The sequence below is a fragment of the Janthinobacterium sp. GW822-FHT07H11 genome (genome assembly GCF_058798615.1).
In genome coordinates, this window is record NZ_CM179507.1 from 572322 (window position 1) to 685150 (window position 112829).

At 59.5% G+C, this 112829-nt stretch carries 103 protein-coding genes, 1 tRNA gene and 4 pseudogenes (2 of these 108 cut by a window edge); 72 read left to right on the plus strand and 36 right to left on the minus strand.

Going from position 1 to position 112829, the window contains the following annotated elements:
* A protein-coding gene (locus AC3RCJ_RS02510) for a caspase family protein (protein WP_492957834.1) crosses the window boundary here: on the minus strand, positions 1 to 33 show its 5' end (the start). Its footprint begins 1377 nt before the window's first position; the window shows 33 of its 1410 coding nt (coding positions 1-33); its start codon is at positions 31 to 33; its stop codon lies beyond the left edge, outside the window.
* A gap of 192 nt (positions 34 to 225) precedes the next feature.
* Between AC3RCJ_RS02510 and AC3RCJ_RS02515 the strand changes: the two genes are divergently transcribed.
* The 11 genes from AC3RCJ_RS02515 to AC3RCJ_RS02565 all read left to right on the plus strand — a co-directional run bounded on the left by AC3RCJ_RS02515 (position 226) and on the right by AC3RCJ_RS02565 (position 12149).
* Complete coding sequence (locus tag AC3RCJ_RS02515; RefSeq protein ID WP_492957836.1) at positions 226 to 996, plus strand: hypothetical protein; 771 nt, start codon at positions 226 to 228, stop codon at positions 994 to 996.
* Entirely contained in the window at positions 993 to 2036 is a 1044-nt protein-coding gene (locus tag AC3RCJ_RS02520; RefSeq protein WP_492957838.1) for a hypothetical protein, read from the plus strand. The genes AC3RCJ_RS02515 and AC3RCJ_RS02520 overlap by 4 nt, the downstream gene beginning before the upstream one ends.
* Before the next feature lie 25 nt (positions 2037 to 2061).
* Positions 2062 to 2967, plus strand: a complete 906-nt coding sequence (locus AC3RCJ_RS02525; protein ID WP_492957840.1) for a glycerophosphodiester phosphodiesterase — start codon at positions 2062 to 2064, stop codon at positions 2965 to 2967.
* A gap of 236 nt (positions 2968 to 3203) precedes the next feature.
* Positions 3204 to 4232 carry a LacI family DNA-binding transcriptional regulator gene (locus tag AC3RCJ_RS02530; protein WP_492957842.1) on the plus strand — a complete coding sequence of 343 codons (1029 nt, stop codon included), beginning with the start codon at positions 3204 to 3206 and terminating at the stop codon, positions 4230 to 4232.
* Positions 4232 to 5719 carry a sugar ABC transporter ATP-binding protein gene (locus AC3RCJ_RS02535; protein ID WP_492957844.1) on the plus strand — a complete coding sequence of 496 codons (1488 nt, stop codon included), beginning with the start codon at positions 4232 to 4234 and terminating at the stop codon, positions 5717 to 5719. Before AC3RCJ_RS02530 ends, AC3RCJ_RS02535 begins: the two co-directional genes overlap by 1 nt.
* Positions 5700 to 6707: an ABC transporter permease gene (locus AC3RCJ_RS02540; RefSeq protein ID WP_492957846.1), complete on the plus strand. Its 1008-nt coding sequence runs from the start codon at positions 5700 to 5702 to the stop codon at positions 6705 to 6707. Before AC3RCJ_RS02535 ends, AC3RCJ_RS02540 begins: the two co-directional genes overlap by 20 nt.
* Before the next feature lie 61 nt (positions 6708 to 6768).
* Positions 6769 to 7737, plus strand: coding sequence for a substrate-binding domain-containing protein (locus AC3RCJ_RS02545; protein WP_492957848.1), 969 nt, complete (start codon positions 6769 to 6771; stop codon positions 7735 to 7737).
* 93 nt (positions 7738 to 7830) lie between these two features.
* A complete protein-coding gene (locus AC3RCJ_RS02550; RefSeq protein ID WP_492957850.1) occupies positions 7831 to 8883 on the plus strand; it encodes a sugar phosphate isomerase/epimerase family protein in 1053 nt (350 codons plus the stop codon).
* A 9-nt stretch (positions 8884 to 8892) separates the two neighbouring features.
* Positions 8893 to 10044, plus strand: a complete 1152-nt coding sequence (locus AC3RCJ_RS02555) for a Gfo/Idh/MocA family protein (protein WP_492957852.1) — start codon at positions 8893 to 8895, stop codon at positions 10042 to 10044.
* Positions 10045 to 10053: 9 nt separating this feature from the next.
* Positions 10054 to 10356, plus strand: coding sequence for a 2Fe-2S iron-sulfur cluster-binding protein (locus tag AC3RCJ_RS02560; protein ID WP_492957854.1), 303 nt, complete (start codon positions 10054 to 10056; stop codon positions 10354 to 10356).
* 113 nt (positions 10357 to 10469) lie between these two features.
* A complete protein-coding gene (locus tag AC3RCJ_RS02565) occupies positions 10470 to 12149 on the plus strand; it encodes an outer membrane protein assembly factor BamB family protein (RefSeq protein WP_492957856.1) in 1680 nt (559 codons plus the stop codon).
* A gap of 18 nt (positions 12150 to 12167) precedes the next feature.
* Here AC3RCJ_RS02565 and AC3RCJ_RS02570 read toward each other — a convergent pair whose 3' ends face one another.
* Positions 12168 to 12479: a hypothetical protein gene (locus AC3RCJ_RS02570; protein ID WP_492957858.1), complete on the minus strand. Its 312-nt coding sequence runs from the start codon at positions 12477 to 12479 to the stop codon at positions 12168 to 12170.
* A 92-nt stretch (positions 12480 to 12571) separates the two neighbouring features.
* On the opposite strand from AC3RCJ_RS02570, the gene AC3RCJ_RS02575 reads away from it, so the two are divergent.
* Both AC3RCJ_RS02575 and AC3RCJ_RS02580 read left to right on the plus strand, forming a co-directional pair.
* A complete protein-coding gene (locus AC3RCJ_RS02575; protein ID WP_492957860.1) occupies positions 12572 to 12841 on the plus strand; it encodes a MoaD/ThiS family protein in 270 nt (89 codons plus the stop codon).
* Between the two features lie 2 nt (positions 12842 to 12843).
* Positions 12844 to 13953: a WD40/YVTN/BNR-like repeat-containing protein gene (locus tag AC3RCJ_RS02580; protein WP_492957862.1), complete on the plus strand. Its 1110-nt coding sequence runs from the start codon at positions 12844 to 12846 to the stop codon at positions 13951 to 13953.
* Here the strand turns inward: AC3RCJ_RS02580 and AC3RCJ_RS02585 are convergent.
* Positions 13926 to 14549 carry a TetR/AcrR family transcriptional regulator gene (locus tag AC3RCJ_RS02585; RefSeq protein WP_492957864.1) on the minus strand — a complete coding sequence of 208 codons (624 nt, stop codon included), beginning with the start codon at positions 14547 to 14549 and terminating at the stop codon, positions 13926 to 13928. The genes AC3RCJ_RS02580 and AC3RCJ_RS02585 overlap by 28 nt on opposite strands.
* 151 nt (positions 14550 to 14700) lie before the next feature.
* Here AC3RCJ_RS02585 and AC3RCJ_RS02590 point away from each other — a divergent pair, with 151 nt between their 5' ends.
* A complete protein-coding gene (locus tag AC3RCJ_RS02590) occupies positions 14701 to 15744 on the plus strand; it encodes an MBL fold metallo-hydrolase (protein WP_492957866.1) in 1044 nt (347 codons plus the stop codon).
* Between the two features lie 25 nt (positions 15745 to 15769).
* Here AC3RCJ_RS02590 and AC3RCJ_RS02595 read toward each other — a convergent pair whose 3' ends face one another.
* Positions 15770 to 16105, minus strand: a complete 336-nt coding sequence (locus AC3RCJ_RS02595; protein WP_492957868.1) for a hypothetical protein — start codon at positions 16103 to 16105, stop codon at positions 15770 to 15772.
* A gap of 446 nt (positions 16106 to 16551) precedes the next feature.
* On the opposite strand from AC3RCJ_RS02595, the gene AC3RCJ_RS02600 reads away from it, so the two are divergent.
* Positions 16552 to 17562 carry a substrate-binding domain-containing protein gene (locus AC3RCJ_RS02600; RefSeq protein WP_492957870.1) on the plus strand — a complete coding sequence of 337 codons (1011 nt, stop codon included), beginning with the start codon at positions 16552 to 16554 and terminating at the stop codon, positions 17560 to 17562.
* A 107-nt stretch (positions 17563 to 17669) separates the two neighbouring features.
* Positions 17670 to 17957 carry a hypothetical protein gene (locus AC3RCJ_RS02605; RefSeq protein WP_492957872.1) on the plus strand — a complete coding sequence of 96 codons (288 nt, stop codon included), beginning with the start codon at positions 17670 to 17672 and terminating at the stop codon, positions 17955 to 17957.
* A 246-nt stretch (positions 17958 to 18203) separates the two neighbouring features.
* Here the strand turns inward: AC3RCJ_RS02605 and AC3RCJ_RS02610 are convergent, their stop codons facing one another.
* The gene (locus AC3RCJ_RS02610; RefSeq protein ID WP_492957874.1) at positions 18204 to 21800 is read right to left on the minus strand and encodes an indolepyruvate ferredoxin oxidoreductase family protein; all 3597 of its coding nucleotides are present in this window, start codon (positions 21798 to 21800) and stop codon (positions 18204 to 18206) included.
* Between the two features lie 194 nt (positions 21801 to 21994).
* A complete protein-coding gene (locus AC3RCJ_RS02615) occupies positions 21995 to 22936 on the minus strand; it encodes a LysR substrate-binding domain-containing protein (RefSeq protein ID WP_492957876.1) in 942 nt (313 codons plus the stop codon).
* 144 nt (positions 22937 to 23080) lie between these two features.
* On the opposite strand from AC3RCJ_RS02615, the gene AC3RCJ_RS02620 reads away from it, so the two are divergent.
* Positions 23081 to 24337 carry an HD-GYP domain-containing protein gene (locus AC3RCJ_RS02620; protein ID WP_492957878.1) on the plus strand — a complete coding sequence of 419 codons (1257 nt, stop codon included), beginning with the start codon at positions 23081 to 23083 and terminating at the stop codon, positions 24335 to 24337.
* A 131-nt stretch (positions 24338 to 24468) separates the two neighbouring features.
* On the opposite strand, the gene AC3RCJ_RS02625 is transcribed toward AC3RCJ_RS02620, so the two are convergent.
* Positions 24469 to 25515 (minus strand): GGDEF domain-containing protein, encoded by a 1047-nt coding sequence (locus tag AC3RCJ_RS02625; protein ID WP_492957880.1) that lies wholly within the window; start codon positions 25513 to 25515, stop codon positions 24469 to 24471.
* A 538-nt stretch (positions 25516 to 26053) separates the two neighbouring features.
* Between AC3RCJ_RS02625 and AC3RCJ_RS02630 the strand changes: the two genes are divergently transcribed.
* The 15 genes from AC3RCJ_RS02630 (at position 26054) to AC3RCJ_RS02700 (ending at position 39718) form a co-directional block, all read left to right on the plus strand.
* Positions 26054 to 26236 (plus strand): Flp family type IVb pilin, encoded by a 183-nt coding sequence (locus AC3RCJ_RS02630; RefSeq protein ID WP_065310268.1) that lies wholly within the window; start codon positions 26054 to 26056, stop codon positions 26234 to 26236.
* Between the two features lie 53 nt (positions 26237 to 26289).
* The gene (locus tag AC3RCJ_RS02635) at positions 26290 to 26823 is read left to right on the plus strand and encodes an A24 family peptidase (RefSeq protein WP_492957883.1); all 534 of its coding nucleotides are present in this window, start codon (positions 26290 to 26292) and stop codon (positions 26821 to 26823) included.
* A gap of 139 nt (positions 26824 to 26962) precedes the next feature.
* Positions 26963 to 28339 (plus strand): DUF8689 domain-containing protein, encoded by a 1377-nt coding sequence (locus AC3RCJ_RS02640; RefSeq protein WP_492957885.1) that lies wholly within the window; start codon positions 26963 to 26965, stop codon positions 28337 to 28339.
* Complete coding sequence (gene cpaB, locus AC3RCJ_RS02645; RefSeq protein ID WP_492957887.1) at positions 28336 to 29187, plus strand: Flp pilus assembly protein CpaB; 852 nt, start codon at positions 28336 to 28338, stop codon at positions 29185 to 29187. The genes AC3RCJ_RS02640 and cpaB overlap by 4 nt, the downstream gene beginning before the upstream one ends.
* 28 nt (positions 29188 to 29215) lie before the next feature.
* Entirely contained in the window at positions 29216 to 30670 is a 1455-nt protein-coding gene (locus AC3RCJ_RS02650; protein WP_492957889.1) for a type II and III secretion system protein family protein, read from the plus strand.
* 16 nt (positions 30671 to 30686) lie between these two features.
* Positions 30687 to 30989, plus strand: a complete 303-nt coding sequence (locus AC3RCJ_RS02655) for a hypothetical protein (RefSeq protein ID WP_492957891.1) — start codon at positions 30687 to 30689, stop codon at positions 30987 to 30989.
* The gene (locus AC3RCJ_RS02660; RefSeq protein ID WP_492957893.1) at positions 30979 to 32421 is read left to right on the plus strand and encodes a pilus assembly protein TadG-related protein; all 1443 of its coding nucleotides are present in this window, start codon (positions 30979 to 30981) and stop codon (positions 32419 to 32421) included. The genes AC3RCJ_RS02655 and AC3RCJ_RS02660 overlap by 11 nt, the downstream gene beginning before the upstream one ends.
* Entirely contained in the window at positions 32418 to 32888 is a 471-nt protein-coding gene (locus AC3RCJ_RS02665; RefSeq protein WP_492957895.1) for a TadE/TadG family type IV pilus assembly protein, read from the plus strand. The genes AC3RCJ_RS02660 and AC3RCJ_RS02665 overlap by 4 nt, the downstream gene beginning before the upstream one ends.
* Complete coding sequence (locus AC3RCJ_RS02670; RefSeq protein ID WP_492957897.1) at positions 32878 to 33492, plus strand: TadE/TadG family type IV pilus assembly protein; 615 nt, start codon at positions 32878 to 32880, stop codon at positions 33490 to 33492. Before AC3RCJ_RS02665 ends, AC3RCJ_RS02670 begins: the two co-directional genes overlap by 11 nt.
* 60 nt (positions 33493 to 33552) lie before the next feature.
* Positions 33553 to 34722: a CpaE/TadZ family protein gene (locus tag AC3RCJ_RS02675; protein ID WP_492957899.1), complete on the plus strand. Its 1170-nt coding sequence runs from the start codon at positions 33553 to 33555 to the stop codon at positions 34720 to 34722.
* A gap of 52 nt (positions 34723 to 34774) precedes the next feature.
* Entirely contained in the window at positions 34775 to 36121 is a 1347-nt protein-coding gene (locus AC3RCJ_RS02680) for a TadA family conjugal transfer-associated ATPase (protein WP_492957901.1), read from the plus strand.
* 78 nt (positions 36122 to 36199) lie between these two features.
* On the plus strand, positions 36200 to 37177 hold the full coding sequence (locus tag AC3RCJ_RS02685; protein WP_492957903.1) for a type II secretion system F family protein: 978 nt from the start codon (positions 36200 to 36202) through the stop codon (positions 37175 to 37177).
* A gap of 75 nt (positions 37178 to 37252) precedes the next feature.
* Entirely contained in the window at positions 37253 to 38191 is a 939-nt protein-coding gene (locus tag AC3RCJ_RS02690) for a type II secretion system F family protein (protein ID WP_492957905.1), read from the plus strand.
* A gap of 10 nt (positions 38192 to 38201) precedes the next feature.
* Positions 38202 to 39272, plus strand: a complete 1071-nt coding sequence (locus AC3RCJ_RS02695; RefSeq protein WP_492957907.1) for a LytR C-terminal domain-containing protein — start codon at positions 38202 to 38204, stop codon at positions 39270 to 39272.
* A gap of 146 nt (positions 39273 to 39418) precedes the next feature.
* Positions 39419 to 39718, plus strand: a complete 300-nt coding sequence (locus tag AC3RCJ_RS02700; protein ID WP_492957909.1) for a BON domain-containing protein — start codon at positions 39419 to 39421, stop codon at positions 39716 to 39718.
* 171 nt (positions 39719 to 39889) lie between these two features.
* On the opposite strand, the gene AC3RCJ_RS02705 is transcribed toward AC3RCJ_RS02700, so the two are convergent.
* Together AC3RCJ_RS02705 and AC3RCJ_RS02710 are read right to left on the minus strand one after the other, a co-directional pair.
* Entirely contained in the window at positions 39890 to 40882 is a 993-nt protein-coding gene (locus AC3RCJ_RS02705; RefSeq protein WP_492957911.1) for an EDSAP-1 family PEP-CTERM protein, read from the minus strand.
* Positions 40883 to 41125: 243 nt separating this feature from the next.
* A complete protein-coding gene (locus tag AC3RCJ_RS02710; protein ID WP_492957913.1) occupies positions 41126 to 41500 on the minus strand; it encodes a hypothetical protein in 375 nt (124 codons plus the stop codon).
* A gap of 167 nt (positions 41501 to 41667) precedes the next feature.
* Here AC3RCJ_RS02710 and AC3RCJ_RS02715 point away from each other — a divergent pair, with 167 nt between their 5' ends.
* Positions 41668 to 41979 (plus strand): hypothetical protein, encoded by a 312-nt coding sequence (locus tag AC3RCJ_RS02715; protein WP_492957915.1) that lies wholly within the window; start codon positions 41668 to 41670, stop codon positions 41977 to 41979.
* Positions 41980 to 41993: 14 nt separating this feature from the next.
* Here AC3RCJ_RS02715 and AC3RCJ_RS02720 read toward each other — a convergent pair whose 3' ends face one another.
* Positions 41994 to 42200 carry a dodecin gene (locus AC3RCJ_RS02720; protein WP_092798646.1) on the minus strand — a complete coding sequence of 69 codons (207 nt, stop codon included), beginning with the start codon at positions 42198 to 42200 and terminating at the stop codon, positions 41994 to 41996.
* A gap of 370 nt (positions 42201 to 42570) precedes the next feature.
* Between AC3RCJ_RS02720 and AC3RCJ_RS02725 the strand changes: the two genes are divergently transcribed.
* Positions 42571 to 43158: a hypothetical protein gene (locus AC3RCJ_RS02725; protein ID WP_492957917.1), complete on the plus strand. Its 588-nt coding sequence runs from the start codon at positions 42571 to 42573 to the stop codon at positions 43156 to 43158.
* On the opposite strand, the gene AC3RCJ_RS02730 is transcribed toward AC3RCJ_RS02725, so the two are convergent.
* Positions 43155 to 43460 (minus strand): hypothetical protein, encoded by a 306-nt coding sequence (locus AC3RCJ_RS02730; RefSeq protein WP_492957919.1) that lies wholly within the window; start codon positions 43458 to 43460, stop codon positions 43155 to 43157. The two genes, AC3RCJ_RS02725 and AC3RCJ_RS02730, sit on opposite strands and share 4 nt — an antisense overlap.
* Positions 43461 to 43817: 357 nt before the next feature.
* Here AC3RCJ_RS02730 and AC3RCJ_RS02735 point away from each other — a divergent pair, with 357 nt between their 5' ends.
* Together AC3RCJ_RS02735 and AC3RCJ_RS02740 are read left to right on the plus strand one after the other, a co-directional pair.
* The gene (locus AC3RCJ_RS02735; protein WP_492957921.1) at positions 43818 to 45155 is read left to right on the plus strand and encodes a tyrosine-type recombinase/integrase; all 1338 of its coding nucleotides are present in this window, start codon (positions 43818 to 43820) and stop codon (positions 45153 to 45155) included.
* Between the two features lie 535 nt (positions 45156 to 45690).
* A pseudogene (locus AC3RCJ_RS02740) lies at positions 45691 to 46707 on the plus strand (IS30 family transposase).
* A gap of 503 nt (positions 46708 to 47210) precedes the next feature.
* Here the strand turns inward: AC3RCJ_RS02740 and AC3RCJ_RS02745 are convergent.
* Positions 47211 to 47960 carry a hypothetical protein gene (locus tag AC3RCJ_RS02745; protein WP_492957923.1) on the minus strand — a complete coding sequence of 250 codons (750 nt, stop codon included), beginning with the start codon at positions 47958 to 47960 and terminating at the stop codon, positions 47211 to 47213.
* 1301 nt (positions 47961 to 49261) lie between these two features.
* On the opposite strand from AC3RCJ_RS02745, the gene AC3RCJ_RS02750 reads away from it, so the two are divergent.
* A complete protein-coding gene (locus AC3RCJ_RS02750) occupies positions 49262 to 50239 on the plus strand; it encodes an IS481 family transposase (protein ID WP_492965268.1) in 978 nt (325 codons plus the stop codon).
* Between the two features lie 256 nt (positions 50240 to 50495).
* Here AC3RCJ_RS02750 and AC3RCJ_RS02755 read toward each other — a convergent pair whose 3' ends face one another.
* Positions 50496 to 52208 carry a hypothetical protein gene (locus AC3RCJ_RS02755; RefSeq protein ID WP_492965200.1) on the minus strand — a complete coding sequence of 571 codons (1713 nt, stop codon included), beginning with the start codon at positions 52206 to 52208 and terminating at the stop codon, positions 50496 to 50498.
* A gap of 165 nt (positions 52209 to 52373) precedes the next feature.
* A complete protein-coding gene (locus tag AC3RCJ_RS02760; protein ID WP_492965269.1) occupies positions 52374 to 53351 on the minus strand; it encodes an IS481 family transposase in 978 nt (325 codons plus the stop codon).
* A 459-nt stretch (positions 53352 to 53810) separates the two neighbouring features.
* Here AC3RCJ_RS02760 and AC3RCJ_RS02765 point away from each other — a divergent pair.
* The 12 genes and pseudogenes from AC3RCJ_RS02765 (at position 53811) to AC3RCJ_RS02820 (ending at position 71672) form a co-directional block, all read left to right on the plus strand.
* Positions 53811 to 54795 (plus strand): annotated as a pseudogene (locus tag AC3RCJ_RS02765) (IS5 family transposase).
* A 285-nt stretch (positions 54796 to 55080) separates the two neighbouring features.
* The gene (locus AC3RCJ_RS02770) at positions 55081 to 56082 is read left to right on the plus strand and encodes a hypothetical protein (RefSeq protein ID WP_492957015.1); all 1002 of its coding nucleotides are present in this window, start codon (positions 55081 to 55083) and stop codon (positions 56080 to 56082) included.
* On the plus strand, positions 55991 to 57466 hold the full coding sequence (locus tag AC3RCJ_RS02775; protein WP_492957014.1) for a hypothetical protein: 1476 nt from the start codon (positions 55991 to 55993) through the stop codon (positions 57464 to 57466). The genes AC3RCJ_RS02770 and AC3RCJ_RS02775 overlap by 92 nt, the downstream gene beginning before the upstream one ends.
* Positions 57467 to 57558: 92 nt before the next feature.
* Positions 57559 to 58467 carry a phospholipase D family protein gene (locus AC3RCJ_RS02780; RefSeq protein ID WP_492957013.1) on the plus strand — a complete coding sequence of 303 codons (909 nt, stop codon included), beginning with the start codon at positions 57559 to 57561 and terminating at the stop codon, positions 58465 to 58467.
* A 72-nt stretch (positions 58468 to 58539) separates the two neighbouring features.
* Positions 58540 to 58780: pseudogene (locus AC3RCJ_RS02785) on the plus strand (IS5/IS1182 family transposase); the annotation flags it as partial.
* A gap of 241 nt (positions 58781 to 59021) precedes the next feature.
* Positions 59022 to 62441, plus strand: a complete 3420-nt coding sequence (locus tag AC3RCJ_RS02790) for a DEAD/DEAH box helicase family protein (protein WP_492957012.1) — start codon at positions 59022 to 59024, stop codon at positions 62439 to 62441.
* 30 nt (positions 62442 to 62471) lie between these two features.
* Positions 62472 to 64010 carry a type I restriction-modification system subunit M gene (locus AC3RCJ_RS02795; RefSeq protein ID WP_492957011.1) on the plus strand — a complete coding sequence of 513 codons (1539 nt, stop codon included), beginning with the start codon at positions 62472 to 62474 and terminating at the stop codon, positions 64008 to 64010.
* The gene (locus tag AC3RCJ_RS02800) at positions 64007 to 65179 is read left to right on the plus strand and encodes a restriction endonuclease subunit S (protein ID WP_492957010.1); all 1173 of its coding nucleotides are present in this window, start codon (positions 64007 to 64009) and stop codon (positions 65177 to 65179) included. Before AC3RCJ_RS02795 ends, AC3RCJ_RS02800 begins: the two co-directional genes overlap by 4 nt.
* Complete coding sequence (locus AC3RCJ_RS02805) at positions 65176 to 66903, plus strand: AAA family ATPase (protein WP_492957009.1); 1728 nt, start codon at positions 65176 to 65178, stop codon at positions 66901 to 66903. The genes AC3RCJ_RS02800 and AC3RCJ_RS02805 overlap by 4 nt, the downstream gene beginning before the upstream one ends.
* A complete protein-coding gene (locus AC3RCJ_RS02810; protein WP_492957008.1) occupies positions 66900 to 67901 on the plus strand; it encodes a hypothetical protein in 1002 nt (333 codons plus the stop codon). The genes AC3RCJ_RS02805 and AC3RCJ_RS02810 overlap by 4 nt, the downstream gene beginning before the upstream one ends.
* 511 nt (positions 67902 to 68412) lie before the next feature.
* Positions 68413 to 69744 carry a DUF262 domain-containing protein gene (locus AC3RCJ_RS02815; protein WP_492957007.1) on the plus strand — a complete coding sequence of 444 codons (1332 nt, stop codon included), beginning with the start codon at positions 68413 to 68415 and terminating at the stop codon, positions 69742 to 69744.
* A 5-nt stretch (positions 69745 to 69749) separates the two neighbouring features.
* Complete coding sequence (locus AC3RCJ_RS02820; RefSeq protein WP_492957006.1) at positions 69750 to 71672, plus strand: DUF262 domain-containing protein; 1923 nt, start codon at positions 69750 to 69752, stop codon at positions 71670 to 71672.
* 186 nt (positions 71673 to 71858) lie between these two features.
* On the opposite strand, the gene AC3RCJ_RS02825 is transcribed toward AC3RCJ_RS02820, so the two are convergent.
* Positions 71859 to 72269, minus strand: coding sequence for a hypothetical protein (locus AC3RCJ_RS02825; protein ID WP_492957005.1), 411 nt, complete (start codon positions 72267 to 72269; stop codon positions 71859 to 71861).
* Between the two features lie 14 nt (positions 72270 to 72283).
* A complete protein-coding gene (locus AC3RCJ_RS02830) occupies positions 72284 to 73291 on the minus strand; it encodes a ParM/StbA family protein (RefSeq protein WP_492957004.1) in 1008 nt (335 codons plus the stop codon).
* Between the two features lie 926 nt (positions 73292 to 74217).
* Here AC3RCJ_RS02830 and AC3RCJ_RS02835 point away from each other — a divergent pair.
* Together AC3RCJ_RS02835 and AC3RCJ_RS02840 are read left to right on the plus strand one after the other, a co-directional pair.
* A complete protein-coding gene (locus AC3RCJ_RS02835) occupies positions 74218 to 75459 on the plus strand; it encodes a phage integrase N-terminal domain-containing protein (protein WP_492957003.1) in 1242 nt (413 codons plus the stop codon).
* Positions 75460 to 75472: 13 nt separating this feature from the next.
* Positions 75473 to 76141, plus strand: a complete 669-nt coding sequence (locus AC3RCJ_RS02840; protein ID WP_492957002.1) for a hypothetical protein — start codon at positions 75473 to 75475, stop codon at positions 76139 to 76141.
* A 129-nt stretch (positions 76142 to 76270) separates the two neighbouring features.
* Here AC3RCJ_RS02840 and AC3RCJ_RS02845 read toward each other — a convergent pair whose 3' ends face one another.
* Positions 76271 to 77617 (minus strand): type II toxin-antitoxin system HipA family toxin, encoded by a 1347-nt coding sequence (locus AC3RCJ_RS02845; RefSeq protein ID WP_492957001.1) that lies wholly within the window; start codon positions 77615 to 77617, stop codon positions 76271 to 76273.
* 2 nt (positions 77618 to 77619) lie between these two features.
* Positions 77620 to 77883: a helix-turn-helix domain-containing protein gene (locus tag AC3RCJ_RS02850; RefSeq protein WP_010394120.1), complete on the minus strand. Its 264-nt coding sequence runs from the start codon at positions 77881 to 77883 to the stop codon at positions 77620 to 77622.
* 294 nt (positions 77884 to 78177) lie between these two features.
* Between AC3RCJ_RS02850 and AC3RCJ_RS02855 the strand changes: the two genes are divergently transcribed.
* Positions 78178 to 80256, plus strand: coding sequence for a DUF8426 domain-containing protein (locus tag AC3RCJ_RS02855; protein WP_492957000.1), 2079 nt, complete (start codon positions 78178 to 78180; stop codon positions 80254 to 80256).
* Positions 80253 to 81554, plus strand: coding sequence for an McrC family protein (locus tag AC3RCJ_RS02860; protein WP_492956999.1), 1302 nt, complete (start codon positions 80253 to 80255; stop codon positions 81552 to 81554). The genes AC3RCJ_RS02855 and AC3RCJ_RS02860 overlap by 4 nt, the downstream gene beginning before the upstream one ends.
* A 102-nt stretch (positions 81555 to 81656) precedes the next feature.
* Here AC3RCJ_RS02860 and AC3RCJ_RS02865 read toward each other — a convergent pair.
* The 3 genes and pseudogenes from AC3RCJ_RS02865 to AC3RCJ_RS02875 all read right to left on the minus strand — a co-directional run.
* Positions 81657 to 81915: pseudogene (locus AC3RCJ_RS02865) on the minus strand (helix-turn-helix domain-containing protein); the annotation flags it as partial.
* 473 nt (positions 81916 to 82388) lie between these two features.
* Positions 82389 to 82625 carry a hypothetical protein gene (locus tag AC3RCJ_RS02870; RefSeq protein ID WP_492956998.1) on the minus strand — a complete coding sequence of 79 codons (237 nt, stop codon included), beginning with the start codon at positions 82623 to 82625 and terminating at the stop codon, positions 82389 to 82391.
* Between the two features lie 35 nt (positions 82626 to 82660).
* Positions 82661 to 82990, minus strand: a complete 330-nt coding sequence (locus AC3RCJ_RS02875) for a hypothetical protein (RefSeq protein ID WP_492956997.1) — start codon at positions 82988 to 82990, stop codon at positions 82661 to 82663.
* Between the two features lie 365 nt (positions 82991 to 83355).
* On the opposite strand from AC3RCJ_RS02875, the gene AC3RCJ_RS02880 reads away from it, so the two are divergent.
* Together AC3RCJ_RS02880 and AC3RCJ_RS02885 are read left to right on the plus strand one after the other, a co-directional pair.
* Positions 83356 to 84387 (plus strand): AAA family ATPase, encoded by a 1032-nt coding sequence (locus AC3RCJ_RS02880; protein WP_492956996.1) that lies wholly within the window; start codon positions 83356 to 83358, stop codon positions 84385 to 84387.
* Complete coding sequence (locus tag AC3RCJ_RS02885; protein WP_492956995.1) at positions 84384 to 86252, plus strand: hypothetical protein; 1869 nt, start codon at positions 84384 to 84386, stop codon at positions 86250 to 86252. The genes AC3RCJ_RS02880 and AC3RCJ_RS02885 overlap by 4 nt, the downstream gene beginning before the upstream one ends.
* Before the next feature lie 346 nt (positions 86253 to 86598).
* On the opposite strand, the gene AC3RCJ_RS02890 is transcribed toward AC3RCJ_RS02885, so the two are convergent.
* Together AC3RCJ_RS02890 and AC3RCJ_RS02895 are read right to left on the minus strand one after the other, a co-directional pair.
* On the minus strand, positions 86599 to 87609 hold the full coding sequence (locus tag AC3RCJ_RS02890; RefSeq protein WP_492956994.1) for a hypothetical protein: 1011 nt from the start codon (positions 87607 to 87609) through the stop codon (positions 86599 to 86601).
* Positions 87609 to 88133 carry a sigma-70 RNA polymerase sigma factor region 4 domain-containing protein gene (locus AC3RCJ_RS02895; protein WP_492956993.1) on the minus strand — a complete coding sequence of 175 codons (525 nt, stop codon included), beginning with the start codon at positions 88131 to 88133 and terminating at the stop codon, positions 87609 to 87611. Before AC3RCJ_RS02895 ends, AC3RCJ_RS02890 begins: the two co-directional genes overlap by 1 nt.
* 130 nt (positions 88134 to 88263) lie before the next feature.
* Between AC3RCJ_RS02895 and AC3RCJ_RS02900 the strand changes: the two genes are divergently transcribed.
* The gene (locus tag AC3RCJ_RS02900; RefSeq protein ID WP_492956992.1) at positions 88264 to 88671 is read left to right on the plus strand and encodes a hypothetical protein; all 408 of its coding nucleotides are present in this window, start codon (positions 88264 to 88266) and stop codon (positions 88669 to 88671) included.
* Between the two features lie 1106 nt (positions 88672 to 89777).
* Entirely contained in the window at positions 89778 to 90068 is a 291-nt protein-coding gene (gene tnpA / locus AC3RCJ_RS02905; protein WP_492956991.1) for an IS66 family insertion sequence element accessory protein TnpA, read from the plus strand.
* A gap of 119 nt (positions 90069 to 90187) precedes the next feature.
* Here tnpA and AC3RCJ_RS02910 read toward each other — a convergent pair whose 3' ends face one another.
* The 8 genes from AC3RCJ_RS02910 to petA all read right to left on the minus strand — a co-directional run bounded on the left by AC3RCJ_RS02910 (position 90188) and on the right by petA (position 97224).
* Positions 90188 to 91315 carry an HNH endonuclease family protein gene (locus tag AC3RCJ_RS02910; RefSeq protein WP_492956990.1) on the minus strand — a complete coding sequence of 376 codons (1128 nt, stop codon included), beginning with the start codon at positions 91313 to 91315 and terminating at the stop codon, positions 90188 to 90190.
* Complete coding sequence (locus tag AC3RCJ_RS02915; RefSeq protein ID WP_492956989.1) at positions 91312 to 92427, minus strand: adenine-specific methyltransferase EcoRI family protein; 1116 nt, start codon at positions 92425 to 92427, stop codon at positions 91312 to 91314. The genes AC3RCJ_RS02910 and AC3RCJ_RS02915 overlap by 4 nt, the downstream gene beginning before the upstream one ends.
* Before the next feature lie 431 nt (positions 92428 to 92858).
* Positions 92859 to 92934, minus strand: a tRNA-Thr gene (locus AC3RCJ_RS02920).
* Positions 92935 to 92960: 26 nt separating this feature from the next.
* Positions 92961 to 93473 (minus strand): ClpXP protease specificity-enhancing factor, encoded by a 513-nt coding sequence (locus AC3RCJ_RS02925; RefSeq protein WP_492956988.1) that lies wholly within the window; start codon positions 93471 to 93473, stop codon positions 92961 to 92963.
* A 198-nt stretch (positions 93474 to 93671) separates the two neighbouring features.
* Positions 93672 to 94283 carry a glutathione S-transferase N-terminal domain-containing protein gene (locus AC3RCJ_RS02930; RefSeq protein ID WP_008443913.1) on the minus strand — a complete coding sequence of 204 codons (612 nt, stop codon included), beginning with the start codon at positions 94281 to 94283 and terminating at the stop codon, positions 93672 to 93674.
* Positions 94284 to 94403: 120 nt separating this feature from the next.
* On the minus strand, positions 94404 to 95168 hold the full coding sequence (locus tag AC3RCJ_RS02935) for a cytochrome c1 (RefSeq protein ID WP_492956987.1): 765 nt from the start codon (positions 95166 to 95168) through the stop codon (positions 94404 to 94406).
* Positions 95169 to 95200: 32 nt separating this feature from the next.
* Entirely contained in the window at positions 95201 to 96613 is a 1413-nt protein-coding gene (locus AC3RCJ_RS02940; protein ID WP_492956986.1) for a cytochrome b, read from the minus strand.
* Between the two features lie 2 nt (positions 96614 to 96615).
* The gene (gene petA, locus AC3RCJ_RS02945) at positions 96616 to 97224 is read right to left on the minus strand and encodes a ubiquinol-cytochrome c reductase iron-sulfur subunit (protein ID WP_492956985.1); all 609 of its coding nucleotides are present in this window, start codon (positions 97222 to 97224) and stop codon (positions 96616 to 96618) included.
* Between the two features lie 412 nt (positions 97225 to 97636).
* Between petA and mscL the strand changes: the two genes are divergently transcribed.
* Genes mscL through AC3RCJ_RS02965 form a run of 4 tightly spaced genes read left to right on the plus strand, consistent with a single transcriptional unit; the run spans position 97637 to position 100360 of the window.
* Entirely contained in the window at positions 97637 to 98086 is a 450-nt protein-coding gene (mscL, locus tag AC3RCJ_RS02950; protein WP_492956984.1) for a large conductance mechanosensitive channel protein MscL, read from the plus strand.
* A 39-nt stretch (positions 98087 to 98125) separates the two neighbouring features.
* Positions 98126 to 99286 carry a Do family serine endopeptidase gene (locus AC3RCJ_RS02955; protein WP_492956983.1) on the plus strand — a complete coding sequence of 387 codons (1161 nt, stop codon included), beginning with the start codon at positions 98126 to 98128 and terminating at the stop codon, positions 99284 to 99286.
* A gap of 21 nt (positions 99287 to 99307) precedes the next feature.
* On the plus strand, positions 99308 to 100000 hold the full coding sequence (locus AC3RCJ_RS02960; RefSeq protein ID WP_492956982.1) for a DUF2461 domain-containing protein: 693 nt from the start codon (positions 99308 to 99310) through the stop codon (positions 99998 to 100000).
* Positions 100001 to 100015: 15 nt separating this feature from the next.
* The gene (locus AC3RCJ_RS02965) at positions 100016 to 100360 is read left to right on the plus strand and encodes a cupin domain-containing protein (protein WP_492956981.1); all 345 of its coding nucleotides are present in this window, start codon (positions 100016 to 100018) and stop codon (positions 100358 to 100360) included.
* A gap of 24 nt (positions 100361 to 100384) precedes the next feature.
* Here AC3RCJ_RS02965 and AC3RCJ_RS02970 read toward each other — a convergent pair whose 3' ends face one another.
* The 5 genes from AC3RCJ_RS02970 to AC3RCJ_RS02990 all read right to left on the minus strand — a co-directional run bounded on the left by AC3RCJ_RS02970 (position 100385) and on the right by AC3RCJ_RS02990 (position 103502).
* Positions 100385 to 101431: an NAD(P)H-dependent glycerol-3-phosphate dehydrogenase gene (locus tag AC3RCJ_RS02970; protein WP_492956980.1), complete on the minus strand. Its 1047-nt coding sequence runs from the start codon at positions 101429 to 101431 to the stop codon at positions 100385 to 100387.
* A gap of 83 nt (positions 101432 to 101514) precedes the next feature.
* Positions 101515 to 101976, minus strand: a complete 462-nt coding sequence (locus AC3RCJ_RS02975) for an SH3 domain-containing protein (RefSeq protein ID WP_492956979.1) — start codon at positions 101974 to 101976, stop codon at positions 101515 to 101517.
* Positions 101977 to 102158: 182 nt separating this feature from the next.
* On the minus strand, positions 102159 to 102632 hold the full coding sequence (secB, locus tag AC3RCJ_RS02980) for a protein-export chaperone SecB (RefSeq protein WP_010394167.1): 474 nt from the start codon (positions 102630 to 102632) through the stop codon (positions 102159 to 102161).
* Between the two features lie 159 nt (positions 102633 to 102791).
* A complete protein-coding gene (grxC, locus tag AC3RCJ_RS02985; protein ID WP_086147894.1) occupies positions 102792 to 103058 on the minus strand; it encodes a glutaredoxin 3 in 267 nt (88 codons plus the stop codon).
* 27 nt (positions 103059 to 103085) lie between these two features.
* Positions 103086 to 103502, minus strand: coding sequence for a rhodanese-like domain-containing protein (locus AC3RCJ_RS02990; protein WP_492956978.1), 417 nt, complete (start codon positions 103500 to 103502; stop codon positions 103086 to 103088).
* Between the two features lie 106 nt (positions 103503 to 103608).
* Here AC3RCJ_RS02990 and gpmA point away from each other — a divergent pair, with 106 nt between their 5' ends.
* The 11 genes from gpmA to AC3RCJ_RS03045 all read left to right on the plus strand — a co-directional run.
* Positions 103609 to 104355, plus strand: a complete 747-nt coding sequence (gene gpmA / locus AC3RCJ_RS02995) for a 2,3-diphosphoglycerate-dependent phosphoglycerate mutase (protein WP_492956977.1) — start codon at positions 103609 to 103611, stop codon at positions 104353 to 104355.
* Positions 104356 to 104431: 76 nt separating this feature from the next.
* Positions 104432 to 105892: a murein hydrolase activator EnvC family protein gene (locus AC3RCJ_RS03000; protein ID WP_492957024.1), complete on the plus strand. Its 1461-nt coding sequence runs from the start codon at positions 104432 to 104434 to the stop codon at positions 105890 to 105892.
* A 47-nt stretch (positions 105893 to 105939) separates the two neighbouring features.
* The gene (locus tag AC3RCJ_RS03005) at positions 105940 to 107433 is read left to right on the plus strand and encodes a S41 family peptidase (RefSeq protein WP_492956976.1); all 1494 of its coding nucleotides are present in this window, start codon (positions 105940 to 105942) and stop codon (positions 107431 to 107433) included.
* Between the two features lie 8 nt (positions 107434 to 107441).
* Complete coding sequence (locus AC3RCJ_RS03010) at positions 107442 to 108203, plus strand: HesA/MoeB/ThiF family protein (RefSeq protein ID WP_492956975.1); 762 nt, start codon at positions 107442 to 107444, stop codon at positions 108201 to 108203.
* A gap of 91 nt (positions 108204 to 108294) precedes the next feature.
* Positions 108295 to 108747, plus strand: a complete 453-nt coding sequence (gene gspG, locus AC3RCJ_RS03015; RefSeq protein ID WP_492956974.1) for a type II secretion system major pseudopilin GspG — start codon at positions 108295 to 108297, stop codon at positions 108745 to 108747.
* 14 nt (positions 108748 to 108761) lie between these two features.
* Positions 108762 to 109256 carry a type II secretion system minor pseudopilin GspH gene (gene gspH, locus AC3RCJ_RS03020; protein WP_492956973.1) on the plus strand — a complete coding sequence of 165 codons (495 nt, stop codon included), beginning with the start codon at positions 108762 to 108764 and terminating at the stop codon, positions 109254 to 109256.
* Positions 109253 to 109636 (plus strand): type II secretion system minor pseudopilin GspI, encoded by a 384-nt coding sequence (gene gspI, locus AC3RCJ_RS03025; RefSeq protein WP_492965270.1) that lies wholly within the window; start codon positions 109253 to 109255, stop codon positions 109634 to 109636. The genes gspH and gspI overlap by 4 nt, the downstream gene beginning before the upstream one ends.
* Complete coding sequence (locus tag AC3RCJ_RS03030) at positions 109636 to 110259, plus strand: PulJ/GspJ family protein (RefSeq protein ID WP_492956971.1); 624 nt, start codon at positions 109636 to 109638, stop codon at positions 110257 to 110259. Before gspI ends, AC3RCJ_RS03030 begins: the two co-directional genes overlap by 1 nt.
* Positions 110256 to 111230 carry a type II secretion system minor pseudopilin GspK gene (gene gspK / locus AC3RCJ_RS03035; protein ID WP_492956970.1) on the plus strand — a complete coding sequence of 325 codons (975 nt, stop codon included), beginning with the start codon at positions 110256 to 110258 and terminating at the stop codon, positions 111228 to 111230. The genes AC3RCJ_RS03030 and gspK overlap by 4 nt, the downstream gene beginning before the upstream one ends.
* 18 nt (positions 111231 to 111248) lie before the next feature.
* Positions 111249 to 112478, plus strand: coding sequence for a type II secretion system protein GspL (gene gspL, locus AC3RCJ_RS03040; RefSeq protein ID WP_492956969.1), 1230 nt, complete (start codon positions 111249 to 111251; stop codon positions 112476 to 112478).
* A protein-coding gene (locus AC3RCJ_RS03045) for a type II secretion system protein M (RefSeq protein WP_492956968.1) crosses the window boundary here: on the plus strand, positions 112475 to 112829 show its 5' portion. Its footprint extends 179 nt past the window's final position; 355 of the gene's 534 nt are visible here — the first part of the coding sequence; its start codon is at positions 112475 to 112477; the stop codon falls past the right edge of the window. Before gspL ends, AC3RCJ_RS03045 begins: the two co-directional genes overlap by 4 nt.

Below are 112829 nucleotides of genomic sequence, written 5' to 3' on the forward strand. Positions count from 1 at the left end.
GAGAGTGGAAAACAGCAGGAAAAGGCGGCGCATCGGTATCTCTGGCGGTTGGTGTTGAAATAGCAAAAGGTTAGCGATTTTCCCACTGATATGCGAAAATTGCCTGAATGCATTTTACCTTACTGACAAGTTTTCCCTGGCTCGCCCGGGTATTTTCCCGCCACCGGCGCGCCGCCTCGCGACGGCCCGGTGGCGCCCCTGCCCCCACACACGATCGGACCGGCTTTGCAATCGGAACCATTTGAACGCATCCATGATTTCTGGACCCGCCGCCAGCAGTTGACGCAAGGCGAGCTGGCCGAGTTTTACCAGCGCGTCATCGCCGCGCTGGCGCCGTGCCGCCCGCGCGAAGCGGCGTCGCTCGGCGATTCCCTGGCCGACTTGCGCCACCAGTATTTCGTCGAGCGCGTGCTGGGCGGCGAGAGCGAGGCGGCGCCGCTGCATCCGGGCGCGCTGTACCTGTATTTCAAGCGCTTCATCATCGACCAGCTGCGCAAGCGGCGCGATGGCGTGCCCATTGATGGCGAGGCTTGCGACCTGCCCGCGCCCGACGCTTATGTGGAACCGCTGCGCGATTACCAGCTGACGCCGGCACAGGTGCGCGTGGCGGCGGAGCAGTTCATCGCCACCCTGCCGCAGGATTTGATCTTGCTGCTGCGCCACTGCGGCTGCGGCGGCATGCCCGTCAAGGAACTGGCCGAGCAGATCGCTTCCGCGCATTACCATGGCGGCAAGCTGGGCCTGGTGCACCGGCAGAAGGGCGAGGCCAGCAGCGCCGGGCGCCAGCTCGTCCAGCCGGCCCACCGCGCCACCTTGCTGGGCGGCTGGGTCTTGAGCCTGCTCAAGCTGCGCGTGGGCGATGCGCTGGCGGCGCGCGATATGGACGCGGCGCAAATAGTTTTGGATATTTTATGCGTGGCCGCGTTATCCGTGGACATGCACTCCCCGGCTTCCGCCTCCACTCGCTTGAACATTGATGAAAGGCCACAGGCATGACTGCGCTGACGCCCTCGCTGGCCATCGTTGCCGCGCGCTTGGAATCCCCCCCGTCTTCCGTTGAACTGCTGGCGCAGGACGTGGTGAACGAAGCGCTTCCCGACTGGCGCGGCATTGCCGTGCCGCCCCACCTGCTGGAACGCCTGGGCCGCCGCAGCGATGCGGCGCCGCTGGCCGGGCGGCCCATCGCCGGCGGACAGATCCACTTGCTGGCGCGCCGTCCCGGCTTTGGCGCCGTGCTGCTCGATGCCTGGAGCAGCCAGGGCCAGCGCTGGCGCGGCTGGCTCGTCACGTCGGATGCGGCCTACGCGGATGCCTGCGGCCTGGTGATCGAGGCGCGCGACGCGCCCGTCGATCCCCGCGCCGCACTGGTACTGTGCGACATGCCCGTGGAACTTGCTGTCGGCGACCTGGGCGCCTGCCTGGGCGTCTTCAGCCAGGAGCGCTTGCAGGCGGCGCGCTGGCTGGAAGCGCACGGCCGCGAGAATGCCGCCGAGGCCAGGCCCGGCGTGATCGCGCGCGTGGCCCTGGGGCACGACTATGCCTTGACGGGCACGCCGCTGGCCACGGCATTGCACCAGGATGACCGGCTGGCCTACCGACAACTGTTGCGCCAGGGCTTGGCGCAATTGCAGATCGCCACGGCGGCGCCGGCCGCCACGGCCGATGCCGCCGTCACGGCGCCGCTGGCGCTGCCAGGCCGGGCGGCGAACGCCAGCCGCTGGCTGAAAGTGGTGACAGCCGTGGCCGCCAGCGTGATGGTGGTGCAATCGGCCTGGCTGTTCCTGCCGCGCGAGGCGCCATCCGATGGCACTGCCGAGTACCGCGGCGGCAGCGGCGTGGAGACGGGCGTGCGCATCCGCGTGCTGTTCCGCGCCGACGCCAGCGAAGCGGAAATCCGCACCTGGCTGCAGCGCGAACAGCTGGAAATCGTCAGCGGACCCGATACACTGGGCGCCTTCACGCTGCTGTCGCGCACGCGGCAGAAAGTGCTGCCGCCGCCGGGGCCGGGCAATCCGCTGGCCGTGATCAATCCCTGAGCGCCATCATAAGAAAAGGCAATCAATGACTAGTCTGCATAAGATATCTGGATCGATTGCCGTGCTGCTCAGCCTATGCAGCGCGGCCGTGCAGGCCGACTGCCTGGGCATGAAGGTGCACGCCCGCCGGGGCGCGGGCGAAGCGCCGCAGCATGCGCTGAGCGCGCTGCGCAATGCCTATTTCGGCACCTGGGATGGCGTCGAGGCACCGTTGCGCCAGCTGGGCGACGGCAACTGGGTCGTGCATGCGGACGCGCAGACGGGCCGGGTCGTCGACAGCGGTGCCGTGCATGCGCTGCGCCAGCTCGATGCCGACGCCTGGCGCGCCGCCAGCATGAAGCTGCACGCCAGCACCACGGCGGAAACGCCGCCCTTCGTGAGCGACGTCGCCGACCTGGCCAGCGCCTTTCCGCACAAGACACTGAACGGGGAAATCCAGGAGGCCGCCGCCACGTGCGCGCCCGTGGCCGCGCTGGTGACGCAGTTGCGCGCCGGCATCAAGCACGGCAACTGGTTCCTCACGTCGGCGGCGGCGGGCAACCTCGCCTGTGCGCGCGCTGCCGATCCGCACGGCTACCTGGGGCTGGTCGTGCTCGCCGCACGCCCCGTGCCGCCAGCCGACGCCAGGCCGGTCAGCCGTCTCGGCGCCCGGCATGCGCGCCCGCCCAGGCTGGACAAGGCCTGGCTGCAGCGCCTGCAGGCGCAGGTGGGCATGCCGGTCGGCGTGCACCTCGATGCGCGCAGCCTCGATGCCAATCCCCGGCTGCTGACGGACGCGGCGACCTTGAACATGCCCGTCTTCGTGCAAGCGGCCGATGGCGACTCGGCCCTGGCCGCCGCGCTGCTGCGCGCGCAGCAGCGCAGCCAGCGCTGGCCCAGCGGCGTCGTCATCGACGGCAGCGCCGATGCGTTTTGCGCGATGCTGGAGTAGGACCTGGCAGGCTACGGCCCGCTCGCCGGCACTGCGCCGGCGGCATGGCGCGCTGCCCACGCTCTTCTCCGCAGGCATATCGACAAGCGCCGGTTCCTGCTCGCGCCGCTGGCGCCGCCGTTCAAGGACGCCGCCGGAACGGCGGCACCGTTCTCCCGCACCGCAACATCGATAATGTTTGCATCGCGCGGCAAGCTGGCATATAAATGTAATCGATTACATTTAGCGGAAAATCCATGCCACCAGCCGTTCCCGGGCATTCGCCAGCCGATGCCGCCGTCTCCATCAGCGCCGTTGCCGCCCACGCGGGCGTGTCGGTGGCCACCGTCTCGCGCGTGATGAACGAGCAGGCAGGGGTGCGGGCGCCCACGCGCGACAAGGTGCTGGCGTCCGTGGCCGCGCTCGGCTACCGCATGAACCACCTGGCGCGCAGCCTGCGCACGGCCGAGAGCCGCATGCTGCTCACCATGGTGCCCGACGTGGGCAACCCCTTCTATGCGCAGATCGTGCGCGGCATCGACACGGTGGCGCGCGAACACGGCTATTTCGTGCTGCTGTGCGACACGGGCGCCGATGCGGGCCGCGAGCGCTCCTACTTCGACCTGCTGCGCATGCACCGCGCCGACGGCGCCATCTGCCTGGACCCGGACACGGTGCAGCATGCCTTGTCGCATGAATCGGCCAGCCTGCCGTGGGTGGCCTGCTGCGAATTCGACCCCGCCGTGGCCGTGCCCTACGTCGGCATCGACAACCACCGCGCCGCCTCGGACGCCGTCGCGCACCTGTTGTCGCGCGGCCATACGCGCATCGGCCTGATCAACTCCGACGAGCGCTATCTGTACGCGCGGCAACGCCAGCAAGGCTATCTGGACACCCTGGCGGGGGCCGGACTGCCCGTGCGGCCGCAGTGGGTGCACACGGTGCAAAGCCTCGACTATGAGGCGGGCACGGCCGCCACCTTGCGCATGATGGCGCAGCCCGATGCGCCCACGGCCATCTTTGCCGTCTCCGACACCCTGGCCATCGGCGTGCTGAGCGCGCTGCGCCAGCTGAAAAAACGCGTACCCGAGGACGTGGCCGTGATCGGCTTCGACGATATCGCCATCGCCGCGCAGATGGCCCCCGGTTTGACCACCATCGCGCAGCCGATGCGCGAGCTGGGCGAGACGGCGGCCCGCCTGCTGCTGCAGCGGCTGGCGGACCCGGCAGCCAGCGTGCCGGGCGTGTTGCTGCAGCACCGATTAATTCTGCGAGGGAGTGCATAGTGAGCGTTGCCGTCGGTTTCGAGGGGGTGTGCAAGGATTTCGGACCCGTGCGCGTCTTGCATGGCGTCAGTTTTACCCTGTCGCCCGGGCGCGTGTATGGCTTGCTGGGCGAAAACGGCGCCGGCAAGTCGACCCTGATGAAAATCCTCGCCGGCTACGAGGCCGTGAGCGAGGGGCAATTGCTGATCGATGGCCAGCCCCGGCGCTTCGCCAGTTCGCGCGCGGCGGAGGCCGCCGGCATCGTGCTGATCCACCAGGAATTCAACCTGGCCGAGCACCTGACGGTGGTGCAGAACATGTTTTTAGGCCACGAGCAGACGCACTGCTGGCTGCTCGACGAGGCCGCCATGCGCGAGGAAGCGTCGCGCTACCTGAAACAGGTGGGGCTGGACGTGTCGCCCGACACCAAGATCCGCGACCTCATCGTCGCCGAGAAACAACTTGTGGAAATCGCCAAGGCCCTGTCGCGCCGCGCCCGCTTTTTGATCATGGACGAGCCGACGGCCACCCTGACGTCGTCCGAGACCCAGCGCCTGTTCGCCGTCATGGCGCAGCTGAAAAGCGATGGCGTCACCATCCTCTATATTTCCCACAAGCTCGATGAAGTGGAGCGCAACACGGACGAGGTCATCGTCATGCGCGACGGGCGTTTCGTCACGCGCGAGCCGACGGCCAGCCTGACGCGCCAGCAGATGGCGAACCTGATGGTGGGGCGCGAATTGTCGGACATGTTCCCCGCGAAAGTGCCGCTGGCGAAAGAAGCTCCTGTGCTGCTGAAAATCGAGGGGCTCTGCGTGCCCGGCTGGGCGAAAGACCTGTCGTTCGAGGTGCGCGCCGGTGAAGTGCTGGGCTTTGCGGGCCTGGTGGGCGCGGGGCGCACGGAATCGTTCGAAGCGCTGCTGGGCCTGCGCCCGCGCAGCGCGGGCTTGATCGAGATCAATGGCCAAGAGGTCGACATCCGTAGCCCCAAGCAAGCGATGCAGCACGGCATGACGTATCTGAGCGAAGACCGCAAGGGCAAGGGCTTGCACGTGAACCTGGGCTTGCGCGAAAACCTCACGATGATGACGATGGAGCGCTATGCGCGGCCGTGGCTCGACGTCAATGCCGAAAAACAGGCGCTGGACAGGGCCGTCGGGGATTTCCATATCCGCACGGGCGACCTCGCCAGCCGCGCGCGCATGTTGTCGGGCGGTAACCAGCAAAAGCTGGCGCTGGCCAAATACCTGCATTCGGACCCCCGTGTCGTCGTGCTCGATGAACCGAGCCGTGGCGTGGACGTGGGCGCCAAGCGCGACATTTATTTTTTGATCCACCGCCTGGCCGCCGAAGGGCGCGCCGTGATCGTGATTTCATCGGAACTGATCGAATTGATCGGCCTGTGCCACCGCGTGGCCGTGATGCGCGCCGGCACCCTGCAAGCCACCCTGTCCGCCGACCACCTGACCGAAGAGGAGTTGATTGCCCATGCAACCGGCACGCACTGACACCACCGTATCCCTGATTGGCCACTTTGGCGCGCGCATCAAGGGTTTCGGCCCCGTGCTGGGCTTGTTATCTCTGTGCATCGCGGGCACCTTGCTCAATGGCGATTTCGCCACCCTCGATAACCTGATGAACGTGCTCACGCGCACGGCCTTCATCGGCATCATCGCCGTGGGCATGACTTTCGTCATCATCTCGGGCGGCATCGACCTGTCGGTCGGCTCGATGGCGGCCCTGATCGCCGGCTGCATGATTTATTTCATGAATGCGCTGGCGCAAGGCGCGGGCGGCGAGCTGGCGCCGATCACCATGCTGGTGCTGGGCATCGCCATGGCATTGATCCTCGGTGCCGGCTTCGGCCTGATGCACGGCTTGTTGATCAGCAAGGGCAATATCGAACCGTTCATCGTCACCCTGGGTACCTTGGGCATTTTCCGCGCCGTGCTCACGTACCTGGCCGATGGCGGCGCGCTGACCCTGGACGCCACCCTGTCCGAGCTGTACAGCCCCGTCTACTACACGAGCGTGCTGGGTGCGCCGATCCCGATCTGGATCTTTCTGTTCGTCGCGGCGGCCGGTGCCGTCATCCTCAACCGCACGACCTTTGGCCGCCACGTGCAGGCGATTGGTTCCAACGAGCAAGTGGCGCGCTATGCGGCCATCAACGTCGATAAAGTCAAAATCGCCACCTACATGCTGCTGGGCGTGTGCGTGGGCATCGCCACGGTGCTGTACGTGCCGCGCCTGGGCTCGGCCACGCCGACGACGGGCTTGCTGTGGGAACTCGAAGCGATTGCCGCCGTCGTCGTCGGCGGCACGGCCCTGAAAGGGGGAGAAGGGCGCATCGTCGGCACCGTGATCGGCGCCATTTTGTTGTCCGTGATCAGCAATATCCTGAATTTGACCAGCATCATCAGTGTCTACCTGAATGCCGCAGTGCAAGGCGTGGTGATCATCGCCGTCGCCTTCCTGCAGCGAGGCCGCAAATAAAACCATAGCGACGTTCTGAAAGGGCGGCCAACGGGCGCCCACAACCTTGGAGGAGAGCAGCATGAAGAGCTTTATACGGGTAGCAGGGATGGCGGTGCTGGTGATGCAGGCGTGGGCGTTGCCGATGGGGCCGGCGCAAGCGGCTGACAAGCTGGTCGTGGGCGTGGCCATTCCCACGGCCACGCACAGTTTTACCTCGGGCATCGTGTGGTGGGCGAATCAAGCCAAGGCGGAGCTGGAAAAAGCCCATCCGGGCGTGAAAATCATCGTCAAGACGGCCGCCACGGCGCCCGAGCAGGCAAACCAGCTGCAGGACATGTTGACGGTGAACAAGATCAACACCCTGGTGATCTTCCCCATCGAATCGGCCTCACTGACGCAGCCCGTGGCGCAGGTGAAAAGCAAGGGCGTCTACGTGACGGTGGTGGACCGTGGCTTGACGAACACGCAGTCGCAGGACGCGTATATCGCGGGCGACAACACGGCGTTTGGCAAGCTGCCGGCCGAATACCTGGCGAAAAGTCTGAATGGCAAGGGCAATATCGTCGTGCTGCGCGGCATGCCGACCACGCTCGATAACGAGCGTTACGATGCATTTTCCGCCGTCATGAAAGGCCATCCCGACATCAAGGTGCTGGACGCCAAGTATGGCAACTGGAACCGCGACGATGCCTTCAAGGTCATGCAGGATTACCTGACCCGCTTCAAGCACATCGACGCCGTCTGGGCCGCCGATGACGACATGGCCATCGGCGTGCAGAAGGCCATCGCGCAAGCCAAGCGCACGGACATCAAGCAAGTGTTCGGCGGCGCGGGCGCCAAGGGCGCCGTGAAAAAGATCATGGACGGTTCCGACCCGCTGATCGTGGCCGACGTGTCGTACTCGCCGAAGTTCATGTACGACGCCATCAAGCTGACGACGGAAGCGCGCCTGAAAGGTGATAAATTGCCGGCCAACACGATCATCCCCTCGGTGCTGATCACGCGCGAGAACGCCAAGCAGTTTTACTTTCCGAACTCGCCTTTTTAAATTCTGGGGTCAGACCCCCTCGCCCGCCAGCAATGACTTTTGCGTTAGCGGCATTGAGGGTCTGACCCCGGCTTTCTTCAACAGGACATTGACATGAAAACCATCCAGGGCCCGGCCATCTTCCTGGCCCAGTTCCTCGGCGACGAGCCGCCGTTCGACTCGCTCGAGCACCTGGCGCAATGGGCGGCCGGCCTGGGTTACAAGGGCTTGCAGCTGCCCACGGCGCCGCGCCTGTTTGATCTGGAACAAGCGGCAGGCAGCCAGCAGTACTGCGACGACGTGGTAGCCCTGCTGGCGCGCCATGGCTTGCAGGTGACGGAATTGTCGACGCATTTGCAGGGCCAGCTGATCGCCGTGCATCCCGCGTATGACGCGCTGTTCGACGGCTTTGCGCCCGAGCATGTGCGTGGCGACAGCGCGGCCCGCACGGCCTGGGCCACGCAGCAGCTGCTGTGGGCGGCCACCGCCTCGCAGCGTCTGGGGCTGACGGCGCACGTGACGTTTTCCGGCGCGCTGGCCTGGCCCTACCTGTACCCGTGGCCGCAGCGCCCCGCCGGGCTGGTGGAGACGGCGTTCGCGGAACTGGCGAAACGCTGGCTGCCCATCCTCGATGCGTTTGACTCTGCCGGCGTGGACCTCTGCTACGAACTGCATCCGGGCGAGGATTTGCACGACGGCGTGACGTTCGAGCGCTTTCTTGCCGCCGTCCACGACCACCCGCGCGCGGCCATTCTTTACGACCCCAGCCACTTCGTGCTGCAGCAGCTCGATTACCTGGCGTTCATTGACATTTATCATGCGCGCATCAAGGCCTTTCACGTCAAGGATGCGGAATTTCGGCCCAACGGGCGCCAGGGCGTGTATGGCGGCTATGGCGACTGGCAAGACCGGGCCGGGCGCTTCCGTTCGCTCGGCGATGGGCAGATCGATTTCAAGGCGATCTTTTCGAAGCTGGCGCAGTACGATTTTCCAGGCTGGGCCGTGCTGGAATGGGAATGCTGCCTGAAGCACCCGGAGGATGGCGCGGCCGAGGGCGCACGCTTCATCCGTGAACACATCATCCACGTGGCCGAACATGCGTTCGACGATTTCGCGGGCAGCGCGGTTGACCAAGGACAGATCAACCATTTGTTGGGCTTGAAATAAGGAAACGACATGCAGCGACGCTTACGGCTGGGCATGGTAGGGGGCGGGCAGGGCGCATTCATCGGCGCCGTGCACCGCATCGCGGCGCGCATCGACGACCAGTATGAACTGGTGGCGGGCGCCCTGTCGTCCGACCCACAGCGGGCGCGCGACAGCGGCGCGGCGCTGCATCTTTCTCCGGAGCGCTGCTACAGCGATTACCGCGCCATGGCGCAGGCCGAAAGCCAGCGGCCCGATGGCATCGAAGCGGTCGCCATCGTCACGCCGAACCATTTGCACGCACCCGTCGCCACGGCGTTCCTGGAAGCGGGCATCCACGTGATCTGCGACAAGCCGCTGGGCATCTCGCTGGCGGAAGGCCGGGCGCTGGCGGCGCTGGCAGAGCGGAAAAATCTGCTGTTTGCGCTCACGCATACCTACAGCGGCTACCCGCTGCTGCGCCATGCGAAAGCGATGGTCGAGGCGGGCGAGATCGGCGCGCTGCGCCTCGTGCAGGTGGAATACTCGCAGGACTGGCTGGCTGACGCGATACACGCGGGTGGCATGAGCGAGGGCAACTGGCATAACGACCCGCTGAAAGCTGGCCCGGGCGGCACCCTGCTCGACGTGGGCTTGCACGCCTACCACCTGGCGCAATTCGTCAGCGGCTTGACGCCGCAGCAGGTGCTGGCGGAATTGTCGACTTTTGTTCCGCACCGCACCCTGGACGACCACGTGCAGGTGATGCTGCGCTACGCCAACGGAGCGAAAGGCACCCTGTGGGCCAGCCAGGTGGCGACGGGGTGTGAAAACACGGTGCGCCTGCGCCTGTTCGGCAGCAAGGCGCAGCTGGACTTTGACCAGGAACAACCGAATGAACTGTGGTGCACGCCGCAGGGCGGCAACCGCCAGCTGCTGCGTCCGGGACGGGTCGACAGCGCGGCCGCGCGCCACGCCACGCGCGTGCCAGCCGGCCATCCGGAAGGGTATCTGGAAGCGTTCGCCCAGCTGTACCTGGATGCGGCCCTGGCCATCCGCGCCCTGCAGGCTGGCTTGCCCGTGCCCGAGGAAGCCCGCTGGCTGCCGACCGTGATTGACGGCGTGGCGGGCCTGGCCTTTGCGCAAGCCGTGCTGCGCAGCCATGCGCAGGGCGGCAGTTGGACCACCGTGGCGGACTGTTAAACTGGGCACATGAACGCGCCCCTGACCGTCACCACCTTTACCATCACGATCCTTCCGCAAGGCTGGCAATTCCCGGCCGAAGCGGGCACCACCGTGCTGGCCGCCGCCGAGCTGGCCGGCATCCGCCTGCTCAGTTCCTGCCGCAACGGCACTTGCCGCACCTGTCTCTGTCACATGCCCGAAGGAAAGATCCGCTACACGGTGGACTGGCCCGGCATCAGCCCCGATGAACGGCTCGACGGCTACATCCTGCCCTGCGTGGCCGTGGCCGAAAGCGATCTCACCTTGCAGGCGCGGGCCGTGCGCAAGTGAGTCCCTTGGTGAGAATTTGTTAGATTTTCAGAATAATTCCCATGTTATAAAGATGACCAAAGTTTCAAGCTCACCTCTATCGTGGAGGAAATGAAACTCAACATGGACACGGAATGACGACTTTCTTGCAAGTGCGGCTGCGGGCCGCTGTCTGGCCTGTGACGATGCTGGGCGCACTCTCCCTTGCCGGCTGCGGAGGCGGCGGCGGCGAATCGCCGGAACAGGCGATGGATTTGTCGCAGGTCAGTCTCAATTGCGTGCAGCAGCCCGGTGAAACCTGCAACAAGGTCCAGGCGACGGTGATGCTGTACGCCAAGGTAACGGACCAGCGTCCGCTGTGGGACGAAAAACCGGCCGGCGGCACCAAGGTCTTCGATACGGTGAACCGCATCAAGCAGGCCGATGGTTCGTGGCTGATGGATTTCAGCGTCAAGCCGGGCCTGGCCGAAGGCACGTACACGGGGACGGTGGACTTTGCCGTTTCCGTCAGCCCTTTCCCCGGCACGCCCAATTACCAGCCCCGCACGGCCAGCTACAGCATCACGGTGGCAGGCATGAAGGGTACCCTGTCACCCCTGCGCCCGCTGTCCGGTGCCGCCGACTGGGTGGGCTACAACGGCAATGCGGCGCACACGGCTTACGTGCCCGTCACGCTCGACGCCAGCAAATTCACGCGCCGCTGGTCATGGAAGAGCGCTGTCAACGCCAGCGGCGTCAGCACCAGCATCAGTCCGCTGGTCGCGGCGAATGGCTTCGTGTATTTCAATGAAGAAGTTTCGGTGGCAGATGCCGGTGAGAAATTCAAATACATCTACACCTACAAGCTGTCGGCCCTGTCGGAAACGGACGGCGCCGCGGCGTGGCAAACGGAGCTGAAGCTGGGCGATGTGCTGGGCGCGCCTGGCGTGTCCGGCAACCGCCTGCTCATGGCAGGGGTCAACGATGTCTATGCCTTCGATGCGCTGTCCGGTGCCCGGCTGGCCGTGGCCAGGCAGCCCAATACCAATGGCGTGCTGGTGGCCACCTCGCCGATGACGGCGCCGACCTTGTTCGGCGGGAATGCCTATCTCGGCGGCAATAATGACGTGATCAGCCTGGACGCGACGACGGGCCAGAACCGCTGGTCGGCGAGCCTGGGCTTGCCCAAGCTGGGCAATGTGGATGAGTGGACGCCTGCCGTGAATGCGAGCACCGTGTACAGCAATGCGGCAGGCACCTTGACGGCCTTCAATATTGCCGATGGCAGCAAGCGCTTCAGCGTGGCCGTGCCGGGCCAGGTGCTTGGCGGCACCGGCAAGAGTTCCTTGCGCCAGGCGCCCGTGCTGGTCGATGACAACACCGTGCTGCTGCTGAACCAGCGGCCGTATCCAGGCAAGTCGGTCGACAACAGCTTGAGCCTGGTCGATGCGGGCAGCCGCAGCGTGCGCTGGACGGTCAACGGACGCTTTACCACGCAGCCGGTAGTGGCGCGCGGCGTGATTTATGTCGGCAACGACAGCGGCAAGGTGCTCGAGGCGCGCAACGTCAGCGATGGCGCCGTGTTGTGGACCTGGCCGCTGGCCAGCGTGGGCGAAGAGGTGCTCAATGGCGACTTGATCGTGACCGATAACCTGCTGTTTGTGGCAGGTGGCAGGAACACCCATGCGCTCGACCTGGCCAGCCGCCAGGCGGCATGGACCTATCGCCTGAGCGGCACCCTGTCGCTGTCGCGCAATGGCGTGCTGTATATCCGCTCGGGGCAAGGTGCCTATGGCAGCAATATCGGCTATGTGACGGCCATCAACCTGCAGTAAAGGTGGCGCGGTGGTCCGCTAGGACTGGCCACCGCCCCGCAGCCGCTGCAGCAGCGCCTCCACGCTGTCGCCCACGGGCAAGCCGTGGCGGCGCAGCAGTTGCACGTGCAAGACGAGGTTTTCCAGCACCAGCTTGGCCGCCACGGCCAGCAGGGCCAGGTTGCGGTCTTCCGGGCTGAAACTTTCCATGGCGTCGGCCATCTCGCACAGGTGGTTGGCGATCAGGCCGCGCAATTCCTGCTCGTTGAAGGGCAGGTCGGCAAAGTCGATCGGGTCGGCTACTTCCACTTCCTGCATCAGCACCGCTAGTTCTTCCGGGGTAATCGTCATGCCTGGCCTCCTTGTGTGCTTGCCCCTATTTTAATTGTATTGGCCGCAAAGCGGACTAGAATGGGTCCAGGCCGACGACCTCGAAGAACCGCATGGCGCATCTGCATTTCACCCAGCAACTGGCACGCTTCCTCGACGTCCCCACGGTGGACGTGGCGGCGCCACGGCTGCGCGCCGCCCTCGATGCCGTGTTTGCCCGGCAGCCGCGCCTGCGCGGCTACGTGCTCGACGAGCAGGGCGCCTTGCGTCCGAACGTGGTGATCTTCATCGACGGCGCGCGCTGCCGCGAACGCCGCGTGCTCGATGATGTCTTGCGGCCCGACAGCCAGGTGTATATCTTGCAGGCACTTTCTGGAGGTTAATCATGGGACCAGGCAGGGCGCAACGCGCGTATCTCGGCACCCGCAAGGGGCTGTTCCAGTTCGATGTCGATACGGCCGGCGCCTGGCAGCTGGCGCTGGTGCAGTTTGCCGGCGACCCCGTCTCCATGCTGCTGCACGATGGCCGCGACGGCACCCTGTACGCGGCCCTGAACCTGGGCCACTTCGGCGCCAAGCTGCACCGCCTCGACGCGGGCGCCGGCGCCTGGCAGGAAGTCGCCGTGCCCGCCTATCCGGCCAAGCCGGAAGGTAGCACGGATGCCATCGACTGGACGCTGCGGCAGATCTGGGCGCTGGCGGCCGGCGGCGCGGACCAGCCCGGCGTGCTGTGGGCGGGCACCCTGCCTGGCGGCCTGTTCCGTTCTGGCGACCGCGGCGACAGCTGGCAGCTGGTGGAAGCGTTGTGGAACGTGCCACAGCGGGCGCAGTGGTTTGGCGGCGGCTACGACGTGCCCGGCATCCACAGCATCTGCGTCGACCCGCGCGACAGCAGTAAAGTGCTGGTCGGCGTGTCCTGCGGCGGCGTGTGGCAAACGCTGGACGGCGGCGCCAGCTGGGCCTTGAGCGCGACGGGCATGCGCGCCGACTACATGCCGCCCGAACTCGATGAAAACGAAGCCGTGCAAGACCCGCACCGCATCGTGCGCAGCGCCGGCATGCCCGACGCGCTGTGGTGCCAGCACCATAACGGCATCTGGCGCTCGGAAGATGCCGGCTGGCACTGGCAGGAAGTCACCACGGCGCCGCTGTCGCATTTCGGCTTTGCCGTGGCCGTGCATCCGCGCGATGGCGACACGGCCTGGTTCGTGCCGGCGCAGGCGGACGTGCTGCGCATTCCGCTCGACGGTGCGCTGGCCGTGACGCGCACGCGCGACGGCGGCAAAACCTTCCAGGTGTTGCGCGCGGGCTTGCCGCAGCAGCACTGCTATGACTTGGTGTACCGCCACGGGCTGGCGCTGGCCGACGACGGGCGCAGTTTATTGATGGCGTCGACCACGGGCGGCGCCTGGTATTCGGGCGACGAGGGCGAGCACTGGCAGACCATCTCCGCCCACTTGCCGCCCGTTTATGCCGTCTGTTTTGCCACGCCGTAGTAGCACAGGAAGATATCGACGGCCAGTGCCGTCACTTCGCGCTGGCGTGCCGGGCCCAGCAGAGGCTCACCGAGGGTGATCTGCGGCCAGAAGGCAAAGGTCTTCAGTGGAGCCATCAGCAGGTGCCCCACTTCCAGCGTCTCGCCCGCCTTGATGCGCCCGTCCTGCTGCGCCGCGCGGATCCAGATATTCAAGCCCGTTTCCTTTTCATTCAGGCGCGCCACCATGGCTTGCGCGCGCTCGGGCGAGTGGATGGTTTCGCCAAAGATCACGCGCGCCAGGTCGATGAAGGCCGCGTCGCACAGCAAGGCCATTTTCTGCTCGACCAGGGCCAGCACCTGCGGGCGCAGCGGCTGGTCGGCCACATAGGGCACGGCGGGCTGGGCCATGCTGCTTTCCCACATGCGCTGCAGGATTTCCGCGAACAGCTCGTCCTTGCTGGGGAAATGGTTGTACACGGTGCGCTTGGAAACGGCGGCCGTGGCGGCGATCCTGTCCATGCTGGTCGCATCGAAACCGTGGTCGCGGAACTCGGCGATGGCGGCATCGACGATGGCGACGCGCTTGCGGTCGGTGAGGCGTTGCGGTGCGGCCATGGCGGGAAATCTCCTTTGAAAACAATATTTTACACCTCCTGGTTTACTTTGCCAGAAATAGGAACTACACTGTGTAGTGTAATTTAATCCTTGTATTTTATTGACCGGGCTGCATATGTACCGCATCTTATTCTTGGGAGTCCTGATCATCATGAGTTCTTGCATCTTGCGCGCCGCGCCCGTCGCGCCGACCGAATCACCGCAACGCCTCGAAGGCAAGTTCCGCAATCCCGTGCAGATGCACAAGCTGGGCACGACAGCGACGCTCAAACTGCTATGGACATTTGTCTTTGACAAGCCCGACAGCACCGTGCCGGCCGCGGCCGTACCCGTGCAAACCTTGACCCGGGCGCAGCTGCTGGCCGCGCCCGACAACAGCCTGTTTCGCCTTGGCCATTCAACGCTGCTGCTGAAACTGAACAACGAATTCTTCCTCACCGACCCCGTGTTTTCCGAGCGCGCTTCGCCGGTGCAGTGGGCCGGACCGAAGCGTTTCCACCAGCCGCCCATCAGCATCGCCGACTTGCCGCCGATCAAGGCCGTCATCCTGTCGCACGACCATTACGACCACCTCGACCATGCGGCCGTGCTGCAACTGGCCGCCAAGACCGAGCATTTTGTGACGCCGCTGGGCGTGGGTGACACCCTGGTCGAATGGGGCGTGCCGAAGGACAAGGTGCAGCAGTTCGACTGGTGGCAGGGCACAAGGATTGCCGGTGTGAAGCTGGTGGCGACGCCGTCGCAGCATTTCTCGGGACGGGGCCTGTTTGACAGCAATCAAACCCTGTGGGCCTCGTGGGTCATCGACGCGCCCGCGGTGCGCGTGTTTTTCAGCGGCGACTCCGGTTATTTCGACGGTTTCAAGCAGATCGGCGACAAATACGGCCCGTTCGACGTGACCATGATCGAGACGGGCGCCTACGACAAGCTGTGGCCGGACGTGCACATGCAACCCGAGGAAACCCTGCAGGCCCACCTGGACTTGCGCGGCAAGTGGCTCATGCCCGTGCATAACGGCACCTTTGACCTGGGGCTGCACGCCTGGCATGAACCGTTCGACCGCATCGCCGGGCTGGCGGCGAAACAGGGCGTGAACCTGGCCACGCCGCGGATGGGCGAGGCGGTGGACCTGGCGCAGCCGAAGAAGGGGGACAAGTGGTGGCTGGCGATGCTAGAACAGGAAATGGCGCAGTAGGACGGTGCGGCAGGCCTGGGGCGGCTCAGGCTGTCACATCGATCAGGCGGCCGATGGACTGTCCATAACTGTTTACTTGCGGTTGGGCCGGTCGTTGCGCCGGCAGCGTAAACTGCTGCGGCACGGCCACCTTGAGCGCCTGTTCTAGCTGCGGCACCTTGATGGCGGTCGGAGCGCCGGCCTGCGCTTGCTGGCTGCTGCGTTCCGTTTGACTCAGCTGTTCTTTTTCCTTGAGCAGCTGCTGGCGGCTCTGCGCCAGTTGTTCGCTGTCGCGCTGGACCTGGTTCTGGCTTTGCTCGACACGCCGCTGCGCCGTCGCCAGCGATGCCTGCAAGTTGTTGACGGAAGTTAGCGATACCACATTGTTCACCTTTTAAGTATGCCCAAGCGCGCGAAACGAGGCAGGGGGAAGCCGCACGGCGCGCTGTGGCGGCACCATGCACAGCATGCCAGCCTGTAGTCTTTACCTGAATCAAGAGTAGGACAAATTCTGGCACAGTGCCAGTAAATTATGTTTTCTTGATAATTCTGGCGCGCGCGCAGAAAAGTGCTGATTTGCTATGGCGGCGTCGCGTATCCGATGAAAAAGTAAGTGCACGCTTTCTTTGTGAGCCATTGCCTGTCCCATCAGATAGCGACTTGCTGCCGCCAGGCGCAGGGCCGGGACGGCATGAGGATATGGGCGCGATGCAGGAATTTTCTTGTTGTTTTTCTACCAATCCGACGCGCGGTATTGCGCGGTTTGTCTGGTGGCCTCGGCTATAATTGACGGTCAACGTTGGTTGGTCATACAGACAGGTAGTTAACATGAATCTCAAGAGCCTCGCAATTGCCCTCGGCATGTCGAAAACGACAGTCAGCAGGGCGTTGAACGGCTATCCGGAAGTCAATTCCCGCACCCGTGAAATCGTCCTGGCCGCCGCCAAGAAGGTGGGCTACCGGCCCAACCCGCTGGCGCGCAGCCTGGCCGTCGGCCGCACCAATGTGCTGGGCATGATCTATCCGCTGCTGCCCAGCGACCTGGGCGACAGCGTCTTCCTTTCCGTGGTCAATGGCATGTCCGACGCCGTCGAAGCGTCGAAGATGAGCCTCATTATCGCCCCCGTGTCGCCGCAGAACGAGCAGCCCTCGTACGAAACCATGGTGCGCGGACGCCAGGTCGACGGTCTGGTGGTGGGGCGCACCAAGGTGATCGACGAGCGCATCGCGTATCTGACGAAGGTGGGTTTTCCGTTCGTGGCGAACGGCCGCACGCGCATCGACGCGCCGTATGCGTCTTTCGACTACGATAACGACACGGGCATCGACCTGGCCGTGTCCTTCCTGCTGGCCCATGGCCACCAGCGCATTGCCCTGCTGAGCGCACCGCTGGAGCTGCATTTCGCGCTGGAGCGCAAGGAAAGCTTTATCCGCTGCCTGGCGCAGGCCGGCTTGCAGGCAGATCCCCGCTACCTGCTCGACAATACCTTTGATCGCCGCAGCGGCTACCAGGCCATGCAGCAATTGCTGGCCTGCTCGCCCCGGCCCACGGCCGTCATCGTCGACAACCACCTGTCCGGCGTGGGCGTGGTGCGCGCGCTGATGGATGCGGGCATCGAGATCGGCAAGGAAATCTCCGTCATCGTCTGGGGCAACGTGGAAGACACCTTGATCGGCATCAACGTCACCACCATCGACCAGCCCGACCTGCGCCGCGCGGGCGCCAAGATGGTGGAGATGCTGCAATCCTTGCTGGCCGGCACGCCGCCGGAACGCTTGCAGGAGATCTGGCAACCGGTGCTGTTGCCGGGGGCCACCGTGGGGCGCTGCGCGGAATGAAAATTGGATAATTCGTCTAAAGGAGATCTGGCATAGATACGAATTCCACCCTTCTGAGCATAGCATCAGAGAAGGAAAAGCTTCTTACGCTCTACGACGACGGCGAGATGACAGGCCGTGAACTTGCGCAAGAACTAGAAAAATTGTTCCAGCAAGAGAGGGGTGCATGTAAAGAAATTGATAGGCAGGCAATCGAGTCGCACCTCAAGCAAGGTCTAGGCAAACGCATGGTTGCCATTGCTTTACTCGTGACATTTATATTCGGGTTTTTCATTAGCCCGTTTCTGTATCCAAAATTCTTTGGTTATAAAAGTGCAGAGGAGTGTTTGCTTGACCATACCAACAATTTCGGTATGAGTGCATGTTACGACTTGTACCCGAGCATAAAACCGTAGTTTTGATATTTTTAGTGCCGGCACAAACCTTCGACGCTCAGGTTTTTTTGTTGGATGCCTTAATTTGGCTCACGATCTGGATGACCCAATGTTTTGCCATGTGATTGTAAGTGACTGATTTCTATGGTTGTTTTGCGTCTGTCGTTTTTCTGGTGTGATAAAGCGAGTGAAATAAATGGCAGGATCAGGATAGTGAATTAAACGCTGCCAGGCAAGTTACCTGACAGCGTTGTATTCCAGAGTCACCTAGGCTGCGTGCTTGCTCCCATCCGCCAGCACCGCCAACAACCTCGCCTTGTCCTTGCGGTAAGTAGCGACGGCCGCTTCCTTGACGTGGCCGAAGCCGCGGATTTTTTCGGGCAAGGATGCCAGTTCCACGCAGGTGGCGATATTGTCCGCCGTCAGGTTGGCCAGCAGGCCGGCCAGCAGTTCGCGGTATTCGACGATCAGCGCGCGCTCCATCTTGCGCTCGGCCGTATAACCGAAGACGTCGAAGGTGCCGCCGCGCAAGCCTTTGGCTTTGGCCAGCAGCTGGAAGGCGCGCCACATCCAGGAACCGAACTCTGCTTTCACCAGGTGACCCTTCGCATCCTTCTTGGCGAACAGCGGCGGCGCCAGGTTGAATTTCACGGAGAAGTTGCCCTCGAACTGCTGCTGCAACTGCTCCACGAAACGGCCATCCGTGTACAAACGCGCCACTTCATACTCGTCCTTGTAAGCCAGCAACTTGAAATAGTTCTTGGCGACAGCCGTCGACAGCTTCTGGCCCAGCCCCAAGGTATTCTCGCGGTCGCGTACCTGTTTGACCAGGGTCAAATAACCGTCCGCATACGCGGCGTTCTGGTACGCGGTGAGGAATTCCACGCGCTTCTTGATCACGCTATCGAGGCTTTGCGGCATTTGCACGATGATGGCCTGCGACGGCGTGGCGATCTGCGTTACCTTGCGCACGTCGACGGCGGCGCGGCGGCCCCACAGGAAACTTTTCTTGTTCGACTCGATACCCACGCCATTCAATTCAATGGCGCGCAGCAGGGCCGCTTGCGTCAGCGGAATGCGGCCCTTTTGCCAGGCGTAGCCGAGCATGAACAGGTTGGCGGCAATCGAATCGCCCATCAGCGCGGTGGCCAGTTTGGTCGCGTCGATGAAGTCGGCCGCGTCCGCGCCGCCCACGGATTCCTCGATCAGCTGGCGCACTTCCGCCGTTGGATATTGCCAGTCGGCATTCTGCGCAAACGTGCCCGGCGGCTGCTCGTGCAGGTTGACGACGGCCAGGCTGCGACCAGGGCGCATTTTCGACACGGCATCCTGCGCGCCGGCCGTCAGCATGTCGCAGCCTAAAATCAAGTCCGCTTCGCCCGTGGCGATGCGCTGGGCGCGGATGTGCGCGGGAGATTTGGCGATTTTCACGTGCGAAGTGACGGAACCGTTCTTTTGCGACATGCCCGTCATGTCCAGCACGGACGCGCCCTTGCCTTCCAGGTGGGCCGCCATGCCCATCAGCGCGCCCACGGTGATGACACCCGTGCCGCCGATGCCGTTGATGAGGATGTTGTACGGCGCGTCGCAAGCGGGCAATTGGGGTTCCGGCAGGGGGCCGAAGTTGTCCGTCTCGCCCGACTTGCTGGCGCCCGTCTTGGTCTTCTTCAGGCTGCCGCCTTCGACGGTGACGAAGCTGGGGCAAAAGCCCTTGGCGCACGAGTAATCCTTGTTGCACGACGATTGGTCAATGGTGCGCTTGCGGCCAAATTCCGTCTCTTTCGGCAGGATGGACACGCAGTTCGACTGCACGCCGCAGTCGCCGCAGCCTTCGCAGACGGCGTCGTTGATGACCATGCGTTTCGGCAAATCGGGATATTCGCCTTTTTTTCTTCTCCGGCGTTTCTCGGCCGCGCAGGTCTGGTCGTAGATCAGCACGGACACGCCCGGTACTTCGCGCAATTCGCGCTGCACGGCATCCATGTCCTTGCGGTCGTGCAAGGTCAGGTGGGCGGGCAGATTGCTGCGGTCGCTGTAGCGTGATAAATCTTCCGTGACCAGTGCGATGCGGGCGATGCCTTCGGCCGCCACCTGCTGCGCCATCATCGGCACGGTGATCAAGCCGTCCACGGGCTGGCCGCCCGTCATGGCGACGGCGTCGTTGTAGAGGATTTTATAGGTGATGTTCACCTTGGCCGCCTGCGCGGCGCGGATGGCCAGGTAGCCGGAATGGAAATACGTGCCGTCACCGAGGTTCTGGAACACGTGCGGCAATTCGGAAAACGCGGCCTGGCCGATCCACGGCGCGCCTTCGCCGCCCATGTGCGTGGTCAGCTTGTTCATTTCCGGATAGATCGACGTGGCCATCACGTGGCAGCCGATGCCGGCCAGGGCCAGGCTGCCGTCCGGCACCTTGGTCGAGGTATTGTGCGGGCAGCCGGAGCAGTAAAACGCGGGGCGGAACGGCGTGTTCACGGCCTTTTTTAATACCGCATCCTTGGCGTCGAGGAAACTGAGTCTCGCCTTGATCAGGTCGCAGGTGACGGGATCGGAAATGAGGCGCGCGATGCGGCTGGCGATGACACGCGCCACTTGCGAGACGGAAAAATCCGCCTTCGAGGTCAGCAGCCATTCGCCGCGCGGCGCCACCCATTCGCCTTTTTCGTCGAACTTGCCGATGACGCGCGGGCGCACGTCGTCGCGCCAGTTGTACAGCTGTTCCTTGAGCTGGTATTCGACGATTTGCCGCTTCTCTTCGACAACCAAAATTTCATCGAGACCTTGCGCGAATTCGCGCACGCTGTCCGGTTCCAGCGGCCACGGCATGGCCACCTTGAACAGGCGCATGCCGACGTCGGCCGCCATCTGCTCGTCGATGCCCAGCTCTTCCAGCGCTTCCAGCACGTCCAGATACGATTTGCCCGAGGCAATGATGCCCAGCTTGGCGTTCGGGCTGTCGATGGTGGTGTGGTTGAGCTTGTTTTCGCGCGCGTAGGCCAGGGCCGCATAGATCTTGTAGTCTTGCATCAGCGCTTCCTGGTTGCGCGCCTGCTGGCCCAGCGGGATGCTCGACAGGCGCGCATTCAGGCCGCCTTCGGGCATGACGAAGTCTTGCGGGATTTTGACTTCCACGCGGAACGGGTCGGCATCGATGGAAGCCGACGATTCGACCGTGTCGGCCAGGGCCTTGAAGGCCACCGTGCAGCCGGAAAAGCGCGACATGGCCCAGCCGTGGATGCCCAGGTCCAGGTATTCCTGCACATTGCATGGATACAGGACGGGGATCATCGAGGCCGAGAACAGATGGTCGGACTGGTGCGGCAGGGTCGACGAGTATGCGCCATGGTCGTCGCCGGCCACCAGCAGCACGCCGCCCAGTTTCGAGGTGCCCGCATGGTTCATGTGCTTGAAGACATCGCCGCAGCGGTCCACGCCCGGACCCTTGCCGTACCACATGGCGAACACGCCGTCGTACTTGGCAGGACCGATCAGGTCGACTTGCTGCGAACCCCAGACGGCCGTGGCGGCCAAGTCTTCGTTGACGCCGGGCACGAACTGCACGTGGTGCGCTTCCAGCTGTTTCTTGGCTTTCCACAGGTTTTCATCGAGGCCGCCCAGGGGCGAGCCGCGGTAGCCGGAAATGAAGCCGGCCGTGTTCAGGCCGGCGGCCTGGTCGCGCAGGCGCTGCATCATGGGCAGGCGCACGAGGGCCTGGATGCCGGACAGGAAGATGGCGCCGGAAGTGGCCGTGTATTTGTCGTCGAGGCTGACAGTGGTCAAACGGGATGTGTCGGGGGGCGTAGATGGCGCGGCACCGGCGTTTCTAGCGAACGCTGCGGAGCCGTTTTCCGTGGTCACGGACATGGCTGTCTCCAAAAGGGTGTTTCAGATATCGGCTGTACCAGGGGCGCGCCCGGTAAGGCGCGCGCTGTGCAGACGGGATGGCCGCGTGTGGGCGGCACATAACTATTTTAAATCTAAAATAGTTAATGTGGTCAGTGTAGAACGAGTCGGGGGACGGGGCAAATACGCTTTACGGATGGGGGTATAAGAAATACTTATGCCGTGGGCGAGAGCACATGGGCTCCGACCCAGCGCCCGCTGCCGCACAGTTCGGCGGCCACTTGCAGCACGAGGTTTTTTACGGCGTTGCCGGCATTGGTGAGGGGGATGTTTTTCGAGGCGCACAGGGCCACCGTGCGCGACAGGACGGGGCTGTGGATGGCGTAGCTGCGCATGGCGCCGCTGTCGAGCTCGGTCAGCAGGGGCGCGGCGGGCAGGATGGTGGCGCCCATGCCGGCCAGGATGGCCGATTTCAGGATGGCGATCGAGTTGATCTCGATCACGTTCGCCGTCTCCAGGCCCAGTTCGCGGGCGCGGCTGTCGATGCGCGGGCGCACGCCGTGCTGCAGTCCCGGCAGGATCAGGGTGGCGCTCAATGCCTGTGGGAACGACACGGCATGGCCGGCGGGCGCGAACGGCGAATCGCTGCGGCAGATAAAGCGCATCTCTTCCTCCACCAGCGGGCTGCAGGCGAACGGCGTGAGCTGTCCATCGTCGAACAGCACGGCCAGGTTGATGCGTCCCGATTTCAGCTGCTCGTTGAGGTTGCCCGTGATTTCTTCCGTCAGCTGCAAGGTGATCTCGGGATAGCGTTCGCGCGCGGCCAGCAGCAGGGGCAGGGCCAGGGCGCCGGAGATGCTGTGCGGCAAGCCCAGGGTGACATTGCCGGACGGCCGCGTGGCGCTTTGCGTGACGGCCGAGCGCGCGTCGGCCACCTGTTTCAGGATCGCCTGCGCGTGTTCGTAGAACACCTTGCCCGCGTCCGTGCTGAGCACGCCCTGGGCCGAGCGGTGCAGCAGCTGCACGCCCAGTTCCTCTTCCAGCTGGCGCAGCTGCTGCGTCAGGGCCGGCTGCGCCACGTGCAGGACCAGCGCCGCGCGCGACAGCGAGCCGTGGTCGACGATGGCGACAAAGTAGCGGAGTTGGCGCAGTTCCATGCTTGGTGAGTCCCAGTAGCGGTGCGGTGATGGAAATTCCAGGGTGTTGCGCAGCGGTACCAGACACGGCCCGCAGAATAACAATTTTGTTATACTCATTCTAGCGCCTCCGGTGCTCCAGCCGTTTATTTGTGGGATGACAGCATGCTCAAGAAAGTTGATTCCTCGCAATTAAAAGTGGGCATGTACATCCATGACCTCAGTTGCGACTGGATGACGCACCCGTTCGTGCGCAACCGTTTCCTGCTGCGCAGCGAGGACGAGATCCGCAAGATCGTGCAGGCGGGCATCCACGACGTGGTGATCGACAGCGGCAAGGGACTCGACGTGCAGGATGCGCCCACGGTGGCGCAGGCGCGGGCCGAGACGGAGCGCGCACTGGTGCAGATCGCCAGCGCGCCGCAAGTGGTCACGCGCGTGTCGCTGGGCATGGAACTGGCGCGCGCCACGCAGCTGCGCCGGCAGGCGGCGAGCCTGGTGCGCACGGTGATGGCCGATGTGCGCCTGGGCAATGCGGTGGAACTCGACCGGGTGCAGCCGATGGTGGAAGACATCACCGAATCGATCCTGCGCAATCCTGGCGCCCTTGTCGGCTTGCTGCGTATCAAGACCAAGGACGACTACACCTTCCTGCATTCGGTCAGCGTGTGCGCGCTGCTGGTGGCGTTTTGCCGCTCGCGCGGCCTCGATGCCGCCACCACGCACCAGGCGGGCCTGGGTGCCGCCACCACGCACCAGGCGGGCCTGGGCGGCTTGCTGCACGACACAGGCAAGGCGCTGGTGCCGGACAGCGTGCTGAACAAGGCCGGCCCCCTGTCGCCCGAAGAATTTGCGCTGATCAAGCGCCATCCGCGCGATGGCTACGAGATCCTGCGCCAGTCGCCCGAGGTGGGCGCCATTCCGCTCGACATCACGCTGCATCACCATGAGCGGCGCGATGGCAGCGGCTATCCGGACAAGCTGGCCGGCGACGCCATCAGCGAACTGGCGCAGATGGCCGCCATCGTCGACGTGTACGACGCGCTGACCTCGGACCGCAGCTACCACCGCGGCATCCAGCCTGCCGAAGCGCTGCGCAAGATCTACGAGTGGAGCAAGTTCCACTTCAATCCCGTGTTTGCGCAAGACTTCATGCGCTGCGTGGGCATCTATCCGGTCGGTACCATGGTGATGCTGGAATCGGGCCGCCTGGCCGTCGTCGTCGAGGCGCACGAAAGCAATCTGCTGGCGCCGAAGGTGAATGTGTTTTTCAGTACGAAGAGCAAGACCTACATCAAGCCGGAAACAGTCGACCTGTCGCGCGGCTTCGGCTTCGGCGGCGCCGACAAGATCGTCGGCCATGAGTCGGCTGCCAAGTGGCAAGTCGATCCCATGCGTTTTATTTCCCTGGCGGATGCATGAACGGTGTGCGCTTTTGAAAAAGAGCGCCTGAAAAACGTTCAGGGCAAGGCGCTGGCGCGAAGACAGTACGACTAAGTACGGCAAGCAGCCGCAACGCCGCCATGGACGCGCAGGTGCACATCTTCAGGTGATCAGAAAAATTCCGCCGTATCGTTCGAGGCGATGGTGGTGAGCAAGCCCTTGGCGACCAGCTCATCGTAATGGCAGGCCAGGTTGCGGCCGTGGCTTTTTGCGTAGTACAGGGCCTGGTCGGCGCGGCCGAGGATGATGACGGGCGCCTCGTAGGCGTTGATGCTGACGAAGCCCACGCTGACGGTCACCTTGCCCACTTGCGGGAAGTCGTGTGCCTCGACATTGGTGCGGAAGCGGTCGATGATCTTTTGCGCGTTTTCCAGGGTGATCGAGCGCAGCAGCACGACGAATTCCTCGCCGCCGAAACGAAAGATGCGGTCTTGCGAGCGGAACGACGACTGCAGCTGGTTGGCGATCAGGATCAGCACTTCATCGCCGTACAGGTGGCCGAATTTATCGTTGACCAGCTTGAAATGGTCGACGTCGATCACGGCCAGCCATTGCCGTTCCGTGTCGCTGTGCTGGCGCCGCTCTTCATCGACGGGACGCGGCCTCTCCGCTTCCGGTTCGCCGCGGCTTTGCAGGATTTTCGCCAGTTGGTCGTCGAAGGTCTTGCGATTCAACAAGCCGGTGAGCGAATCGCGTTCGCTGTAGTCGAGCAGGTTCTGGAAATTGCGGTAGACGCTGACGATGCCGCCGATCACCTGGATGGTGGCGCCCGTGTAGGGCGTGGGGTTGGTGATTTCCAGGCAGGTGGTGACCTGGTCGCCGATCCAGATGGGCAGCCACAGCAGGTGGCGGCCGTCGGCGCACAGGGTGTCGGCGCTCGCTTCATGGCGCGCGATGCAGGCAGCCAGCGCCGGGTAGTCGGACAGCGGTTCGCCCGGCAGCGACGGGTCGGGATTGTCTTCCATGCGGGCCACGCTGCCCGCCACGATGATGGCCCGCGAGCGCACGAAGGCCTGGCCACGCACGGTGGTCAGCGCCAGCACACGGGTCTGCGACGCGGCAGCGAGTTCCTGGACGGCCGAGATCACGGAGATGTCGAGCATCGTGTGGTCGCGGTGCCCTGTCATGTCCACCATGTGTTTCAGTAGGGAATCCATTGTCGTTCTCTGGAAAGTAGTCACACAAGTGTCGTCATACCAGCATTGCATCAAGCAAGAGCATGTTCGCGTCCGTCTACAAGAAGCCTAGTTATTTGGTGGCACGACACGTTCCAAAGTAACCAACAAGCAACCTGGGACGGCCTCGCCGCGCCGCGTCCCGTTTTGTCAGCCACTGCCGGACGACAGGCCTTTCCAAAGAAGAGCTAGGCAGGATAATGTCTTTTTGCCTAATAGGCAATTAACGTATGCAATTTTTCATGCAAATTCATGAGATTGATGCATGGCGTTGTAAAAAACTTGCCTTGACGAAGGTTGCACATCTCCCTTGCAACATTTGTCCATCATCGCCCCAAATCAGGCCGAGTTTGATAATTTCCATATGGAAACTTGTGGCGCGTCAATTTGTAAAACCATGCGCGCCTTATAGTCACTGTAATGGCGCAGAAATTTACGGCAGGAAACATATTAGCAGGAATGGGCAATGTTTCACACCCGATTGCGCCAGGGACTTGTGATTCACTTTTGGGAGCTTGTCATGAATACCTTCCTGTCGGCAGTACAGCAATTCGTCAAGGATGAGGACGGGATTACGGCAATCGAATACGGCCTGATCGCGGCATTGATGGCTACCGCCATCACTGCCGGTTTCTTGCTGATCAAGACCAACCTGCTGTCCGTCCTCACCGAAATTTCGTCGAACCTGGTGTTGACGCCCTAAGCGGGTGCCCGCCGCCGGCCGGCCGGTGGCGGGTTTTTTTTGAAAGGTCTCCCATGCCTGTGCATGCCCTGTGCGACCTGTTGTTGCTGGTCTTCGTGACGGCCGCCGCCGTCAGCGACCTGGTGCGCCGCAAGATTCCCAACCGGCTGGTGCTGGCCGGTATCGTCGTCGCGCTGCTGCTGCAGCTGTGGCTGTCGCCGTGGCAAGTGCCGCTGGACTGGCTGGGCGGCATGGCGACGGGTTTTTTCCTGTTTCTGCCCCTGTATGTGCTGCGCGGCATGGCCGCCGGCGACGTCAAGCTGATCGCCATGGTGGGCGCGTTTGCGGGGCCGTGGCCGACCTTGCTGATCTGTTTTGCCACTTTCCTGTTTGGCGGCCTGATGGCCGTGCTGATGATCACCTACCAGGGCAAGTGGCGCGCCTGCCTGCGCAACCTGCGCCACCTGCTGGGGCCGACGATCGCCCGCGTGGCCGGCGTGCCGCTGGTGGCCGTGCCGCTGGCCAGCCAGGCCAGCGTGGGCAATATGCCGTATGGCCTGGCCATCGCCCTGGGCTGCCTGGCGGTGCAGGGACGCGTCTATTGTTAAGTACGCCGGGGCTGCCGCCCGCCGCCTCGCGGCGCGGTGTTGCAAGCTGGATTTATTGCTCTTAATCAATGGGCTGCGACAGCTGCTCGCTAGAATGAAATCCTGTTCAATGCCGTCTTAACTTGCCTGGAGAAGCAGCATGACCGAGGTCGAGTACACCGTGAACGCCGACAGCATGCCCCGTCCGGCCGATGCGAACCTGATGCCGCCCTTGCCGCCGCAGCCCAAGAGCTTGCGCGAGACGGGACTGGAGCGGCAACTGGTGCTCGAGCTGCTCGCCAAGGCCATTTTTGTCGGCGGCAAGACGCACCTGTCGGTGCTGACCACGCGCTTGCGCCTGTCGATCAATGTCTTGCGCGAGGTGCTCGAGTTCATGATCGGCGAGCAGCTGGCGGAAGTCGCCTGGCGCGGCGAATCCGATATCGACGTGCAGTATCAGCTGACCAGCGCCGGCAAGCAGCGCGCCATCGCTTTCCTGGAGCGCTGCGCGTACATCGGCGCGGCCCCCGTCACGCTCGATGCGTATCGGGCCATGGTGGCGCGCCAGTCCTGGCAGGCGCAGGAACAGCGCGTGGGCAGCGATGACCTGGCGGCCGTGCTCGGTGGCGCGCATGCGGGACCGGGCATGCTCGACATGGTGGGCGCGGCGCTGCATTCGGGCCGTTCGCTGTTCCTGTATGGCCCGCCGGGCAGCGGCAAGTCGACGCTGGCGCTGCAACTGGGACAATTGCTGCATGGCCTGGTGGCCATCCCGCACGCCGTCGTCGTCGGGCAGGACATCATCCAGCTGTATGACGCGGCGCAGCACCTGCCGCCCGCCGCGCAGCATGGCCACCATGCGCGCCAGGCGCTGGAGCGGCGCAGCACCGATATCCGCTGGGTGCTGTGCCAGCGTCCCGTGATCCACGTGGGCGCCGAACTCGATGCCGACATGCTGGAACTGCGCTATGACGCCAGCGGCGGCTGCTACCAGGCGCCACCCCACGTGCGCGCCAACAACGGCATGCTGATCGTCGACGACCTGGGCCGCCAGCGCCTGGCCGCGCCGGAACTGCTGACGCGGCTGATGCAGCCGCTGGCGCGCGGCGTCGATCAGCTGGGCTTGCGCGGCGGCTTGAAGATCAGCGTGCCCTTCGATAATGCCCTCGTGCTGGCGACGAATATGCCGCCGGGCGAGCTGCTCGATGCGGCCTTGCTGCGCCGCATTGGCTACAAGGTGCAGGTGGGACCGCTTGGCGACAGCGCCTACCGCGCCCTGTTTCGCCAGCAATGCCGCGTGGCCGGCATCGCCATCGACGAGCTGGCGCTGAACCACTTGATGCAGCATTTGCATGGCGCGGGCGGGCGCCCGCTGCTGGTCAGCTACCCGCGTGAATTGCTGGGCCGCATAGCCGATTTCGCCGGCTTCGCCGGTACCGAGCCGCAGTTGACGGTGGCCGCGCTGGAGCAGGCCTGGGCCAGCCTGTTTGCCAGCTGCGACATGCCGCCAGGCGCCGTGTGCGAGAGCATCGCATGAAGAACCGGCGCGCACTGTTGATGATGGGCCTGGCTGTCGTGCTGGGGCTGCTGGCGGTCTTGCTGGCATCGCACTGGCTGCTGCGCCAGACGCCGTCGGGCAAGGGCAAGATCGTGGTCGCTGCCAGCGACGTCAACCTGGGGCAGCGCCTGAGTCCCGAGATGCTGCGCCTGGCCGAGTGGCCGGCCGAAAGCCTGCCGCAAGGCGCGCTGCAAGATCCGCTGAAGCTGGCGGGGCGCGTGCTGAAAAGCAGCGTGCTGCGCGGCGAGCCGCTGAGCGAGGCCAAGCTGGCGCCCGTGGGCACCCTGGGCGGCCTGTCCGCCCTGATCACGGAAGGCCGGCGCGCCATCACCGTGCGCGTCAACGACGTGATCGGCGTGGCCGGCTTCGCCTTGCCCGGCAACTATGTCGACATCATCGTCAGCACCCAGCAGGATTCCGGCGACCGCGCGTTTCCGCAAAGCCGCAATATTTCCAAGATCGTCCTCGAACGCATCCTGGTGCTGGCCGTGGCGCAGGAAGTGGGGCGCGACGAGACCAAGCCGCGCGTGGTCAATGCGGTGACCTTGGAAGTGACGCCGGAACAGGCGGAAAACCTGGACCTGGCGCGCAGCGTGGGCAGCCTGTCGCTGGTGCTGCGCAACCAGGTCGATCCGCAGCCGGGCGTGACGGAAGGCGCCACCAAGCTGACCCTGCTGGGCGGCGCTCCGGAAGCGCCGCCCGCCGTGCCGCCACCCGTCGCGCCTGCCGCCGTGAAGCCGCGCCCTGCGCGGGTGGCGAAGGTGGAGGCGCCGCGCCAGTGCAGCGGCGTGATCGACGGCACGCGCCAGTCGCGCGAGTGCTTTTAGCCCCCGGGCGATGATCATGATGGGACCCATGCCTATGAAGCGCGCCCTGTTGACACTTACCTGCCTGCTGCTGCCCTTGTCAGGCGCGGCGGCCGAGCAAGGCCCGCGCTGCGGCGGCGAAGCGGCGCAGCCTGGCCAGCTGCAGCTGCAGGTGGGCAAATCGAGCATGCTGCGCCTGCCCGAGACGGTGCTTGCGCGCAGCGTGGGCAACCCGGCCGTGGTGCAGGCGATGCTGGTGGCGCCCGATACCCTGTACGTGGTGGGCGTCGATGTGGGCGGCACGAACATGATCATCCAGGGGAAAAGCGGCGTGTGCAGCGTGGTCAATGTCACCGTCAGCATGGACCCGGCCGGCCTGCAGGCGACCTTGGCGGCGCTGATGCCGGAAGAAAAAGCCATCCGCGTCACGGGCGTGGCCGATACGCTGGTGCTCTCCGGCACGGTGCAGGATGCGGGCGCCGTGCTGCGCGCCGTCGAACTGGCGCAAGCCTACGTGCGCCGCGCAAGCCAGCCGCTGGCTCTGCCCAGGCCCGCCGATGGCGCGAGCGTGCCGGCGCCGGCGCCCGTCGGCGCCGCCGGCGGCGCGGCCAGCCGCATCATCAATATGCTCGATGTCAGCGCGCCGCAGCAGGTGATGCTGGCCGTGCAGATCGCCGAAGTGTCGAAGTCGCTGCTGGAGCGGCTGGAAGTGGGCGCCACGCTGCGCTTCGCTTCCGGCAGCTGGGCCACGACCCTGCTGTCGAACTTCTTGACGGGCACGGCGAATGGCTTGCTCGACGTGCGCAAGTCGAACGGCCAGCAGCTGACCATCGAGGCGCAGAAACAGGATGGCCTGGTGCGCATCCTGGCCGAGCCGACGGTGATGGCGATCAGCGGCCAGGAAGGCAGCTTCCTGGCCGGCGGCAAGATTTTCATTCCCGTCGGCCAGGACAACAACAAGATCACGCTGGAAGAGCGCGAATACGGCGTCGGCCTGCGCTTCACGCCCACCGTGCTGTCGGGCGGGCGCATCAACCTGAAGGTGGCGCCGGAAGTGTCGGAACTGTCGCGCGAAGGCGTCGGCATTTCCGCCGCCGGCGTCAGCGGGCGCTCTATCCTGCCCGTCATCACCACGCGGCGCGCCTCGACCACGGTGCAGCTGTTCGATGGCCAGAGCTATGCGATTGGCGGCCTGATCAAGAACAACCAGGTCAGCAACATCACGGGCGTGCCATGGCTCAGCGAAGTGCCCATCCTCGGCGCCCTGTTTCGCAGCACGGATTTCCAGCATGACCGCACCGAGCTGCTGTTTGTGATCACCGCGCACCTGGTCAAACCCTTGCCGCAGGATGCCGTGCTGCCGACGGCGCAGCTGGCGCCGCCATCGCGCGCGCAGCTGATGTTGGGCGGCAAGATGGAGGGGCCGCCACCGCCCCGGCCCGTGGCAGCGCCGGCAGCGGATGCGCCGCCGCCGCGCGCGGCCAACGGTTTTGAGTTGAAATGAGACAGGGAGCCCTGCCATGCCCCATTCCTTCCTGATGTCGCTGCGGCGCCTGGCGGCGCTGTCCCTGCTGCTGCAGCTGGCCGCCTGTGCGCATGGCAGCACGCCATTGCTGGAGCAGCGCTTTGGCGACGCGGTACGCCTGGCCATGGCGCAGCAGCGGCTCGATCCTGCCGCCGGACGCAATGGCACGCCCGCCAACGGCCTCGACGGACCCAGCGCGCGCGCCGTGATGGAGCGCTACCGCGCCTCGTTTGTCGAACCGAACGGACAAGTGGCGCAGCCGGTGCAATTCATGCTCGGAGGCGGGAATGGAAAATAGGCGACGGCGCCAGCGCGGGGCGATGCTGATCGCCTTTTCCATCCTGCTCATCGTGGTGCTGGGCTTTATCGGCTTGGCGCTCGACGTGGGGCAAGTCATCGGCCGCAAGACCGAGCTGCAGAACCTGGCCGACAACGCGGCGCTGGCGGCGGCGCCGGAACTGGTGGGCACGCCCGAGGGCCTGGCCAATGCCGTGGCGAAAGCCAAGCTCAGCGCGGCTGGCCAGAGCGCCTACCGTCGCCACATGCAGGGCGCCACCCTGTCCGACAACAGCATCCGCTTTGCCAGCGCCGCCGACATGGCGGCGGGCGCCTGGCACGCGGCCGGCGCGGTGCCTGACCCGGCCAAGGCATTGTTCGTGCGCATCGATACACGCGACAATACGCCGTCGCTGGGCCGCGTGGCGACGGCTTTCCTGGGTGCCTGGTCGCCGGCCTTGCGCACGCTCGATACGGGCGCGCGCGCCGTGGCCGGCCGCAACAGCTTGCGCCTGACGCCGCTGGCCATTTGCGCGCTGTCGCCGGCGTCCGCCGGCCTGCGCACGAATGCCGGACCGCCCGAGCGCAAGGAGGCACTGGAATACGGTTTTCGCCGGGGCGTCGCGTACAACCTGTTCAATCTCAATCCGCACGGTGCCGCGCCCGAGCATTTCCTGCTCAATCCGCTCGGTCCGCTGGGGGCGATCGGTCCCTCGGCGCAAGTGAGCAATGCCGTCGTGGCGCCATTCATCTGCAGCGGCAGCGTGCTGCACACGGCCATCGGCGCAGCGGCCATCCATGCGCACCGGCCGTTCCCCACCGAGTTGTGGCCGGCGTTTAACTCGCGCTTCAATCAGTATGCGGGCAGCGGCTGCAATCCCGTCACCGCGCCGCCCGATACGAATATCCGCAGCTATCCCAATGCTTCGGCGAACTGGTGGATGAACATGCCGTCCGGCGCCAGCGCCAACTCCAGCGGCGGCAATCCCCTGCTGTCCGTGGCCGACCTGCCGCCGGCCGCGGCCGGGGCACCCGCCACGCTGGCCGCCGCCAGCTATGGACCGCTGTGGTCGTTTGCCAGGGCGGTGCAGTATGCCAGTCCCAAGCCGGCTGGCGACTACGTCGCCTTTCCCACCAGCGCCTGGAGCAGCCTGTATCCGGGCTTGCCCAGCGCGCCGGCCAGCAATGGCTTTTATCCCGCCAGCACGACCCCGTATTTTGCGCTGGGGCACCAGACCGCGCCGGTGGGCAATACCGGCGTGGCGCAGCGGCGCGTGCTCAACATCGCCTTGCTGGCTTGTCCGCTGCCGGCCGGCAGCGATGTGCTGGTCAATGTGCTGGCGGTCGGCCGCTTCTTCATGACGGCGCCGGCCAGCAACGGCATGCTTAGCGCCGAGTTTGCCGGCGTGGTGGCGGAGCCGGCGCTGCCCGGCCCGGCGGAGCTGGTGCGATGAAGGCGCCGCGCCGCCAGGACGGTGTCGCCGCCATCGAGCTGGCGCTGATCATGCTGTTTTTCATGGGCCTGCTGCCCGTGGTCGTGCTGCTCGCCCAGGCGTTGCTGGCCTACACGGCCATGCAGAAAGGCGCGCACGATGCGGCGCGCTACATGGCCACCTTGCCGTCGCAGATGATGATGAACGCGGCCGCGGCGGCCCAGAGCAGCGCGTTTGCCAAGCAGATGGTGATAGACGCGATGGCGGAAACCTGGCCGGCCATGGACGCCAGCAAAGTGCACGTGGAATGCGTGTATAGCGACGATGTCTACCTGTGCGGCACGTTTGCCAGCAAGCCGCTGCAGGTGCGCGTCAAGTTCGGCGCCGACATGCCCATCGATTTCCTGCCCGACCTGGTGAGCAAGTGGCTGCCGCAGGCGGCACCGATACCGCTGCGTGCGAATGCGACCCTGCGCTATGAAAACTGACGCGCGCATGGCACGCCGGCGGCGCCAGGCAGGCGTTTTCGCCGTGGAGTTCGCCATGCTGGCGGTGCTGTTCTTTATTTTCCTGTTTGCCATGCTGGAACTGGCGCGCGCCGCCTACCTGTGGAATATGGTGCATGAGATTACCCGGCGCGCCGCGCGCGGCGCCGCCGTGAGCGATTTCAGCAATGCGGGCGTGCTGCAGGCCGTGCGCGAGCAGGCGGTGCTGCGCGCGGGACCGGGCGCGTTGCCGCTGGGCGGCGACATCAGCGATGCCTATGTGCGCATCGATTACCTGGCGCAAGTGAACGGCGCCGGCGGCGCGCCGGCGGCCGTGCCGGTGGCCGTGCTGCCCGCCTGTCCGCAGCGTAACCGCATCAACTGCCTGGAAGATCCGCATGGCGCCAGCTGCATCCGTTTCGTGCGTGCCCGCCTGTGCCTGCCCGGCGACGGGAGCCGCTGCGATGCCGTGCCCTACCGGCCCATCCTGCCCCTGCTGGAGATGATGTTTCCGTCGGGCCCGCAGGCCGTGCGGCTGCCCAGCGCGAGCACCATGGCCGTGGCTGAGTCGCTGGGCTACCAGGACAATCCCGGATTCTGTCCCTGAACGCTGCCAGCGGGCGCAGCCGATCGCAGTCTGTCTATCTGAATGAAGCGAGGATGTTCGATGAAAGCCTTGATGATTACCCGCGATGCCAATCTGCACGACGAAATCGCCACGCAGGGCGCCGCGCGCATGCCGGTGCTGCGCCTGCTGGAACGGCGCAGCGGCTTGCGCGACGCCGTCGAGCGCATGCTGCCCGATGCGCCGGAACTGGTCATCGTCGATGCCAGCGAGATCGACCTGGACGAGGCCGACCTGCTGGAGCGGCTGGCGCGCCAGTATCCGCTGGCCGCGCTGATGCTGCTGACGCGTGGCCAGCAGCAGGATATCCTGATCCGCGCCATGCGCGCCGGCATGCGCGAGGTGCTGCAGCTGCCGCTCGTGCACAAGGCCTTCCATGAAGCGATGGACCGCGTGGATATCCAGGCCGGCGTGACGCAAATGCGCGACGGCAAGGTGCTGGCGTTCATCTCCTGCAAGGGCGGCAGCGGCGCCACTTTCCTGTCGACGAATTTTTCCTATGCGCTGGCGACCCTGGCCGGCTGCAAGGTGCTGCTGATCGACCTGCACGGCCAGTTCGGCGACGCCACGCTGTACGTGTCGGACCAGAAGCCGGCCATGACCCTGTCCGACATCTGCGCGCAGATCACGCGCATGGACGGCGCCTTCCTGGCCTCGTGCCTGGTGCATGTGACGCCGGGCTTCGGCGTGCTGGCGGCGGCCGACGATCCGGGCCACAAGGTCGACATGCAGCCCGAGCACATGGACCGCATCCTGGCCGTGGCGCGCCAGCACTACGACTACATCGTGCTCGACGTGGGGCGCCAGATCGATGCGCTGTCGCTGCGCGCGCTCGACAGCGCCGACGCCATCTACCCGGTGCTGCAGCTGGCCCTGCCCGACATCCGCGACGGCCGCCGCCTGCTCGATATCTTCCGCTCGCTCGGCTATCCGGGCGAGCGCCTGCGGCTGATCGTCAACCGCTACGAAAAGGGCGGGCGCCTGCGCCTGGCGGACCTGGAGCAGGCGCTGGGCGCGGAAGTGGTGCACACGGTGCCCAACGATTACATGGCGGCCACCGATTCAGTCAACCAGGGCGTGCCGCTGCTGCAGCTGTCGCGCTCGAGCGCCGTGGCGCGCAGCCTGGCCGAACTGGTGGAACAGGTGACGGCGCGCCGCGTCACGGAAAGCCGCGGCCTGTTCGACCGGCTTTTCAGCCGCAGCGAGGCGTAGCCGGGGCAGGGACAGCGGCTCCCGCCGGGAGCCATCATCATGGGAGACGGAGATGACTTTACGCGAACGCCTGGCGGCCAACGAACAGGCGCGTCCCGCCAGCGAAGGACAGGGCACGCTGGCGCTGCACGCCTACCAGGAATTGAAGAAAACCATGCACCAGACGATACTCGACCGTATCGACCTGGAGCGCCTGAAGCGCCTGACGGCCGAGCAGTTCAAGCATGAACTGGCGCTGCTGGTGCAGCGCGTGATCGAGGAGGAGCGCATCGTCCTCAACCAGCATGAGCGGCATAGCCTGGTGCTCGACATCCAGCACGAGATGCTGGGCTTCGGCCCGCTCGAGCCGCTGCTGGCCGATCCGGGCGTGTCCGACATCCTCGTCAATACCTGCGACAAGGTATACGTGGAGCGGGGCGGGCGCCTGCAGCTGACCGACGTCACCTTCCACGACAATGCGCACCTGATGAAGATCATCGAGAAAATCGTCTCGCGCGTGGGCCGCCGCGTCGACGAATCGAGCCCCATGGTCGACGCGCGCCTGCCCGACGGCTCGCGCGTGAATGCCATCATCCCGCCGCTGGCCGTCGACGGCCCGATCCTGTCGATCCGCCGCTTCGCCGTGCAGCCTTTGAGCATCGCCAACCTGCTCGACTACAAGAGCCTGACGCCGCCCATGGTGCAGGTGCTGCAGGCGCTGGGCCAGGCGAAGGTCAACATCCTGATCTCGGGCGGCACCGGCAGCGGCAAGACGACCCTGCTCAATGTGCTGTCCGGCTTCATTCCCGGCAGCGAGCGCATCGTCACCATCGAGGATGCGGCCGAACTGGCGCTGCGCCAGCCGCACGTGGTGCGCCTGGAAACGCGGCCGCCGAATATCGAGGGCAAGGGGGAAGTATCGCAGCGCGCGCTGGTGCGCAATGCGCTGCGCATGCGCCCCGACCGCATCATCCTGGGCGAGGTGCGCGGCGCCGAGGCGCTCGACATGCTGCAGGCGATGAACACGGGCCATGAGGGCTCGCTGGCGACGATCCACTCGAACACGGCGCGCGACGCGCTGGCGCGGCTGGAAAACATGGTCGGCATGGCCAACGTCAACCTGACGCCGCGCGCCACGCGCCAGCAGATCTGCTCGGCAGTGACGGTGGTGATGCAGGTGTCGCGCCTGACCGACGGCGGGCGCAAGCTGGTCAGCCTGCAGGAGGTGACGGGCATGGAGGGCGACATCATCGCCATGCATGAAATCTTCCACTTCGAGCAGACGGGCGTCGATGCCAACGGCAAGGTGCTGGGCCATTTCTGCGCCACCGGCGTGCGGCCGCGCTTCACGGAGCGCCTGCGCATGTTCGGCGTGCCGGTGCCGGACAGCGTGTTCGACCCGGACCGCATCTACGAATGACAAGCCGGCCGCGCGGCGCGCCTTGCGGCCACCGATTGCCGCCGCCACGGTATTGTTCGACGTTCCAAGGAGGGGACCATGGACCTGGTGTTCTACGGCTTTGCCGTGCTGCTGTTTGCCGCCTGCATCCTGATGGTGGAAGGGGCCTGGCTATGGTGGTCCGGCACGCATGGCAGCGCGGCGCGGCGCATCAGCCGGCGCCTGCGCCTGATGGCCGCGCGCGGCGAGGCCGGCGGCGAGCGCGTGTCCATCCTCAAGCAGCGCCGCTATGCGCAGGCGCCGGGCCTGGACCGGCTGCTGCGGCGCCTGCCGCAGGCGGCAAAGCTCGACCATGTATTGCTGCAATCGGGCTTGCCCTGGTCGGTCGCGCAATTCCTGGCCGGCATGGGGGCGCTGTTGCTGGCGGCGCTGCTGTTGCTGGCGGCCTGGCCGATGCCCGTGCCCGGCGCCTTGCTGCTGCTGGCGATGGCGGCCGGCGGGCCAAGCCTGTTCGTGCTGCGCGCGCGCACGGCACGGCTGCAAAAGATCGAGGCGCAGCTGCCGGAAGCGGCCGATTTCCTCGCCCGCGCGCTGCGCGCCGGCCACTCGTTCTCGAACGTGCTGCAAATGGTGGGCGATGAATTGAACGAGCCCATCAGCGGCGAATTCAAGATGGCGCACGAAGAGATCAATTACGGCGTGCCGATGAACGAGGCGCTGCAGAACCTGGCCGCGCGCATCCCGTTGACGGACTTGCGCTATCTGGTCATCGCCGTGCTGGTGCAGCGCGAATCGGGCGGCAACCTGGCCGAAGTCCTGCTGAGCATCGCGCGCATCATCCGCGCCCGCCTGAAACTGCTGGGACAGGTGCGCGTGCTGTCGGCCGAAGGCCGCATGTCGGCCTGGGTGCTGGGCCTGATGCCGGTGGTGATGATCGGCGTCATGTCGCTGGTAAATCCCCAGTACATCAGCCTGTTATGGACCGATCCCAGCGGCATACGCCTGCTGTGGTATGCGGCCGGCATGGTGGCGCTGGGCGTGGTGTGGATGCGCAAGGTCATCCGCATCCGCATCTAGCGCCTATCCGAGGAGGGAGCGTTTCCTGCCGACGGCGCGCGACAGGCTCCCGCAACGTGACGAGAGGAGAGTGCCATGAGCGGCCCGCAGTTGCTGTTTTTATTGATCGTCTTCGCCGTGGTGGTGGCGCTGGCCCTGCTGGCGTGGCTGGTTTTCTTCCCCGGCACCTTGCGCCAGCGCCTGTTCGGCTTCATGGCGCCCGCCGCCAGCGACGCGGCGCCGGAAAACGGCTGGGTGGAGCGGGTGGCGCGCGTGGCCAAGCCGTTCAGCAAGCTGTCGCTGCCCGAGGAAGGCTGGGAGCGTTCGCCGCTGCGCACGCGCTTCATGAATGCGGGCTGGCGCCAGGCCGGCGCGCCGGCCCTGTACTTCGCGGCGAAGTCCGTGCTGGCACTGCTGTTTCCCACCGTGCTGGGCCTGTATGCGGCCAGCAGCATGACGGCGCAGATGCGCAGCGTGCTGCTGTTGCTGCTGTGCGTCAGCGCCACCGTCGGCTATTACCTGCCGAACCTGTGGTTATCGAGCACGGCCAGGCGGCGCCAGCGCGACATCTTTGAAAACCTGCCCGATGCGCTCGACTTGCTGACCGTCTGCGTGGAAGCGGGCCTGAGCCTGGAACGCGCCCTGGTGAAGGTATCGGGCGAAATCCACATCAAGAGCATGGTGCTGGCGCAGGAATTGCAACTGGTGCTGATGGAAATGCGCGCCGGTTTCAGCAAGGAAAAGGCGTTGCGCAACCTGGCCTTGCGCAGCGGCGTGGAAGACGTCGACACCCTGGTGGCCATGCTGATCCAGTCCGAGCGCTTCGGCACCAGCATGGGCGACTCCCTGCGCGTGCACTCGGATAACCTGCGCGGCAAGCGCAGCCTGCTGGCCGAGGAGGCTGCCGCCAAGATCGCCCTGAAACTGCTGTTTCCGCTCATTTTTTGCGTCTTCCCGACGCTGATGCTGGTCCTCATGGGACCGGCCGTGATCGAAGTCTATCGCGTCCTCGTGCCTGCCATGGCCAATCGATAAAGGAGATCCCATGCCCTTCATTTCCCGCCTGGCCGCCGCCTGTGCCTGCCTGAGCCTGGGCGCCTGCGCCAGCAACAACGCCCACGCGCCCGCCGCGCCGGCCATCGACGTGGCGGGCGCGGATGCCGCCTATGCGGCAGGGCGCCAGCACTTTGACGCGGGCCGGCTGCCGGCGGCGCAGGCGGCCTACGAACAAGCCTTGCGCAGCTTCCCGTCCCATGTGCATGCCCGCAATGGCCTGGCCGTGCTGCATGCGCAGCGGGGCGAGCACGCTGCCGCGATCGCCCATTGGCGCGCCTTGACGCAGGACGCCGGTGCGCCGCAGCAGGCGTATTTGTTGAGCAACCTGGGACGCGCCTATGTCCTCAGCGGCAACTACGCGCAAGCCTTGCCGGTGCTGGAAAAGGCTTGCCTGCTCGATCCGCTCAACCCGCTGGCCTGGCAGCATCTGGCCCAGGTGCTGGAGCAGCTCGGTGAGCATGCGCGGGCCGGGCTGATGCTGCGCCAGGCGCAGAACCTGCAGGCGCACGATGCGCGGCGCGACTATGCGTTGTTGCGCGCCAACGATGCGGCGCCCGCGACCGGCGCCGTGGCGGACGAGCATGCCATGGCGCGCATCGAGATCACGCAGGGCGACGGCATGGCCCGCCTGCGGCGCGTGCCCGCGGCCCGTAGCGCCGCTGCCGCCAGCGCCGTGGCGTCCGCGCCGGTGGCGATGCCGGCAGCGGCGGGGCCGGTACCGCGTCCGCGCCTGGAAATCCTCAACGGAAACGGGGTGCCGGGCATGGCCGCGTCCATGGCGCGCAGCCTGGCCGGCGCTCCCGTGCGGGTGGTGCGGTTGGCCAATCAGGCGCCATTCCAGGTGCCGCGCACGCGCGTGGAGTACCGGCCCGCGCAGCAGGACGCGGCCCGCCTGCTGGCGCGCCAACTGGGGACGCAGGTGGAAACCGTGGCCGCCGACTGCCCCGCCAGCGAGCTGCGCCTGATACTGGGACGCGACCTCAGCGACCCCGTGGTATTGCACCGCTATTATCTGCAGCAGCTGCAACTGGCGCGCAAGGCCCTGGCGCGGCTGGGCTGAGCCGCGCTGCCGCGGCCTTGATGCCACGCCCCCGTCTCCCTGGCGCACACTTGTTCCAGCTCAAATGGCTGGCCAGGGGGCGGTAGAAAATAGCTGTGGCGTGCGTGGCCGTCGGCCATGCGGTCAAGCGAGCACAGGGGGATGACATGAAACGTGCAGCGGGCCTGATGGCCATCGTATTGCTGGTGTTGAGCGCATGCGCCTCGACGCCGAAGCGGGAAGGGGCCGGTGAATACATCGACGACGCCGTCATCACGACCAAGGTCAAGGCCGCGCTGGTCGATGATCCGCAATTGAAGGCGCGTGAAATCAACGTGGAAACCTTCAAGGGAACCGTGCAGCTGAGCGGTTTTGTCAGCTCGCGCGACGACATCAACAAGGCGGTGGCCGTGGCGCGGGACGTGAAGGGGGTCAGCAGCGTGCGCAACTCCATGATCGTCAAGTGAGGGACGATTCCCGTAGCGACCCTATGCCAGCGGAGGCATTCACCTACTGCGATAGGCGCCAGGTGTGCACGCCCGTCGCGGCGGCCCGGGCATCGATCCGCTGGAGCTGGCCATGAGCAGGCCAGGCATGCGGCGCCCGTCGGCGGCGTGCCTGGCCTGCCCGCCTTGCGTTCAGCTGGACTGGCCGGGCTGCCGGCGGCGCGTGAATGCCAGCGCCGCCAGCCCCGTGCCCAGCAAGAGCAGCGTGGTGGGCACGGGTACCACGGCAGGATCGATCACGACGATATCGGTGCGCGTGGACTTGGAAAAGTTCAGCGTATAGCTGCCGGCCGGCAAGGCGAAGTTCGACGTCAGCGAAAACTGCGCGTAGCCGTTGGTGAAGGCGCGCGAGGTGGCCGGGTCGTTGGTGCCGGCCGTCATGTTCAGGCTGAACGGGTCCAGGCTGCCCGCGCCATGGTTGCCATTGATATCGCTGCCATTGTTGGCGTCGCCGTCGGGCGCGAACTGGAAGATCACGCCATCGGCATTCGCGCGGGACAGGCAGCCGGCGGGGCTGGCCGCATTGCACGAGATATTGAAGATATCCATGATCGACACGTTCGACTTGTCGCCCATCGTCGTCACGCTGGTGCGCAAGTCGCGCCGTCCCATGAAGCTGAAGGTGATGAAGCCGGCGCTCGACAGGGTCAGGTTGATGGAGCCGGTGAGCGTGTCGCCGGCCGTGGACGAGGCGGCCCCTATGGTGTTGCGCTGCGCTTCAGAAACGGCACTCACGCTGGCGCCGCCATTGAGCATGTTGCCGAAGGCGTGCGCGTCGCCGCGCGCGAATTCCAGCGCGCTGGTGGGCGCATAATGGTTTTGCGGCAAGCCACTGCAACCGCCGCCCGAGCACACTTGCAGCACATCGGCATTGGCTGCGGGCCCCGTATTGACGGCGCGCGGATTGACAGCCGCGCCGCCTTCGAAAAAGGCGCTGTCGCTGGCATTGCGGTTGGCGCCTGCCAGCGATAGCGCGCCGGCGCTGGTGGTGATGCGGAAATTATTCAGTTCATTGACGGCCAGGCCATATGCGCCTGCCTGTGCCTGGCCGCTGGCCAGCCAGCCGGCCGCCGCCAGGGCGCCCAGCCAGCCCAGGGTCTTGTTTCGTGTGTGATCGATGTTCATCGCAGCCTCATTATCGTGGTCGGTCTCGGAAAATCCGGGGGATAAGAATCCAGCAGGAATTGCCTGGATTCATCTCGTAGACTTGGATAAGCAGCTTGCGTGCCACGCAAAAAAAGAATATCGAATCAATGACTTGCAGAAACCGGGCTGGACTGGAAAGGCGCAAGTGTAAGAAAGGCCGACGCCGCTTGCCGCCCGCCCGTGCCGGGCCGTTACCGGCCGCCACGGGCCGCGCAACGCGCTTCAGGTGCCGCGGTGATAGCCGAGGTGCCCGCCCGCGTTGCGCGCGCAGCCGCAGCCGATGCGCGCCACTTCGTCGCCTTCGGTCAGCTTCCAGTTGGTGATGGTGGTATGGGCCCAGTCGATGTCGCTTTTCTTGACAGGTTTGACTGTCAGGGTGCGCCGTTCGGCATCCGTGTATTCCATCAGTTCTTCATCGTCGGCAATATCGAAATGACGGTGGATCAGGGCGATGCCGAAGCGGTCCAGCGCGCCGTAGCGCTGCAGCACGTCGCGCAGCTCGCGAAAGCAGGCCACGTCGTCGGGCAGCAGGGGATTGACGGCGGAAATGTCGGCAACGGGCTGCCATTGCATGGCTTGTATATTCAGGCTGTACATGATGCTCTCCTGTGCCCCTTGTTGGTGCCCCAGGCTGCCAGAGGGGCGCTGGCGCGCCGGGCAGAAATCTGAAACCTTTATTGTTGCCCGGGATGTCCGTGTCAGCCTTGCGCTGCATCAGCAATGCTGCCGATAGCTGGCGCATCGCATGCCCGTTAAAATGGGCGATGGCAAACAAAACCCCTACCTTCCCCGGCGCGCGCACGGGCCGCGGCCAGGTCCTGGCCGTGCTGCTGTCGAACCGCGACCAGTCCGGCGCCGAGCCGCTGCAAGGCCGCGTCTCGCTGGCCGCCATCGTCAAGGCCTTAAAACGCAAATATCACTGGCCGATTGAAACGCACAGTTTCCCCGCCAACACGCAGGACGGTCGCGCCAGTTGGGCAACCGTGTACAGCTTGCCGGAACAGGTGATCGAGGCCGCGCTGGAAGCCGGCGGCCGGGAGTGGCTGCAAAGCCGGGGCGTGCCTGGGCGGCGTTGAGCGCGCCGCCTGCCTTACTCTAGCCGGAAGCCGACCTTCAGCGTGACCTGGAAGTGCGCCACCTTGCCATCGACGATATGGCCGCGCGATTCGGTCACTGCATACCAGTCCATATGCTTGACCGTCAGGGCCGCCTTGGCAATGGCATCGCGTATCGCCTGGTCGCTGCTTTCGGTCGATGTGCCGACCAGCTCGATCAATTTGTAAGTGTGTGCGGACATGATGGTTCCCCAGGTAGGAAAGCCGGCCATCGCAAGGTTGTGTTCTTTGCCGGCAAGTGCCCATGGTGCGCCTAAACGCGCCGGCCGTCATGGCGCAGCGCAGCAAGGCGCGTGCGAAGCGTGAAGGCGGCTGTACCCGCGACTTGCGGATAAAACGGCCGCATGCATTGGTGCAGCGTGCCGCACGGCGGCACGTGATCGATCTCGCTCAGGAAGCGGATGTGAAGCGGGTGGCGCTATGGCCACGGGCCAGGGCAGCATCGGAAACCATGTCTGTGGGGAATAAATCAGTGCTTTCAAGCAAGTTGACATGCTATGCTATTTTATAATGGCGTGTTTGCATTGATAACCATTAAAGAGGCTGGAACTGATGAGGTCAAATTTAAAAAAAATGGCGGTAGGAATAGTTGCGTCTGGCATGCTGGTGGGCTGTATAAACAACAATCCGTCAAAAAGCGACGTGGAAACAGCCGTCAATCAGCTATGGGCCAGTTACTCATGGGAGTTCAGCTCAAATTTTGATGTCGATAGTTACAAACGCTTGAACGGTTGGGCCGATGGCGAGGATTACTGGGTGGAGGTCGCGTACCAGGTGAAGGCCAAGGAAAATTATTATGAAATGGTCGCCGATTGCGTAGAGCCCACGGCTGCCAGGTATGTCGAAACTCCTATGGGCCAGCTGTCAATGGGACTGAGCGCAATGATGAAAAGCGTTCAGGGCACCGAGGCACTGAAGGAGTATTCCGAATACAAGAAAAACAATCCGGAGCCTGAAAAAATGCGCGAGCTGAGGGCTAAATACAAGGAAGAAAATATAAACACTTCTTTTTTGGATTGTGTAAATCATTTTTCTGAAAAATCCGATATTTTCCATAAAAATTTGAAAAAAGGTGATTTGTCTGATTTCAGCATTAAGCTGCGATTCAAGAAGACGGAGCAAGGTTGGAAGAACATTTAGTTTTGCATGTTCGCATTTAACAGCTGTGCAAAAAGAACACGGACCTTCTGTATCTGGAAATGCAATTTCCGGACCGTGCTTGCAGTGGTCGGCGTCGCGATGTAATCGGCGGTGCGGCCCTTTGCTGCGGTATGGCTGGCGGACTGGCGCGCCAGATGCGTTCCATTTTCAAGTTCGGGAAGAAATGCCCGGCCACGGCATTCTCGCCGCACTGTCCCTTGCGGCGCCGGCCGCAAACGCAGCCATGCCGGCCAGCACATCGATGGCAATTCGGCCCGCTTGTATCCACGAACGCGGGACATGCCATCGCGCTCCGATGACGGAACGCACGCCTGGGCTGCAGCCGCGCAGCAGAAATGCGGCAACACCCCCGGAAACGACAAAGGGTTACAGATAAGATATCTGTAACCCTTTGATTTCCTGCTGAATTCTGGTGCCGACTGCCGGTTTCGAACTGGCCACCTGATGATTACAAATCATCGCAAGTCGGTATTCAGGACTGTTGAAGGGTGTTGAGATTTTCAAGAATATCCTTATAAATCAAAATATTACATGATTTTGATTTTTATTTCATGCAGATGACTGTTGATCGTTATGCTACCATTTGGGTTACATGGCGGTTACATGGGGCTTACACAGCACGTCTTCTTGAGGTAATAGTGAAAAAAATAAAGTTCGCGGCGGGTAGGGTAGAAGAGTTCGCCTGTGAGGGTGGAAAAAGTCAGTCATTCCTTTGGGATACCACTTCACCAGGCCTCGGTTTGCGGGTGACGTCGAAGGGCGCGAAGTCCTATATTTTTCAGGGTAAGCTGGACGGCGCCACCATCCGGCTGACGATCGGTGATCCTCGTACATGGGACATTGCCAAGGCCCAGGCCGAAGCACGGCGCCTCAAGGTACTGCTCGATAACGGCCAGGATCCAAGAAAGGTACGGGAAGATGCACTCGCTGCAGAGCGAGACGCGCACGCATTGCAGGAAGCTGCCGTTGTGGCGGAACAGGAAAAGCAGCTGCGCGAATCCGTCACCTTGGGCCGCGTCTGGCCTGAGTACATTGCCGACCGCATTGCCACGCGAGAAGCAGGCTGGTCAGAACATCATATTGCCGCGCATCGAAAGATCATTCAGGATGGTGGCCAGCCTCGGAAACGCAGTCCGGCACTGACGAAAGCCGGTCCGCTCTGGTCCTTATCCTCGCTGCGACTCATCGACCTGACAAATGAGCGCGTGGAAGCCTGGGCGCGAGAGGAAGCAAAGACCCGTCCATCCAGCGCACGGCTGGCATGGCGACTGCTCAAGGCTTTCATGAACTGGTGCGCTTCGCACAAGACGTATTCAAGCATGGTCACTAGCAATCCGACAAAGAGCGCGCGAGTGCGCGAGAGCCTGGGTAAAGAGAAGCGGCGCCATGACGTTCTTCAACGCGAGATGCTGCAGTCATGGTTCAGCGCAGTGCGCAGGATCGGAAACCCGGTCATTGCCGCCTACTTGCAAGTTCTACTGCTTACCGGCGCCAGGCGCGAGGAGCTCGCGGCACTGAAGTGGACAGACGTGAATTTCCAGTGGGGCAGTATCAAACTGTCCGACAAGGTCGAAGACTTTCGAATGGTCCCGTTGACTCCCTTTGTTGCTCAGCTCCTGGCCAACCTGCCGCGCAGGAATGCCTTTGTCTTCTCTAGTCCCGCTTCCGCATCGGGACATATCGCAGAGCCGCGAATCGCGCATAACGAGGCCATCGCGGTGGCGAATTTGCCGCAACTTACGCTGCATGGCCTGCGACGCTCATTTGCCACATTAAGCGAGTGGATCGAAATGCCGAATGGTATCGCCGCGCAGATTCAAGGGCACGCGCCGCAAGGGGTGCGCGAGCAAAATTACATTCGCCGGCCGCTGGACTTGCTTCGTGTCTGGCACGCGAAGATTGAAGTTTGGATACTTGAGCAGGCGGGTGTGGAGCTTGTATCTTTGCCAGCGATATTGCGCGTTGTGGGCGCTTAGCCATATGGGCATGTGTGTGTCCGAGATAGCGCAGGTTGAAGTTGGCGATTTTATGTTCTCCAGCGGCAAGCTACGGCAGGAAGTATCGCTCCGGACTGTCGTGACAAAGGGTAGTCGCCAGCGATGCATGTATCCGACCAACCGTGATCTTATTGCCGCGCTTGAGGACTATCTAACCCTGCGGGTCGAGCGACGCTGGTGCTTGAGCGACGATTCGAAGCGATATCGGGGCTTGCACCCAGACAGTGCGCTAATCCTGACCTTCAAAGGCTACAAGTACAGTATGAAACGCAAGCGGCGGATACTTCGCTGACGAGCAAATCGATTACGCGGCCTGTGATGCGCTGCAGAGTCACGTTACAAGGCTGTCCACTCTACATCTGAAAGTCAACGGTGGGGTAAGGGGGGGCAGGCGTAGCGAAGCGGAGCCTGCCCCCCCTCAAGACTTTTCTTTAGAGTGATAATTAATCATCGCACTGGGAAGAAGGGCAGCCTCTAAAACCAAGTGCAACACCTTCTACTGTAAGGTGTTGCCATGCCAAGAATTTATCTTCATTTAACAACCCAAGAGCGTGCCGTCGTGATGACGATGCGCCACGACCAATGCAGCATGCGCGCCATTGCTAAACGCCTCGGCCGTTCACCGAGTTCGATCAGCCGCGAAATCGGCCGCAATGCCAGCGCTGGCTCCTATGACGCGAACTTGGCACATACGCAAAGCGCTGCCCGCCGGGTGCTGCCAAGGCGCGTTCCGAAGATGGCATCCGGTAGCGTCTTGTTCCATGTAGTGCGGCATTATCTCAATCTGCTATGGTCTCCCCAGCAAATTTCCAACATACTGAAGGCCATGTGGCCTAATGAAACCGATAAAACCGTCTCGCACGAGACCATCTATAACGCGATCTATCTGCACCCGCGGGGCGAGCTCAAGCGCGAACTGATCGCCTGCCTGCGCCACCACAACCAGGTTCGCAAACCGCGCAGCCGAGGCACCGATCGGCGCGGCCAGATCAAGGACATGCAAAGCATCCATATCCGTCCGCCGGAGATCGAGGATCGCGTCATCCCGGGTCACTGGGAAGGCGACCTGATCAAAGGCGAAGCCAACCGTTCTTCAGTCGGCACGCTGGTTGAACGCACCAGCCGCTTCGTAGTTCTGGCCAAGATGGATAACGCTGGTACCAAGTCGGTCGTCGACAGCTTCTCGACCGTGTTGAACCGGTAGCCGGAAGCGCTGCGCAAATCGATGACCTATGACCAGGGACGCGAGATGCATGGTCATAAAATCCTCACCGAGCGCACTGGCGTGCAAATTTACTTTGCCGACCCGCACAGCCCTTGGCAACGCGGCTCAAACGAGAACACCAACGGCCTGCTGCGCCAGTACATGCCAAAAGGCTCGGACCTGTCGATTTACTCACAGGAAGAACTCGATGCCATCGCGCTGTCACTCAACACTCGGCCGAGGGAAACCTTGGGCTGGAAGACGCCGCTGGCCGTATATACGGAACACATGATCAGACTTCAATTGCAACCTGATTCCGTCCACTAACCAAGTGTTGCACTTGCTACTTGAGACCGCCCTTTGGCCATATCGACATCCATGAAACAAGGCCCGTCGATTCCGGTGCATCAGCGCCGAAAGGCCCTCTGTTATAAGAATGGCAAAACATCACGTTTAAAAATATCCAGCAGTGATAGACCGTTCAGCTAGCTGCTGGGGCTGACGCAATCTTTCAGTTTCTCGGCAAACCCGCTAGCTGCGACTATGGCATAGCTAATGCGGCCGCCATTGCCGAAGTGAACTTGTCGAGGTGGCAAATTTTCCATTACCTCAATCATCTGCGGGCTTCGACTTCGCATGTACGACTCCAGTTTATTCTCATCGTTTCCGAGATTGTGCCAATTGCGAATTTCGGGAGCTACCAACTCACGGTAGAGTGGTCGGTAACCTATTAGTTCGTCCGAGATAATCAAGCTGGGAATGGACGCTCGCATTTTCGCCGAAGGATAAGCCTGAAACTTGATGCTAGCTTCCGCCAACACGAATCATTACTACTTACCTCCTGCCGCAACATTCAGAGCACCACTCGCGCTATGAATTGCCCACCATACATTGGCTAGGCCAACGAGATAAATTATTTGCCCAGCGAAACGTGCACCTGCTTCATTAAAACTTAGCAAATACGTGCCTGCAAACAAAGCGATAACGATCAAAGAAGAGGAGAGGAGCGTGTCACCCGCGTATGCCAGAAACTTCTTAAAGGTAGCCTCTGGCAAAAATAAAATTGATTTTGCACAGTCGTAAGAGAAGCCAGCAGCAGCAACTGTAAGTGCGTAAAAAACTGGCATCCAAATCCTACCCTTCCATACGATTGCCTTGGCGGCTTCATCGTATTGGATCTGTATCATCCAAACGTAAGTACCCATCCCAAGCATAATCAGCGCTGAGATAATCAACTGACACAAAAGAAGTAGACGCGAGCGAGGTGCGGGTTTCGACATTGTTTTTCCACTGGGTTCGGTAATCAAGACAGTTGCGTCCGCCGCGATCACAAACAGCAGTTTGCATTCTTCGCATTCAGTTTCGCGTCCGCGAGGATCGACCAGCCAACCGTCACCTTCCGCACCGCAGTGTGGGCAATCGCAGGACGCATTGCGCGCACGGATTTGGGAAACGGTCGACACCTTCACCAGAGGTGTTACACCCTCGGCTACACCGGCCTGATTCGCGCTGGTGACCACGTCAGGATGCCCCGTATTCAAGGGACCAGAGTACGGTTTCTGGTCTGCTGCTTTGCTCATATCTGATCCGCTCCGAGGCGGCCTTTCAATTCGCTGGCTGCCGGCCAGCACGGTGCGCCAGGCGGCGCGGGTTTTTCCAAGCGTTTTCAGGCGGACGATTTGGTCGTCGGGGCACGATATCAACAGATCATAAACGGTTGTAGCGGTCGCAATGGCCGTGCTCGTTTTTCGTAACCGTATTGGATCGACGTCGATGAATCTACAATCTTAAACCTGAACGCGACAAATAGCCCGTGTTTGCCATACCAAAAAGCAAGCGAAGGTTCTAGTGGGTCCATTGGAACCATTGAAACTACATCGTTCGTAAAAGCTGCGTTACGATGATGGCTGTCTCCAACATGAGTACAGGCTTTGACGCTGTCTCATGTTCAAACCTCGCGTCCTCGATAAGTGCATACACCGGATCGGTCGCGTCCTTGGCCGCAACGATGATCTGGCCAGCGCGTTTGGATATGTCGCCGGCTGCCTTTTTGCCGATGCCATCTTTTAAGGCGAATTCTGCGTCGTCGAGAGCAGCACCACTGGCTTCGTCAATTTTGATCGTCCTTTTGATGATTTCCTTTTTCGCGTCCGCGAAAATCTTCCTTTATACGAAACCTATTTGTATTGCGATTATGGGAGCTTCTGTGGTCGTCAACCGAAGTAATTCTGTGTAAAAAACGAAGTAAAAGTATTTTCAATATGGCGAAATATCGGCTATCATAAAACGAACCTTTTAAAAACAATCACTTACACAGATTTGCGAAGTAATTGTGTAAAAAAACTGAACGTCATGCCAAAATTTTCCAACGGGAAACTACGCGAATGCGCTTGGCGAAGCTCGAAAGCGCAAAATATGCCGCTTTAACTCATCCGTGCCGAGCAATTTGATCCCATCGAGTCAGTCCATCCACGACGCACTGAATGCGTCCTGGAACTCCGCCATCACGATGCGGATGACGCGAGCTTGAACGTTCTTTGGCTTGTCTCCCCCTTGGCAGCGTACTCGGCGGCAAGCCAAGAACCCGCGGGAGATGATCAGGATTGAGCAGCCTTGGCACCCAAGAAAGGCGATGGCGTGCTGAGCCTTAGCCGATTCGGCTGGGCGGAGTGTCACTTGATGAATGAGCTTGGGTATCCAAGTTCAATACACATTCCCGACGATCGCGGCTATCGAATTCGTAAATGTTTAGTTTCGTGCGATCATATTCCTCGTCGCAGCATGGCCCTGTTCCGGGCCAAAGCTGTGCTTGACGAGTTGATCGGCGGTTTGCCACCGAGATCATCCCACCGGTTACAGCACATCGCATAAACTTCAGTCCATGAGCTCACGCATTCATCCCCAAGCCCGCACCACCCCGAAGATCCGGCAGGAAATCAAGGACTCCGGACTGTCCGACCGCGAGGCCGCCAAGGTCTTCAATATCACTCGTGCCACGGCTGCCAAGTGGCTCAAGCGGGACGATGTGCAAGACCGTTCGCACCGAGCCCATACGCTGCATACGACCCTGAGCGCGACGCAGGAGGCCATCGTGCTGTCACTGCGCCAATCGCTCTATCTGCCGCTCGACGACCTGCTGTACATTACCCGGCAATACATCAATCCCGACGTCTCCCGCTCGGGCATTGCGCGTTTGCTCAAGCGCGAAGGCATGGCCCGCCTGGAAGATGTGATTCCCAAGGCCGAGGGAGAAACGATCTCGGCCAAGAAAACCTTCAAGGACTATGAACCCGGCTTTGTTCACGTCGACATCAAATACTTGCCCCAGATGCCAGACGAAACCTCGCGCCGCTATCTGTTCGTGGCCATCGACCGCGCCACGCGTTGGGTGTTCCTGCATATCTACGGTGACATGACAGACAAAAGCAGCGTCGACTTCCTACGCCGGCTCAAACTGGCCTCACCGATCAAGATCATTAAACTGCTGACGGACAACGGCTCGCAATTCACCGACCGCTTCACAACAAAGGACAGGAAGCCCAGTGGCCAGCACGCCTTCGATAAAGTCTGCACCGCCATGGGCATCGAACACCGCCTGGCACCGCCCCGGCATCGGCAAACGAATGGCATGGTCGAACGATTCAACGGCCGTATCAGCGAGCTATTGCAGCAGACCCGATTCGACAGTCGGGCTGATCTGGAGACTACCTTGCTCAACTATTTAAAGCTTTACAACCACCACATTCCACAACGGGCCATCGGTGTCAAAACACCCATCCAGGCGCTCAAAGAATGGCAGCAAAAGAAACCGGAGCTATTCGTCAAGCGCGTTTATGATCAAACGGGACTGGACACGTAAAGAATTAGCACGGAAATCTAGCCGCCATGCGGGTTTAAGCCTATTTTTACACAATTTAGCACTTTTACTTCGCATTTTAAACATGTCGCAACTTTACTTCGCTCGCATGCGAAGTAAAAGTGTATACACCGGAAGCGCGGATGTCAGGAAATCAAGGACTTACAGGAAGCAGGGTGTGTACACAATTCCTCCGGTTGACGAATCTGACAATGTGGCCTTGGAATCAATGACTTAGGCCTGCCATGGTTTAGCAGAATTACTTTGACTCACGAGCGTCCAGCAAACTGTCTTGCGATAAATTTAGATCCTTGCGGACATTCAGCTCCCCAAAATCAGACCAACGCTTGCTACCTACACCAATTAAATTTGCACCGTAATAGCTAAAAAACGCCGAGTAGTGATTCTGCTTCGTTATCGCATCCATGCAACTCCTGACGATAATTTGCCTCTCCAGCGACACCATATCCTGACCGTACAAGTTGATCATTGGCAGCCAATTGTAGAGAGAGCGGCAATTGTCGAAAACAAACATATCTAGATACATTTCTCTGTTTTTTGCCTGATACTTTGCCCTCCAATGTTGATCGGTATTGGCATGATGAGAATTTCCCATGTGATTGACAGCAAGCTCTATCCACAAATGTGCCATCGGCACATCACAAAATATCCCTCCATGTGGATCAGGCAATGCAGATATTACTTGATCAATAGAATCAGATAACATCTCAGATAATATTTCCTTGTACGAATACTTTGCATTTCTCAACAGATCATAAAGCTGAACACTTTCGAGCAAAGAAGCCGATCTATTTTTCTTTGTAAATTGCTCATACCAATATTTGCACACAACACTTTTCGATTCCTTCAGGCGCAGCATGAAATTCCATATCGGGAATTCCTGATGGCTATCAAACACCTCTCCACCGGATAACTGAAATTTATCTTCAAGCTCGTCATAATTCGTATGTTCTTCCGATTCATAATCTTGAAGTGTCGTCATCTTTTCAATGCAAGATTTAATTTTCTGATCATCAATCTTAAGAAGCATTCGTTTCAGCGCGGGATTATTTGCAACTCTCCACATCGGCTGCATGTAGCCGGCAATCATAGCGGGGTAATGGCTTGAAAACGCACTATATGCAGCCTCAAAATTTGACCTTATTGCATTTTCGTATAGTGGCTCATCCTTTACTTCCTCAAGATATCCCTCAGCGACAGCATAGTCGTAACCTTTCTGATCGATGAAACCATATGTATCGACACCTTCGGCAAAGAAGCCGGCTTTTTCCGGGCCTAAGATCACTTCTGACTCTAAAAATGGCTGGCTTCTAAAGTAAGACGCTAGGAATTCAACATTTTCATCGGTTACGTCTGGAAGGCAGCTATTTATTACCAGAATTCCTAGATCACTCAAAGAGTCGTTTTCGAAGACGGAATTAATTGTCAAAAGAGGCTTAGATTGTTTACTGAAAAGTGGAGCCGTGAAATCCAGATAAATTATATCGAATTTAAAAGATGTTATTTTCAGTAGATCAGAAATGGAACCGTTAAATACCTTCAATGTTGGATACGTTTTCTTTGCTTGCTTCAAGGCGAACTGGTAATTCTCCTTATCAGATTCAATTGCCCACACATTCTCAACCTGAATTCCCAACTCAACCATGATTGCAAGATCATTCTCTGGTTCAGGACCGCAAAAATATGCGACCTTTAGCTGTTGTGGCCGCTTAGTCTCGTAAGAATTATTAGAAAAATCCGTCCAGGCCTCAATGAACTTTTCATCAGGATCATAATTTAAATTACCCGAGAGAATTTCATCAAAAGCATAATCCCACAGTCTACGAATGTAGTTAGGATTTAAAATACGTTGGTGTTCTCGATCAATTGTCAATTTCTTCACAGCGTTTGACCAGATTTCAACTCGACTCTTTTCCTTCACTTCTTGCTTATATGTTGTGTTATCGCTCATTTTTTCCAATTTGAAATTGAATTCTGATCTTCCTGCGCCGTTTATGTGTCGCGAACAGGGCCTGTCTTTTCACATGAACAAGAGGTGAAAAATTGTTTGCGCAGTCGCGAACTTTGTTTCCCGAAATCAGGATAGCATCTTGCTTACGAGAAAAATGCACACATTCTAACTGTCCAGTCCCGTTTGATCATAAACGCGCTTGACGAATAGCTCCGGTTTCTTTTGCTGCCATTCTTTGAGCGCCTGGATGGGTGTTTTGACACCGATGGCCCGTTGTGGAATGTGGTGGTTGTAAAGCTTTAAATAGTTGAGCAAGGTAGTCTCCAGATCAGCCCGACTGTCGAATCGGGTCTGCTGCAATAGCTCGCTGATACGGCCGTTGAATCGTTCGACCATGCCATTCGTTTGCCGATGCCGGGGCGGTGCCAGGCGGTGTTCGATGCCCATGGCGGTGCAGACTTTATCGAAGGCGTGCTGGCCACTGGGCTTCCTGTCCTTTGTTGTGAAGCGGTCGGTGAATTGCGAGCCGTTGTCCGTCAGCAGTTTAATGATCTTGATCGGTGAGGCCAGTTTGAGCCGGCGTAGGAAGTCGACGCTGCTTTTGTCTGTCATGTCACCGTAGATATGCAGGAACACCCAACGCGTGGCGCGGTCGATGGCCACGAACAGATAGCGGCGCGAGGTTTCGTCTGGCATCTGGGGCAAGTATTTGATGTCGACGTGAACAAAGCCGGGTTCATAGTCCTTGAAGGTTTTCTTGGCCGAGATCGTTTCTCCCTCGGCCTTGGGAATCACATCTTCCAGGCGGGCCATGCCTTCGCGCTTGAGCAAACGCGCAATGCCCGAGCGGGAGACGTCGGGATTGATGTATTGCCGGGTAATGTACAGCAGGTCGTCGAGCGGCAGATAGAGCGATTGGCGCAGTGACAGCACGATGGCCTCCTGCGTCGCGCTCAGGGTCGTATGCAGCGTATGGGCTCGGTGCGAACGGTCTTGCACATCGTCCCGCTTGAGCCACTTGGCAGCCGTGGCACGAGTGATATTGAAGACCTTGGCGGCCTCGCGGTCGGACAGTCCGGAGTCCTTGATTTCCTGCCGGATCTTCGGGGTGGTGCGGGCTTGGGGATGAATGCGTGAGCTCATGGACTGAAGTTTATGCGATGTGCTGTAACCGGTGGGATGATCTCGGTGGCAAACCGCCGATCAACTCGTCAAGCACAGCTTTGGCCCGGAACAGGGCCATGCTGCGACGAGGAATATGATCGCACGAAACTAAACATCTAACGACACTGACTCTACGAAGTAGGCATCAACGTGCCCGCTTCTTAAACTCCCCCGGCTTTGTTGCACAGATTGCCTTTAGGCCCAAGCGTGCCAGGGTTTCGGTAACTTACGGGCATAACTACACCGACCAAGCAGAAGTATCGAAAGACGGGGATGCGCACGTTTTCTTGGACTTGTTTACGTTGTTAACCCCAAGCTTTCACGATACTCGATCGGACTCAGATAGCCTAGGGAACCACTGATTTATTCATCGGGCCCAGTTCCCTGCTGCGAGCTGACCTGAGACAATAGCACTATGTTTACCGCCCGCGATCCATCATGCAAAAGAGCTTCTCCGACCTCGAATACGCCGCCAAGAAGAAGCTGACGCGACGTGACCGTTTCCTTACTGAGATCGACAGCCTAACGCCGTGGGGCAAGCTGCATAAGGTAATCGAGCCGTTCTATCCGAAAGTCGATGGGGCCGGTAGGCCACCAATAGGACTGGCGCGCATGCTGCGCATGTATGTGGCCCAGCAATGCTTCGGCTTGTCTGATGAAGGTATCGAAGACGCGATCTACGACAGCCAATCTATTCGTGCTTTCGTCGGCATCGACTTGGGCCGCGAATCGGCGCCGGACGCGACGACCTTGTTGAACTTCCGCCACCTGCTTGAGGCCAACGGGCTGACGCGCCAGATCTTCGACACGATCAACGGGCACTTGGCCGAGAAGGGCTTGATGATGCGCGAAGGCACCATCGTCGACGCCACGCTGATCGCCGCGCCACCGTCGACCAAGAACAAGGACGGCAAACGTGATCCGGAAATGCACCAGTCGAAGAAAGGCAACGACTGGCACTTTGGGATGAAGGCCCACGTCGGCGTCGATGCCGCTTCTGGCCTGGTGCATACGGTTATCGGCACGGCCGGCAATGTCGCCGACGTGACCCAAGCGCACGCACTGCTGCACGGCGACGAAACCGCCGCGCTCGGCGACGCCGGCTATTAGGGCGTGGAAAAACGGCCCGAAAACATTGGCAAGACGGTGACCTGGCACGTGGCCATGAAGCGCTCCAAACGCAAGGCGCTACCCAATAACAAACTGGGTCGCCTGATGGAAAAGTTGGAGCATCTGAAGGCCAGCGTGCGGGCAAAAGTCGAGCATCCGTTTCATGTCATCAAGAACCTGTTCCGTCATCGTAAGACGCGCTATCGCGGCTTGGCTAAGAACACTGCACAGCTTTTTTACCTTGTTCGCCTTTGCCAACCTGGTACTGGCCGGTAGACGTTTTACGATCACCGAATCCCGTAATCCGTCTTGATTGCAGAAAGACGTGAGGCATTGCGTCAAATTGAACGAAAACTGGCTTGAGCGGCTTGCCGGTCGAACATTTGGCGCACCAACCTCTTCAGAAAACCGAATTGATCAGCGCTTCCCTAGGGTGGCCACCGAAGCGATAAGGTCTTGATTTCAGGAGGCCATCATTCAAGTTTTTATTGCAATAAAACAAGGAAATGATAAAAATGAGAAACGGACAGACAGAGATGCTCATCGATGCATTCAAGAGCGCCGGTATCCATTTTCATCTTCATGATTAAAAAGAACAATGCTGAATTCCGACGAAGCCAAGGCCCAGCAAGAAAAGTTGCGAGCCGCCCTTGAACAATTTCGCGAGGCCATCATTACCCTCGGCAAATCTTCTGACACGCTGCACATAGCGCGGTCGGTAACCGCAGTGACTGCAATCATGGCAGTAGATGAGGTCGTCAATTCTCTGGCGGATGCTCCACAGTTGTTCTCCAAAGCCATCCGGAAGTTCTGGTCGCAAGAATCCAAGATGCGAGCGAATTCGGTCTACGACGAGGCGCTCAAGAAGGCAGCGAAGGCTGACGATGACTCGCTCGCCAGGCTGTTGGGCATCAGCACCTCTGCTCTGTATGGCGTGCTGCTATCGGAGGCGCTGCTTTCTGCGTTGGGGGCGAGTACGGTCAAGACCCTTGCACTTACGCTGGCCCGTCCCGCGCTGTCGATGGGCATCTCGTCGGCGGTGGCGGCGTCTCTGGCCGGTACGCTGGGCTCTGGGCTTGCTGCGCGAGCCGTGATGGCGCCAACGACGGCTATTCCTGTTGTCGGTCAAGTCATTGGCCTGGGCCTGTTGGCGTATTCGGCCTGGTCGCTCTACAACACCTCCCAAAAGAACGCCAAGATTGCGGAGGACGCTGCAGCGGCTTGTGCCGAAGTCAGTGAGTACACTGCCAAGCTGACGTTGCAAGGCCAGTACGTGGTGTACCTGCAAGAGCAGACTTCGGAAGTTATCAAGGCCATCAACACGGATATCAGGAAGCTGCTGCGTAAGAACGAGGCGACGAACTACCGGATGATGACCGAGGAAAACCAAGATTTGCTGGGGGGCATCATCAACAACGTGCTGACACTGTCGGCGCTGATGACCAAGACGGCTGACGACGCTATCGCAGAGGCCGCAAGAGAGAGGCCGAGCGGGAGGCTGAGGAGGCATGAGCAAAGCCAAGACGAAAGGCTCTCCTGCAGTCGACCAGGTCATAGGCGCTGGTGTCGATGCTGTCAACGCTCGGCGCATCGCCGATGAGCTGGCGGCGCTCGCTCGCCAGGACGCCTGTATGGCAGACGCTATGGGGCATGTGCAGAAGGTCTACGACTTACTGAGCGACCCGTCGAAAATCATCGGCAGTGACAAGACGAAGCACGGCGAGATCGCCGAGGCGATTGAGGTGCACATCACCAACGCTGAGGACGCTCTTGCCGGAAACAAGCCGTCCGCGACCCTGGACCTGGAAAAAGGTCGCATCGACAAGACCGACTATCGGATAGGCGACACCGATTACCAATCGAAGTTCATCAACGGCGTCCGCAAGGGGCTGGACCACATCGACGAGCACCGAGCGAAATATCCGGACTTTGTTACCAACGGCGGCAAGTACGCGGTTCCGAAGGACCAGTTTGAGATTTTGAAACGCATCGCCGCCGGCGAAAGCAAAATTGAGGGGCTGAGCGACACGAAGGTGCGAAACCTCGCCGCTCACATTGAGGAAATCGAGGCGCAAACCGGGAAGTCGTTCGAGGAGGTGGTTACCCCCTCTCGCTCGACCTACGCCGAAGTTCAGCAGGGCAAGGCCCAGGAAACGACCGATGGCCACGAGGAGCACTTGAAGAAGGATAACGAGGAGCGCAAGGATGACATTCGGACCGAGCACCAAGCCAATTGGAGCGAGGGACTGAAGGTAGCTGGCTCGGCCGCGGCCATCGCCGGCGGGGTTAGCTTCGTCAACCAGGCCTGGAACTTCCACAAGGAAGGCCGGAACATTTTCAAGGGTGAGTTGACCAAGGCCGACTGGAAGAAGATGGGGGTCGAGGTTGGCTCCAACGCAGGTATTGCGGCGGTTACCGCCGGCGGCATCTACGTGCTGACAAACTGTGCCGATATGGCGGCCCCGCTGGCGGCGGCCCTCGCGTCGGCTGCCAAGGGCGTTGGCTCCCTTGTCATCGACTACCTTGAGGGTAAAATGACGCTGACCCAGCTCTTGGAAAGCGGCCTGTACGTCTGCGGTGAAACTGCGGTCGTAAGCTTGGCTTCCATGGCTGGCCAAACGCTTATCCCGATTCCTGTCGTAGGCGCCATGATTGGGTCTCTGGCCGGCAAGGTTCTTTATCAGCTGGCCGGCAACGTCATCAAGGACCTCAAGCCCAAGGTTGCAGAAATTGAGACGCAGCTGCAGAAGGTCCTGGCGCGCTACGAGGTGGCCCAGCAGATTCTGGCACGACGCTACCGGGGACTGAACGACCTGATGAAGCTGTCGTTCGACCGAGAAGCCAACCTGCACATGGTCGAGCTGAGCGCCCAGCTGGCGGTGGCCGTTGGCGTCCGCAAAGAACTTGTTCTCAAGAACCGTGGTGACTTCCATGCGTTCATGCAAGGAAAGCATGCGCTCAACCGGCTGACGACCGTCGGTTGACGATAACTACAAAGAAGAAGCTGTAGGACTATATCGCTATAGAGGCTTCCTGGATTTTCTGTTGCGGGGTAGCCTGCTATGCAAGGATTGTTATGAAGTTTCTTCCAACTGGTGATGCGGTCCGTCAAGAGATAGAAAGCCTCCTTCGAGATGAAGTCTCTAAGCCCGCTCGCTTCGCAGTCGCATTTTGGGGACGCTCGGCTGAATATAGACTCGTAGGGCCCTGCGAGATCATCTGTGATTTGCAGTCCGGTGCATGTAATCCAGATACCATCGAGGCTTTGCGCAAGCGGCCAGGTACTGTGGTACTGCAGCGCAATGGGCTGCACGCCAAGGTCGTCGTGACCTCTGGTGGAGCGCTCGTATCCTCGGCGAACATGTCTACAAATGGCCTTGGGGTTGATGACTACGTGACGGCCGGGAACTTGGAGGCAGGAATTAGGATTAACCCTGGCACCAAAGAGTTTGCCGAAATTGAGGACTGGTTCGCAGTGGTCTGGAAGGAGGCGGTGCCCATCAGCGACGACGACGTTGCGCTGGCGCGTGAGATTTGGAACCTGAAGAACCAGGCGCTCGATGACTTCGATGAATCGAAATTCCGCAATCATATGGAGCGCGCTCTAACATCGATTTCGGCTTCTTCACTGTTGAAGGATAGCTACGCTCCTCGACACCGCATGCGTGCGGTCCGTCCTGACTTGCTGGAAATCGCTAAGGCTGCATTGCCTGGGCAAGATGACCGCCAGATTGGGAAAATCGCCACATATGCTTGCCATGCGCTGCTCTGCCGCTCCGGTACAGAACTATTCTACGCGGCGAACGATAGTGAGCCTAGTGGGAAGGTTACCGAGGAATGGATTCACAGCCGCTTTGCTAAAGTTGGACCCCACACCAAGACATTAGTCGATGCGGTACTTTCGGCTCTCGCCAAAAGCGTTGAGGTTAACTTTGATGTAAGGCGCGCTGCGCTGCAGGTGCTAAATGATCCACGATGGCCGTAATGTGGAAGAAACTGGAAACGCATTAGCGACACTAGCATAGTAGGGTAAGATTCTGGTCCAGACCGTCAACCAGGGGCTGAGGCGCGCCACGCCATACTGTATGCCATGCGGCGCCTTGGTCGTCGGATATGGAATAAGTAGACCGGCTGCTACGGCGTAGCTTGGTGGGAACCAAATGCGCTTTTTTAAGCTATTAGGAGAACAAGTGATGTCACGCGATTTCGACCGCCAAGTTATCGAGTTGCAAGTGCGCGCTGCAATCTTCAACCGCATCACTCAACTCGGCACACCGATGATGGTGGCAATGGCATAACCCGGTCCGGGGTAAGGGGTATTACGCTCTCAATTTATTTGTGCAACAAATCCACTCAAAAGCCTATATGCGTTGTGCTGGCAGCAATGAGAGACTGACTATTTGGTCATAAATATTCTTGCCAAGACGAAAAATCTCTTATTATGTAGGCCTCTAATACAAGATCCAAGCGAATAGGGGGGGCTGGCACGGCTTTCGTACAACAACAGGCATAAATGCCACGAGAGTCGACCAAGTATCGATGCAAGATATTAAGTCGCTGAACTTCGAGCCCTTACGGGCCTTGTATCCCGAGCTTGCTAATATGGGTGGCTATGCGGAGCACTATGCGCACTCGGACCCCGAAAGTGCGCTAGTCAAGCTCCGCAATTTTGCTGAGCGCCTAGTTGATTGCCTATACATTAAGTTGAAGCTCGAACGAGTGCCGCAGTCCAACTTCGTGGACTTACTGCACAATGCCAGTTTTCAAACTGTTGCTCAGCCTCTCGTGCTCGACAAGTTGCACCTGATACGGCGTCTAGGCAATCGTGGTGCCCACGGAGAAGACGTCGAGACTTCCGATGCACTTCGCTGCGTCCAAGAGGCTTGGCAACTCGCCCGCTGGTTGCACGTGACATTCCTCAACGGCAAGGTTGATGACTTTGAGGCATTCAAGCATCCTCCGGCTGAAGGCATCGACAGCAAGGCAGAATTCAAACGCAAGGCCAAGGCTTTAGCTGAAGAGAATAGTCTCAAGGAGGAACGCCTTAAAATTGCGCTGCAAGAACTCGCCGAACTAAGGGCTGCCGACCGGGCAACAGCGCCTGCTCTAGCCGCGTTTACGCCTTCATCGGCTCAGGCTTTGGTACAAGTTGCCAAATCCTCGGCGGCTACAGCCAACCAGCTTCGCTTCACAGAAGACAATACCCGCAAGTGGCTGATCGACCGCGACCTGCGCATGGCTGGGTGGGATGTACCCAAGGGCACCGCCAGCAATCATTTAGTTGGCCAAGAAGTTGAGGTTCTGCATCAATCTACCACGACGGGCAAAGGTTACTGCGATTATGTCCTGTGGGATGATAATGGCAAACCTCTGGCTGTTGTCGAGGCCAAGAAGACATTAGTCGATGCTCGCGCTGGACAGGAGCAGGCCAAGCAGTACGCCGACGCCTTGGAGAAGCATCATGGCCAGCGGCCGATGATTTTCTTCACCAATGGGCACGATATCTGTGTCTGGGACGATGCTGGCGGCTATCCTCCGCGCACGGTCTATGGCTTCTATTCCAAAGACACGCTGCAATACCGCGTCGCCTTCCAGCGGCGCGAGAAGCTCGATTTGTTGAAGGACGTCAGGCCCGACGCCAACATCGCTGGCTATCTGCACCAGACTGAAAGCATCACCCGTGTCGCCGAGCGATTCACACAGCGCCACCGTCGCGCCTTGGTCGTGCAAGCTACGGGCACTGGTAAGACACGCGTCGCGATCTCGCTGGCCAAGCTGTTGATTGATGCGCGCTGGGTAAAACGCGTGCTTTTTCTTTGCGATCGTAAGGAACTGCGCAAGCAGGCCAAAAACGCCTTCAATGACTTCATTCGTGAGCCGATCTACGTCATCGGCCAGGCCAACGATGTGGGCAAGATGGATGCACGCATCTACATCGGCATCTACCAAGGGCTGATCAACGACTACGAGTCCTTCGACGTCGGCTTTTTCGATCTTGTCATTGCCGATGAATCGCATCGTTCAATCTACAACCTCTACGGTGACCTTTTCAAATATTTTGACGCCCTTCAGGTCGGACTGACCGCCACGCCTGTGGAGATGGTTAGCCGCAGTACCTGCCAGCTTTTTGGGTGCGACTACAAGCTGCCAACAGCCAACTACCCGCTGGAGCAAGCCATTGCCGATCGTAAGCTCGTGCCCTTCCGTGTGGTCGCCCACACAACCAAATTCCTGCGCGATGGCATCAGGGCAGCGCACCTGACGAATGAGCAGATTGCACAATTGGAAGACCAGGGAATCGATCCCAATACCCTGGACTTCGACGCCAAGGAGATTGATGACGCCGTCTTCAACAAAGGCACCAATCGCGTCATCCTTCGCAATCTGATGGATAATGGCATTCGTGATGTTGATGGCCAGCTCCCTGGTAAGACCATCGTCTTCGCGCGCAATATTGACCATGCCCGCCTGCTGGCCGAGCTCTTTAATGAAATGTACCCGCAGTTCGCCGGCAGGTTCTGCCGCGTGATTCACTCCAAAGAGCCGCGCGCTGAAGAGCTGATCGACCAGTTCAAGGAGCCCAACGGCGAGCTGCGCGTTGCTGTCTCGGTGGACATGTTGGACACCGGCATCGACGTACCCGAGGTGGTCAACCTTGTTTTCGCCAAGCCAGTCAAGAGTAAGGTGAAGTTCTGGCAGATGATCGGCCGCGGTACGCGTTTATGCAAAGATCTTTTCGGTCATGGCGTAGACAAAAGCGAGTTCCTTATCTTCGACCACTGGGATAATTTCGCCTTCCACGACCTGAACGCCGAAGAGGTCGAACCCACGGTTCCAAAGCCACTAACGCAGCGCCGCTACGAGGCCCGCATCGAGCTCGCGGCCCTGGCGCTGGCGCGCTCCGATATCCCAGCCTTTGATGTTCTAGCGCTGCAGATCCAGCAAGACGCCGTCGCGCTGCCTGATGGCGGCATCTCAGTGCGCGAGAACTGGCAAGCCGTGAACCAGGCGCGCGATGCCAAGTTGGTCCACCAGTTCGCCCCTATCACCCGCCAAGTGCTGACCGACACCGTCGCGCCACTTATGGGCGCTCTGGATGTGCGCGGCCAGGGTGATGCACTGCGCTGGGACCTGTTGCTCGTAAAGGCCGAAGCCTCCGCCATCGCAGAACCCGGCCAGCCCAATGCTCACCGAGAAGCTATCCTGGAATGGGTTGGCCGCCTGCCTCCGCATCTCAACCCCGTCCGCGCCAAGGCCAAAGAGCTGCAAGCCCTGCGCACCGACGCCTTCTGGCAAGCCCCCAGCTTCGCCCAGCTTGATGCTATGCGCACCGCCTTGCGCGACGTGATGGAGTTAGCCAATCGCCCCGCGTTCCCCCCGCCCATGCCAAAACCTCATTTGGACATTCGCGAGGACGAAGCCGAATACCAAGTTCATGTACGGCCGAGCAAGATCAAGTCTGTCGACTTCAGCATCTACCGTAAAGCCGTACAGTCCGCTCTAGAGCCGCTGTTCGAAACCGATCCGGTCTTGCTCAAGCTGCGCCGTGGCGAGCGCATCACGCCTGAAGAGCTGGACAAGCTCAACAGCCTGTTACACACCCGCAACCCCGATGTCGATCTTTCCACCCTGCGTGAGTTTTACCCTGACACCGCCGTGCAGCTGACGCAAATACTGCGCGGCATCGTCGGCCTGGATCACGCGGCCGTGGATGTTCAGTTCTCGGCCTTCGCGCAAGCGCATGCACTCAACAGTCAACAGCTTCGCTTCCTCACGCTGCTGAAGGACCACATCCGCCAGTTCGGCGCCATTGCAGTCGGGCAGTTATTCGACGCACCGTTCAACACGGTCCACGCCGAAGGCCTAGGTGGCGTCTTCCCCAACCCCATGCAGCTTGATGAAGTGGTGCGCCTGGTACGCGCCTTCGGCGAGCCGCTTCACCCCCTTGCTGCGCACTAACACCACAACGAACATGAAGAAAGCACGCGTATGATCACTGGCGCACTACGAAGCCGCATCGACAGCCTCTGGACCGATTTCTGGACCGGCGGCATCACCAACCCGCTCACCGTCATCGAGCAGATCACCTTCCTGATGTATAGCCGCCTGCTGGACATGCAGGAGCGCACCCAAGAGAAGCGCGCCGCCGTTACGGGCAAACGCGAACCCAGTCTGTTCGGCGATGCAGATCAAGACTGCCGCTGGGAAACTTGGCGCCACTACGGCGGCCCCGAAATGCTGCCCCATGTGCGGGACCGTGTGTTCCCCCACTTCCGCCGCCTGGCCGAGCGCAGCAGTGGTGAAGGTAGTCACTTCGCAGCCTTCATGAAAGACGCCCAGTTGATGATTCAAAAGGAATCGCTGCTGGTGAAGGCAGTTAACGCCGTGCACGAACTGCCGTTAGAAAAGGGTGATACCAAGGGTGACCTCTACGAGTACCTGCTCAGCAAGCTCACCACCGCCGGCATCAACGGCCAGTTCCGTACACCCCGCCACATAATTCGAATGATCGTAGAGCTGATGCAGCCCCAGCTTACCGATCGCATCTGTGACCCTTCCTGCGGCACCGCCGGCTTCCTGATCGAGTCCTACGAGTACCTCTTGCGCCACCACAGCAGCGCAGCTGGTACACATGAGGAATTGATCGATGGTGAAGAACACACTAGATACAGCGGCGACCTACTCGGCGAGCACCGCGCGCATGTAGACACCGATATGTTTCATGCGTACGACTTCGACGCAACCATGTTGCGCATCGCCACCATGAACTTGGTGATGCATGGTGTGAAGCAGCCCGATGTACATTACCAAGATACGCTGAGCCAGAGCTTCGAAGAACGCCATCCCAAAGGTTCCAAGAATGCCTTCGACCTCATTCTCGCCAACCCGCCGTTCAAAGGTAGCCTGGACGAGCAGGACGTTGCCCCGGACATTCTGCGCACTGTCAAGACCAAGAAGACTGAGCTGCTCTTTATCGGCCTCATTCTGCGCATGCTTAAGGTGGGCGGACGCAGCGCCACCATTGTGCCAGACGGCGTGCTCTTCGGCTCTAGCAAGGCTCATGTGCAATTGCGTCAGCATCTGATTGAGAACAATCAGCTTGAGGCCGTTATCTCGCTGCCCTCAGGCGTATTCAAGCCTTATGCCGGGGTATCAACCGCCATCATCATTTTTGCCAAGGGCGGCAGGACCGAGAACGTTTTCTTTTATGACGTGCAGTCCGACGGCTTCACGCTGGATGACAAGCGAAACAAGATCGGTGACGGCAGAGGCGATATGTCGGACGTGCAGGCCAAGTATCTGCAGTGGTGCCAAGGTCAGGGCGATTTCAGCGATCGGAGGGCGAAGGCGTTTGATGTTGCCGCTGATGACATTAGGTCGCAGAACTACGACTTGTCGATCAATCGGTACAAATTACATCTCCACGTAGCAGAGCAGCATGAGGCGCCATCGGAAATTCTTGCGCGATTGGTCTCCCTCGAAGAACAAATTTGCAAGGATCTTGCCGACCTTGGGGAAATGCTGTGACCCGTGCAAACTTGGGTGAATTCATCCAGATCACCTCAGGATTTGCATTTCCATCCGAATACTTCAATGTCGCGGAGGGCATTCCACTAATTCGTATTCGAGATGTAGTTCGGGGACGCACAGAGACACGCTATTCCGGACCGTACGACAGAAGCTTTATTGTTGATGACGGTGACCTGCTTGTCGGGATGGATGGAGAGTTTAACGCATCCGTCTGGCGGGGAGGGGCAGCTCTACTCAATCAACGGGTCTGCAAAATCGTTCCTGATTCAAATTACCTAGACTTTGCCTATCTGTGCCAAGTCCTTCCTCGTGAGCTGAAAGCCATCGAGGCGCGCACGCCATTTGTGACGGTGAAGCATCTCTCGGTCAAGGAAATTCGGGCGATTGAGCTTGATTTACCTTCATTGACAGAGCAGCGACGCATCGCAGCAATCCTCGACAAGGCGGACAGCGTGCGCCGCAATCGACAGGAAGTCATTCGACTCGTCGATGAGTTCCTTCGCTCCGCATACCTAGATCTGGCTAAAAGACATTCCGACCGTGCTTCAATTGAAAGTGTTTTGGCAAATATTCCCAACGCAGCGAGGACGGGACCTTTCGGCAGTCAACTGCTCGTTTCAGAATTCACTGAAGCCGGAATCCCGGTGCTCGGCATCGACAACGTCGTCACCAATGCTTTTACCTGGAGCGCGCGTCGATTCATCTCGCAAGAAAAGTATGCGGAGCTTGAGCGCTACACCGTCCGCCCCGGCGATGTGATGGTCACGATCATGGGTACCACGGGTAGGGTTGCAGTCGCACCCGATAACCTACCACTCTGTATCAGCACCAAGCATCTTTGTACCCTATCGCTCGATCAGAAGGAGATGCGGTCTTCCTACCTGTGGGCCTGCCTGCGCTGGGACCCGGAAGTGCGGGCGCAGACTCAGCGCGAATCGAAGGGTGCCATCATGGAAGGTTGGAATATGGGCATTGTCAAAGGCTTGATGGTCAGCAAGCCTCCTTTGGATGTGCAACTCAAATTCGACATGCTTCTGGCGCGAATTACCAAATTTTCCCAGAGCGCAAGCACTGGTTCAAATGAAATAGAGGCATTGATTGCCGCACTTTCATCTAAGTACTTTACCCCCCCAACTCGGCTTAATAGGGACGAAAGAAATTTATGACCTCACTGATCCGGTCGCTGTCGCTTAAGAACTTCAAAGGTATTTCCGACGAAGTCCGTATTGAGCTACGTCCCATCACTTTGCTCTTCGGTGCCAATAGCGCTGGAAAGAGCAGCGTCCTTCATGCACTGCAATACATCCGCGAGATTTTAGAGCGCAATAATGCTAATGCTGATCGCACCTTGAACGGTGGTGATTCCATTGACCTTGGTGGCTTCTTGAATGTGCTGCATGGTCGGGCTGGGCCTGCAGAAATGGTTTCCGATCGCAGGATTGAACTTGAAGTAGAGATGGCCCTTGGCGACGCTTTCATCCCTGAGTTGGTGACTGACGCCTTTGAAGACTGGCAGACAAATGACGGCGAGGTGTGGTCTTTCTACGAAACGCTGCAAACCATACGACGCAAGGTCAATACCGTCAGCGTGCGCCTAATCATCGGCTGGAACAGCATGCGGGAAGAGCCGGTGGTCGTGGGCTATGAGATTGCCACAAATGGAGATTGGTGCGTTAAGCTGGAAGCTTCATCCGACGGGCGCGATATCCGTATGCGCATTAACCGCGAGAACTCGATCTTCATGGTTGACGCCGCTAACATCGACTCGCTGCTGGCGGAATTGGATGACTGGATCAGCCCGTGTGACTTGGGTGAAGCGGACTCGACGGGTCTGCATGTGTCAGAGTCGAGTACTGGCGACGAAAGCAAGGCTCAATCTCGAAAGGTTTCAGTACTCTCAGAGATATTCTTGGCCATTCAAGAGGCCGGCATTGAGCGGCCCGGCGATGGTTTACGTTCCTGGCTGAATGGCTTCAACGGAGCCTTGCCGCGCTTAGACCAAATGCTGTTCATCCCTGCGCCGGGAGCAAAGGGTGCTGCGAACGTCTATATCGCTCGCGAGTTCACTGCATTCTTGTCCTGGCTAACGATCGGCCCCGCCCTTCTGCTGCGCGAGCAACTGCGCAAGCTGCGGTACATCGGTCCCTTGCGCCGTATCCCACCGCGCGGCTTCGATGTGTCGCTAACCAAGAGCGACGCCGCCTGGTCAGATGGAATGGCCGGCTGGGAAACGCTCCTTAATGGACCGCAAAGCCTTGTGGATAGCTGCAGTGAATGGATGAAAGGGGATGGCAAGCTCAACACCGGCTACGCTATCACCCGCAAGCGCGTGCAGGAATTCGAGATCAACGGGGCACAGAGCAGCCCCAATGGCCGCATACGTAGCCGTCTCGCTCTTATCGATGCGGCTAATCTCGTCCATCAACCGCAAGACGTAGGCGTGGGCATCTCGCAGGTATTGCCTGTTGTTGTGGCAGCCCAGGACGGCAACGCGAGCGTTGTGTGCATTGAGCAGCCAGAGTTGCACATTCATCCGTCTGTGCAAGTTGGGCTCGGGGACTTGTTCATCGATGGCGCACAAGACAAACGCTTGTCGTTCTTAATAGAGACCCATAGTGAGCACTTGGTGATGCGCTTGCAGCGCCGAATTCGAGAAACGAGCGCGGGTGATTTGCCACCTGAGCATGCACCTCTTTCAGCAGCCGAAGTCAATATCATTTACCTTGACCGAGACGATTCCGGTACGGTACGTGCCGTTGAGGTTGGACTAGATGCTAATGGCAAATTCACCGATCGGTGGCCACGGGGATTCTTCCCTGAGCGAATGCGTGAAGCTCTTCCGAAAGAAATTCGAGATCGCGTTGCTGCGGCTGAGGGAAAAGCGCCGTGATTTACGAGTACGCATTAGATCCAATGCTTGTCGTAGATTGGGCGATTGGCCGAAAGGGGCGCTTTGTCGGGCAGTTCGGGATGGACCAACGCCGTCTCGTTTCCGACTATCCAAAAGATTGGGCCGGCGAAGTGTATGGTGCGTTCTATGAGCACTTTGGTTATGACGACAGCTCGTTGGAATTTCAAAATGCGCAACCGGAACTGCAGTCCTATGTTCAGTGGCTCTCTGAGTTTACGGTTCAAAGAGATGTGAAGCGAACGGCAGAGTGTACGTGGCTGCAGGGGGCGGTTGTCGAGCATGGAAGGCGGCCATTTCACGCCATCATGACAACCACCGGAGATGGCATTGAGTGCCATGAAGTCATAACTCCAGAAGTGTGGGACAACCTTCGAGATGTGCGCTGGTACCTGCCGACCATTATGGCGACTAAAAAGTCCGCTGAGGATTTGGCTGCCGCCATAGAACCGATGTTACGTGGGGCACAGTACATCGTGTTAGTAGATCCATATTTCGATGCCGCTAATGCCCGGTATCAGGCCAGTTTCGCCGCACTAGTTCGGGCTGCTTGTGGGGAAAGAGGTCGTGGAAGTAGCTTGCCTGAGCTCATCGTAATGACTGGCATTGAGCAAAAACACAAACCTCATGAGGGCGAGTTCACGCGCGAGGCAATGACCCGCGTCGCCGATGATCTCCGCGTAAAAGCTCTGCGGGAAATTCCGAAGCTCCTACCTGCTGGGATGAGTGTGAGTTTCTATTGTCTGAAGCATCCTGACGCAGGAGACCCACTTCATAACAGGTATGTCTTAACAGACATAGGTGGCGTGGTTGTGCCCTATGGTTTGGCTGAGTACAAGCCAGGCGAAGCACATGATGCGAAGGATGATCTGATCCCGATGCCCAAGGGAATGTACAGTGAGCGGAATCAACAGTATTTTAAGAAGGCTGGCATCGATATTGTACTTGGTGAGATACGAATCGAAGGGACCGCGAAGTAATTGCGAAACTAAGAGGGAGCAAGGAATGGCAGCGAAGACTGCACGTTCTCAAGCCGATTCGAGGTTGGCCCGCCTGCTAAGCCAAGAATACCCATCGACGGAGAGGGCGCTCAAGGAACTGGCCGACAACGCCTCGGATGCGTATGCCTAGAACGTCCACATCTCGCTTCCCGCGCCGAGACCGATGACCGATGTGTCCATTGATAGCTCCTGCATGACACGGGCAGACTTTGAATCGCACTACTTGGCTATTGCGAGGAACCGGCGCTGTCGGCGCCGATGCCAAACGGACCCACGCTGCCGATTTCAACTGACCCAGTTAAAGACCTTTGAAATTCTTACTGCATGCGGCTTTGAGATCACGGGCGTGGGTCATTGAGAACCGGCGACCTTGGGTCAAAAACTCTTCGCCGCTAACAGAGATACGGGTCATTATCTCCATAATTTATTTGTTTACTTCAATTCATTTAGAGTAGCGCTAGGCAGCAGTTCACTAGTGCGAAGGATCATTATGACCATTAAAATAGCCGGTGTCAGTGCTATCGCAGTTGACAAACTGCTCGCCGAACCACTGCGGATTCCGCCCTATCAGCGCCCCTACAGTTGGGAGCCGGCGACCGCACTACAGTTGCTTGATGATATTCAGGAAGCGATGAAAGACGGCGAACGGTGCGACATTCCGTACGTTTTGGGTGCCGTGATTCTTCACCGCAACGATATGATCCTTGACGTGGTCGATGGCCAGCAGCGATTGTTAACGCTGCGTATAATTTTGCGCCTTTTGAATCGTGCCGAAGATTCCATGCGTCGCGATTATGCTGATAACCCGATCGGTCGAGTGTGGACAGCTCTTCACGGGCCTCTCGACGCTCTGCTGGAAGAAAAACGCTGCGAACTCGCAAATTTCATTGGAGAGAAGTGTCAACTGGTTCGTGTCGAGACTGACGATCTTGATGAGGCCTTTCGTGTCTTCGATTCCCAGAACTACCGCGGCAAGTCGCTGGCGCCACATGATCTTCTCAAGGCATACCATCTCCGCGAAATGTACGACGAAACAGCAGCTATGAAAGCAGCGGTCGTTGAGGCTTGGGAATCAGTCAAGGACGATGAATTAGATCGACTATTCTCTACGTATCTATACCGAATTGCGCGCTGGACTCGTGGAGAGAAGGCACCGATGTTCACTATTCGTGACATTGGCATGTTCAAAGGGATATCACCCAAAAAGAGTCGGTCACCGAATGCTAGATACCATATCGCGGCGCAAGTCGCGATACCCATGCTGCATGCTTGGGGAGCATTGACGTCCGATATTGAGAAGCGTGATGCTGACCGAAGCCGATTCCAACTCGACGCGCCGCTGATGGCCGGGCGAGCATTTTTTGAAATGGTGGCGTTTATGCTGCCTGAGCTGAGGCAATTGGCCCGGAATGGGTTTGCCTTTGGGCGGGCTGAGTTTGCGTACTACAACGTCGTTGCAGATGAGAACAGCGACGTTCCCAACTTACGCCCATCTCGGCGTCGGAGTCGGTATCGATACGTCTCTGAACTTTATTTGGCTGCGCTCCTGTATTACACGAACAAGTTTGGAGTTGAGGAACTGGGCACCGCGCAGGACCAACTCTTTGCTTGGGCCTACTCACTGCGGGTGGAGTTGCTCCGCGTTCAGTACGCGTCAATCGATAATCGCGCGCGAGGCGATCAATCGAAAGCCTCTGCGTTTGCACTCATGCGGCAAGCCGAATCTGGCCGCGTCATTCGCCAACTGTCCATGTCGAGCAAGCCATATAACGACGCGCACGAGAAAGAACTCGTTGCGTTTCTAAACAATTCTTGGGCGTAATATAAATGAACGAACTTGTCCCTCAACTGCTAACCATCGGCGAACTGTTCGACGACCAAAACGCGATCTACACCGTGCCCATCTATCAGCGGAACTATGCGTGGCAAGCCGAACAGATCGAGCAACTACTACGAGACATCCAGGACGCGATCAATGATAAGAAGGTGGACAGTTACTTTCTCGGGAACCTCATGGTCACCGAACGAAAAGGGGGGTACATCTACTTTGAGGTGATCGACGGTCAGCAACGGCTCACAACCCTTTATTTGCTCCTGACCTTCTTGGCAGAGAGGGGCGTTTCGAGCAAAGGTTACCAGGACCGTCTGCGTTACGAGTCGCGCCCCCGCGCGACAGAGGCGCTACGCAGAATTTCATCTGCGTCCTTGCTGCACCCTATTTCGTCGGAGTACTCGGCAATCACCGAAGACGCCGGGATCCATCAAGGTTACAACGTCATTCGACAATTCATGGTCCAGCATATCAAGGGGAACGACAAGCAGCGCCAATTTGCTCATTTCCTGCGCACGAAGGTGACAGTCGTTCGGGCATCGCTACCCAGCAAGACCGACTTCAATCGTTACTTCGAGATAATGAACACCCGGGGTCAGCAGCTCCAGCAGGCTGACATCGTTAAGGCACGACTGATGCAGCACTTGGACGACGCTGCCCAGCAGGCTTGTTTCGCATGGATCTGGGAGGCTTGCTCAGACATGGATTCTTACATTCAGATGTCACTAACGCGGGGCGACCTGCACCGGCGCAATCAAATCTTTGGCGCCGACTGGTCGTGGCTCTCGGTCACGGGCTTTGAACAACTCGTAACGATTCGTAGTCCCGTTGTCACGACTACTGCAGCCGGGGCCGTTCGTCAAAACGCATCTTTAACGATCGACGATGCGCTAGAGAAGTACGTCAAAATGCGTGTGCCCGAGGACAGCGAGGACCAGGATAACGTGCGGTTCCGCTCCACAATTGAATTTCCCTCCTTCCTGTTGCACGTTCTTAAAGTGGTGAGTGGCAACGACAACGGTAACGAGTTTGAGATGCTGGACGACAAGGGACTTATCAAGTTATTCGACCAGTTTTTAGACAATTCTGGCGCAGAGAAGTCGCGACAGGTTCAGTTGTTCGCCTTTAACTTGCTGCGCTGCCGAAATTTCTTTGATAGCTTCATACTCAAGCGGCAATACACCGCCACGAACAGTGACGAAGGCGACTGGTCTCTCCAGCGGCTCATCAAGCGTACCTCCAAAAACCGGGAGACTCTCGGCTACATCAACACGTTTTCGCGGGGCAGCGACGAGGTTGAAGAAGATGGGGACGTCGATGCGGAAACCAATGAACTATTGATGCTCCAATCGATGTTGCGCGTGACCTACACATCCCCACAGACAATGCACTGGATAACACGGCTACTGCAGCTTGGGGTCAAATGCTCCCCCAACAAGTGGACGGAGCTTGATCTTGCTAACGTGCTTCGAGATTATGCACGCCAAAAAGTTAGAGAAGCCTTTCCCATAGATTCAGAACCAACTGGTTTCGACATCAACCGCATTGTTTTTACCTACCTCGACTACTTACTCTGGATAGATCAAGAAAAACCAACTGAGTTCCGATTCTCTTTTCGTAACTCGATCGAGCATTTTTTTCCGCAGCATCCAGATGAACAGCAATCGGGAGAAAATTTTTCCGAGGAGCACCTGCATCTGTTGGGTAATCTGGCTCTTGTGAGCGTAGGCGCAAATTCGAAGTTCGGCAACAGCCTGCCCAGCACCAAGGCTCATAACTTCCAGACCACTATCGAAATACAGAGCCCCAAGCTGAAAAAGATGGCGGAAATCACACGAAAAAGCAAAAATTGGGGCAACCAAGTGCTCGAACATCATGAGACGATGGTCAAACGCCTTCGCAGCGATCTAGGACTGTAAGTGTGTTGCATCCGGAGCCAGCCTTCCAACGCCGCTTCCAGAATTGTCAAACTTATCTGATTCAGGGATTTACTAATGAGTAAATATGAACCTGGAGAACGATTTGAGGCCTACGTGTTGGCGCCGACCTAAAATTGACCCGGTGGTTCAGTTTTCGGTCGGCGCCAACATTATGAGATCATCCACCTAGGTATGAAGCCACCTCGCAACGGGTGAGGACGAACTGGATGTCTCTTTCTGAGCCAGTTCACCTGGTGCTGGCACAGGCTTTGCCGTTTCGCGAACTTGGGTTGTACTCCCAGCATCGACCAGGCCCGCCGCTTCCGAACTGCGTACGGTAGCCACCGTCTGTTCTTCCCGCCCACTTCGGGACCTCAGCCATGTCGAGATGGCATGGATCTGCTGTTCGACGTCACCTGCTGGATGACCTATCTCAGCGATGTATCGCTCCAAGGCCAGCCGCACTAGCTTGCCTCGTTCGCGCACTGGCGTCATCGCCAACAGCGTGTGGACGTCCGGTGCCTCCTGAAAAGTCAGGCTGATGCGAACGGTGATCTCGGTACCGATTTTGGGCGGCTTATCCATTGGTGTCGACATGGCAGATCCCTGGATCAGGACTGCAGCAATGACAACAGGCCGAGGCGGCAGAAGCCTTCCGCGACCATCATCCGCGGTTCGTCGCTGGTGACAGCATTGGGATATCGTTGTTTAAGTCCATCAAGAAGCATTTCGGCACCTCCACCACCAATGATGATGCCGTCCAATACGGCCGCTTTTTGGCCAAATACGCGGTTGGCTTCATCCATGACGACGGCTTCGAAGCCGGCTTTCGCCTGATTGAGCAAGCGAGAGACGTCGACCCGCTGCCCGAAGTGTTTGATGCTTCCGCTGCGCACTGCCGCATCGACCACGTCCAGTGATGTTGGCAGCTTGGCCTGCGCCAGCGCGCTGGACATACCGTCGTAGACCAAGTGCATGCCTGCGCACGATATGGCAGCGTACTCCATCATGGAGCCGCGATCGCACAGCGCGAAGTCGGTTGTGTAGTGGCCGATTTCGATGACGCCCCAGGCCTCGCTGTCGAGATCTCGCTGCGGGTGGAGACAACCGTTATTCTGAATCGAGAGCCACTGCAGCGGTGCATCCGCCTGGCTCTGCACCATCACCCTGAGCGTCTGGCCGGGCAGAAGGCGTGGGGTCAGCAAAGCCACGATGCGGTCGCGCAGCGTGTCGCGCTGCGGCCCTACGAACTTGGCTGGCAAGCCCATCACCAGATGCGCCCTTGCCGAAGGATTGCCAAGTGCCTGCATGGCCTTGCGCCATGCTCCCAGCACCAATGCATCGTGCTGGGGGCTCTCGATCCAATCCGCGTTTTGTCCTGTGTACACTTCCGAGCGGCCTTGCCGCAACGCGGTATCACCGAAGAAGTACCTGCGTCCATCCACCTCGACAGTCTCGAGTTCAGCTTTTTGTCGTGTTTGCTCGTTCGTCAGCGTGATCGCGGGGATAACGACAGTGGGGATCTGAAACGAATGACGCTCGGCTGGAGAAGCCAGCGAGGCTGCGCGTATTTTGAACATTGAGTGGCCGCCATCGATTGCGATTGAGATGTTTTCCATTTAGAACTCCAAGTGTCAGTGAAAGATTTAATGTAAAGCGCAAGCCGGCGTGCGCAAGTCAGGTTTCTATCGCAACCAAGAGCCGCAACCGGAACCAGAAAGCAGTCCGTGTCGAATATCGAGGTTCGAAAATGCGCCGTCATTAGCTATCACCAGGTGAGGAAATCCAGACAAGCGGCACTGCAAACAATGTTTCTTGACACGCTAGCCACGCTTGGATAAAGTACCCAGCGTCGGCCTTCGGCATTTTTATAAATTAATTTTCAAGTTGTTCTGTCCACTGAGAGAGAACAGCTTTTCGCAACGCCAGGCTTTTGGCATCGTTTGCTTTCATCCGATTGCGAACACTCATCACCATCAAAAAATCAGCTCTTATCAGGCCTAGTCTTGTCTGCAAGGCTCTACAGGCAGGTACAGAGTGATCCCAAAAACGTGTCGTCATCGGCTTTTCAGCGCAATGGCAGGGAAAACTCGATCACAGATCGGCGTTCCTGCTTGAGTCGTTAGGGCGGACGGCCACGCTATAGCCATATCTCTATTCGCTCTTCGCTCCGAAGAGCACCACCCTCCAATACTTCAACTGCAAACATCGTGATCGGGCTAGTCACCCCTCAGGCCGCATGTGCGTCAAGCACGGCGCTTAAGAACGTCACGCCAGCTCTCACTGGTCTTTCCATAACTGGAGGCGCGCGCCCTCAAAGCCCGGACCTGGTCCGGGAGCGCGTAGCGAGAAACTGCTCAATGTTCAGTTCTCTTCCCGGGAAGAGGAACCGAGTACCGCAAGGGCTCGGCGCATCGGTGGTTGGCAGTAAGGCCCGCTGATGCGAAACCGGTTTATTTAAGACGGGAGCCTTACCCCCGCCGCTCGACCCGCTGCACTTCCGCGTCTGGTGATAAGAGGTATCGATAGTTCTTGTGGAGGAAATATGTGGCAGCAAAAAGTGAACGACATCATGAAATTGGCAGGCACACGCCGGGTCAATGGCAAGGTGGCGTCCGAACGCACTCAGACACTGACGAAAGACGTTTTATATGCATCAATTCGGCGGCTGCATGAACTCGGCTACAAGATTCAGGACCCGAAGAATCTCGGTGAACGGCACATCGAAGTGCTCGTCAAGCACTGGTGGTATTGCCAGCACAAGAAAGCCAAAACCGTCCAGAACGACCTGTCCCGATTACGCGTTTTTTGCGCAATGCTCGGTAAGCCAGGCATGGTCGGTGCCGTCCAGAAATATCTGCCGGATGTAGATCCTGAATTGTTGAAAGTGCGTTCGGCCGCCCGAGCCACGAAGTCCTGGTCGGGACATGGCATTGATCTGGTTGAGACGTTTCGCAAGGTAGACGAGCGCGACCCGTGCCTCGGTCTGATGTTACGTCTCGAGTTGGGCTTTGGACTGCGGCGCGAGGAGGTCTTGAAATGCAATCCACATGTTCAGGATTACGGCCATTACCTGCAGGTTTTTCCGGGGATGGGTAAAGGCGGTCGTTGGCGAAATATTCCCGTCGTTTCAAACGCGCAGCGCGATTTGCTCGACTACGTCAAAGCACGCGTGTCGAAAAATAAAGCGCTTGGGTGGGAGTATTCCTGGTCGGGCCAGATAGCCAGTCTGGAACAGAACATTCGCCGCTACGAGAACTTGATGACGTCATTCGGCTTCACCAAAGCCGACGCCGGCATAACAGGACACGGATTGCGCGCGCAATTTGCCGAGAACCATGCGCTGCTGCTCGGGATAATCCCAGCCACGATGGGTGGAGGGCCAGGGCAGCTGGATGGCGCCGAGAGCGGCGTCGTGAAGGCGAAGGTGGCGCAAGCATTGGGACACAACCGGCAGTCTGTGACGAGTGCGTACATCGGTTCCTTCGAGCCGTCCTCAGCACTTTTTCCGGACAGCGATCAAGGGATCGTGACGATTCAGAAAGCACTACGGATTCTTGACGCTGTTGCACTTCCCGAAGTTCCCGCCGCGCGGTTGGAGGACTGTCGGTTTATTCAGGAAATGATGGCTCGTACGGGCTTGGTCTTGACTGCAGACCAGGCACATATGTTGTTTGCGAAGCATGCCCGGCGTCACGGGGTGGAATGGATGTCTCCAGGGCTGGAGACTCCTCTGGCGCTACGCATCAGCGCTGCAGCGATGTTGAACGATTTTTTGTTGTGTTAATAGGAGAAGTAGAGTGAATGCCAATCGAGATATGGTAGTGAATAAAGCGGCGCTGAACTTGTTGATCAGCGCGTGTCCTGTACAGCTTGGGATGCCAGCAAAGCTCATACGAGAGCTTGTGCATGGCAAATATTCTATTTTCACTGCCAAGCAGGTATGCAGTTTATCCAAAGATGGATGGGGACTCAGCATGCTTGACGAGTACCTTGATAAGCAGGGGTATGTTTTTCCTTGGGGGACGCTGAGCGAGGAGTCGAACCCGAGTGATCCCGATGATGACAAGAGTCCCCCGATGTTGCGTTTTGAGTTCATGCCAACGGAACTCTTGTTGGCGTTCCCGCAAAGCGCGCAACTGGAAGACCTTTTCATGTGGCTGTACTACAACCATCCGTACTATGATGCCAAGTTTCCCTGTGATGAGGGAAATGAGAACTGGTCAGTCATTTCGTTTTACAGTGAAGATGGCTGTGGAGAAGCCCTCAGGTCCTGGCTTGCCAAGGTGTTCATTCCACTCATCTGGCATGATCTGCTGGGCGAGGCAACACGGATTGTTCAAGAGAAGATCAAGGCAGCTGTCGCACAGTCCCAGGATGGCTCGTTTCATGACCTCCTTGTCGAACACGATCGGTACCAGTTGTGCATTGATCCGGCTGAGCTGCAGTTCGAGGCGTTTGCGCTTTGAGAGGAGGGATAACGGAATAGCTGGCCAGAAGATGCTGCTGATTTTCCTCATGTTTTACCGAGGTTAAAATACTGGCCGTTTTTCGCGTTAGTGCCCGGTGCGCGGCCGCGCCGTCTGCGAGGTATCCGGTCAGGCTGGCGGCATCCGTTGAAGGGCGGCCGCGGCATCAAGCAGGCCGCCCAGAATTCTGTCGGCCACCTTTTCCGAAAACCCCACAGGCAGTTCGCTGCGGACCTTTTCTACGATGGCGGGTGTGCGGGCAATGAAGTCGAGCAGGAGCGGTTCGGCGTCCGTGCCGTAGCCGACCGCTTTTGCAGTGCTGTTGAAGTGTCGCCGCTGTATGCCATGCGCGAGGTAGTGCCGGTTGTTTCCGAGTAGTGCCATCGCCATCTTGAGCTTGCGTTCGGCCCACTGGTTGGGTCCAGGACCGATCACAGGATAGCCGGACATCACATCATAGATGGGCGTCAGCTTGAACTGGCCGGCACCCGCCAGTAGCTGGATACTGAAGTTCTTGGCGTGGCCATCGGGTGCGCGCAGCATCCAGAACAGAAGTTGGGAGGCCATCAGCGTGTGCATGTCGGCAGCGCTCTGCTGCGATTGCTGCAGTAGGGTAAACATCTGTTTTAGCCCCGGCCCACCGTCATTTTCGTATTTCAGCAGCGGTGATGTTCCCGTCGCCTGGCAAAAATCCTCCTGAACCAGCCGGAACAGCTGTTTGCCATCGGCTGAGCGCACGCGGTCAAAACGCTCGACGACGAGCACCCGTTGCGCGCCGAACGTCGCAATTTCGGCATTTGCCGTGGGCAGCCCGTACTCCTTGAACAGCCGCAGGCATAGCCATTCGTTATCGACCGACGTGGTGAAGTCGGCTTTTTTCCCGCCGACCATCCCGATCGGGAGCTTGAAGATGTGCGTTGTGGGCGTAGCGCCACGCGGCTTCATCCATTTCCCATCCCACCACAAGAAGGCGTCCTTCTCTTGGGCGCCAGCCAGCGAAATGCGGAAATCATCGTCGGCATCATCTGCGGCGCCGTGTCGCTCTGAGCTAACCACTTCGAGCAGGTGCCGCTCGATGTCTTCCTCGTTAAGGGCGATGCCATCGACCTGGGCCAGTCCTTCCGGTCTGCCGCCTTCGGGCAGCAGCTGCAAGGCGCCGACGCAGTCCCGGCCGATAGCCGCGAGCAGGTCGAACGGTTCGAGAGAGCCTGTCTTGAACCGGGTCGCAACGCGTTTGCGAATGATGTCACTGTCCGGCAGTAAGCCCTCAAAGTAGTTTGCAACACTGGCACCCTTGAGCGGTTCATTGCGTAGATTGAACGGCAGCGACAGCGAGATCGGGCGCCCGAGCCTTGAGCTTTGCCAGGACGCATCGTACTGGAGTTCGGAGTCGCCGTTGGCCTTGACCGTCCAGCGTCCTACATAGTCGCCATTTGCCCAAAGATGGAGCGTCTGGCTGTGTGAGCGGCGGCCCATGATTACCACTCGGCCGAATTGCTTGTGGCGGAGGTATCGCGCTCGCCCAACTGCAGCTCCAGCTCGAGTGCGGAGCACCAGCTGAGTAACTGCTTGACGCTGATTTCGTCAGGATGGCTCTCCAGGTAGGAGATGCGATTCTGGCTCAAGCCGACGCGCGTGCCTACAGTCGCCTGGGTGATCTTATGCCGTTTGCGGGTCGATGCGAGCAACTGGCCGAGCTGCGACGCCGTGAGGAGACGGTGGGTGGTGGGCGAGAAGGACATGTGTGGTATCCGTTATTCAGATATATTGATATTATCTGAAATGCAGATAAAGTCAAGATATCTGAATGGCGGATATATCATAGATGGCTGGAAAGCAGATAAAGCAGATTTGATCAAGATGGGGGACACAGCGCTTGTCCAGGATTCGGAATGCAAAAAGCCCAACCTGAAACCGCATTCTTCTTGTTAATATACCGTGGAATTCGATAACCATAATCGCTTCGCATGTTGTGAAGAGTACGGCTGATCGATCGGGAGAGTGCAGTGCAGGCAAGGGACAAATTTCAGAAATTCTTGATCGAATCTGGCAAAAAACCGAAGACGGCGGGCGAATACGCGCGCTTCATCGAGGATTTATCCCAACACTGTGGCAAGGATATTTACGGTATTCAGGACGTTGGAGAGATCGGTGCGCTGGTAAAGCGTTACAGCTCAGGTGGCGCCGATTACATCGAAGGCAATCAATACCACGGTGGGTCCCGCGCGGCAATAAAACAATATTTGGCTTTTCAAGCCTTGGACCAGGTGCCGGAACCTCCTTCTGCGACCACTAACCAATCATCGCACACCATGACCGATACTACCGACTCGATTCCACCCTTGAACCAGATCCTGTACGGCCCCCCTGGTACGGGGAAAACACATAGCACGATCGAGGAAACGCTGGCCATTCTTGATCCTGATTTTCTAGAAGCGCATAACGGGGAGAGGGACAAGTTGCGCACAAGATTCGGTGAACTTGAATTATCTAAGCATGTGCGCTTCGTCACTTTCCATCAAAGTTTCAGTTACGAAGACTTTGTGGAAGGCTTGCGCGCGGAAGCTGACGAGGCGAGCGGCCAACTACGGTTCTTACCGACCCCAGGTGTCTTCAAATCGATTTGTGACGACGCTGCCACTAAAGTCGTCGTGGATGAAGTGGTCGATCTGGACCTTAGTGGGAAAACGATCTGGAAGATGTCGCTTGGAAACCGTAGCGACGAGAATTATGTTTATGACGAGTGCATTGACCGAGACCGGATCCTATTGGGTTGGGGTTCGGGCATTGATTTCTCGAAAGTGAAAAATAAGGCTGACATCGTCGCCATTTTTCATGACAATGGAATCGAGTACTCGACGGGCGACTACCCGGTCACGGCGGTCAATGCTTTCGTGCTTGGGATGCAGGTCGGTGATATCGTTGTAGTCTCCGACGGCAACTCGAAGTTTCGTGCTATTGGTGTCCTCACGGGAAACTATGAGCATGTGCCGCGCGAGCAGGAAGATGATGAGTTCACGCAAAGCCGTGCGGTGCAGTGGCTTAAAGTATTCGATCCGTCGACCGCTTGCAGTGCCATTATGAACAAAAAATTCATGATGAAGGCGATCTATCGGCTTGGCTCTGATGTGATCGACCTCGCCAAGTTGCGCCAGCTCCTGTCGACGAAGGCGTCCGACGCCCAAGTCCAACAAGGTCCGCATGCACGCGTGTTAATCATTGATGAGATCAACCGCGGTAATATCTCGCGCATCTTTGGTGAGCTCATCACCTTGGTCGAGCCAAGCAAACGCGCGGGCAATCGCGAGGCCTTGTCGGTCATGCTGCCGTATTCGAAAAAAACCTTCAGCATCCCCAATAACTTGTATTTGATCGGCACCATGAACACCTCCGATCGCTCGTTGACCGGTTTGGATATCGCGTTGCGTCGCCGTTTCGTGTTTAAAGAAATGCCGCCACGCCCGGAGCTTCTGGCCGATGTTGTCGTGCAGGGAGTTGCAATTGACAAGCTGTTAGAGCTGATGAATCGACGCATCGAAGCGCTGCTCGATAGGGAGCACTGCCTTGGACACGCTTACTTTTTGCCGTTGAAGGATGATCCTTCCGTCGAACGCCTAGCGCGCATTTTTGAGCAGCAGATATTACCGCTACTGAAGGAATATTTTTTTGAAGACTGGAATCGCATCCGCTGGGTCTTGAATGACCACCGCAAGGCGCCGGTCAACTGTTTCGTACTGCCGTCTGAGAGTAACGTCGCGACACTGTTCGGCGACGAATTTGAAGGACGGGCACAAGAGCAGACATGGGCGATTAATGAAGATGCTTTCGATCGCATTGAGGCCTACTTGGGCATCCTCGATAGCGCAGCGGTGGCTAAGCATACGGCACCGATTGCTCAGGATGGTAGTGTTGAATATGGTGGCTATCGTTTGCAACGATTGACAGATTTCACCGTGAAAGTGTATGACAAAGATGTTGAGCAAGTTGCACTGCCGATTTTAAAAGAACTGGCAATCAAATTGGGCATTAGCCACTTGAACAGAAAAGGTGGCAAGCACAACACGCGCCAGCTGGGTGCCCAGGTGATCAAAGCGGCTAAGCAGGCGACAACTTGAAAGAGCTCGTTGTCGTTCGCGAATACGCGAAATTAACCACGACACAGATAGCACCCACGTTAGACCGGGCAACCGTCTCCAAAAGTGCGTTCGAGTATTTATGCCGTTTGGCCGGACAGTTTCGTGCCAGCGGCGCTCATCTGCTTGAAGTAGAGGGCACGCAGTGGTTGCGACTAGATAATTTCGTTGGCATCCTGGAGACCCCGTGCGGCACCACCCTCGAAATCCTGCCCAAGCATCATGATGCCGACTCGACCAAGGAGGCTTCGCGGGCGCTACTCACACGGATGATTCAAGCCGCGTTGGATTTACCGGCCCGCCACGTTGGTCCGGCCGATTTGGCCTTATTTGACGCGCCGCTGTCGGAATGGGTGCGCCGCCAGTTCTTGGTCGCGCTCGAAGATCTTGTGAAACGCGGTATGAAATTCGATTACCTGCGCGTCGAAGAAGAGCAGCGTAATTTACGCGGGCAGTTGGACGTGATCCGCCAACTACGCCAAACGCCTGATCGCGCCCACTATTTTCATACGCGTCACGATGTGTTTTCACTAGATTTTCCGGAGAACAGGCTAATTCGATCTGCCCTGGCGCGTGTCGCCAACTCGACCCAGGATCCGATCAACTGGCGCCTGTCGCATGAGCTACTGCAAGTGCTGGCGGAGGTGAGCGCATCGCGGGACTTCAAGTACGATTTCAAGGCCTGGCGTGGTGGCCGCCTCATGGCCCATTACGCGCCGATTCTCCCGTGGTGCCAGCTAGTACTTGGCCAACACTGTCCGTTAGCGGTGCAAGGGAGCTGGCATGGCATGAGTATGCTGTTTCCGATGGAAAAGCTGTTCGAGGGTTTTGTAGAAGCAGCGTTGCGCCGGACTTTGCCGAAGTCGGTGTTGATAAAGCGACAGTCGCGCGAGACGTACCTGTGCCAGCACCAAGGTAAAGGATTTTTTCAGCTGCGTCCCGACCTTTTGCTTGAACACAGCGGCTACCGGACCGTGCTGGATGCGAAATGGAAGCGGCTGAATGAAATGGCTCGTAACAAGAAGTATGGCATCGCACAAAGCGACTTCTATCAACTCTTCGCTTACGGACACAAGTATATCGACGTGGAGCAGATCTACAAAGAGCTGGTGCTGATTTACCCTAAGACTGCCATGTTCTCCGCTCCATTGCCGCCGTTTGTATTCGCTCCAGGAATGACACTGTGGGTGCTCCCGTTCGAACTGGGCGATAAGGCCGGCGAAGAGCATATCATGTGGCACCCGGAAATGTGGCTAGAGCACGCGCTGGCGATTCCGTGAGCTGAGCTGAGAGAAATACAGCCAATGCCAAGCACCCTAATGCCCGCAGCTGCGAGCAAGGCCGGCCACGACACAGCACCAGATCATGCTATGTGATGAATACCACTCGGCCGAGCTGCTTGCAGTGGATGACTCGCGCTTGCCCAACTGTAGCTCCAGCTCGAGTGCGGAGCACCAGCTGAGTAACTGTTTGACGCTGATTTCGTCAGGATGGCTCTTCTGACGATATGCGAATCTGGCTCAAGCCGACACGCGTGCCTGCAGTCGCCTGGGTGATCTTATGCCGTTTGCGGGTCGATGCGAGCAACTGGCCGAGCTGCGACGCCGTGAGGAGACGGTGGGTGGTGGGCGAGAAGGACATGTGTGGTATCCGTTATTCAGATATATCAACATTATCTGAAATGCAGATAATGTTGATATCTGAGTAATGGATGTAGTAGATAACTGGGAAACAGGTAAGGTAGAGGAGAGATGACGAATAGTGGGCTAGAAGATGCTGCTAATTCCCTCGCGTTTCATCGAGGTATGCGAGGTACCAAGGCCGATTGTCACGCGACGATCGGCCTTAGTTGTTCAATCAGTCGTAAAAAATGTATTCAGTCTCATCCGGTTGGAGTTTCAGCAGAAGCCTGGTGTATCTTGCCTGAAGAATCGCGGCGCTGATCGATACCACAAAGAATAGTGCAGCAATCGCGAGAATGTCCGCCCAGGAGTCGTTGAAGAATATCGCGATTAGCATGATGACAGATAGGAAGCCGAAAATCCGAATCACAATTGTGAGGAGAAACTTCACTAACGGATGGAAATAAAGTAACAAGTAGAAAGCGCTACTTTTCATTGCTCACCTTCCTTCTTGTCCCATGTCTTCGATTGCCTGATACGAGAAATCACGGCTGTGACCAGACGACGAGTCAGGCGTATCACTGTAGTGAACGGTTCGAAAAAAAGGCGGATGTCGTCGATCGCTACTTTTTTAATATGCTCAATAAGTTTGTTCATTTTTATGTCTTCGTATTGTTCAGGGTGAATCACTATTTCCCGCCTATGCCCACCACGTTCATGGCTTGGCATGCTCATCCCAGGCGAGTTGTGAGCAAACAGATCCTTCAGACAAATGGCTTACTACGGACTGAGGAAATTGCGCTTCGAATGCCTACCACGACACCCTCAGATTGGATTGCTTTTGCCACCTCCTGGACATAGGCTCGATATTCCAGGCTCAACAGGGTGAGAGTGTGGTGGCGTGAGTGGAAGCAAAACATAATCTTCTCGAGCGAAGCTTTGGGCCTGAAATGCTGGTGAAGCCAACGATTGATGTTCCACCACAGGACCCGGCCGTCGCCTTTGCCATTGAGGTAGGCCTTAACGGAACGGCGATCTTCTTTCGTCCAGTCGGTAGTAAAAATGGTCAGGTTCGTGACTTTATCGGTACTCATCAAATAACTCCCTTTATGGGGTTGGTTTAGCGGCAAATGTGACCGCGACAAGAGTTATCGTAAGTCCCGTGCGTCCTTGCGCAAGTCGAGTTCTAAGGCCGAGTGTTGGCTCCGAAAGACTTTTGGCCTAGGTTGCTGATTTTTTGGTGACCCACGTCCGTAGTCAGCGAAAGCGCGTGTAGCAATGGATTCAGAGGTTTTGAGTTGGAGCTGTTTGAATAAGCAATCGTGACTAATTTGAAGTCGGCATCAACACTTACGATCAAAGGGAAGACAACCAAGGTCTTACCCTGCAAGTAAGTATGGAGCCGCGAATTTATGCGATGTACAATCAAAGCAATTATTTCTTAGTGGAAATTGTTTTCATGCAAGCAACCGCCTTAGCCCCAGTCACCGCACTGCCGTATCAATGGATACTGTTTGGATCTCCCGGCACCGGGAAAAGTCATAGAATTGACCAACACATCGCATCAACGACGCCGCCACCGTACTCTGTCAAGACGATTTTTCATCCGGAGTACACATACGGAGACTTCATGGGTCGGCTCATGCCACTCAGCCAACCTGATGGGCGAGTAAGTTATCGTTATTATCCTGGCCATTTCATGCGGGCGTTGGCACAGGCGCTCAGCTATCTCCATGCAGCGATGCAAGCCAATCCCCCGACGACGCCCAAGGAGGTGTTGCTGGTCATCGACGAAATCAACCGTGGCAACAGTGCGGCGATTTTCGGCGCGGTGTTTCAGTTACTCGATCGTGAACAAAACGGCTGGTCCAGCTATCACGTGGATCTTTCGGAAATGGAACATGAGGCCCTACTCCAACTGATGGATGTTCATCATTGCACGCGATATCCCGGTACGTATGAGTCGGAAAAGGACGGACGCCGAAAACTGTCAGAGTTGTTCGAGGGCGATCTGAGTTTCCTGGCCCAGCGCCGAATCAAACTGCCGCCGAACTTGCGTCTGGTGGGTACCATGAATACGTCCGACGAGTCGATTTATTATATGGATAGCGCATTTAAACGCCGCTGGTCCTGGGAATATGTGCCGATCGACGATACTGAGCCGTCCGAGCCTCCTGGCGACTTGAGTAACGAGGACTGGCGCGCATTCGCCAAGAAATTGAACGCGTTCCTCTTGAGTCACTCTGCATCGATCCGCAAGGTGGAGGACAAGCTAATTGGCTACTACTTTATCCGCGCCCGTCAAGATGTCGTGGCTGGTAGGGAAATTCAGCATAAATTGATGTTCTTTCTGTGGGATACCGTATTTACTCGGGATAAACGCCCTTTGGTAGAGCTTTTCGGTGACAAGGTCGAATTGAAAACCTTTGGTGACTTCAGCGTTAAATCGGCACTGTTTGTTGAGCGCATTCAAGCGTGGAGTGGCAAGTGATCGACTTCTCGTCATTGCACGTCAAAGCCGGCAACGATAGCGAAAAGAAATACTCGTTCGTAGGCATCCATGACAATGTGCTGTACTTGCCGAAAGGTAGCGATGCGTGGGCGGCCGAGATTAACAGCGCCGCCCCTGCGCTGAAATTCACATTGGCGAAAGAAGCCATCCTTCTCTTGTACCGTACGTTGGAAACGTTTCGCGCTACTTGCAATCCGCCGCTGGCCGCTGATCGGGACTCAGCACAACGCGCCGTTGGTGGTGCCGAGTTATTGGCGCAAGGGGAAGAATATGGCGAGGTGCTGTACTACCGTCAGCTCGACATCCTGGACGGTATCCTGCAGCGGTTCGACGAACTGGAAATATTGACACTGGCGCAGCGTTACGGCCGTAGCGAACAGATCGACGTCGCGCGTCTACATCAGGAACTGGAGCGCGCCACCTTTACCGAAGATCACAGCTTTTTCGTCGACGCGATGAATATGCCACGGATGGAAGCCGACCATACGCCGGCAGAGTTGGTGCAGATGTATTGCTACGCGCTGCTGGAGGTGAAACGTTGGCTTCGGGAAGATGAGGATGTGCACCGCGATATCCAGGTGTTGGCGGCCCAGTTTGTCGAGCTCCACTTGAATCCAGGCGACGGCTTATTTGCTTTCGATAGCTGGCAGGCTACGCGTACACTGATGCTGGACAGGTTGGATGCGATCGAGCGCACCACTGCTTACAAGGACCCTGTATTTCATGATTTCCATGAGGCGCTCGAACGATTTTTGCGGGGGAGCCTGAGGCAGGCCGACCAAGGATGGCAATGGGGCATCAGTACGTTCGCACCAGTGTGGGAAGCCATTTGCCTAGAGGATCTGTTACTCAGGAAGTCTCCGACGCTAGCGGCCTGTGATACCAGCAATATTCGGCCGCAATTGGCGCCCAACCTGTCCTTGCTACCCGCCGAGCAGACGATGGTGATTGAAAACCAGATGCTCACCCTGCGCAGTATTGAAGAACTCGATGGCGTATTCAAATACATGTTTCCCGATGCCGTGATGTTGTATGCCGTGAAGACCCTCCAGGCCACGTTCTATGACCGGCATGGTGTGACCACCCTCGCTGACGCGTCACTTTCGGCAGCAATTCCTCCTGCGTACACAGCGGCGCTGAAAAAAATACGGCCACGTAACGGCCCCGTGCAGAACAAGGGTGCTGACGAGTTACGGCCGCTGCTACATGCAGCGGCGATCCCCAATTTCATTACTGCTTTCCATATGGGGCGTGCATTGTCCGCCTGTTCCCAGGAGATTATGGAAGATTTCTATTCTAGACAAAAACTCACCAAGGACCTCCTAAAAGACCCAACCCGTGCGTTGTATTCGGATTTTGTATGTGGCATGGTATGGGAGGTTCTATTCGACAGGTACGATGACCTCCGCAACGCTGGCTACCTTATGGAACGAAAAAAGCTGGCGAGCTATAAGTTGGCGATAGATGCGATGAAGGAAAATAAGCATCAATTCGCTGACCTGGCGCTACTGGACCATCTGCATGATTTAGTCATAAACAACGCTAGCGAAGCTGTGGTGCTCGACTTCAAATACTTGACCTCAGGGTATCTGTGTAATCCAGAGAACGTTGCTGATTTACGTGATCGTTCCGTGAGAAAGCAGTTCGTCTACGAGCATCAATTGCAATCAAAACTCGGAAAGGGAACAAAAATCACCAGCGAGTTCTGTATCCCGGGCTACGATGCCGATCCAGAAAAAACCGTGGTGAGTTTTGAAGAAAAAGCCTTCGCAGGCGGCTTTATCGCGCTGCGCTCACTGAATGTGCGCGCCCTAATGGCACGCTATGGTAATCATGTGAGTTGACGATACGCACGCACGCACGGACTGACTGACGTGTCGTGTCGTGTCGCATCAGGATGACGTCGTTCAGATGCTGGAAAATGCTGTGCTACGTCTGACCATTCCAAAGGTAACGCTTGCCGATTGGGGGGGGGCGGCGGCAAAGTGCTCCACTTCGTTCAGAGTTGTCCCAGGCAGTCACCCTTGCCCGAATTTGAGGCCGAGTGTTTGCTCTGACGAGTTTATGACCCAAGCTGCCGATTTTCGGTGATCCACTTCCATAACTAGCGACCTCGCATGTAGCACCGGTTCCAAAGGTTTTGAGTTGGGGCACTTGGAATCGGCAGCCCGGATCAATTCGACGTTGGCATCAACATCTATCCATAAACTGTGCCTCCAGCCAGCGTTTGCAATGCAATTTTTCATCCAATTTGCGAAACTCACCTGTGATAGGTTCGAATGATGTCGCGTCCCCGCCGATGTTTTCATCAATGAATTTTTTGATGAGCTTGCCGCGTTCGCTTGGCGATAACATGTCCACTGCGTCACGTGCTGCTGTTCGCCTCTTTCGGTCGATTTCGCTGATGTCATAGCTGTCCAGCCGCTGGCGCGTTTCTTCGACCATATTCTTGGCGCTTGAGCGTGACAATATTTTTTCGACGACTGATGGCAATGGCTTTGCGCCCTCGTTTTCAAGTTGTGATACGGCGTCGCAAACCGCCTTCTCGCCATATTTTTCCACTATAGAATTGGCAAGTTTCTGGTCGAGATCGTTCCAGCAATGGACGCCAGCGATCTTCGCCCTTGGTTGTCGCTTCTTGCTACTGTTCTCGTGCTTGGCTGATGAGCCTGAGGGCGCAGTTCTACTTTTTTTAATCTGTATACTCTCTGTACTAGAAAGCGAAATTTCGCTTTCCAGGGCGCCAGATTCACCGTTGCTGAATGTGATTTCCGACGCTTCTGAACGTTGGAGATTACGCTCTTCATCGACCCACTTGGACACGATCTTAGCCAAGAGATCCAGATCGATCCGGTATTCAAGTCGGCCTCCATTGCGTGAGCGCCGCTCCTGAAGAACGCCAAGTTCTTTCGCTGCTTCTCGGGCTTTCCCCTGGTTTGACCGAGTCAGGCCCGTTTCATATTCAAAGCTCTGGTCGATTTCCCATCGGGGTGAAATCATCAGATTATTATCATCCCTATCTGCGAGAATTTTTTTGAACCACCAGCCGCCGCTTCCAGCTTTCCTTTGGGTGTATTCAGCTTGACACAGCCATGCCGCCGTGGTCGTCCCGAGCTTTCGCGCGTAGAGAGAATTGAGCGCTATGACTATGCGGGATGGGCCGCGAGAGTCCGCATGTTTTTGATAATTACCTGACGTCATTAGCACACCTCATCAAAGAAAAGCTCAGACTGGTTCGATGTCGCGTACTGCTCACGAAATTGCTGCAGAATTTGTAGTACTCGCCGCGGGGTGACGCCAAGGGCCCGTGCAAGATCCGTAGTCGACTTTCCGCTCACAAAACTGGCGATTGACAAGGCCTTAGAACTTTTGGATTGATCTGAAGGTGGAGGGAAATCGTCGTCGTACACTGCTGGCGCCTCCAGATTGGCGATGATGCTGCGTGTACTGTCACCAAAATGTTCGTCGCTGTCGATGGAAACAGCAAACGTGTGTGCGCCCAACTGACGGAGCATTCTTTTCTCCAGGTGGCCAAATACGAACTGGCACAGGGTGCCTTTGGCAGGGTCAAATACCGGAGCTTTTTCCAGAATTATTTCGCGTGCTTCCTGGATGATGTCGTCCGGTGCCACGCCGTGTTTTGCTGCCTTGATTTTGACTTGGGCCGTGTGTCCCCAGGGGAACGTAATAGCAAGCTGCGCTATTTCGTTGGTGCTAAAAAACATGCCATCCTCCTTGATCCAATATGCATACAGGTATGAGTAAAACGTACCCACGGTTGTGTGCGAATAGACGAGGAACTGCTCTCATCTGCCCGGTCGCACCCGGATACTGCATTGCATACGGATCGACCTGATGGCTCTAGTCGTGAAGCTGATCACGAAAGGTCCAGGCAAACGCAGAGGAGTTGAGGAGAAAGCGTGGCGGAAAGGAATTGCCCAAGATGGCGATGCTGGGCGCGCCAGCGTTGGTGGAGCACAGACGTATAAGTTCCTGCCCGGGCTGACGTTGGCACTACGTTGCAGATGGTCGAGCAAGATGACAAATCGTGAAGATCACGAAACGTCAGGCGTATACACGAGAAGATTCAGGGATACGGCAATTACTGATGTGCCAAGGTTGCTGATGTTGAGCGTGTTCAGCCGAGCAATCGCCAAGCGTTTGCTGGAAGAAGCGTCAGAAGCTGACGATTTTGTGAACTGCTTTGTTGCTTACTTTTTACAGGAAATTGCATTTACAATAAGGCCGCATGGCGACACTTAAATCATATCACTCCAATTTCTCTGTGGCAACGTCATTTTGATCGCAGCGTCTGCAGGGGGCAGGGACGGGTATCAGTGCTTCAAGCTCATGATTGGAAACTTGTTGACAGGAAATATATGTTGCTTCATGATGCTGACTCGCTCTGCGGAATGGCCAGGGATTTACTTCCTGAAAACTGAAATATCTACCTCAACACACAATGCCCGCTATGGCGGGGATTGCTCTTCAAGTAACGCCAGTTTGAATGGCGCACCATTTCTATTACGTCTCTTGACTGACCAACGAACTGCTTTCTACCTCGGTCCAGCAGAACAATGAGCGACGCATAGCAGACGCCATCGACGTGTCACAAGCGGAGCATCGCCTCCGGCACCCGGCAAGCCTGTTTTTCTCATCCTGACGCTTCTCCTCATCAGCTTTAACTGGTCGTGTGTCGATCCAACACATGAGCCAGGCCATTGGCCGGACGACGTTTGTCGTCCCCATCTCTGAATCTGAAAAACCGGTGTAGCGCCACCAATGACCTGTCTTTTTTGCAGGTAGCGCGACGCGGGAGACCGCATGGCAGTTGCGCCCGGCGCCTGAAGCCGGGTGGGGGACAAGCGCCGAAAGGCGCTTGCGTATTGACTGCACGTCAGGGATGAAGTTGATACGGAACAGTATTCTTGGGCTGGGGCAGTGCCCCGGCGTTGTCGGACATGTGCCTGACAATGTGGCGCTGACCATTGAGGTTGGCCTGTTGTCCGGCGCTCAAATTTCGAGGCGATGGATGGATCAGCAACAACCGCAAGCAGTACAACACCTGATGGCAGGTACTCAATCTTGGCTGGGCTTCATGCCGCTTGACCTGGAACGGCGGACACATGTCGATACCGCATGTGCTGCTTACCACTTGGGGAGAAAACCGCAGACATTGCGGGTATGGGCGTCCGCCGAAAATGGACCTCTGCGACCGGTTCGGGTGAACGGCCGGCTGGCCTGGCCGGTAGAGGCTATCCGGCGCGTTCTTTGCGCTTGAGAGACCAGCTTCTATAAGCGGCCAGCCGCTCCATCTGTAATTAGCGCGATCAGTTTGGCATGCTGCGATTTTCTTTCAGGAGATCGCGATGGACAACATCGGTCGAGAGGCATTGTGGCAAGAGCGCGTCAGTCAATGGCGAGATAGCGGGCTATCCCAGCGCGCTTTTGTATTGCAGCAGAGTTATCCGGTACGGCAGATGGGCTACTGGAAGCGGCACCTGGGCAAACAGAGCATGGTGCCGCTGCTGGCGGTGACCGTCAAGTCTGCAATGACCGTGGTGGCACCACTGGTGCTGTCGGGTCCGGGCGGCTGGAGTATGACGCTGTCGCCGGACACTTCCGCCAGTTGGCTGGCCGAATTGCTGTGCAGCTTGTGATGCAGTTGCTGGCCGCATCGATCTGGCTGGCGACGCAGCCGGTGGACAAGGCAGGTGGCAAGGCTCTCCAATCTTGACTATCTCGCCACCTTTGCATCCTCATATGGTTATATGTTTCCCTACAAATCTCTCTTGTCGCGGTTGCACGGGATACAAAGCATCTGGCAGTTCTCGGCGATGGTCTTACCGCCCTTAGACCAAGGTGTAATGTGGTCGCCTTGCATTTCGTCGATCGCAAAGACATGTTGGCCGTCGTGATTACCAGGAGTGTGGCAATGTGTGCCGAAAGCACACTTGTGATTCTGGCGCTCATATGCTACGCGCCTGTCGCGCGTGTCGAACTGGCGGATGCTCAGGTGTCGTTCGTCGCCATCGAGCAAGTAGCCGTAGATGCCCCTGTGCTTCGTAATATCCGGGTCCTGCATCATCTCAGCTGTGCGGCGCTCCAACTCATCCGTGTCAAATTGCCGGGCCTTGTTACTGTCGTACAGTGGCCCCCACTCGACGCCCTTCATTTCCTTGCGGTAGGTCGTGAAGGTCTGCTTTACCCACCAGAGAACGTTTTGGAAGTAATTCCACAACTCGTTCGCGTTTTGGTCGTGCTGATGGTCCGACATATACTGCTTGATCTCGCCGTCGGACTTCCAAGAGAGGGCCTTCTCCAACAGTTCTTGCCGGATGGGCGCGCCGCTAACATACTTGTTCGCTAGCCCGTAGGCGGGGCCGTTTGTCTTGCTAAAGATCGACTTAGCGTGTGTCAGCCATGGACCAGTGTAGACCGCATTGCGCAGCTCCTGCGCGGTCAGCACCGCACCAGCGATGTTGATTGTCTTGAACCAGTCGAGCCTATCCTGGTCGTTGCCCTCGCACACGTAGACCGTGAGCTCGTAGTCAAGGATTTTTTCCTTCTGGGATTGAGTCAGGTTGTGCATCGCCATCGGATGGCCGTCTATTTTTATCGAGAAATTGCCGGCCGCGTATTGGCAGAAGCTGATGGTGCGCTGCTGGCCGTCGAGCACCTCGTAAGTGCCGTCCTCGTTGACTGCCCAGTACATGACATTGAGCGGGAACCCTTTGCGTATGGTCTCCAAGACGGCATCACGCTGCTTGTTGTCGTAAACGAACTCGCGCTGGTACTTAGGCCGGATGTTTAATTTGCCGTTATAGCCGACTACCCCGTCCTCGTCGTTGTCCAGGTATTTCTCTACAACCTCGCGGATCTTGATCTTCTTCAGTTCGATTTTCATGACGCGGCCCTGATTTTTTTGATAACGACACGTTGGTAGACGCCCAAATGCTTACCATTTCCTATGGGGACGAAAAATTTTCCTGTTCCACCGACTACTTTGCCGCCAGAACTCATGTAGTCCTCCTTGACGGCATACCGAGACATCGGCTCAGCTAGGTCGATGCTTAGGCCGACGATCTCGAACTGGTCAGGGTTGTATTTGTCCAGAAACGTGATCGGCACGCCCATCTCTCCGTCGTAATCCATGGGAATTTCAGCAACTTTGTTGACTTCTATCGCCGGGTAGTTGGTGTACGTAGGGTACTCGTCCGGTGTGTACCGCTTGAACAGCGTCATGGGTTCATGACGCCTTGTGGTATCCAAATTGGTGAACCAATAAGCCCTGCCCATACTGAAGTACTTAACACCGTCAACCACTTTCTTACGTGACTCGGTGCTGATCTCATAGTCGTCGGGAACCCGAAACCACTTCGTACCGCCGTTGTGATAACCGAACCAGAGGTTGTTAGCCACGATTTGCTCGAAGATATCTCGGTAGGTGATGAAGTTTTGGTCGCCAATAACCAAGAATTGCTTCTTGTGCTTCACGAGCATTGGAATGAACTCGCGTATGAGGCTCCATGGGGGGTTGGTCACGACAATGTCGGCCTCGTCGAGCAGCTTCACGCACTCCTCGCTGCGGAAATCGCCACCGCCCTTTAGCGGCGTCATGACGTTTGCGTCGTGACGTAGCAGGTACTCGACATCAGCCAAATCGATCGCGCCGTCCTCGTTCAAGTCGGGCACCTCGCTGATGACGACTTTGTACGACGCCAGCGACGGTTGGATGTCGCGCAGCCCAGCGGTCTCAAAAAGCGGTAGTTGCTTGCCGCTGATCGGCGAGCCTGCGTAGCAAGTTGTGATGAGCCGCTTTAGACCAAGGTGGTTGAAATTCATGGCAAAGTACTTGAAAAAGGCGGACTCATACGGATCGTCGCAATTGCAAAAAACGACCTTCCCTTTGAAGTGTTCGCGGTAGTGGCGCAGCTCTGCCTCGATGTCCGAAAGTTGGGTGTACCACTCGTCGAGGGCCGCACCGTTTCGCGCGCTTAGCGTCTTATTACCTGCCATTGATGTCCTGACCTTTACGTTTGTCTGTTGGATGTGTCTTTTAGGCAATATGATATACCGCTTTGATAGTCTTCCGAAAAATTTTTGAGGATCAAACCTATAAGGATACGCATGAAAAGGCATGACCTTGGCTCCCGCCTGGATGGATCCTGTCCAGCTGCGCGCGGACGGCTTCGACTGTGTGAACGGCCGGCTGGCCTGGCCGGTAGAGGCTATCCGGCGCGTTCTTGGTGCTTGAGAGAAGGGTGTCCCACCTGTGCATGCGACTTATTCGATAAGAGCCCTTTTGGGCTCTTTGGTCACCGGTGCATGGTGCGACAGGCCGCTGGTTAGTCCGGCTTGATTGATCAAGCCGGGTTACACAGGGGTTACATGGCGCCCAGAAAGCAAAAAGCCCAATCCTGAGGATTGGGCTAAGTGCTTGAATTTATTGGTGCCGACTGCCGGTTTCGAACTGGCCACCTGATGATTACAAATCAACTGCTCTACCAAATGAGCTAAGTCGGCAAAAACTGCGCGTTGCGAATTATACGCTATTTAATGCGTGTCAGGGTCGGGCGGCCGCCTTTTTTTGGCGGTTCGTCGTCGCCGGGCGGCGGGGCATCGCGTTGTTCGGGGGAACCGGTCGGCACGGACGACAGGGTCGGGGCGCTGGCGGCGGGGGCGAGCACTGGCGGCGGGACGTCGGCCGATGCCGGGCTGTCGGTCGGCTGGGCATCGGGGTCGTCGTTGCCCAGTACGGGCTCGAATGCCATGCCCTGGCCGTTTTCGTTGGCGTAGATGGCCATGACGTTGTCGACGGGTACATAGATTTCGCGCGAGACGCCGCCAAAGCGGGCGTGGAAGCGGATGGCATCGTTGTCCATCTTCAGGCCGCTGGTGGCGCCGAAGCTGATGTTGAGCACGATCTCGCCCTTTTTCACGTATTCCATCGGTACCGTGGTGCGCGAATCGACTTTGACCGCAAGATAAGGCGTGTAGCCGCTGTCGGTGCACCATTCGTAGATGGCGCGCAGCATATAAGGTTTGGTTGAGATTTCAGACATGATAGGCACTGTGAGGCGGGAGCGCCCCCGTCGGCATGAGGCGGGCGCACCGGTAATTCAAAAGACTGGGACAGCGCAAAAAAACAACTTTAACACATGGCCCAAGATGCCCCAGAAAGCGTCGCGAGCAAGCCCGATATCGGCTGGAGTAACGCCAAGTCGAGAGCGGGCTGCGCAGCAGCTTTCTGGGGATATCTTTTAGCGGCGCATGACTTTTTCGGAAGGCGTCAGCGCTTCGATGTAGGCAGGGCGCGAGAAGATGCGTTCGGCATATTTCATCAGCGGCGCGGCCGTCTTCGACAGTTCGATGCCGTAGTGGTCCAGGCGCCACAGCAGCGGCGCGACAGCCACGTCGAGCATCGAGAATTCATCGCCCAGCATGTACTTGTTCTTCAGGAACAGCGGCGCCAGCGTGGTCAGGCGGTCGCGGATTTCCGCGCGCGCCTTGTCATGGCTCTTGTCGTTGCTCTTGGCGCGTTCGCTTTCCAGCACGTGCACGTGCACGAACAGTTCTTTCTCGAAATTGAACAGCATCAGGCGCGCGCGCGCGCGCATCAGCGGATCGGCCGGCATCAGTTGCGGATGCGGGAAGCGCTCATCGATGTACTCGTTGATGATGTTCGATTCATACAGGATCAGTTCGCGTTCGACCAGGATAGGCACTTGGCCGTACGGATTCATGGTCGAAATGTCTTCCGGCTTGTTGAACAGGTCGACGTCGCGCACTTCGAAGTCCATGCCTTTTTCAAACAGGACCAGGCGGCAGCGTTGCGAAAATGGGCAGGTTGTACCCGAATAGAGAACCATCATTTTTTATAGTTCCTTAGAAACAAAGGGGGTGAAGCCGCGAACGGCTCACCCCAGGTCGCTTGTCCACTCGTGCGGACAACGCAGAAACAGGCATAAACCGGCCTTCGGCCGGCGCCTCACTTATTTGACTTCTTTCCAGAACGACGCATTCAGGCGCCATGCCAGCAGAGCAAAAACCGACAGGAACAGCAGTACCCAAACGCCCAGGCGCTTGCGTGTCTGTTGTGCCGGTTCGGCCATCCACTCCATGTAGCCGACCAGGTCGGCTACCGCAGTGTCATACTCGATCTTGTTCAACGTGCCTGGCTTGACTTGCTCGAAGCCGACAAATTTATGGATCTTCTTGCCCGCTTCGTGCGGATCATTCTCTTCCACGAACTTGGCAGTCTGGATACCTTGCAACTCCCATAACACATGCGGCATGGCAACATTCGGCACGACCATATTGTTCCAGCCGGTCGGACGCGTGTCGTCTTTATAGAACGTACGCAGGTAAGTATACAGGTAGTCGCCGCCTGTGCCAGCGGAAGATGATTTCGCGCGCGAAATTACCGACAGATCGGGCGGCACCACGCCGAAGAATGCCTTGGCATCTTTCGGAGCCAGGGCAGTCGTCATCAAGTCGCCTACTTTATCACCTGTGAACAACAAATTGTTCTTGATCTGGTCTTCCGTCAAGCCCAGATCCTTCAGGCGGTTGTAGCGCATCGACACGGCGGCGTGGCAATTAAGGCAATAATTGACGAACAATTTGGCGCCATGTTGCAGCGCTGCCATGTTGGTCTGGCGGTCAGGCGCCTTGTCCAGCGGAAAGCCGCCTTCGCTGGCGAGAGCCATGGCAGGCACGAAGGCCAGGATGGCGAGCAGTTTTTTTGAAAATTTCATGTAAGGTCCTTTGAGCGTGGCGTGGGATCGGCTTAGTGCGGGTGAAACGTCACACGCGACGGCACGGTCTTGAACTTGCCCATTGCACTCCACCATGGCATCAGCAGGAAAAAGCTGAAGTAAATCAGGGTGCACACTTGCGACACGATGGTCTTGGCATCCGTTGGCGCCTGGGTGCCGAGGTAGCCGAGGATCAGGAACGACAGGCCGAAGATCGCATACACATACTTGTGCCAGTGCGGACGGTAGCGTATCGATTTCACCGGCGAATGGTCGAGCCATGGCAGGAAGGCCAGGATCACCACGGAACCGCCGAAGAACACCACGCCCCAGAACTTGGCATCGAGCACCTGCGGCAGCATGCCGACGATGGCCAGCAGCGCGATCACGGCGATGATGGACTTGACCGTCGTCGACAGGCGCGACTTGAGCCAGATGAACACGACATACGCGGCCACGGCGCCCATCAGCACGTACATGAAGTCGGCCGTGGTGGCGCGCAGCACCGAGTAGAACGGCGTGAAGTACCAGGTTGGCGCGATGTGCAGCGGGGTCTTCAGCGAATCGCCTGGCAGGAAGTTGTTGTATTCCAGGAAATAACCACCCATTTCCGGCGCGAAGAAGACGACGGCGCTGAAAATGACGAGGAAGATCGAGACGCCGAACAAATCGTGCACGGTGTAGTACGGATGCGAGGGAATCGAATCGACCGGGTGGCCATCGGCGCCCAGGTTTTCCTTCACTTCGATGCCGTCCGGGTTGCTGGAGCCCACTTCATGCAGGGCGATCAAGTGCGCTGCAACCAAGCCCAGCAGCACCAGCGGGATGGCGATCACGTGGAAGGCGAAGAAGCGGTTCAGGGTGGCGTCGGACACCACGTAGTCGCCGCGGATCCACAGCGACAGGTCGGGGCCGATGAAGGGGATGGCGCCAAACAGGTTGACGATCACTTGCGCGCCCCAGTACGACATCTGGCCCCATGGCAGCAGGTAGCCGAAGAATGCTTCGGCCATCAGGCACAGGAAGATGGCGAAACCGAACAGCCAGATCAGTTCGCGGGGCTTGCGGTAGGAACCGTACAGCAGGCCGCGCGTCATGTGCAGGTAGACGATGATGAAGAAGGCCGAGGCGCCCGTCGAGTGCATGTAGCGCACCAGCCAGCCCCACGGCACTTCGCGCATGATGTATTCGACGGAATTGAAGGCCAGCAAGGCATCCGGCTTGTAGTGCATGGTCAGGAAGATGCCGGTGACGATCTGCAAGACCAGCACCAGCATGGCCAGCGAGCCGAAGATGTACCAGAAATTGAAGTTTTTCGGGGCGTAGTACTTGCCCCATTGATCGTTCCACAACTTGGTCAGGGGAAAGCGGTCATCGACCCAGCCCAGCGCTTTTTCGGCGACGGGCGCGTCTGCCGGGAATTTCGTTTCTTTGAAAGCAGCCATGATCAAGCCTCGCCTTTCTCGTCTTTACCAATGACCAGTTTGGTGTCGCTCAGGTACATATGGCGCGGCACTTGCAGGTTGTCCGGCGCCGGCTTGTTCTTGAACACGCGGCCGGCCATGTCGAAGGTGGAGCCGTGGCAAGGACACAGGAAGCCGCCTTCCCAGTCATCGGGCAGCGACGGTTGCGGGCCGGGGGCAAATTTCGAGGAAGGGGAGCAGCCGAGGTGGGTGCAGATGCCGACGGCGACGAGAATTTCAGGTTTGATCGAGCGCGCTTCGTTCATGCAGTACTCGGGCGTGAACTCGGCGGGATTGCGTTGAGAATTGGCATCGGCGACTTTGCCGTCGGTCTTTTTCAGGGACGCGATCATTTCCGGCGTGCGCTTCAGGATCCAGACCGGCTTGCCGCGCCATTCGACGGTGCGCATTTCGCCGGGTTGCAAGGTGGTGATGTCTACTTCGACCGGCGCGCCCGCGGCTTTCGCTCGCTCCGACGGCTGGAAGGTGCTTACCAAGGCTCCCGCGGTTGCCAATCCAACTACACTGCCCGCCGCGCACGTGGCGACGAGCAAGCCGCGACGGCCTGAATCGACCTGCTTTTCGTTACTCATGCAAACCCCAATCAGTCAAAATGCGAATCTTTATTATGAGTGGCAGCCGCGAAAAATCCGTCGCCGAAGCTCTTTCCATCGTTTGCCGCAATCCGTCTCTTTGTACGGTAAAGTGGCAACATCCCTGCGGAACTTCGGACTATGGCGCAGCCCGTGCCAGTTTCTTGTTGATTATCCGGAAGTGAAAAAGCCACTTCTGGCAACCGCAAATTATAAGTGAAGCAAACAACGAATAAAACAAAAACGTTGCTTGTACCATAATTTATATACTTTTGCAGGAGGTGGCTAGTTCTTTCGAACTAGATGCGCCCGACTGTGCCCGAATTGGTCCTGCCGACAACCACAAGTTGGTGGCCATGGGAATCAATAGTATGATCGGCATGTTTTTTATACCTATCCGAAGGAGAAATTCATGGCAATGATGCAAGAATTTAAAGAATTTGCAATGAAAGGCAATGTCGTCGATCTGGCGGTCGGTGTCATTATCGGTGGCGCCTTCGGCAAGATTGTCGATTCTCTCGTGCAAGACGTGATCATGCCGCCCATCGGCCGCATTTTCGGCGGCCTCGATTTCGCCAACTACTACCTGCCGCTGAATGGCCAGGCCACCACCCTGACCCTGGTGGAAGCGAAAAAGGCGGGCGCCGTGCTGGCCTACGGTAATTTCCTGACCATTTTGCTCAACTTCATCATCCTCGCCTTCATCATCTTCCAGATGGTACGCCTGATGAACAAGGCGCGCCGCAGCGCACCGGCCGCACCGGCGCCGGCACCGGCCACGCCGGAAGACATCGTGCTGCTGCGCGAAATCCGCGACTCCCTGCAGCAGAACGCACGCAATAACAACGATCTGGCAAAATAAGCCGTTCCGGCAAGCGCCGGCTGACCTGGGTAGAGCTCTATGCGACGTTTTTGGTTATTGTTTGCGCAAACCGTGACCATCGCGTTGGCGCTGTACTTCGTGTATGGCGCGCTGCGCCCGGCCAGCCGGGTACAGCAACTGGGCTCGCCGGCCACGCCGGTGCCCGTGGTGGAAACGGCGTCCAGCAGCCTGGCGCCCGGTTCCTACCGCGATGCGGCGGCGCGCGCCATGCCCGCCGTCGTCAACATCCTCACCCTGCAGATTCCCAAGCGCGGCGCCCATCCGCTGGCGCGCGATCCCTTTTTTAAACACTTCTTCGGCGACCGCGACCCGGGCGGCGAGGATGACGAGGACTTGAAAAACAGCCTCGGTTCCGGCGTCATCGTCAGCCACGAAGGCTATGTGCTGACCAACAACCACGTGGTCGAAGGCGCCGACGAAATCGAAGTCGTGCTCACCGATGGCCGCAAGGCGCCCGCCCAGGTGGTGGGCCTGGACCCGGAGACGGACCTGGCCGTGATCAAGATCAAGCTCGACAAGCTGCCCGTCATCGTGCTGGGCCAGTCGGAGCAGGCGCGCGTGGGCGACGTGGTGCTGGCCATCGGCAACCCCTTCGGCGTGGGCCAGACGGTGACCATGGGCATTATCTCTGCGCTGGGGCGCAACAACCTGCACATCAACAGCTTTGAAAATTTCATACAGACGGACGCGGCCATCAACTTCGGCAATTCGGGCGGCGCCCTGGTCGATACGCGCGGCAACCTGATCGGCATCAACACGGCCATCTATTCGCAAAGCGGCGGCTCGGTGGGCATCGGCTTCGCCATTCCCGTCTCGACGGCCAAGACGGTGATGGAGGCGATCATCAAGAACGGCCACGTGGTGCGCGGCTGGATCGGCGTGGAAACGCAGGACATCACGCCGGAGCTGGCCGACAGCTTCGGCCTGCAGCGCTCAAGCGGCGCCATCATCGCCGGCGTGGTGCGCAACGGCCCGGCCGACCAGGCCGGCATCAAGCCGGGCGACATCCTGCTGGCGGTCGAAGGCAAGCCCGTCGGCGACACCACGGAAATGCTGAACCTGATCGCGCAACTGCCGCCCGGCGGAAAAGCTAGAATGACGGTGCTGCGCAAGAATCGCGAAGCGGCGCTCGACGTGGTGGTGGGCAAGCGCCCCATCGCGAAAGAGCTTTCCAAATAGTTGCTGATCGGAATTTGACACATGCATGTGCGTGATTTGACCCAATTTTTACGTGAACTGAGCGAGAACAACAACCGTCCCTGGTTTGTCATGAACAAGCCCCGCTACGACATCCTGCGCGAGGAGTTTCTTGCGCTGGTGACGTCACTCATTGCTGAACTCGGCAAGTTCGATCCGGCCGTGAAGTACTGCAATCCGAAGAAGGCCTTGTTCCGCATCAACCGCGACGTGCGTTTTGCGCACGACAAGAGCCCGTACAAGACGCGTTTTTCGGCCGCCATCGCGCCGAACGACATGCGCCGGCCCAGCAAGGCGGGCGGCCCCACGTATTACCTGCAGATCGATGGCCAGGGCAATCTGCTGTTCGGCGCCGGCGAATACATGCCGCCGCCGGGCCGCCTGAAGGCGCTGCGCGAGCACATGCTCAACGACGCGCCGGGTTTTTCCAAAGTGCTGAAAAATAGGCGTTTGAAGGCCCGTTTCGGCACGATCCAGAACGAGGGCAAGTTGCAGCGCCCGCCCAAGGGTTTCGAGGCGGACGCCGAACATATCGAATTCATCAAGCTGAAGAGTTTTTTTGTCTGGACCGAAGTGCCGTTGCCCGTGAACGAACCCGAAAAACTGCTGCCGACGCTGGCGGAAGGCTTGAAGGATGCGTGGCCGCTGGTCGAGTGGATGCGCGGCGCGAAAGAGCCGGAGGAAGTCACCGAGTAATTGCTGAAGGAGCACATGATGGCACTCGAGCACGCAAGTTCAGGACAGGTAATCGAGGTGCAGCGCAGGCAGGGCGACGAGCTGTCGCAGTTTTCCGCCATCGCGCTGGCCAGGACGGACGAACTGGAATTGATCCGCATGTGCATGCCCAAGGGCAAGACCATGCCCGAGCATCATGTGCTCGGTGAAATCACCCTGCTGTGCCTGCAAGGGCAGGTGGCGGTGACGGCGCATGGCCGCGAGCAGGTGCTGGGGCCGGGGCAGATGCTGTACCTGCTCGGCGGCCAGGCGCACGCGCTGCAAGCGCGCGAAGACAGTTTATTGCTGCTGACCATACTCATGCACAAGGCGGGACGCTAGCTTGCCCTGGCGGGGCTGGCCGTCTTAGGCCGCTTCGGCGCGCGGATCGCGCGACAGCAGCTGCTGCACCATGACGTGCGGCACATCGCCATCGAACAGCACGCCGGCCACGGCATTCGTGATCGGCATGTCGACGCCCATGCGGCGCGCCAGTTCCCGCACGGCCTTGGCGCACGGCACGCCTTCGGCCACATGGCCGAGTTCGGCCACGATGCTGGCCAGCGGCTTGCCTTGCGCCAGGCCCAGGCCGACGCGGCGGTTGCGCGACAGGTCGCCCGTGCAGGTGAGTATCAGGTCGCCCATGCCCGTCAAGCCCATGAACGTTTCCGTCTGGCCACCCAGGGCCGTGCCCAGGCGCGTGATTTCCGCCAGGCCGCGCGTGATCAGCGCGGCGCGCGCATTCAGGCCCAGGCCCAGGCCGTCGGCCACGCCCGTGGCAATCGCCAGCACGTTCTTGACGGCGCCGCCCACTTCCACGCCCACCAGGTCCTCGCTCGCATACACGCGGATGGTGCCGCCATGCAAGGCCGAGACCACCTTGGCGCGCAAGTCGGCGCTGTGCGAGGCGATGGTCAGCGCGCACGGCAGGCCGCGCGCCACTTCCTGCGCGAACGAGGGGCCGGACAGGGCGCCGCCGGCGACCGTGTCGCCCAGCACTTCTTGCACGATCTGGTGCGGCAGCAGGCCCGTGCCGCCTTCAAAGCCTTTACAGAGCCACACCAGGTTGCCGATGGCCTTGTCTTTCAACTGCTGCAGCATGGGCCGCAAGCCCGCCACGGGGCAGGCGGCGATCAAGAGGCCGTGCTCGCCGCTGGCGTGCGCGACGGCGGTGTCGAAATCGGCGCTGATGCGCAATTGCGGCGGCAAAGGGAAACCCGGCAGATAGCTGTTTTCGCCGCTGGCGGCCATGGCGGCCATGGCCGCGCCGTTGCGGCCCCACAGCAGCACGTCGTGGCGGCCGGCCAGGGCCATGGCCACGGCCGTGCCCCAGGCGCCGGCGCCCAGCACGGTAATGCGGCGCGGGGCGGCCTTGGCGGCGGTCTCGGGAATGTTTTCAGGGGAAACTTGCATGCAACCTCAGTCTGGCAGGGGGAGGGGCACGGCGCGGCTGGCCGTTGCCCGGGTGAATCTGGTGGTGCGTAGAGCCCAGGCTCTTACAGCCCCCACACTTCGCTGGTCTTGACGTAGCCGCTCTGGCCATCCTTGTGGCGCACCTTGAGCCAGCCGGAGGCGGGCTGTTCGCTCATTTCCAGCAGCACGCCCTTGTCGACCAGGATCAAGGGTGAGGCGTTGTCGTCGGGGCTGGCGCGTACCTTGAGGTTGGCGGCGCGCGCCACCACGTTGCGCCTGGCGGACAGGCCCTTCGCTTCGGTCCAGGCCATTTCGCCGCTGGCGTCACGCACCTTGACCCATTCGCCGTAGCTGAGCACGACTTCCAGCGGCATGCCGCGTGGCGCCACGTACAGCTTGCCGCCCTTGGAGGACGGCGCGTCATACAGGATCACCGGGGCTGCGCCCACCGACTTGAAATCGACGGCGTGGCCGGCGGCGCTCGCCAGCAGCAGCACGGCGCCTGCGATCCAACGGAACTTGCTCAAGAGCGCACTTTTCAACATGATATTTTTTGAACCTTAACGAAACACGGCGGCCAGGCCGCCGTTTCTTACCTGCAGTATAGAACACTCACAAAACCGTCGCGAGCGGCAGTGCATTGTGGCCGAGAAGCGCAGCTGTGCTAGAGCACAGCGAGCATCACAGGCCGCAAGGCGCGCCGCGCAGCAGGTTTGGTGAGATGTTCTTAGTGCGTTTCGCTGGCTGCTGGAGCTGCTGCAGCGGCGTCAGCAATAGCTTGCAGACGTTGTTGGTAGAACACTTCGAAGTTGATCTCGGCCAGGTGCACTGGCGGGAAGCCGGCACGGGTGATCACGTCGGCGATGTTGGCGCGCAGGTAAGGGTAGATGATGTTCGGGCAGCCGATTCCCAGCAGCGGATCGAGTTGATCAGCAGGAATGTTGCGTGCTTCGAAGATACCGGCTTGCTTGCCTTCAACCAGGAAAGCGACTTTATCGCCGACTTTGGCGGTGACGGTGATGGTCACGGTGGCTTCGAAGATGCCGTCGGCCAGAGGCGCGGCGCCCACGTCCAGCGCGACTTCGATGGCTGGTGCTTCTTGTTCCAGGAAAATAGCTGGGGAATTTGGTTGTTCCAGCGACATGTCTTTCAGGTAGACGCGTTGGATTTGGAAGACTGGTTGCAGGTTTTCGTCGGACATGGAACGCTTTCGTTGTAAGGGACAAGAACGGCACACCGTTCAAATATGGTGCTTGCGGTATTCAAACCGCGCCGGATAGGCGCGGCCGGATCAGGTGCGAGGCAATTGTATCAAAACAATACGACAAAAAACCAAGCAATTTCTCGAACCCGCTTTATATCAGGCTGCCGTGCCATTTAACAAGGGGTCCAGCTTGCCGGCTTGATCGAGCGCATACAAATCGTCGAATCCGCCCACGTGGGTGTCGCCCACGTAAATTTGCGGCACCGTGCGGCGGCCCGTGCGTTCCATCATCTTGACGCGCTCTTCCGGGTCCAGGTCGACGCGGATCTTTTGCACGGCCACGCCCTTCGCTTCCAGCAGGCGCTCGGCGCGCACGCAATACGGGCACACGGCGGTGCTATATACAATTACGGGGACAGTCATGATTTTTCCTTAAAATGAGCCAGGCGCTTACTTGGCCAGCGACAGCGTCTTCAGGGGCAAGCCCTGCTTGTTCCACTCGTCGATGCCGCCTTCCAGGCTGGTTGCCTCAGTGAAACCAGCGTTGGCCAGCAGGCCGACGGCCGTTGCCGAACGCGAACCTTTCTGGCAAACCACTACAATGGTGCGCGTTTTGAATTTTTCCAGCTCGCCCATGCGTTTTGCCAGTTCCGGCAGTGGAATATTTTTCGCGTCAGGCAAATGGCCCTTGGCGAATTCTTCGGGGCTGCGCACGTCGACGATGGTGGTCTTGCCACGGTTGATCAGTTGCGTGACTTCCAGCACGGTCGCGCGCTTGCCGCGCATCGACAGCAGTGGCCAGAGGAGGGCGCCGCCGGAAATAATGACGATGGCAAACAGAAAAATGTGGTCGATAATGAATTTCACGTAGGGTCCAATGGTTTAAGTCAATCCGCGCATTATAAAATAGAAGCTGGACGAGGTCTTTTTACGTTTTGCTTTTTTGATTTGAACCCCTTGAGAAGATAGAACTATGTACAAAATCGTTTTCATGCGTCACGGCGAGTCCACCTGGAACCTCGATAACCGCTTCACCGGCTGGACCGACGTCGATCTGACGGAAAAGGGCGTCAACGAAGCCAGGGCCGCCGGCCAGATCCTCAAGCAGGAAGGTTTTACGTTCGACGTGGCCTACACTTCCGTCCTGAAGCGCGCCATCCGCACCCTGTGGCTGGCGCTCGACGAGATGGACATGATGTATTTGCCGATTAAGAACGACTGGCGCTTGAACGAGCGTCACTACGGCGCCTTGCAAGGCCTGGACAAGGGCGAGACGGCCGCCAAGTATGGCGACGAGCAAGTCCTGGTGTGGCGCCGCAGCTACGACACGCCGCCGCCGCCGCTGGAAGAAAGCGACGACCGCGCCTCGTTCAACGATCCGCGCTATGCCGGCTTGCCGAAAGCGGCTATCCCGCTGACCGAATGCCTGAAGGATACCGTGGCGCGCGTGATGCCGGCCTGGGACGAGGAAATCGCCCCGGCCATCCGCGCCGGCAAGAAGATCATCATTTCGGCCCACGGCAACAGCCTGCGCGCCCTGATCAAGATGCTTGACGGCATCAGCGACAGCGACATCGTCGGCCTGAACATCCCGAATGGCCAGCCGCTCGTGTATGAACTCGATGCCGACCTGAAACCGATCCGTCATTACTACCTGGGCGACCCGGCAGCCATTGCGGCAGCGCAAGCGGCCGTGGCGAATCAAGGGAAGGCCAAGTAACTTGTTGTCTTTCTTCCGCGGCACAGCGATCGCCCCCTCTGCTGAACGACCCCTGCCGGCGTGGCGCGCCGGTGCCATGCTGTGCGCGGCGCTGCTGTTGTCGAGCGGTCTCGCACAGGGTGCCAAGCCCACCGAACGCAGCAAGCAGAAAGCGGCCGCGGAAGCACAACGTGCTGGATTGCAACAAAAGCTGACGGCGCTCAAGCGCGACATCAGCCGCACGGAAAGCGCCAAGGACGACGCGGCCGATACCCTGGCCGAGTCGGAAGAGGCTATTTCCAACGCCAACCGCGCCTTGCGCGACCTGGCGCAGGAGCAAAGCGAGACGGGCGTGAAACTCAATGCGCTGGGGCAGGAGCACCAGCAGTTGACGGCCACGGTCGAGAAACAAAAGGCGCAGCTGTCGAAGTTGCTGCGCGAACAATATGTTGCCGGCAATGAAGACCGCATCAAGCTGCTCTTGTCGGGCGACAACCCCAACCGCATCAACCGCGACCTGCAATTGATGGCCTATGTGTCGCAGGCGCAGGCGCGCCTGCTCGACGCCTTGCGCGCCAACTTGCTGGCCGTGGAAAAAAACCAGGCGGACGTGCAAAACGCCAAGGATGAGCTGGAAGAAATCGCGCAGGAAGAGCGCGACCAGAAGGCCCTGCTGGTGCAGGAGAAGGCGCGCCGCGCCGCCTTGCTGACGAGTTTGTCGCAGCGCCTGGTGGCGCAGCGCAAGGAAGCGGGCAATGTCGAGCGCGACGAACAGCGCATGGGCAACCTGGTCGACAAGCTGGCAAAACTGATCGAAGAGCAGGCCGCCGCCGCCGCGGCCGAAAAGAAGCGCCAGCAATTGCTGGCGGAACAGCGCGCCGCCGCCAAGGCCGCCGCTGATGCCAGGATCGCCGCGGAAAAGCGCGAACGCCTGCTGGCCGCGCGCGCCAAGGCCGCGCAGGCGCAGGCCGAACGCGAACGCATTGCAAAAGAGCAACAAAACAAATCGGGCAAGATCAAGCCGCAGACGCCGCCGCCGCCCGTGAAACTCGAACCGATCGATGACGACGAGCCGCCGCAGGTGGCCAAGGTGGCGCCCAAGCCCGAACCGAAGCCGGAACCGGAGCCGGAACGCCCAAGCCTGGGCCCGGCCGCGCCGGCCGGCGCCTTTGCCAGCATGAAAGGGCAGCTGCGCGCGCCCGTGGCGGGCAAGATCGCCGCCCGCTTCGGCAGCAAGCGCGGTGACGGCCCCAGCTGGAAGGGCGTGTTCATCCGCACGGGCGAAGGCAGCGAGATCCACGCCATCGCCGCCGGCCGCGTGGTGTTTTCCGACTGGCTGCGCGGCTTCGGCAACCTGATCATCGTCGACCACGGCGGCCAGTACATGAGTATTTATGGCAATAACCAGTCGCTGCTCAAGCGCGTGGGCGACGCCGTCAAGGGCGGCGACGCCATTGCCAGCGCGGGCAACAGCGGCGGCAACGAGGAATCAGGGCTATACTTTGAATTGCGCCATCAGGGCCGCGCCTTCGACCCCGCCACCTGGGTGAAGTTTTAAGTCCCCACCATTGCTGCGGCAGCGAATTTGTAGATTGCGAAGAATACATGGGTATCAAAGTCAAAAGTATCGGCCTGATCGGTCTGGGCGTGCTGGCCGGCATCGGCATGTCGCTGCAGTTCCCGGCCGTGGCGCAGAAAATCACGAATGCCCCGCTGCCGCTCGATGAACTGCGCCAGCTGGCCGACGTGTTTGGCCTGATCAAGACCGACTATGTCGAGAAGGTGGAAGACAAGAAGTTGCTGACGGAAGCCATTTCCGGCATGGTCTCGTCGCTGGACCCGCATTCCGTTTATCTCGACAAGAATGCCTTCAAGGAAATGCGCGAAAGCGTGCAGGGCAAGTTTGTCGGCATCGGCATCGAAGTGAGCATGGAGGATGGCTATGTGAAAGTCGTCTCGCCCATCGAGGACAGCCCCGCCGCCAAGGCCGGCATCCTGGCCGGCGACCTGATCACCCGTCTCGACAACATCCCGCTGAAAGGCCTGCAGCTCGACGAAGTCATCAAGAAGATGCGCGGCCAGCCGGGCAGCAAGCTGGTACTGACGATGTCGCGCAAGGGCGAAAGCCGCCCGCTGGTGTTTCCCATCGTGCGCGAGGAAATCCGCGTGCAGAGCGTGAAGGCCAAGATGGTCGCGCCCGGCTATGCCTGGCTGCGCATCGCCCAGTTCCAGGAACCGACCGTCGATGACATGGTCAAAAAGATCAACGCGCTGTATGCGCAAGACCCCAAGCTCAAGGGCCTGGTGCTGGACTTGCGCAACGACCCGGGCGGCGTGGTGCCGGGCGCCATCGGCGTGTCGGCGGCGTTTTTGCCTGGCAATTCGATCATTGTTTCCACCAAGGGCCAGCTGCCCGAATCGAAACAGGTGTTCTATGGCCGCCGCGAATTCTATGCCGCGCCAGGCACGAAGGCCGATCCGCTGGCCAAGCTGCCGGCCGCGCTGAAAACCGTGCCGCTGGTGGTGCTGGTCAATGCCGGTTCCGCGTCGGCCTCGGAAATCGTCGCCGGCGCCCTGCAAGACTACCAGCGCGCCACCATCATCGGCACGCAGACCTTCGGCAAGGGTTCCGTGCAAACCTTGCGCCAGATCACTGCCGACACGGCCGTCAAGCTGACCACGGCCCGCTATTACACGCCGAAAGGCCGGGCCATCCAGGCGCGCGGCATCGTGCCCGACATGCTGGTCGATGAAACGGCCGAGGGCGACGGCTGGAACAGCCTGCGCGTGCGCGAGTCGGACCTGGAAAAACACTTGAGCAGCAACGATGGCAAGCCGGAAGCGGCCAAGCCGACGATGGAAGGCATGCAGGATCAATTGGAAGAAGAGCAGCGCCTGATCGCCACGGCGAAAAAGCGCAAGCCGCTCGAATACGGCGCCAAGGACGACTTCCAGCTGCAGCAAGCCTTGAACCACTTCCAGGGCTTGCCGGTGCAGCTGGCCAAGGTCGACCCGAAGGTGGAGAAGATCGGCGCCAAGCCGGAAATCGCTTCCGACATCAAGGCCGATGACAAGAAGATTCCGGTGCGCAAACCGTAGTCGCCGCCATGAACGACGCTCAACTGCTGCGCTATTCGCGCCACATCCTGTTAGACGAGATCGGCATCGAAGGCCAGCAAGCCTTGCTCGACGCGCACGTGCTGGTGATCGGCGCGGGCGGGCTCGGTTCGCCAGCGGCCATGTACCTGGCCGCCAGCGGCGTCGGCAAGCTGACCCTGGTCGATGACGACACGGTCGACCTGACCAATCTGCAGCGCCAGATCGCCCACACCACGGCCCGCGTGGGCCAGCCGAAAGTGCTGTCGGCACGCGAAACCTTGATCGGCATCAATCCCGAGATCGAGATCATCGCCTTGCAGGAGCGCCTCGACGGCGCGCGCCTGGCCGAACTGGTCTTGTCCGCCACGGTGGTGCTCGACTGCACCGACAACTTCGCCACGCGCCATGCCGTCAACCGCGCCTGCGTGGCGGCCAGGGTGCCGCTGGTATCGGGCGCCGTGATCCGCTTCGACGGGCAGGTGAGCGTATTCGACCCGCGCACGGGCACCCAGCCTTGCTACTCCTGCCTGTTCCCGCAAGACCAGCAGTTCACGGACGAGGCATGCTCGAGCATGGGCGTGTTCGCGCCGCTGGTCGGCGTGGTGGGCGCCATGCAGGCGGCCGAGGCGCTGAAACTGGTGATGGGCGCGGGAGCATCGCTGGCCGGGCGCCTGCTGCTGCTCGACGGCTTGCACATGGAATGGAGCAGCATGCGCGTGGCGCGCGACCCCGGCTGTGCCGTCTGCGGCGAAGTGGTCTTGCCGGCCTGACAGGCACCGCAGAATTTTTTCCCCATATGACAGGCTTTGTCATATTTCGGCTTTATACTCTGCACTCATTACTTACCTTCTCCTCATTCTTATGCAAAACGCAGCAAACCGTTCGATCCGCCAGCGCCGCGCGCGCGGCTTCACTTTGATCGAAATCATGGTCGTGGTGGTGATCATGGGTATCCTCGCGTCGCTGGTGGTGCCCAAGCTGATCGCCCGCACGGGCGAGTCGAAGGTGGCCGCGGCGAAAGTCGACATCGCCACCGTGATGCAGGCGCTGAAACTGTATCGCCTGGACAACCAGCGCTACCCGACCACCGAGCAGGGCTTGCACGCGCTGATCGAAAAGCCCACGACCGGTCCCGCCGCGAATGGCTGGAAGGCGGGCGGCTACCTGGAAAAGATGCCGAAAGATCCTTGGGGTAATCCTTACCAGTATCTGTCGCCGGGCATCAAAGGCGAAGTCGACATCATTTCGCTGGGCGCCGATGGCCAGCCTGGCGGTAGCGGCGACGATGCCGATATCGGCTCGTGGGACTTGTAAGCTTTCCCACTTGTATGCATGCCATGAGCAGGCGGCGCGCGGCGCGCCCGCAGCGCGCCCGCGGCTTCACCTTGATCGAATTGCTGGTGGTGATGGTCATTATCGGCGTCACCCTGGGGCTGGTGTCGCTGAACGCCATGCCGAACGGCCAGCAAGCCTTGCAGAAGGAAGCCGAGCGTATCGCCCTGCTGCTGCAGCTGGCGCGCGACGAAGCCATCGTGCGCAGCCGGCCGGTGGCGTTCGAGGCTGATGAAAATCAATACCGTTTCCTGGTGCTTAATGAAAAGTTGTGGCAAGCCGTGACGCAGGACGATTTGCTGCGCGAACGCAGCTTCAGCAACACGCCCATGCTGCTCAGCGTGCAGCCGTCGAACAGCGTGGCCCAGCCGCTGCGCATCATCTTCGGCCGCGAACCGGTCGACAAGCCTTTCGTGCTGACCCTGGCCAGCGGCGAGCGCAGCGTGGCCATCCGCGCCGACGGCATCGGCCACTTCACGGTCGAACAATGATGGCCTTTACCCGACAACCTCGCCAGCGCGGCTTCACTTTGCTGGAAGTACTGGTCGCCCTCGTCATCGTCGGCACGGCGCTGGGCGCATCCTTGCGCGCCGTGGGCAGCCTGACGCAGAACAGCGACGGCTTGCGCAGCGCCATGATGGCCACCTGGTCGGCGGAAAACCACCTCGTGCGTTTGCGCCTGGCCAAGACCTTCCCGCAGACGGGCAAGCGCACCGAAGAGTGCCCGCAGGGCGATTTAAAACTCCTTTGCGAGGAAGAAGTGGTGGCCACGCCGAATCCCCGCATCCGGCAAGTGCGCGTGAACGTGTATGACGCGCAATACCCGGCCCGGCGCATCGTGCGCCTGGTCTTGCTTTCCTTTAACGACTGATGGCGCGCCGCACCGTTGCCGTCGCGGGCTTCACCTTGATCGAGCTGCTCGTGGCGATCGGCATCCTGGCCATGGTCGCCGTGCTGGGCTGGCGCGGCCTGGACAGCATCGTGCGCTCGCGCGAAGTGCTGACCAGCCAGCTGGAGCAGGCGCGCGGCATGCAGCTGGCGTTTGCGCAGATGCAGAGCGATTGCGACCACCTGGCCGGCGCCGGCACGGGCAACAACCTGCTCAATGGCCGCATCAACCTGTCGGCGGAAAACGACCGCCTGACCCTGGTGCGCCTGGCCGCCTCGGAACAGGAGCCGCAGCAGTTGCAAGTGGTCACTTATCGCCTGCGCGGCGGCGTGCTGACGCGGCGCGAGTCGAACGGCACGCGCGACCTGGCCGTGCTCGACACTTTATGGCAGGCGGCGCGCGACGATACGGATACTTCCGGCGCCGACGTGGCCCTGATGCACGGCGTCGAGGGCATGGTCATGCGCGGCTGGAGCAACGGCGCCTGGAACGTGCTGACGGCCGGCGCGAAGATTTCGGCCGTGGTGCCGGGCCTGGAAGTGACCTTGCAGATGCCGGGCCAGGACGCGGGCCTGTCCAAAGTCTTCTTGTTGGGGCCGGGATGAAGCCGTTTATTCGCCCCGCGCACCAGCGCGGCGTGGCCGTCATCACGGCTTTGCTGCTGACGGCGCTGGCCATTACCGTCGTCGCCAGCCTGTTCTGGCAGCAGCAGGTGCAGGTGCGCTCGATGGAAAACCAGCGCCTGCGCCTGCAGACGCAATGGGCCATGCGCGGCATGGTCGATTTCGCCCGCTTCTGGCTGCGCCAGGACAATCCTGCGCTGACGGCCGCCGACGGCGTCTGGGCCACGCCCATCGAGGAGGCGCGGCTCGACGATTACGTGGACCGCGAAAAGGTCGACACGGAAAAATTCGACGCCACCGTCTCGGGCCGCGCGCTCGACGCGCAGGCGCGCTTTAATATCAGCAACCTGCTCATTGCCACTGGCGGTGTCAGTCCGCCCAATGTGCGGGCATATCAACGCTTGCTGTCGAACTTGCAGCTCGATAGTTCGCTGGCGCAGCCCACGGCCGACGCCGTGCTGCGGGCCCGGCCGACACCGCGCACGGCGGGCAGCGACAGCGATGGCAAGAGCGCGGCCGCGAGCGGCGCGGGCGGCGGCAGCGAGCCGGTGGCCTTCACGCAGGTCGAGGATTTGCTGGCCGTGCCTGGCTATACGCCGCAAATCATCGAAAAACTGCGCGATTTCGTCATCGTGCTGCCGGAATTGACGGCCGTGAACGTGAATACGGCCCCGGCCGAGGTGCTGTCGGCCATCACCGACATGTCCTTGTCCGAGGCCAGCGCCCTGACCTTGAGCAATCCACGCAAAAAGTTTGTCGATAGAGAAAATTTCCAGAATAATATTAATGGCAAGAAACCGATCGAAGGCGTGGATATCGATGTGAAGAGCCGCTACTTCCTCACCGTCATCCGCGTGCGGCTGGACCGCGCCGCCCTCGACGCCGTGGCGCTCGTCAATCGAAAAACGGATCCGCAGCGCACCACCAGCCTGGTCTGGTTGCGGGAAAATTAACCCTGAAAGCGAGTCACTTTGACAACTTTGTATATCCGTCACCCGGCCAAGGCGTCCACCGATAGCGCGCCCGCCTGCTCCTTCGTGCTGGCGGGCGACGGCGGCGCCCTGCAGCAGCAGGGCAGTACGCCCCTGGGCAGCCTGGGCCAGCTGATCGCCGGCGCGAAGCAGGTGGTGCTGTTGCTGGCGGCGGCCGACGTGACCCTGCTGCGCCTGAAAACGCCGCCGCTGGCCGGTGCCCGCCTGCGCGCGGCGCTGCCGGGCCTGGTGGAAGAACATATCCTCGGCGATGCGCAGGATTGCCTGCTGGCCGCCGGCGCGCCCGATGCCAACGGCATGCGCACGGTGGCCGTGGCGCAGCGCGCCTGGATCGAGGTGCTGGTGAAGGCCGTGCTGGCGCAGGGCGCGCGCAAGGTGGCCGTGCTGCCGTCGCAGCTGTGCCTGCCTTTGCATCCGGGCAGCGTGACGGCGTCCCTGCAGGCCAGCGGCGACGGCCTGGAGCTGGCCTTGCGCCAGGCGCCGCAAGAGGGGCTGGGCCTGGTCTTGCCGGCCCAGCCGCAGCAGGCGCTGCTGGCGACGCGCGCGTTTGCCGGCGACGTGCCGCTGACGGTGTACGTGGCGCCGGCCGAGCTTGCGCAATATCAAGAGTTGGCCGCCGGCATGGACGGCGTGACGGTGGAGAGCGACCATTGGGCGCACTGGATCGCCGGCGCCCGCGGCGCGGCGCCGGACCTGGCCCCCGCGCTGGGCACGGCGACGGGATCGGCGGCCGACTGGCGGCGCTGGCGCTGGCCATTGCGCCTGGCCCTGCTGACGGTGCTCGTCAACCTGGCCGGCATGAATATCGAATGGATGCGCCTGAAGCGCGAGGCGGCCACCGTGCGCACCTCGATGCAGCAGACCTTCAAGGCCGCGTATCCGAACGAGGCGCCCGTGTATGGCCTGGAAGCGGAACAGATGCGGCGCAATATCGCCAGCGCGCGGCTGCAGGGCGGCCAGGCCAGCATGGATGACTTCACCAGCATGAGCGCGGCCCTGGGCGAGGCGCTGGGCGGCCTGGCCGGACGCGGCGTGGTGGCGTCGCTGGAGTACCGCGAGCGCAGCCTGATCGTCAGGCTGAAACCGGACATGGTCGACGCCAGCGCCCAGGCGCAGGTGCGCGACGGACTGGCTGCGCGCAAGCTGGCCTTGAACGAGACGGAACCGGGCGTGTGGAAGATCACGCCGGCCACGGGAGCAAAAGCATGAGTGCAGCAATCAACAGGGGACGCGCCATGCTGGCCGCCCGCCAGCAGGCCGTGCAGGCCTTCTGGGCCGTACGCACGCCGCAGGAGCGCAAGCTCTTGAGCATCGGCGGCGTGGTGGCGGGGCTGGCGCTCGTCTATGCGGTGTTTTTCGAGCCCGCCTGGACGGGCCGCATCGAATTGCAAAAGAGCCTGCCCGAGCTGCGCCAGAACGCGGCCCAGCTGCAGGCGCTGGCGCGCGAAGCCGGTGAGCTGGCGCGCCAGGCGCCGGTGCAGGTGGCACCCATGAGCCGTGAAAGCCTCGACGCCTCGCTCAAGGCGCGTGGGTTGACGCCGCAATCGCTGTCGCTGACGG

Excerpts from the sequence above, each read along its gene's own strand:
- AC3RCJ_RS02625 (WP_492957880.1), bottom strand. The coding sequence starts at position 25,515 with ATGGATTCCCTACTGAAACACATGGTGGACATGACAGGGCACCGCGAC.
- AC3RCJ_RS02965 (WP_492956981.1), top strand. The coding sequence starts at position 100,016 with ATGATGGCACTCGAGCACGCAAGTTCAGGACAGGTAATCGAGGTGCAG.
- AC3RCJ_RS02570 (WP_492957858.1), bottom strand. The coding sequence starts at position 12,479 with ATGACGATTACCCCGGAAGAACTAGCGGTGCTGATGCAGGAAGTGGAA.
- AC3RCJ_RS03005 (WP_492956976.1), top strand. The coding sequence starts at position 105,940 with ATGGGTATCAAAGTCAAAAGTATCGGCCTGATCGGTCTGGGCGTGCTG.
- gspK (WP_492956970.1), top strand. The coding sequence starts at position 110,256 with ATGAAGCCGTTTATTCGCCCCGCGCACCAGCGCGGCGTGGCCGTCATC.
- gpmA (WP_492956977.1), top strand. The coding sequence starts at position 103,609 with ATGTACAAAATCGTTTTCATGCGTCACGGCGAGTCCACCTGGAACCTC.
- AC3RCJ_RS02725 (WP_492957917.1), top strand. The coding sequence starts at position 42,571 with ATGAGGTCAAATTTAAAAAAAATGGCGGTAGGAATAGTTGCGTCTGGC.
- AC3RCJ_RS02870 (WP_492956998.1), bottom strand. The coding sequence starts at position 82,625 with ATGCCAAGCCATGAACGTGGTGGGCATAGGCGGGAAATAGTGATTCAC.
- AC3RCJ_RS02790 (WP_492957012.1), top strand. The coding sequence starts at position 59,022 with ATGCAAGATATTAAGTCGCTGAACTTCGAGCCCTTACGGGCCTTGTAT.
- AC3RCJ_RS02525 (WP_492957840.1), top strand. The coding sequence starts at position 2,062 with ATGACTAGTCTGCATAAGATATCTGGATCGATTGCCGTGCTGCTCAGC.
- AC3RCJ_RS02640 (WP_492957885.1), top strand. The coding sequence starts at position 26,963 with ATGACCGAGGTCGAGTACACCGTGAACGCCGACAGCATGCCCCGTCCG.
- cpaB (WP_492957887.1), top strand. The coding sequence starts at position 28,336 with ATGAAGAACCGGCGCGCACTGTTGATGATGGGCCTGGCTGTCGTGCTG.
- AC3RCJ_RS02935 (WP_492956987.1), bottom strand. The coding sequence starts at position 95,168 with ATGAAATTTTCAAAAAAACTGCTCGCCATCCTGGCCTTCGTGCCTGCC.
- AC3RCJ_RS02635 (WP_492957883.1), top strand. The coding sequence starts at position 26,290 with ATGCCTGTGCATGCCCTGTGCGACCTGTTGTTGCTGGTCTTCGTGACG.
- AC3RCJ_RS02910 (WP_492956990.1), bottom strand. The coding sequence starts at position 91,315 with ATGAAAATCGAACTGAAGAAGATCAAGATCCGCGAGGTTGTAGAGAAA.
- AC3RCJ_RS02680 (WP_492957901.1), top strand. The coding sequence starts at position 34,775 with ATGACTTTACGCGAACGCCTGGCGGCCAACGAACAGGCGCGTCCCGCC.
- AC3RCJ_RS02795 (WP_492957011.1), top strand. The coding sequence starts at position 62,472 with ATGATCACTGGCGCACTACGAAGCCGCATCGACAGCCTCTGGACCGAT.
- AC3RCJ_RS02830 (WP_492957004.1), bottom strand. The coding sequence starts at position 73,291 with ATGGAAAACATCTCAATCGCAATCGATGGCGGCCACTCAATGTTCAAA.
- AC3RCJ_RS02730 (WP_492957919.1), bottom strand. The coding sequence starts at position 43,460 with ATGTCCCGCGTTCGTGGATACAAGCGGGCCGAATTGCCATCGATGTGC.
- AC3RCJ_RS02565 (WP_492957856.1), top strand. The coding sequence starts at position 10,470 with ATGACGACTTTCTTGCAAGTGCGGCTGCGGGCCGCTGTCTGGCCTGTG.
- AC3RCJ_RS02670 (WP_492957897.1), top strand. The coding sequence starts at position 32,878 with ATGAAAACTGACGCGCGCATGGCACGCCGGCGGCGCCAGGCAGGCGTT.
- AC3RCJ_RS02805 (WP_492957009.1), top strand. The coding sequence starts at position 65,176 with ATGACCTCACTGATCCGGTCGCTGTCGCTTAAGAACTTCAAAGGTATT.
- AC3RCJ_RS02555 (WP_492957852.1), top strand. The coding sequence starts at position 8,893 with ATGCAGCGACGCTTACGGCTGGGCATGGTAGGGGGCGGGCAGGGCGCA.
- AC3RCJ_RS02760 (WP_492965269.1), bottom strand. The coding sequence starts at position 53,351 with ATGAGCTCACGCATTCATCCCCAAGCCCGCACCACCCCGAAGATCCGG.
- secB (WP_010394167.1), bottom strand. The coding sequence starts at position 102,632 with ATGTCCGACGAAAACCTGCAACCAGTCTTCCAAATCCAACGCGTCTAC.
- AC3RCJ_RS02970 (WP_492956980.1), bottom strand. The coding sequence starts at position 101,431 with ATGCAAGTTTCCCCTGAAAACATTCCCGAGACCGCCGCCAAGGCCGCC.
- AC3RCJ_RS02955 (WP_492956983.1), top strand. The coding sequence starts at position 98,126 with ATGCGACGTTTTTGGTTATTGTTTGCGCAAACCGTGACCATCGCGTTG.
- AC3RCJ_RS02620 (WP_492957878.1), top strand. The coding sequence starts at position 23,081 with ATGCTCAAGAAAGTTGATTCCTCGCAATTAAAAGTGGGCATGTACATC.
- AC3RCJ_RS02605 (WP_492957872.1), top strand. The coding sequence starts at position 17,670 with ATGACAGGCCGTGAACTTGCGCAAGAACTAGAAAAATTGTTCCAGCAA.
- AC3RCJ_RS02665 (WP_492957895.1), top strand. The coding sequence starts at position 32,418 with ATGAAGGCGCCGCGCCGCCAGGACGGTGTCGCCGCCATCGAGCTGGCG.
- AC3RCJ_RS02720 (WP_092798646.1), bottom strand. The coding sequence starts at position 42,200 with ATGTCCGCACACACTTACAAATTGATCGAGCTGGTCGGCACATCGACC.
- AC3RCJ_RS02835 (WP_492957003.1), top strand. The coding sequence starts at position 74,218 with ATGTGGCAGCAAAAAGTGAACGACATCATGAAATTGGCAGGCACACGC.
- AC3RCJ_RS02850 (WP_010394120.1), bottom strand. The coding sequence starts at position 77,883 with ATGTCCTTCTCGCCCACCACCCACCGTCTCCTCACGGCGTCGCAGCTC.
- AC3RCJ_RS02610 (WP_492957874.1), bottom strand. The coding sequence starts at position 21,800 with ATGTCCGTGACCACGGAAAACGGCTCCGCAGCGTTCGCTAGAAACGCC.
- AC3RCJ_RS02580 (WP_492957862.1), top strand. The coding sequence starts at position 12,844 with ATGGGACCAGGCAGGGCGCAACGCGCGTATCTCGGCACCCGCAAGGGG.
- AC3RCJ_RS02895 (WP_492956993.1), bottom strand. The coding sequence starts at position 88,133 with ATGTTTTTTAGCACCAACGAAATAGCGCAGCTTGCTATTACGTTCCCC.
- grxC (WP_086147894.1), bottom strand. The coding sequence starts at position 103,058 with ATGACTGTCCCCGTAATTGTATATAGCACCGCCGTGTGCCCGTATTGC.
- AC3RCJ_RS02815 (WP_492957007.1), top strand. The coding sequence starts at position 68,413 with ATGACCATTAAAATAGCCGGTGTCAGTGCTATCGCAGTTGACAAACTG.
- AC3RCJ_RS02520 (WP_492957838.1), top strand. The coding sequence starts at position 993 with ATGACTGCGCTGACGCCCTCGCTGGCCATCGTTGCCGCGCGCTTGGAA.
- AC3RCJ_RS02560 (WP_492957854.1), top strand. The coding sequence starts at position 10,054 with ATGAACGCGCCCCTGACCGTCACCACCTTTACCATCACGATCCTTCCG.
- AC3RCJ_RS02925 (WP_492956988.1), bottom strand. The coding sequence starts at position 93,473 with ATGTCTGAAATCTCAACCAAACCTTATATGCTGCGCGCCATCTACGAA.
- AC3RCJ_RS02750 (WP_492965268.1), top strand. The coding sequence starts at position 49,262 with ATGAGCTCACGCATTCATCCCCAAGCCCGCACCACCCCGAAGATCCGG.
- AC3RCJ_RS02530 (WP_492957842.1), top strand. The coding sequence starts at position 3,204 with ATGCCACCAGCCGTTCCCGGGCATTCGCCAGCCGATGCCGCCGTCTCC.
- AC3RCJ_RS02690 (WP_492957905.1), top strand. The coding sequence starts at position 37,253 with ATGAGCGGCCCGCAGTTGCTGTTTTTATTGATCGTCTTCGCCGTGGTG.
- AC3RCJ_RS02650 (WP_492957889.1), top strand. The coding sequence starts at position 29,216 with ATGCCTATGAAGCGCGCCCTGTTGACACTTACCTGCCTGCTGCTGCCC.
- AC3RCJ_RS02705 (WP_492957911.1), bottom strand. The coding sequence starts at position 40,882 with ATGAACATCGATCACACACGAAACAAGACCCTGGGCTGGCTGGGCGCC.
- AC3RCJ_RS02630 (WP_065310268.1), top strand. The coding sequence starts at position 26,054 with ATGAATACCTTCCTGTCGGCAGTACAGCAATTCGTCAAGGATGAGGAC.
- AC3RCJ_RS02960 (WP_492956982.1), top strand. The coding sequence starts at position 99,308 with ATGCATGTGCGTGATTTGACCCAATTTTTACGTGAACTGAGCGAGAAC.
- AC3RCJ_RS02940 (WP_492956986.1), bottom strand. The coding sequence starts at position 96,613 with ATGGCTGCTTTCAAAGAAACGAAATTCCCGGCAGACGCGCCCGTCGCC.
- AC3RCJ_RS02770 (WP_492957015.1), top strand. The coding sequence starts at position 55,081 with ATGCTGAATTCCGACGAAGCCAAGGCCCAGCAAGAAAAGTTGCGAGCC.
- AC3RCJ_RS02775 (WP_492957014.1), top strand. The coding sequence starts at position 55,991 with ATGAGCAAAGCCAAGACGAAAGGCTCTCCTGCAGTCGACCAGGTCATA.
- AC3RCJ_RS02655 (WP_492957891.1), top strand. The coding sequence starts at position 30,687 with ATGCCCCATTCCTTCCTGATGTCGCTGCGGCGCCTGGCGGCGCTGTCC.
- AC3RCJ_RS02755 (WP_492965200.1), bottom strand. The coding sequence starts at position 52,208 with ATGAGCGATAACACAACATATAAGCAAGAAGTGAAGGAAAAGAGTCGA.
- AC3RCJ_RS02710 (WP_492957913.1), bottom strand. The coding sequence starts at position 41,500 with ATGTACAGCCTGAATATACAAGCCATGCAATGGCAGCCCGTTGCCGAC.
- tnpA (WP_492956991.1), top strand. The coding sequence starts at position 89,778 with ATGGACAACATCGGTCGAGAGGCATTGTGGCAAGAGCGCGTCAGTCAA.
- mscL (WP_492956984.1), top strand. The coding sequence starts at position 97,637 with ATGGCAATGATGCAAGAATTTAAAGAATTTGCAATGAAAGGCAATGTC.
- AC3RCJ_RS02660 (WP_492957893.1), top strand. The coding sequence starts at position 30,979 with ATGGAAAATAGGCGACGGCGCCAGCGCGGGGCGATGCTGATCGCCTTT.
- AC3RCJ_RS02575 (WP_492957860.1), top strand. The coding sequence starts at position 12,572 with ATGGCGCATCTGCATTTCACCCAGCAACTGGCACGCTTCCTCGACGTC.
- AC3RCJ_RS02590 (WP_492957866.1), top strand. The coding sequence starts at position 14,701 with ATGAGTTCTTGCATCTTGCGCGCCGCGCCCGTCGCGCCGACCGAATCA.
- AC3RCJ_RS02695 (WP_492957907.1), top strand. The coding sequence starts at position 38,202 with ATGCCCTTCATTTCCCGCCTGGCCGCCGCCTGTGCCTGCCTGAGCCTG.
- AC3RCJ_RS02780 (WP_492957013.1), top strand. The coding sequence starts at position 57,559 with ATGAAGTTTCTTCCAACTGGTGATGCGGTCCGTCAAGAGATAGAAAGC.
- AC3RCJ_RS02700 (WP_492957909.1), top strand. The coding sequence starts at position 39,419 with ATGAAACGTGCAGCGGGCCTGATGGCCATCGTATTGCTGGTGTTGAGC.
- AC3RCJ_RS02975 (WP_492956979.1), bottom strand. The coding sequence starts at position 101,976 with ATGTTGAAAAGTGCGCTCTTGAGCAAGTTCCGTTGGATCGCAGGCGCC.
- gspG (WP_492956974.1), top strand. The coding sequence starts at position 108,295 with ATGCAAAACGCAGCAAACCGTTCGATCCGCCAGCGCCGCGCGCGCGGC.
- AC3RCJ_RS02745 (WP_492957923.1), bottom strand. The coding sequence starts at position 47,960 with ATGAGCAAAGCAGCAGACCAGAAACCGTACTCTGGTCCCTTGAATACG.
- AC3RCJ_RS02615 (WP_492957876.1), bottom strand. The coding sequence starts at position 22,936 with ATGGAACTGCGCCAACTCCGCTACTTTGTCGCCATCGTCGACCACGGC.
- AC3RCJ_RS03030 (WP_492956971.1), top strand. The coding sequence starts at position 109,636 with ATGGCGCGCCGCACCGTTGCCGTCGCGGGCTTCACCTTGATCGAGCTG.
- gspH (WP_492956973.1), top strand. The coding sequence starts at position 108,762 with ATGCATGCCATGAGCAGGCGGCGCGCGGCGCGCCCGCAGCGCGCCCGC.
- AC3RCJ_RS02890 (WP_492956994.1), bottom strand. The coding sequence starts at position 87,609 with ATGACGTCAGGTAATTATCAAAAACATGCGGACTCTCGCGGCCCATCC.
- petA (WP_492956985.1), bottom strand. The coding sequence starts at position 97,224 with ATGAGTAACGAAAAGCAGGTCGATTCAGGCCGTCGCGGCTTGCTCGTC.
- AC3RCJ_RS02930 (WP_008443913.1), bottom strand. The coding sequence starts at position 94,283 with ATGATGGTTCTCTATTCGGGTACAACCTGCCCATTTTCGCAACGCTGC.
- AC3RCJ_RS02820 (WP_492957006.1), top strand. The coding sequence starts at position 69,750 with ATGAACGAACTTGTCCCTCAACTGCTAACCATCGGCGAACTGTTCGAC.
- AC3RCJ_RS02600 (WP_492957870.1), top strand. The coding sequence starts at position 16,552 with ATGAATCTCAAGAGCCTCGCAATTGCCCTCGGCATGTCGAAAACGACA.
- AC3RCJ_RS03000 (WP_492957024.1), top strand. The coding sequence starts at position 104,432 with ATGCTGTGCGCGGCGCTGCTGTTGTCGAGCGGTCTCGCACAGGGTGCC.
- AC3RCJ_RS02875 (WP_492956997.1), bottom strand. The coding sequence starts at position 82,990 with ATGAGTACCGATAAAGTCACGAACCTGACCATTTTTACTACCGACTGG.
- AC3RCJ_RS03010 (WP_492956975.1), top strand. The coding sequence starts at position 107,442 with ATGAACGACGCTCAACTGCTGCGCTATTCGCGCCACATCCTGTTAGAC.
- AC3RCJ_RS02540 (WP_492957846.1), top strand. The coding sequence starts at position 5,700 with ATGCAACCGGCACGCACTGACACCACCGTATCCCTGATTGGCCACTTT.
- AC3RCJ_RS02900 (WP_492956992.1), top strand. The coding sequence starts at position 88,264 with ATGGCTCTAGTCGTGAAGCTGATCACGAAAGGTCCAGGCAAACGCAGA.
- AC3RCJ_RS02915 (WP_492956989.1), bottom strand. The coding sequence starts at position 92,427 with ATGGCAGGTAATAAGACGCTAAGCGCGCGAAACGGTGCGGCCCTCGAC.
- AC3RCJ_RS02880 (WP_492956996.1), top strand. The coding sequence starts at position 83,356 with ATGCAAGCAACCGCCTTAGCCCCAGTCACCGCACTGCCGTATCAATGG.
- AC3RCJ_RS02685 (WP_492957903.1), top strand. The coding sequence starts at position 36,200 with ATGGACCTGGTGTTCTACGGCTTTGCCGTGCTGCTGTTTGCCGCCTGC.
- AC3RCJ_RS02715 (WP_492957915.1), top strand. The coding sequence starts at position 41,668 with ATGGCAAACAAAACCCCTACCTTCCCCGGCGCGCGCACGGGCCGCGGC.
- AC3RCJ_RS02825 (WP_492957005.1), bottom strand. The coding sequence starts at position 72,269 with ATGTCGACACCAATGGATAAGCCGCCCAAAATCGGTACCGAGATCACC.
- gspI (WP_492965270.1), top strand. The coding sequence starts at position 109,253 with ATGATGGCCTTTACCCGACAACCTCGCCAGCGCGGCTTCACTTTGCTG.
- AC3RCJ_RS02845 (WP_492957001.1), bottom strand. The coding sequence starts at position 77,617 with ATGGGCCGCCGCTCACACAGCCAGACGCTCCATCTTTGGGCAAATGGC.
- AC3RCJ_RS02545 (WP_492957848.1), top strand. The coding sequence starts at position 6,769 with ATGAAGAGCTTTATACGGGTAGCAGGGATGGCGGTGCTGGTGATGCAG.
- AC3RCJ_RS02550 (WP_492957850.1), top strand. The coding sequence starts at position 7,831 with ATGAAAACCATCCAGGGCCCGGCCATCTTCCTGGCCCAGTTCCTCGGC.
- AC3RCJ_RS02585 (WP_492957864.1), bottom strand. The coding sequence starts at position 14,549 with ATGGCCGCACCGCAACGCCTCACCGACCGCAAGCGCGTCGCCATCGTC.
- AC3RCJ_RS02675 (WP_492957899.1), top strand. The coding sequence starts at position 33,553 with ATGAAAGCCTTGATGATTACCCGCGATGCCAATCTGCACGACGAAATC.